This is a genomic window from Kitasatospora sp. RG8 (genome assembly GCF_017813315.1).
In the GTDB taxonomy this organism is placed as follows: domain Bacteria; phylum Actinomycetota; class Actinomycetes; order Streptomycetales; family Streptomycetaceae; genus Kitasatospora.
Window position 1 is genome coordinate 165,582 of the sequence record NZ_JAGIYX010000009.1, and the last position, 112,388, is coordinate 277,969.

General features: G+C 72.3%; 102 protein-coding genes and 3 pseudogenes (1 of these 105 only partly in view). 56 read left to right on the forward strand and 49 right to left on the reverse strand.

The genetic code is table 11. The annotated features are described in order from the left end of the window. From J5Y04_RS16510 to J5Y04_RS41825, 7 genes are all read left to right on the forward strand, one after another. Positions 1–430: the 3' portion of a hypothetical protein gene (locus tag J5Y04_RS16510; RefSeq protein ID WP_209412780.1), read on the forward strand. The gene continues 497 nt to the left of window position 1, outside the view; only the last 430 of its 927 coding nucleotides appear in the window; its start codon lies beyond the left edge, outside the window; its stop codon occupies positions 428–430. A 45-nt stretch (positions 431–475) separates the two neighbouring features. Next, positions 476–1,432 carry a hypothetical protein gene (locus J5Y04_RS16515; RefSeq protein WP_209412781.1) on the forward strand — a complete coding sequence of 319 codons (957 nt, stop codon included), beginning with the start codon at positions 476–478 and terminating at the stop codon, positions 1,430–1,432. After that, entirely contained in the window at positions 1,429–2,184 is a 756-nt protein-coding gene (locus J5Y04_RS16520; RefSeq protein WP_209412782.1) for an AP endonuclease, read from the forward strand. Before J5Y04_RS16515 ends, J5Y04_RS16520 begins: the two co-directional genes overlap by 4 nt. Then, complete coding sequence (locus tag J5Y04_RS16525) at positions 2,178–3,356, forward strand: glycosyltransferase (protein WP_209412783.1); 1,179 nt, start codon at positions 2,178–2,180, stop codon at positions 3,354–3,356. Before J5Y04_RS16520 ends, J5Y04_RS16525 begins: the two co-directional genes overlap by 7 nt. Beyond that, positions 3,343–4,425: a phosphotransferase enzyme family protein gene (locus tag J5Y04_RS16530; protein ID WP_209412784.1), complete on the forward strand. Its 1,083-nt coding sequence runs from the start codon at positions 3,343–3,345 to the stop codon at positions 4,423–4,425. The genes J5Y04_RS16525 and J5Y04_RS16530 overlap by 14 nt, the downstream gene beginning before the upstream one ends. Next, complete coding sequence (locus J5Y04_RS16535) at positions 4,422–5,519, forward strand: Gfo/Idh/MocA family oxidoreductase (protein ID WP_209412785.1); 1,098 nt, start codon at positions 4,422–4,424, stop codon at positions 5,517–5,519. Before J5Y04_RS16530 ends, J5Y04_RS16535 begins: the two co-directional genes overlap by 4 nt. Positions 5,520–5,606: 87 nt before the next feature. Beyond that, positions 5,607–8,279: a phosphotransferase gene (locus J5Y04_RS41825; protein WP_307853150.1), complete on the forward strand. Its 2,673-nt coding sequence runs from the start codon at positions 5,607–5,609 to the stop codon at positions 8,277–8,279. Between the two features lie 7 nt (positions 8,280–8,286). On the opposite strand, the gene J5Y04_RS16550 is transcribed toward J5Y04_RS41825, so the two are convergent. Beyond that, positions 8,287–9,027 carry an HAD family hydrolase gene (locus J5Y04_RS16550; RefSeq protein ID WP_374106040.1) on the reverse strand — a complete coding sequence of 247 codons (741 nt, stop codon included), beginning with the start codon at positions 9,025–9,027 and terminating at the stop codon, positions 8,287–8,289. A gap of 226 nt (positions 9,028–9,253) precedes the next feature. Between J5Y04_RS16550 and J5Y04_RS16555 the strand changes: the two are divergent. Next, positions 9,254–10,467, forward strand: a pseudogene (locus tag J5Y04_RS16555) (trans-acting enoyl reductase family protein). 126 nt (positions 10,468–10,593) lie between these two features. Beyond that, positions 10,594–10,740 carry a hypothetical protein gene (locus J5Y04_RS16560; protein ID WP_209412787.1) on the forward strand — a complete coding sequence of 49 codons (147 nt, stop codon included), beginning with the start codon at positions 10,594–10,596 and terminating at the stop codon, positions 10,738–10,740. A gap of 144 nt (positions 10,741–10,884) precedes the next feature. Here J5Y04_RS16560 and J5Y04_RS16565 read toward each other — a convergent pair whose 3' ends face one another. From J5Y04_RS16565 to J5Y04_RS16580, 4 genes are all read right to left on the reverse strand, one after another. Then, positions 10,885–11,124: a hypothetical protein gene (locus J5Y04_RS16565; RefSeq protein ID WP_148647487.1), complete on the reverse strand. Its 240-nt coding sequence runs from the start codon at positions 11,122–11,124 to the stop codon at positions 10,885–10,887. Between the two features lie 373 nt (positions 11,125–11,497). Then, positions 11,498–11,905, reverse strand: a complete 408-nt coding sequence (locus J5Y04_RS16570; protein ID WP_209412788.1) for a hypothetical protein — start codon at positions 11,903–11,905, stop codon at positions 11,498–11,500. An 86-nt stretch (positions 11,906–11,991) separates the two neighbouring features. Next, entirely contained in the window at positions 11,992–13,626 is a 1,635-nt protein-coding gene (locus tag J5Y04_RS16575) for an alpha/beta hydrolase (RefSeq protein WP_209412789.1), read from the reverse strand. Positions 13,627–13,631: 5 nt separating this feature from the next. Next, the gene (locus J5Y04_RS16580; protein WP_209412790.1) at positions 13,632–14,060 is read right to left on the reverse strand and encodes a hypothetical protein; all 429 of its coding nucleotides are present in this window, start codon (positions 14,058–14,060) and stop codon (positions 13,632–13,634) included. 970 nt (positions 14,061–15,030) lie between these two features. Here J5Y04_RS16580 and J5Y04_RS43540 point away from each other — a divergent pair. Next, positions 15,031–17,613: a tetratricopeptide repeat protein gene (locus J5Y04_RS43540; RefSeq protein WP_209412791.1), complete on the forward strand. Its 2,583-nt coding sequence runs from the start codon at positions 15,031–15,033 to the stop codon at positions 17,611–17,613. Positions 17,614–18,006: 393 nt separating this feature from the next. On the opposite strand, the gene J5Y04_RS16590 is transcribed toward J5Y04_RS43540, so the two are convergent. Continuing rightward, positions 18,007–18,312, reverse strand: coding sequence for a hypothetical protein (locus tag J5Y04_RS16590; RefSeq protein ID WP_209412792.1), 306 nt, complete (start codon positions 18,310–18,312; stop codon positions 18,007–18,009). 323 nt (positions 18,313–18,635) lie between these two features. Then, complete coding sequence (locus J5Y04_RS16595) at positions 18,636–18,881, reverse strand: hypothetical protein (protein ID WP_209412793.1); 246 nt, start codon at positions 18,879–18,881, stop codon at positions 18,636–18,638. Between the two features lie 455 nt (positions 18,882–19,336). Between J5Y04_RS16595 and J5Y04_RS16600 the strand changes: the two genes are divergently transcribed. Both J5Y04_RS16600 and J5Y04_RS16605 read left to right on the forward strand, forming a co-directional pair. Further along, complete coding sequence (locus J5Y04_RS16600) at positions 19,337–23,452, forward strand: hypothetical protein (RefSeq protein ID WP_209412794.1); 4,116 nt, start codon at positions 19,337–19,339, stop codon at positions 23,450–23,452. 207 nt (positions 23,453–23,659) lie between these two features. Continuing rightward, positions 23,660–24,886 (forward strand): phosphodiester glycosidase family protein, encoded by a 1,227-nt coding sequence (locus tag J5Y04_RS16605; protein ID WP_209412795.1) that lies wholly within the window; start codon positions 23,660–23,662, stop codon positions 24,884–24,886. 90 nt (positions 24,887–24,976) lie between these two features. Here the strand turns inward: J5Y04_RS16605 and J5Y04_RS16610 are convergent, their stop codons facing one another. Both J5Y04_RS16610 and J5Y04_RS16615 read right to left on the reverse strand, forming a co-directional pair. Then, positions 24,977–25,624, reverse strand: coding sequence for a response regulator (locus J5Y04_RS16610; RefSeq protein WP_374106042.1), 648 nt, complete (start codon positions 25,622–25,624; stop codon positions 24,977–24,979). After that, the gene (locus tag J5Y04_RS16615; protein ID WP_307853151.1) at positions 25,621–27,039 is read right to left on the reverse strand and encodes a sensor domain-containing protein; all 1,419 of its coding nucleotides are present in this window, start codon (positions 27,037–27,039) and stop codon (positions 25,621–25,623) included. The genes J5Y04_RS16610 and J5Y04_RS16615 overlap by 4 nt, the downstream gene beginning before the upstream one ends. A gap of 111 nt (positions 27,040–27,150) precedes the next feature. Between J5Y04_RS16615 and J5Y04_RS16620 the strand changes: the two genes are divergently transcribed. The 3 genes from J5Y04_RS16620 to J5Y04_RS42910 all read left to right on the forward strand — a co-directional run bounded on the left by J5Y04_RS16620 (position 27,151) and on the right by J5Y04_RS42910 (position 30,344). Next, a complete protein-coding gene (locus J5Y04_RS16620; RefSeq protein WP_209412796.1) occupies positions 27,151–29,091 on the forward strand; it encodes an FtsX-like permease family protein in 1,941 nt (646 codons plus the stop codon). Positions 29,092–29,624: 533 nt separating this feature from the next. Continuing rightward, positions 29,625–30,107, forward strand: coding sequence for a hypothetical protein (locus J5Y04_RS16625; RefSeq protein ID WP_374106043.1), 483 nt, complete (start codon positions 29,625–29,627; stop codon positions 30,105–30,107). Between the two features lie 102 nt (positions 30,108–30,209). Further along, positions 30,210–30,344, forward strand: coding sequence for a hypothetical protein (locus tag J5Y04_RS42910; RefSeq protein WP_256463507.1), 135 nt, complete (start codon positions 30,210–30,212; stop codon positions 30,342–30,344). Positions 30,345–30,559: 215 nt separating this feature from the next. On the opposite strand, the gene J5Y04_RS16630 is transcribed toward J5Y04_RS42910, so the two are convergent. Further along, on the reverse strand, positions 30,560–30,865 hold the full coding sequence (locus J5Y04_RS16630) for a hypothetical protein (protein ID WP_209412798.1): 306 nt from the start codon (positions 30,863–30,865) through the stop codon (positions 30,560–30,562). A gap of 482 nt (positions 30,866–31,347) precedes the next feature. On the opposite strand from J5Y04_RS16630, the gene J5Y04_RS16635 reads away from it, so the two are divergent. Next, positions 31,348–32,268, forward strand: a complete 921-nt coding sequence (locus J5Y04_RS16635; RefSeq protein WP_209412799.1) for an ABC transporter ATP-binding protein — start codon at positions 31,348–31,350, stop codon at positions 32,266–32,268. Continuing rightward, entirely contained in the window at positions 32,265–33,098 is an 834-nt protein-coding gene (locus J5Y04_RS16640; protein WP_209412800.1) for an ABC transporter permease, read from the forward strand. The genes J5Y04_RS16635 and J5Y04_RS16640 overlap by 4 nt, the downstream gene beginning before the upstream one ends. Positions 33,099–33,409: 311 nt before the next feature. On the opposite strand, the gene J5Y04_RS16645 is transcribed toward J5Y04_RS16640, so the two are convergent. Together J5Y04_RS16645 and J5Y04_RS16650 are read right to left on the reverse strand one after the other, a co-directional pair. Further along, the gene (locus J5Y04_RS16645; RefSeq protein WP_245204901.1) at positions 33,410–34,408 is read right to left on the reverse strand and encodes a terpene synthase family protein; all 999 of its coding nucleotides are present in this window, start codon (positions 34,406–34,408) and stop codon (positions 33,410–33,412) included. Positions 34,409–34,970: 562 nt separating this feature from the next. Further along, complete coding sequence (locus tag J5Y04_RS16650) at positions 34,971–35,345, reverse strand: hypothetical protein (protein WP_209412802.1); 375 nt, start codon at positions 35,343–35,345, stop codon at positions 34,971–34,973. A 510-nt stretch (positions 35,346–35,855) separates the two neighbouring features. On the opposite strand from J5Y04_RS16650, the gene J5Y04_RS16655 reads away from it, so the two are divergent. The 3 genes from J5Y04_RS16655 (at position 35,856) to J5Y04_RS16665 (ending at position 38,159) form a co-directional block, all read left to right on the forward strand. After that, on the forward strand, positions 35,856–36,026 hold the full coding sequence (locus tag J5Y04_RS16655) for a hypothetical protein (RefSeq protein ID WP_209412803.1): 171 nt from the start codon (positions 35,856–35,858) through the stop codon (positions 36,024–36,026). Positions 36,027–36,217: 191 nt separating this feature from the next. After that, positions 36,218–37,516: a pyroglutamyl peptidase gene (locus J5Y04_RS16660; RefSeq protein WP_209412804.1), complete on the forward strand. Its 1,299-nt coding sequence runs from the start codon at positions 36,218–36,220 to the stop codon at positions 37,514–37,516. A gap of 286 nt (positions 37,517–37,802) precedes the next feature. Next, positions 37,803–38,159, forward strand: coding sequence for a hypothetical protein (locus J5Y04_RS16665; RefSeq protein WP_209412805.1), 357 nt, complete (start codon positions 37,803–37,805; stop codon positions 38,157–38,159). A 406-nt stretch (positions 38,160–38,565) separates the two neighbouring features. Here the strand turns inward: J5Y04_RS16665 and J5Y04_RS16670 are convergent, their stop codons facing one another. The 3 genes from J5Y04_RS16670 to J5Y04_RS16680 form a co-directional block, all read right to left on the reverse strand. Then, complete coding sequence (locus tag J5Y04_RS16670; protein WP_209412806.1) at positions 38,566–39,063, reverse strand: phosphoribosyltransferase; 498 nt, start codon at positions 39,061–39,063, stop codon at positions 38,566–38,568. A 512-nt stretch (positions 39,064–39,575) separates the two neighbouring features. Next, a complete protein-coding gene (locus tag J5Y04_RS16675; RefSeq protein WP_209412807.1) occupies positions 39,576–39,743 on the reverse strand; it encodes a hypothetical protein in 168 nt (55 codons plus the stop codon). Between the two features lie 137 nt (positions 39,744–39,880). Continuing rightward, on the reverse strand, positions 39,881–41,233 hold the full coding sequence (locus tag J5Y04_RS16680) for a phosphotransferase (RefSeq protein WP_245204902.1): 1,353 nt from the start codon (positions 41,231–41,233) through the stop codon (positions 39,881–39,883). Between the two features lie 116 nt (positions 41,234–41,349). Here J5Y04_RS16680 and J5Y04_RS16690 point away from each other — a divergent pair, with 116 nt between their 5' ends. Beyond that, positions 41,350–41,928 (forward strand): NUDIX hydrolase, encoded by a 579-nt coding sequence (locus tag J5Y04_RS16690; protein ID WP_245204903.1) that lies wholly within the window; start codon positions 41,350–41,352, stop codon positions 41,926–41,928. 404 nt (positions 41,929–42,332) lie between these two features. Here J5Y04_RS16690 and J5Y04_RS16695 read toward each other — a convergent pair whose 3' ends face one another. The 4 genes from J5Y04_RS16695 to J5Y04_RS16710 all read right to left on the reverse strand — a co-directional run bounded on the left by J5Y04_RS16695 (position 42,333) and on the right by J5Y04_RS16710 (position 46,050). Then, positions 42,333–42,836 (reverse strand): hypothetical protein, encoded by a 504-nt coding sequence (locus J5Y04_RS16695; protein ID WP_209412808.1) that lies wholly within the window; start codon positions 42,834–42,836, stop codon positions 42,333–42,335. 1 nt (position 42,837) lies between these two features. Further along, on the reverse strand, positions 42,838–44,136 hold the full coding sequence (locus J5Y04_RS16700) for a tyrosinase family protein (protein WP_209412809.1): 1,299 nt from the start codon (positions 44,134–44,136) through the stop codon (positions 42,838–42,840). Positions 44,137–44,411: 275 nt separating this feature from the next. Beyond that, positions 44,412–45,275 (reverse strand): hypothetical protein, encoded by an 864-nt coding sequence (locus J5Y04_RS16705; RefSeq protein WP_209412810.1) that lies wholly within the window; start codon positions 45,273–45,275, stop codon positions 44,412–44,414. A 58-nt stretch (positions 45,276–45,333) separates the two neighbouring features. Beyond that, the gene (locus J5Y04_RS16710; protein ID WP_209412811.1) at positions 45,334–46,050 is read right to left on the reverse strand and encodes a GntR family transcriptional regulator; all 717 of its coding nucleotides are present in this window, start codon (positions 46,048–46,050) and stop codon (positions 45,334–45,336) included. Positions 46,051–46,253: 203 nt separating this feature from the next. On the opposite strand from J5Y04_RS16710, the gene J5Y04_RS16715 reads away from it, so the two are divergent. Beyond that, entirely contained in the window at positions 46,254–46,511 is a 258-nt protein-coding gene (locus J5Y04_RS16715; protein ID WP_209412812.1) for a hypothetical protein, read from the forward strand. Positions 46,512–46,606: 95 nt separating this feature from the next. Continuing rightward, positions 46,607–47,056, forward strand: a complete 450-nt coding sequence (locus J5Y04_RS16720; protein WP_209412813.1) for a hypothetical protein — start codon at positions 46,607–46,609, stop codon at positions 47,054–47,056. A gap of 395 nt (positions 47,057–47,451) precedes the next feature. Here the strand turns inward: J5Y04_RS16720 and J5Y04_RS16725 are convergent, their stop codons facing one another. Next, entirely contained in the window at positions 47,452–48,408 is a 957-nt protein-coding gene (locus J5Y04_RS16725) for a helix-turn-helix transcriptional regulator (protein WP_209412814.1), read from the reverse strand. 84 nt (positions 48,409–48,492) lie between these two features. Between J5Y04_RS16725 and J5Y04_RS16730 the strand changes: the two genes are divergently transcribed. Then, a complete protein-coding gene (locus J5Y04_RS16730) occupies positions 48,493–49,566 on the forward strand; it encodes an acetylhydrolase (RefSeq protein ID WP_209412815.1) in 1,074 nt (357 codons plus the stop codon). 476 nt (positions 49,567–50,042) lie between these two features. On the opposite strand, the gene J5Y04_RS16735 is transcribed toward J5Y04_RS16730, so the two are convergent. Continuing rightward, on the reverse strand, positions 50,043–51,152 hold the full coding sequence (locus J5Y04_RS16735) for a mechanosensitive ion channel family protein (RefSeq protein WP_209412816.1): 1,110 nt from the start codon (positions 51,150–51,152) through the stop codon (positions 50,043–50,045). A gap of 396 nt (positions 51,153–51,548) precedes the next feature. Between J5Y04_RS16735 and J5Y04_RS16740 the strand changes: the two genes are divergently transcribed. Both J5Y04_RS16740 and J5Y04_RS16745 read left to right on the forward strand, forming a co-directional pair. Continuing rightward, positions 51,549–52,544 (forward strand): helix-turn-helix domain-containing protein, encoded by a 996-nt coding sequence (locus J5Y04_RS16740; RefSeq protein WP_209412817.1) that lies wholly within the window; start codon positions 51,549–51,551, stop codon positions 52,542–52,544. Positions 52,545–52,670: 126 nt separating this feature from the next. Beyond that, positions 52,671–53,282: an RICIN domain-containing protein gene (locus J5Y04_RS16745; RefSeq protein WP_209412818.1), complete on the forward strand. Its 612-nt coding sequence runs from the start codon at positions 52,671–52,673 to the stop codon at positions 53,280–53,282. A gap of 57 nt (positions 53,283–53,339) precedes the next feature. Here J5Y04_RS16745 and J5Y04_RS16750 read toward each other — a convergent pair whose 3' ends face one another. Beyond that, positions 53,340–53,555 carry a hypothetical protein gene (locus J5Y04_RS16750; protein ID WP_209412819.1) on the reverse strand — a complete coding sequence of 72 codons (216 nt, stop codon included), beginning with the start codon at positions 53,553–53,555 and terminating at the stop codon, positions 53,340–53,342. Positions 53,556–53,790: 235 nt separating this feature from the next. Between J5Y04_RS16750 and J5Y04_RS16755 the strand changes: the two genes are divergently transcribed. The 3 genes from J5Y04_RS16755 to J5Y04_RS16765 all read left to right on the forward strand — a co-directional run bounded on the left by J5Y04_RS16755 (position 53,791) and on the right by J5Y04_RS16765 (position 55,606). Next, on the forward strand, positions 53,791–54,438 hold the full coding sequence (locus J5Y04_RS16755) for a hypothetical protein (RefSeq protein WP_209412820.1): 648 nt from the start codon (positions 53,791–53,793) through the stop codon (positions 54,436–54,438). After that, entirely contained in the window at positions 54,435–54,830 is a 396-nt protein-coding gene (locus J5Y04_RS16760; RefSeq protein ID WP_209412821.1) for a transcriptional regulator, read from the forward strand. Before J5Y04_RS16755 ends, J5Y04_RS16760 begins: the two co-directional genes overlap by 4 nt. 491 nt (positions 54,831–55,321) lie before the next feature. Then, positions 55,322–55,606, forward strand: coding sequence for a hypothetical protein (locus J5Y04_RS16765; protein ID WP_209412822.1), 285 nt, complete (start codon positions 55,322–55,324; stop codon positions 55,604–55,606). A gap of 196 nt (positions 55,607–55,802) precedes the next feature. Here J5Y04_RS16765 and J5Y04_RS16770 read toward each other — a convergent pair whose 3' ends face one another. After that, positions 55,803–56,708, reverse strand: coding sequence for a LysR family transcriptional regulator (locus tag J5Y04_RS16770; RefSeq protein WP_209412823.1), 906 nt, complete (start codon positions 56,706–56,708; stop codon positions 55,803–55,805). A 136-nt stretch (positions 56,709–56,844) separates the two neighbouring features. Between J5Y04_RS16770 and J5Y04_RS16775 the strand changes: the two genes are divergently transcribed. Further along, the gene (locus J5Y04_RS16775; protein ID WP_209412824.1) at positions 56,845–57,678 is read left to right on the forward strand and encodes a 3'(2'),5'-bisphosphate nucleotidase CysQ; all 834 of its coding nucleotides are present in this window, start codon (positions 56,845–56,847) and stop codon (positions 57,676–57,678) included. A gap of 41 nt (positions 57,679–57,719) precedes the next feature. Continuing rightward, positions 57,720–58,316, forward strand: a complete 597-nt coding sequence (locus tag J5Y04_RS16780) for an NADPH-dependent F420 reductase (RefSeq protein WP_209412825.1) — start codon at positions 57,720–57,722, stop codon at positions 58,314–58,316. Between the two features lie 199 nt (positions 58,317–58,515). Here the strand turns inward: J5Y04_RS16780 and J5Y04_RS16785 are convergent, their stop codons facing one another. After that, the gene (locus tag J5Y04_RS16785; protein ID WP_209412890.1) at positions 58,516–59,088 is read right to left on the reverse strand and encodes a helix-turn-helix domain-containing protein; all 573 of its coding nucleotides are present in this window, start codon (positions 59,086–59,088) and stop codon (positions 58,516–58,518) included. A 191-nt stretch (positions 59,089–59,279) separates the two neighbouring features. Here J5Y04_RS16785 and J5Y04_RS16790 point away from each other — a divergent pair, with 191 nt between their 5' ends. The 5 genes from J5Y04_RS16790 to J5Y04_RS16810 all read left to right on the forward strand — a co-directional run bounded on the left by J5Y04_RS16790 (position 59,280) and on the right by J5Y04_RS16810 (position 64,645). Further along, positions 59,280–60,269: an alpha/beta fold hydrolase gene (locus tag J5Y04_RS16790; protein WP_209412826.1), complete on the forward strand. Its 990-nt coding sequence runs from the start codon at positions 59,280–59,282 to the stop codon at positions 60,267–60,269. Between the two features lie 413 nt (positions 60,270–60,682). Further along, the gene (locus tag J5Y04_RS16795) at positions 60,683–60,985 is read left to right on the forward strand and encodes a hypothetical protein (RefSeq protein ID WP_209412827.1); all 303 of its coding nucleotides are present in this window, start codon (positions 60,683–60,685) and stop codon (positions 60,983–60,985) included. Between the two features lie 635 nt (positions 60,986–61,620). Next, a complete protein-coding gene (locus tag J5Y04_RS16800) occupies positions 61,621–62,712 on the forward strand; it encodes a DUF3048 domain-containing protein (protein ID WP_209412828.1) in 1,092 nt (363 codons plus the stop codon). Positions 62,713–63,420: 708 nt separating this feature from the next. Further along, entirely contained in the window at positions 63,421–64,014 is a 594-nt protein-coding gene (locus J5Y04_RS16805; RefSeq protein WP_209412829.1) for a hypothetical protein, read from the forward strand. Between the two features lie 13 nt (positions 64,015–64,027). Further along, on the forward strand, positions 64,028–64,645 hold the full coding sequence (locus J5Y04_RS16810; RefSeq protein ID WP_209412830.1) for a hypothetical protein: 618 nt from the start codon (positions 64,028–64,030) through the stop codon (positions 64,643–64,645). Between the two features lie 108 nt (positions 64,646–64,753). On the opposite strand, the gene J5Y04_RS16815 is transcribed toward J5Y04_RS16810, so the two are convergent. Continuing rightward, a complete protein-coding gene (locus tag J5Y04_RS16815; RefSeq protein ID WP_209412831.1) occupies positions 64,754–65,551 on the reverse strand; it encodes a hypothetical protein in 798 nt (265 codons plus the stop codon). Between the two features lie 492 nt (positions 65,552–66,043). Next, on the reverse strand, positions 66,044–66,622 hold the full coding sequence (locus J5Y04_RS16820) for a TetR/AcrR family transcriptional regulator (protein ID WP_209412832.1): 579 nt from the start codon (positions 66,620–66,622) through the stop codon (positions 66,044–66,046). 85 nt (positions 66,623–66,707) lie between these two features. On the opposite strand from J5Y04_RS16820, the gene J5Y04_RS16825 reads away from it, so the two are divergent. The 3 genes and pseudogenes from J5Y04_RS16825 to J5Y04_RS43980 all read left to right on the forward strand — a co-directional run. Beyond that, a complete protein-coding gene (locus J5Y04_RS16825) occupies positions 66,708–67,589 on the forward strand; it encodes an SDR family oxidoreductase (protein WP_209412833.1) in 882 nt (293 codons plus the stop codon). A 277-nt stretch (positions 67,590–67,866) separates the two neighbouring features. Next, a complete protein-coding gene (locus J5Y04_RS16830) occupies positions 67,867–68,718 on the forward strand; it encodes an NAD(P)H-binding protein (protein ID WP_209412834.1) in 852 nt (283 codons plus the stop codon). A gap of 959 nt (positions 68,719–69,677) precedes the next feature. Further along, a pseudogene (locus J5Y04_RS43980) lies at positions 69,678–69,800 on the forward strand (hypothetical protein); the annotation flags it as partial. A gap of 379 nt (positions 69,801–70,179) precedes the next feature. Here the strand turns inward: J5Y04_RS43980 and J5Y04_RS41835 are convergent. The 3 genes from J5Y04_RS41835 to J5Y04_RS16845 all read right to left on the reverse strand — a co-directional run bounded on the left by J5Y04_RS41835 (position 70,180) and on the right by J5Y04_RS16845 (position 72,427). Further along, positions 70,180–70,557 (reverse strand): hypothetical protein, encoded by a 378-nt coding sequence (locus J5Y04_RS41835; protein WP_245204904.1) that lies wholly within the window; start codon positions 70,555–70,557, stop codon positions 70,180–70,182. A 337-nt stretch (positions 70,558–70,894) separates the two neighbouring features. Beyond that, on the reverse strand, positions 70,895–71,212 hold the full coding sequence (locus J5Y04_RS16840; RefSeq protein ID WP_209412836.1) for a hypothetical protein: 318 nt from the start codon (positions 71,210–71,212) through the stop codon (positions 70,895–70,897). 288 nt (positions 71,213–71,500) lie between these two features. Next, positions 71,501–72,427 carry a hypothetical protein gene (locus J5Y04_RS16845; RefSeq protein WP_209412837.1) on the reverse strand — a complete coding sequence of 309 codons (927 nt, stop codon included), beginning with the start codon at positions 72,425–72,427 and terminating at the stop codon, positions 71,501–71,503. Positions 72,428–72,870: 443 nt separating this feature from the next. Here J5Y04_RS16845 and J5Y04_RS16850 point away from each other — a divergent pair, with 443 nt between their 5' ends. Then, positions 72,871–76,128, forward strand: a complete 3,258-nt coding sequence (locus tag J5Y04_RS16850) for a BTAD domain-containing putative transcriptional regulator (protein ID WP_209412838.1) — start codon at positions 72,871–72,873, stop codon at positions 76,126–76,128. A 67-nt stretch (positions 76,129–76,195) separates the two neighbouring features. Here J5Y04_RS16850 and J5Y04_RS16855 read toward each other — a convergent pair whose 3' ends face one another. Further along, positions 76,196–77,824, reverse strand: coding sequence for an alpha/beta hydrolase (locus tag J5Y04_RS16855; protein WP_209412839.1), 1,629 nt, complete (start codon positions 77,822–77,824; stop codon positions 76,196–76,198). Between the two features lie 865 nt (positions 77,825–78,689). Here J5Y04_RS16855 and J5Y04_RS42915 point away from each other — a divergent pair. Beyond that, complete coding sequence (locus tag J5Y04_RS42915) at positions 78,690–78,872, forward strand: integrase core domain-containing protein (protein ID WP_374106045.1); 183 nt, start codon at positions 78,690–78,692, stop codon at positions 78,870–78,872. Between the two features lie 84 nt (positions 78,873–78,956). On the opposite strand, the gene J5Y04_RS16865 is transcribed toward J5Y04_RS42915, so the two are convergent. Genes J5Y04_RS16865 through J5Y04_RS16875 form a run of 3 tightly spaced genes read right to left on the reverse strand, consistent with a single transcriptional unit; the run spans position 78,957 to position 80,520 of the window. After that, positions 78,957–79,808 carry an alpha/beta fold hydrolase gene (locus tag J5Y04_RS16865; protein WP_209412840.1) on the reverse strand — a complete coding sequence of 284 codons (852 nt, stop codon included), beginning with the start codon at positions 79,806–79,808 and terminating at the stop codon, positions 78,957–78,959. Continuing rightward, entirely contained in the window at positions 79,805–80,317 is a 513-nt protein-coding gene (locus tag J5Y04_RS16870; RefSeq protein ID WP_245204905.1) for a MarR family winged helix-turn-helix transcriptional regulator, read from the reverse strand. The genes J5Y04_RS16865 and J5Y04_RS16870 overlap by 4 nt, the downstream gene beginning before the upstream one ends. A gap of 41 nt (positions 80,318–80,358) precedes the next feature. After that, a complete protein-coding gene (locus J5Y04_RS16875; RefSeq protein ID WP_209412841.1) occupies positions 80,359–80,520 on the reverse strand; it encodes a hypothetical protein in 162 nt (53 codons plus the stop codon). Positions 80,521–81,031: 511 nt separating this feature from the next. Here J5Y04_RS16875 and J5Y04_RS16880 point away from each other — a divergent pair. Beyond that, complete coding sequence (locus tag J5Y04_RS16880; RefSeq protein WP_209412842.1) at positions 81,032–81,442, forward strand: hypothetical protein; 411 nt, start codon at positions 81,032–81,034, stop codon at positions 81,440–81,442. A 213-nt stretch (positions 81,443–81,655) separates the two neighbouring features. On the opposite strand, the gene J5Y04_RS16885 is transcribed toward J5Y04_RS16880, so the two are convergent. After that, complete coding sequence (locus tag J5Y04_RS16885; protein WP_209412843.1) at positions 81,656–81,886, reverse strand: hypothetical protein; 231 nt, start codon at positions 81,884–81,886, stop codon at positions 81,656–81,658. A 454-nt stretch (positions 81,887–82,340) separates the two neighbouring features. Here J5Y04_RS16885 and J5Y04_RS16890 point away from each other — a divergent pair, with 454 nt between their 5' ends. Continuing rightward, a complete protein-coding gene (locus J5Y04_RS16890) occupies positions 82,341–83,999 on the forward strand; it encodes a DUF4157 domain-containing protein (protein WP_209412844.1) in 1,659 nt (552 codons plus the stop codon). Positions 84,000–84,457: 458 nt separating this feature from the next. Here J5Y04_RS16890 and J5Y04_RS16895 read toward each other — a convergent pair whose 3' ends face one another. The 3 genes from J5Y04_RS16895 to J5Y04_RS16905 form a co-directional block, all read right to left on the reverse strand. Beyond that, positions 84,458–84,847, reverse strand: coding sequence for a transglycosylase SLT domain-containing protein (locus J5Y04_RS16895; protein ID WP_148647404.1), 390 nt, complete (start codon positions 84,845–84,847; stop codon positions 84,458–84,460). A gap of 726 nt (positions 84,848–85,573) precedes the next feature. After that, on the reverse strand, positions 85,574–86,362 hold the full coding sequence (locus J5Y04_RS16900; protein WP_209412845.1) for an SDR family oxidoreductase: 789 nt from the start codon (positions 86,360–86,362) through the stop codon (positions 85,574–85,576). Positions 86,363–86,452: 90 nt separating this feature from the next. Beyond that, complete coding sequence (locus tag J5Y04_RS16905; protein WP_209412846.1) at positions 86,453–87,028, reverse strand: TetR/AcrR family transcriptional regulator; 576 nt, start codon at positions 87,026–87,028, stop codon at positions 86,453–86,455. 285 nt (positions 87,029–87,313) lie between these two features. Here J5Y04_RS16905 and J5Y04_RS16910 point away from each other — a divergent pair, with 285 nt between their 5' ends. Beyond that, on the forward strand, positions 87,314–88,045 hold the full coding sequence (locus J5Y04_RS16910) for an SDR family oxidoreductase (RefSeq protein ID WP_209412847.1): 732 nt from the start codon (positions 87,314–87,316) through the stop codon (positions 88,043–88,045). A gap of 299 nt (positions 88,046–88,344) precedes the next feature. Further along, positions 88,345–88,986 carry a hypothetical protein gene (locus tag J5Y04_RS16915; RefSeq protein WP_209412848.1) on the forward strand — a complete coding sequence of 214 codons (642 nt, stop codon included), beginning with the start codon at positions 88,345–88,347 and terminating at the stop codon, positions 88,984–88,986. A 388-nt stretch (positions 88,987–89,374) separates the two neighbouring features. Here the strand turns inward: J5Y04_RS16915 and J5Y04_RS16920 are convergent, their stop codons facing one another. Beyond that, complete coding sequence (locus J5Y04_RS16920; protein WP_209412849.1) at positions 89,375–89,752, reverse strand: hypothetical protein; 378 nt, start codon at positions 89,750–89,752, stop codon at positions 89,375–89,377. 532 nt (positions 89,753–90,284) lie between these two features. On the opposite strand from J5Y04_RS16920, the gene J5Y04_RS16925 reads away from it, so the two are divergent. From J5Y04_RS16925 to J5Y04_RS16935, 3 genes are read left to right on the forward strand one after another with little or no spacing between them, the layout of a single operon-like run. Then, positions 90,285–90,842, forward strand: coding sequence for a TetR/AcrR family transcriptional regulator (locus J5Y04_RS16925; RefSeq protein WP_162002663.1), 558 nt, complete (start codon positions 90,285–90,287; stop codon positions 90,840–90,842). Further along, a complete protein-coding gene (locus tag J5Y04_RS16930; protein ID WP_209412850.1) occupies positions 90,839–91,732 on the forward strand; it encodes an aldo/keto reductase in 894 nt (297 codons plus the stop codon). The genes J5Y04_RS16925 and J5Y04_RS16930 overlap by 4 nt, the downstream gene beginning before the upstream one ends. 25 nt (positions 91,733–91,757) lie before the next feature. Further along, positions 91,758–92,777: an NADPH:quinone reductase gene (locus tag J5Y04_RS16935; RefSeq protein ID WP_209412851.1), complete on the forward strand. Its 1,020-nt coding sequence runs from the start codon at positions 91,758–91,760 to the stop codon at positions 92,775–92,777. 56 nt (positions 92,778–92,833) lie between these two features. Here the strand turns inward: J5Y04_RS16935 and J5Y04_RS16940 are convergent, their stop codons facing one another. Further along, the gene (locus J5Y04_RS16940) at positions 92,834–93,193 is read right to left on the reverse strand and encodes a hypothetical protein (protein WP_209412852.1); all 360 of its coding nucleotides are present in this window, start codon (positions 93,191–93,193) and stop codon (positions 92,834–92,836) included. A gap of 199 nt (positions 93,194–93,392) precedes the next feature. On the opposite strand from J5Y04_RS16940, the gene J5Y04_RS16945 reads away from it, so the two are divergent. Then, on the forward strand, positions 93,393–93,740 hold the full coding sequence (locus J5Y04_RS16945; RefSeq protein ID WP_148647336.1) for a PadR family transcriptional regulator: 348 nt from the start codon (positions 93,393–93,395) through the stop codon (positions 93,738–93,740). After that, the gene (locus tag J5Y04_RS16950; RefSeq protein ID WP_209412853.1) at positions 93,737–94,528 is read left to right on the forward strand and encodes a hypothetical protein; all 792 of its coding nucleotides are present in this window, start codon (positions 93,737–93,739) and stop codon (positions 94,526–94,528) included. Before J5Y04_RS16945 ends, J5Y04_RS16950 begins: the two co-directional genes overlap by 4 nt. A 332-nt stretch (positions 94,529–94,860) precedes the next feature. On the opposite strand, the gene J5Y04_RS16955 is transcribed toward J5Y04_RS16950, so the two are convergent. Beyond that, the gene (locus J5Y04_RS16955) at positions 94,861–95,460 is read right to left on the reverse strand and encodes a hypothetical protein (RefSeq protein WP_209412854.1); all 600 of its coding nucleotides are present in this window, start codon (positions 95,458–95,460) and stop codon (positions 94,861–94,863) included. A gap of 208 nt (positions 95,461–95,668) precedes the next feature. On the opposite strand from J5Y04_RS16955, the gene J5Y04_RS16960 reads away from it, so the two are divergent. Continuing rightward, complete coding sequence (locus tag J5Y04_RS16960; protein WP_209412855.1) at positions 95,669–96,193, forward strand: hypothetical protein; 525 nt, start codon at positions 95,669–95,671, stop codon at positions 96,191–96,193. Between the two features lie 215 nt (positions 96,194–96,408). Here the strand turns inward: J5Y04_RS16960 and J5Y04_RS16965 are convergent. The 3 genes and pseudogenes from J5Y04_RS16965 to J5Y04_RS16975 all read right to left on the reverse strand — a co-directional run. Continuing rightward, positions 96,409–96,543, reverse strand: a pseudogene (locus J5Y04_RS16965) (integration host factor); the annotation flags it as partial. An 80-nt stretch (positions 96,544–96,623) separates the two neighbouring features. Next, complete coding sequence (locus J5Y04_RS16970) at positions 96,624–96,812, reverse strand: hypothetical protein (RefSeq protein WP_209412856.1); 189 nt, start codon at positions 96,810–96,812, stop codon at positions 96,624–96,626. A 175-nt stretch (positions 96,813–96,987) separates the two neighbouring features. Beyond that, complete coding sequence (locus tag J5Y04_RS16975) at positions 96,988–97,128, reverse strand: hypothetical protein (RefSeq protein ID WP_209412857.1); 141 nt, start codon at positions 97,126–97,128, stop codon at positions 96,988–96,990. A 305-nt stretch (positions 97,129–97,433) separates the two neighbouring features. On the opposite strand from J5Y04_RS16975, the gene J5Y04_RS16980 reads away from it, so the two are divergent. Both J5Y04_RS16980 and J5Y04_RS16985 read left to right on the forward strand, forming a co-directional pair. Further along, on the forward strand, positions 97,434–100,523 hold the full coding sequence (locus J5Y04_RS16980) for a DnaB-like helicase C-terminal domain-containing protein (RefSeq protein ID WP_209412858.1): 3,090 nt from the start codon (positions 97,434–97,436) through the stop codon (positions 100,521–100,523). Between the two features lies 1 nt (position 100,524). After that, the gene (locus tag J5Y04_RS16985) at positions 100,525–101,145 is read left to right on the forward strand and encodes a hypothetical protein (protein WP_209412859.1); all 621 of its coding nucleotides are present in this window, start codon (positions 100,525–100,527) and stop codon (positions 101,143–101,145) included. A 320-nt stretch (positions 101,146–101,465) separates the two neighbouring features. On the opposite strand, the gene J5Y04_RS16990 is transcribed toward J5Y04_RS16985, so the two are convergent. The 3 genes from J5Y04_RS16990 to J5Y04_RS17000 form a co-directional block, all read right to left on the reverse strand. After that, entirely contained in the window at positions 101,466–101,855 is a 390-nt protein-coding gene (locus tag J5Y04_RS16990) for a hypothetical protein (protein ID WP_209412860.1), read from the reverse strand. A 1,034-nt stretch (positions 101,856–102,889) separates the two neighbouring features. After that, positions 102,890–103,936, reverse strand: coding sequence for a winged helix-turn-helix domain-containing protein (locus tag J5Y04_RS16995; RefSeq protein ID WP_209412861.1), 1,047 nt, complete (start codon positions 103,934–103,936; stop codon positions 102,890–102,892). A 235-nt stretch (positions 103,937–104,171) separates the two neighbouring features. Then, a complete protein-coding gene (locus J5Y04_RS17000; protein ID WP_209412862.1) occupies positions 104,172–104,408 on the reverse strand; it encodes a hypothetical protein in 237 nt (78 codons plus the stop codon). A gap of 142 nt (positions 104,409–104,550) precedes the next feature. On the opposite strand from J5Y04_RS17000, the gene J5Y04_RS17005 reads away from it, so the two are divergent. Beyond that, a complete protein-coding gene (locus tag J5Y04_RS17005) occupies positions 104,551–105,069 on the forward strand; it encodes a hypothetical protein (protein ID WP_374106046.1) in 519 nt (172 codons plus the stop codon). Here the strand turns inward: J5Y04_RS17005 and J5Y04_RS17010 are convergent. Then, positions 105,035–105,817, reverse strand: a complete 783-nt coding sequence (locus tag J5Y04_RS17010; protein ID WP_245204907.1) for an IS5 family transposase — start codon at positions 105,815–105,817, stop codon at positions 105,035–105,037. The two genes, J5Y04_RS17005 and J5Y04_RS17010, sit on opposite strands and share 35 nt — an antisense overlap. Positions 105,818–107,833: 2,016 nt before the next feature. Here J5Y04_RS17010 and J5Y04_RS17015 point away from each other — a divergent pair. Then, on the forward strand, positions 107,834–108,244 hold the full coding sequence (locus J5Y04_RS17015; RefSeq protein WP_209412865.1) for a hypothetical protein: 411 nt from the start codon (positions 107,834–107,836) through the stop codon (positions 108,242–108,244). A gap of 410 nt (positions 108,245–108,654) precedes the next feature. Here J5Y04_RS17015 and J5Y04_RS17020 read toward each other — a convergent pair whose 3' ends face one another. Together J5Y04_RS17020 and J5Y04_RS17025 are read right to left on the reverse strand one after the other, a co-directional pair. After that, on the reverse strand, positions 108,655–108,858 hold the full coding sequence (locus tag J5Y04_RS17020) for a hypothetical protein (RefSeq protein WP_209412866.1): 204 nt from the start codon (positions 108,856–108,858) through the stop codon (positions 108,655–108,657). A 743-nt stretch (positions 108,859–109,601) separates the two neighbouring features. Further along, entirely contained in the window at positions 109,602–110,354 is a 753-nt protein-coding gene (locus J5Y04_RS17025) for a hypothetical protein (protein WP_209412867.1), read from the reverse strand. 547 nt (positions 110,355–110,901) lie between these two features. Between J5Y04_RS17025 and J5Y04_RS17030 the strand changes: the two genes are divergently transcribed. Next, entirely contained in the window at positions 110,902–112,356 is a 1,455-nt protein-coding gene (locus J5Y04_RS17030; protein WP_209412868.1) for a tetratricopeptide repeat protein, read from the forward strand. Positions 112,357–112,388: the final 32 nt, after the last annotated feature.

Consider the following 112,388-nt stretch of genomic DNA (forward strand, 5'->3'; position numbering starts at 1 on the left):
GGTCCGCAGTGCCGAGGTGGCCCGCTACCTGCCCGGCACCGCCCGCCGGTACCTGCCCGGACCGGCGGTCGCACCGGACGACACCGCCGACCTGGCGCCGCTGCTGCCACCGGCGCACGCCGCACCGACCGCTCGGCGGACGGTGCGTCTGGTCCACGTCCGGGTGGACCAGCGGGAGTCGCCGCTGGTCCGGTGGGCCGAACGCCAGCTGCGGCACTCCTGGCTCTACCAGGCCAGCGGCCACCAACTCGACCGGGTGCTGCGCTGCGACGACACACCGCTGCGCTGCCTGGAGCCGCCGGAGCTGACCCGGGCGCGGCTCGCGCTGACGACGCGGCTGGCGGACCGGGCTCCCGTGCTCTCGGCGCTCGGCACACCCGGTCAGATCGCCGCGGGCATCGAGGACGTCCTCGTCCCGGTCCCGGCCTGACAGAGCATCACCGGCACCATCCGTACCACCGAGCGAAGGCAGGACATGCCACAGCCCCATCAGCAGCAGGGCCGGCCGTCGGACGTCGGGCCGACGTCCCACCACGGCGGGGACGAGGCCGCGGCGACCGGCGCCCGGCTCTGGTTCCGCGACGGCCAGGTGCTCCTGACCCCGCCCGCGCCGGGCCCCCGGCCCGACCGGGCGAGGGCGTGCACCGCGAGCCTGCTGAGCCCCGGCACCGAGCTGCGCCGGCTGCGTACGGGGCGCCCGGGAGAGACCAGGGCCGCCGGCTACATGGCGATGGCCGCCTCGGCTTCGGGAGAGGTCGTGCTCGCCCCGGCGCCGCACGGCGGCTGGGTCGATCCCACTCACGCCGACGCGCTCGGCACCGCCCATGGACCGCTGGTCGCCGCGGCCGCGCGGTTCCAGCTGATGGCGGCCCTGGGCCTGGGAGACCTGGTTCCCGATCCGGCGGGCCCGCCCCCCGTCGTGCTGGGCAGCGGCCCGGTCGCGCTCGGCGCGGTCCTGGAGCTGCTGCGGCGCGGCGCGGCGCGGGTGGACGTCCGATCCTCCCGGCCGTGGCCCGCCGTGGCCGGGCTGGCGGGCGTACGGGTGGTTCCGGCGGTCGCCGACGGCTCGGCCGGCCTCGTCCTGGAGTGCACCGGCAGCCGGCTCGCCGAGGCGCTGGCCGCCGCCGCACCCGGCGCGACCGTCGGGCTGCTGGGCACCCCGCAGGACGCCGCCCCGCTCGACCCGCTGCTGGTGCACCGGTCCTCCCTGCGGGTCCTCGGCATGCACGAGTTGGGCGGTCGCCGGGCAGCCGAGCGCGTCGCCCGGTTCCGGGAGGTCGGCGACTGGCTGGCGGCCCGGTTCGCCCCCGAGCAGTTCGCCGACTGGTGCCATGTCACCCCCGGCGACCACGCGCCCGAGCTGTACCGTGCGCTGTTGGCCGGCCGGCGTCCGCAGCCGCCGCTGCTGCTGCTCGACTGGAGCGCGTCGTGACCCGCCAGGGGCGTCCGCCGCTGGGCCTGTACAGCATCGGGGTCCGTCACCTGCCGCCCGAGCAGCTGCTGCCGTGGGCCGCCGCCCAGGCCGTCCCGTTCGTGCACCTGCGCGGCGGGCCGCGCGGCCACCACCTGTCGGAGCGCGCGCCGGCCGAGCTGGCCGCCTGGCGCGCACTGGCCGACCGCACCGTACCGGTGACCGCCGTCACCGCGGACCTGGAGCTGGCCGCGCTGCTGGCCGACGACCCGGCCGCGCTGGCGGAGCTGGACGCCCTGGCCGAGCGCGGCGGTTCGCTGGGCGCCCGGGCGGTGCGGGTGCTCGCGACGGATCCGCCGGAGAGCTGGTCACGGTCCGCGTCGGCCCGGCTGCGCGGGCGGCCGCTGCTGATCGAACCGCACTCGCCGGACTGGTTCACGCCGGAAGCACTCGACTTCACCGACCGGCTCCTCGACCTGCTGCCCGAGGCCGCGCTGCTGGCCGACTCGCTGCAGTTCGACCGCTGCGCGCCGGCGCCGGACCGCGCCCTGGCCGACCGGCTCGTCGCCCGGGCCGCGGCCGTCCACCTTTCCGACCGCGGCGACGGGTTCGCGGCACCCGGTCACCGGCTGCTGCTGCAGGCCGCGCGGGACGCGGCCGCCCGGGGCGCACAGATCGAGCTGGCCTTCGAGTGGACCGGGGCGGACCGCTCCCCGGCCACCTGCCTGGCCCGCTACCGGCAGGCGATCACCTGGCTGGGGGACACATGGTGACCGCCGCCGTCCCGCACCCGCCGGTACCGTGGGTGGTGGTCACCGACTACCCGCGCTGGCCGAGCCCGTACTTCACCCAGTTCGAGAGGGCGGTCGGCGGCCGGATGGAGCTGCGCTTCCAGCCCGGTCTCGACGGACTGGAGGCACAGGCTCCGGGGGTGCTCAACCTGCACCGGCTCAAGCGCCTCTACCGGGACGCCGGCGGAACGGCCGACCCGGTGCTCGTCGCCGAGCTGGTCCGCCGGCTGTACGGGCTGCGACGGCAGGGCTGGCGCATCGTCTGGACCGTGCACAACCTCTACCCCATCGACGTGCCGCAGACGTCGGAGGCCGACCTGGCGGTGGTGTCCGGACTGCTCGCGGTCGCGGACACCGTGCTCTGCCACACCCGGGCGGACGCCGCGCACGTCCGCGGCCTGCCCGGGGTGGGCGGCCGCGTGGCGGTCTGCGGCTGGGCCGGGCTGCCGGCCCCCGCCGCGCCGACGCTGCCGCCCGGGCCGGCCCGCCTGGCCGCGGCCATGGCGGACAGCCGCGCGTTCCTGCTGGCCGGCAACATCTCCGCCTACAAGGACGTCCCGGGCGTGATCGAGGCGTTCCTGCGGGCCGAGGTCGCGGACGGGCAGCTGTACGTCGTCGGTCCCTGCCGTGACCAGGAACTGGAGGCCGCCGTCACCGACCTCGCCCGCCGCAGCGACCGGGTGCACCGGTGGGCCGGGCGGGTCGACCCCGGCCACGTCCGGCACCTGCACGACGCGGCCGCGGTGGCCGTCTGCAACTACCGGACGGACGGCGGGCAGCGGTTCTTCACGCAGGCGATCCACCCCAGCTCGGTCGGCACGGCGGTGGTGTGCGGGGTGCCACTGGTCGCCCCGGCGCTGTCGAGCATCCGGGAGATGACCCAGGGTCATCCGGCCTACCTGCACGAGTCGCCCGCCGACCTGCCGGCGTCGCTGGCACTGGCCGCCGCCCACCCCGACACCAGGTGGGGTCGGCCCGAACCGGACGAGACCGGGCCCTGGGAGGCCATCGCCGAGGCGCACCTGCTCGTCGCCGGAACCGGCGGCAGCGGACCGGCACACCGCGTCGGCGCATCCGGCGTCGGCGCACCCGACCCCGGCACACAGGGCGGAGACCACCTCAGGGGGGAGAGCGAAGACCATGGAACGATCTGACACGGCCGCCGTGGTCGCTGCCCTGGCCGCCGGGTACGGGCTCGGCGTGCGGGACGTGACGCAGCTGCACGCCGGACACGGCACCCGGAACTACCGGGCCGACGGGCCGGACGGCCGACTGTTCGTCAAGCAGTACCCCGCCGAGGCCGACCTGGCGGCCGAAGCGGCGGCGATCGACCTGGCCGAGCAGGCGGCGGAGGCCGGCGTCCCCGTCCCCCGGCTGCTCCGCACCACCGCCGGACGCACCGTCAGCACCGACGGGCCGCTGGCGCTGTCGGTGTGGGAGTACGTCGAACCGGGCAGCTCCGAGCCGCGCCTGACGCCCGGCCAGGCGGAAGCCGCCGGCACCGCCCTGGCCCGGATCCACCGCCGGTTCGCCGGCCACCCCGCCCCCACGGGGCTCCCGCGGCAGACCCGCGACTGGCTGGCCTTCGACGAGGGCGCGGCCAGGGCCCGGATCGACGGGCTGCTGGCGCGGATCGACGCGCTGCCCGCCCCCGGCGCGTTCGACCTCCGCTCGGCCGAGATCCTGCGGCGCCGCCGTGAGCTGATCCGCGCCGTCCCGCGCCTGCTGACCGGCCTGCCCCCGCTGACCAGCCAGGTGCTGCACGGCGACTACAGCGCGCTCAACCTGATGTTCGACGGCGACCGGCTGGTCGCGGTGGTGGACTTCCGCCCGCCCGACCCGTTCCTGGCCGCCTACGAGATCGGCCGGATCGCCTTCCCTCCCGAGCAGGTCGCCGAGTCGTCGAGCTGGCCGGAGAACGCCTGCCGGCTGGTGTCCGCGTACGCCGCGGAGCATCCCGGGGCCCGCGCCCAGGACCTGGTGCTCAGCGCGCGGATCTGGCTGGCCCACCTGCTGCGGAGCCTGTACGGCGTCAAGGAGCACTACCTGGACCCCAGGCCGCTCCAGGACGACCTGGACGCCTTCTGGCTCCACCGGGACCGCACCGCGCAGCTCCTGCTCGGCCGCCTGGACGAGATCGAGGACGCCCTGCGGGTCTGCGTGGCGGGGCTCGCCCGACCCTGGACCACTGGACTTCCGCCACTGACATCGGAGCAACAGTGACGACACCCCTGCGCGTGTGCCTGGTCGGCTTCGGCGTCGCGGGACGGCTGCACGAGGCCGTCCTGCGCGGCCTCGGGGCCGAACTCACCATCGTCGAACCGCAGCCGGCGCCGGACCCGACGGGCGCCGCCGGCTGGACCACCGTCGAGCAGTTGCCCGATCGGATCGTCGCAAGCACGGACCTGTGGTCCGTCTGCTGCCCGACCGGGGAGCACCTGCGCGTCCTGCGGGCCGTGCTGGCCAGGCAGCCGGGCGCGCGGGTGCTGCTGGAGAAGCCGGCCTGCCCGAGCCACGAGATAGCGGAACTCCGCTCCCTGCTCGCCGCCCACCCGCAGGCCCGGGTGGTGGTCATCGACCAGTACGCGCACGCGCGGGCACTGGACCTGCTCACCGAGGCCGTACGGGTCCACGAACCCGGGCACCGGATACCCGAGTCGCTGCGGATCGTGTTCACCAAGGACCGCTCCTCGGACATCGCCGCGGGCCGGTTCGTGGACCTCGACTACGGCGTCCTCGGCTACGAGTGGCTGCACATGCTGGCCGTACTGCGCCGTCTGGTACCGCCTGCGGCGAGCCGGGAGTACCTGGGCGGGCGGCAGCACGCCCGGGAACTGCACGCCTCCTACCATCCGGAGCTCTTCACCAGCGCCCTGACCGAGCGGACCGAACTGGCCTGCGGCACCGAGCTGGAGCTGCACTCCGCGATCCTCGGTCCCGCGCCCGCCCCGGTCGGCCCGCCGCCCACGGACACCGGCGGCTGGCGGCAGCTGCCGGCCGGCGCCGAGCACCGCAGCCGGTTCGTCCTGCTGCGTGCCGGGGACACCGCCTTCCGGCTGGACCTCGACCCGGTGGCCGCCGCCGGGGGCTGGCGGCTGCCCCGCAACGCGCACCGCCTCACCGTGCAGCGGGGCGGCCGGCTGCTGGCGGACCGGGTGATCCACGACTCGCCGCTCGACACCGCGATCCGACGGGGCATCGACCTGCTGCAGGCCGCCGGCCCCGGCCCCCGGGTCGACCTGACGCCGCTCGAGCTCATCGCCCGCACCGCCGAGCAGCTGCGGCTGCGGACACCGACCATGGTGCGCCCCGGGTGAACCACCCGGAGCAGTGCGGTTCGTGCGACCGCCGCACCGCCCCCGCCGGGGCGACGCCCGAACGACCGAACGCAACGAGGAGGGGCAGTGTCGGACCCTGCAGCGCAGCCTGATCTCACGGCGGTGCTCGCCGAGGCCTACGGCCTGCCCGGTGCCGTGCTGGAGCGGCTGCCAGTCGGCCAGGTCACCGTCAACTACCGTGCCCGCGTCGGCGACCGGCTGCTGTTCGTCAAGCACTACCGGGACGGCGTGACCGACCTGGGCGCCGAGCGGGCCGCCGTCGAGCAGACCCGCCTGGCCCGGCTGCGGCGGGTGCCGGTGGCGGCGGTGCGGCCCGCCGCCGGCGGAGCCACCGTCGTCCGGCACGGCTCCACCACCGTCTCGGTCTGGGAGTGGATGCCCGGCGCCATCGTCGACAGCGGCCTCAACCCCGCCCAGCAGCGCGCCGCGGGCGCCGCCCTGGGCCGCATCCACAGCGCGTTCGCCGACCACCCGGCCGGGCGCCGGCCGACGGCCGCCGTCGACGACTGGCTGCACCCGGACCTCGGGCTGCTGGAGGCCACCGTCGACAAGCTGCTGGGCATCGCCGGCGGCCGGCCGCGGCGCGGCGAGTTCGACGAGCAGGCGCTGCGAACGCTGACCGAGCGGCGGGAAGTGCTACGCGGGATCCCCGAACTTCTGGCCGGGCTACCACCGTTGACCACCCAGGTACTGCACGGCGACTACTCCGCCGTCAACCTGCTGTTCCAGGGCGACGAACTCACCGCGGTGCTGGACTTCCTGCCACCCGAGTCGTTCCTGGCCGCCTACGAGCTGGGCCGGATCGCCTTCGACCCGCGCACGGTCGTGCTGGACGAGGACTGGATCACCTCAGGAGTGAACCTCGTCGGCAGCTACCTGGAGACCAATCCGCTCCTGCCGGCGGCCGACGTCACCGCCTGCGCGCGGGTCGCCCTGATCCAGCTGCTGACCAGCCTGTACGGCGTCAAGCAGCACTACCTCAAGCCCGGGCTGCTGCAACCGGATCTGGACCGGTTCTGGCTGCTGCGGCACGCCGCGGCCCAGCGGCTGCTGGACCACCTCGGCGACGTCGAGAGCGCGCTGGCGCAGGCGGCCCACCGCCGCGGCCGACGCCCGTCCGGCGGCCCGACCACGAACGAAGGAATGCCGATGACCACGACCGCCACAATGCCGATGACCGCGACCGTCGCGATGCAGGACGCGAGCGACACCCCAGCGGACCAGTGGGAGGTGCTGCGCGGACCGATCGGCGGTGCGGCGGTCACGGCGGCCGTCACCGCGCTGGCCGAGCGCCACCGACTGCGGTACGAGCACGCGGACGCCGACACGCTCCGGCTCACCGACCCGGCCACCTCGGACGCCCTGGTCACGGTCCGGCTGCGCGGCCTGCCGCCGCAGGAGCCGCGCACGCTGGGCTTCCAGGTGCCGCCGCCGGCCGCCGTGGACGTGCTGATCGACCCCGGTCCCGGCCGCGGCGCGAGCCGGTTCGCCGCCGAGCTGCGCGACACCCTCGCCGCCCGTGCGCTGCCCTACACCGACAGCGAACTGGCCGGCATCCGGGACGCCATGCCGCTGCTGGAGCGCTACAGCAGTCCCCAGCCCGCCTTCGACGACTGGGCGCTGCTCTTCCGCGACCACTACCTGGAGCACAGCACGGGATTCGTCCTCGCGATGGAACGGGCCGGTATCCCCGCCGAGTGGATCTTCGCCCTGGACAAGGGCGACCAGACCTGGAACCGGGACCGGGTGCACGCGACCTTCCTGGCCCGCGGCTACCGCAGCGACATCCTCGACAACACCGCCGTCAACGACCCGGACGCCCACCAGGCCGAACTCGCCCGGGTCGGCGCCGACATCGACGCCTTCCTGGACTCCGCGCACGCGGCCGGCCGACGGGTCCTGGTCGTCGACGACGGTGGACTGCTGGCCCGCGGCTACGGCACCGTCACCGCTCCGCACACCGCCGACGCGGCGCTGGAGCTGACGGTCAGCGGGATCAAGCGCATCGCCGCCGCCGGCGAGCTGGCGATACCCGTGCTGAACCTGGCCCGCTCCCAGGTCAAGTCCCGCCTGGGCTACCGCGAGATCGCCGACTCCTGCCTGCGCCGGGTGCGGACCCTGCTACCGGACCGCAAGATCATCGGTCGGCGGGTACTGCTGCTGGGGCACGGGACCCTCGGGTCACTGCTCGCCACCCAACTGCGCGACCTGGGCTGCCGCGTGGATGTCGTGGACACCGATCTGCCGGCCCTGATCGACGCCGCCGAGAACGGCTTCACCACCTACCGCACGGCCCGTCAGGCCCTCTCCTCCAGCACCCCGTTCCTGGTCGTCGGCACCACCGGCGAAGTCGCGCTGACCGAGGCCGACCTGAGCGCGCTGCCCGACGGTGTACTGCTCGCCCCCTTCGCCACCCGCGACTTCTCCGTCCTGACCGAAGGTCCCCGCCGTGCCGGCGCCACCGAGATCCCCGGCATCGGGCTGCGCTTCGACCTGCCCGGCGGCCGGACCGCCACCCTGCTGGGCAACGGCCGTTCGATGAACCTCTTCCAGGCCGACTCCATCCCCACCCAGGGCTACGACGCCTACCGCGCCGGCACGCTGATCGCCGCCGCCACCCTGTGCGCCGACCCCGACCGGGTGCCGGCCGGCCTCCACACCGGCCCGGCCGACGCGGCGATCGCCGGAGCCGGACTGTGGGACGCCTACTACGACCTGTACTGCGCCGAGCAGGGCTGACGGCCCGTCATCCCCTGCCCGCCCCGAGGAGTTCGGGAAGTTCGGCGAAATGGCCGACCACACCGATCTCCCGGGGCAGGCCGGCCGGCGGCTCCGGGCTCACCAGTACCGCCTGCATGCCGTACGCATGCGGCCCGAGCGCGTCCTTGGCCGGGGTGTCCCCGACGAAGAGGATCTCCTCCGGCCGGCAGCCCGCCGCGGCCACCACCACCTCGTAGAAGCGGACATGGGGCTTGCGGACCCCCACCGTGCTGGAGAGGACGAGCGCGTCGAAGCAGTCCGCGATGCCGGCGGCCACGAGCGTGCGGCGCCGTACGCTCTCCGGCCGCTGCGTGTCGCAGGCGAGCACGCACCGCAGCCCGGCACGCCTCAGCCGCCGCAGCGCCTCGGCGGCCACCGGATCGACCTCGGCGTCCGGCACCGCGCTGAACACCGCCTCGATCGCGCCCTCCAGGTCCGGAACCGAAGCGCCGCACTCCCGCAGCGCCCGCTCCAGCTGCTCGGCGAAGACGCTCTGCACACCCAGCGCCCGGCCCTCCTCCCGCATCCGCCGCGCAACCCCGTCGAACACCGCCGCGAAGCCCTCCGGCACACCCCCGGGTCCACTGCCGAGCACACGCGCGATCACCGCCCCGTCCGCCCGCGGCCCCGGCCGGGCCAGCGTGCCCCCGAAATCCAGCGCAAGCGCACGCACCTGCACCTCCGACCGGCGCCACCGGCCGTCACCCGACGGGACGTGAGCGAGCACAACGGGTCCTTTCCCTGATGGTTCGCCACCTGACTACCAGCACACCCGGCGGCACGGCAAGAGCCGTCGGGGCAGCTCCGTCGTGCGATCGCGCACGCCTCCGACGGCAGGGGCACGACGCGCCGCGCACCCGGCGCACGGCACCGGGCAGGGGCCGAGAGCGTTGACAGCGCCACGACGTCCTCCTAGCGTGACGCAGTCGATCACCTGCACGGAGGGACTGCCGATGGCCGAGTCGCGCACGTACGACCTCGTCCTCTTCGGCGCCACCGGGTTCACCGGCGGGCTCACCGCCGAGTACCTGGCCCGAACCGCACCCGAGGGCTGCCGCTGGGCGCTCGCCGGACGCGACGAGCGCAGGCTCGCCGCCGTCCGGACGAGGCTGGCGCAGATCGACCCGCGCTGCGCCGACCTCCCCCTGCTGACTGCCGACGCCGCGGACCGCGAGGCGCTGCGCGCCGTGGCCGCCGAGGCCCGGGTGGTGATGTCCACGGTCGGCCCGTACCTGCGGCACGGCGAGCCGCTGGTGGCAGCCTGCGCGGACCACGGCACCGACTACGTGGACCTCACCGGCGAGCCGGAGTTCGTCGACCGGATGTACCTCCGGCACCACGAGCGGGCGGTGGCCACCGGCGCGCGGCTGGTGCACGCCTGCGGCTTCGACTCGGTGCCGCACGACCTCGGGGTGCTGTTCACCGTCGAGGAGTTGCTGCGACGCGGCGGCCCTGCGGCCCGGCTCTCGGTCGAGGGATTCGTCCGCGCCGGCGGCACCGTCTCCGGCGGCACCCTCGCCTCCGCGATGACGGCCTTCTCCCGACCGCGGGCGATGGCCCGGGCCGCCCGGGCGCGCCGCGCGGTGGAGCCACGGCCGAGGGACGACTCGTCCGCACCCCGGCCGGCCGGCCGCACCGGTCGCGGGCGGCCCGGGCCTGGGCCGTACCGATGCCCTCGATCGACCCGCAGGTGGTGTCCCGCTCGGCCGCCGCGCTGGACGAGTACGGCCCGGACTTCGGCTACGCGCACTACGCGGCGGTGCGACGGCTGCCGGTCGCCGTCGCCGGTGTCGCCGCGGTGGCAGCGGTCGCCGTCGCCGCCCAGCTGCCACTGCTGCGCCGGGTCCTGGGGCGGCTGCGCAAGCCCGGCGACGGGCCGAGCGCGGAGCAGCGGGAGCGGTCCTGGTTCGCCGTCCGGTTCGTGGCGCGGGCGCACGGCGGGCGGACGGTCCTCACCGAGGTGTCCGGGGGTGATCCCGGCTACCAGGAGACCGCGAAGATGCTCGCCGAGTCGGCGCTGTGCCTGGCGTACGACGACCTGCCGCCCGTGGCGGGGCAGCTGACCACGGCGGTGGCGATGGGTCGGCCGCTGATCGACCGGCTGATCGCGGCGGGCATCTCCTTCCGGGTGCTGGACACCCCGCCGACCACCGCCCCCGGCCGGTAGCGGCCGCCTCACCGGGCCGGGGCGGCCGTTGACTCCTCACCGGCCGCGACAGACCCGCAGCCGCCTTCCTCCTCGCCAAGATCCTCACCGTCCACCTGCGGCGGGTCGGTGATCGGCTGAGGAGCCTTGTTACCCGACTGGGCGTCGGTCGACGACTTCGTCGGCTACCTCGACATCCCCGACGGCAAGGGCGGCCACCCCACGGACTGCTGGGCCAACGCGACCGGCAACAACCAGGTCCGGCACTTCCGGCCGGCCAGCTGCCAGGGCTGACCGGACCGGCCGGCAGCCGACCCACGGCAGCACCAGACCCCAACGCCTGGAGCACCGCGTCCGAGGACCGGCTCCGGTCCCCGGACGCGGTGCTCCAGGCGAGTTCTGCCCGCACGGGCCGCCTGGGCCGACGGGAACCCGCCGTCAGCCGCCGACGGAGCGGGCGCCCTCGATGAGCCCCTGGCGGGCTGCGTTCAGGGCCTCGGTCTGCTTGATCAGATGGTCGACCGCGTTCGTCACCAGGGCCACCTCGGCCGGCGTCGTCCAGCCCGGTCGGTGGATGATCTTGAGCAGCTCCTCGTGAGGGTCGTTGGTCACAGACTTGGTCACCGTGATCAGGTGGTGAATCCGCTGCTCCAGATGGGCCAGTTGGTCCTTTTCCATGGCGCGCCCAGCTCCTTCGGTCGTCGTGGCACAAGCGGACCATGTCTACCCAAACCGGCACGTCTTGCCATAGGGCTGAGCGGGTGGCGTCGCCGGGCGAAGGCCTCTTCTGGTCCTGCGGGGCAGTCCAAGCAGTGCCGGCAAAGAGCGGTCGGCGCCCGTCAGGTCGTGTGGCGGCGGCATGTCGCGACGGGAAAACTGGGACGTCTGTGTCCGTCCCCACCGGGCTGGCAGGATTCGCTACTGGACGATGACGATCGGGTCACGGCAGTCGGTTCGGGCCCGCGGCCGGCGAGTTCTTGCTCGGACTGCAGCAGTCTGCCCGGTTCGGCCCCTCGCGTGGGTGTGGCGCGAGGGGCCGGGCGGGGGCGGCTCAGTGCGGGGGTTTGGTGCCGTTGGGCCACACGCAGGGGGAGCTGAAGCCGATGACGAGCGTCCCGTACGAACTGCCGATGCCGTCGATGGAGCTGGTGAACTTGTTGGTCGGGTTGGTGAAGTGGGCGGAGGTGCGCAGCGCTCCGGAGTCGTCCCGCTGGAATCCCATGGACTCGATTCGGGCCCGGAGGTGTTCGACGTATTCGGCCTGACGGTCCGCCGGGATGCCGGAGAGCCGCTTCTCGGTGATCTCGACGACCCGGCCGTCGTACTCCGAGGGGGCGTCGTTCTTGAAGCAGTTGGTGCCGTTCTCCCGCTCGCTGGCCGTGGTGACCGGTTGGGGCAGGTCGGTGATGGCCTGCCCCGCGTAGTCCGCGGTCTGCTGCTTCGCCTGGGACTGTGTCATGGTCGGGGCATCGGAGTCCTTGCCGCACGCTGTGATCGTCAACAGCACTCCGGCGGCCAGCATTGCCGCGATCGTCCGGTGTCGCCTCACTGACCGATCCCGTTGCCTGCGATCACGGCGCCGAACGCCTTGACGGAGACGCTGCCCGGCAGCCAGTAGTGCGAGTGATCGGTACTGCCGGCCGGGAGGTGTTGGGCCCCGAAGTCGTTGTCCACGGGGTCCAGCCCGAAGGCCAGGCTGGTGCTCGCCACGTTTTTGATCATCGTGTCCTCACTACCCCGGGCGACGTAGACGTGGGACGGGTCGATGTTCAGGTCCTTGGCGTGGTTGACGCCGACGCCGGGGCTGCCGACCAGGATCACATCGTCCACGGGCAGGTTGTGCTCGCGCATGGTGAAGCCGACGACGACGGTTCCGTAGCTGTGGCCCATGAGGGTGTTGTGCGAGGGGTTGCCCTCGTGGGTCGTGCGCAGGGCGGTCTGGAACCGTGCCAGGTCGTTCTTGGCGTTCTCGGCGTACGAGTCGGACCCCGCTTCGGTGTACACGTTCTGGGGCGCGTCGTAGCCGACCCAGGCGATGGCGGCCGTTGTCTTGGGGCTGCCGGGGTCCGATTCCTTGGCGGCCTTCACCATCTCGTCCGCCTTGTCCACGTCGCCGTTGGCCGTGGCGAATCGGGAGGAGGTGCCGGGGACGAAGGTCACGACGTTGTCGGCGGTGTCGGGGTTGTTGACGGAGATGATCGCCCGGCCCTTGCCCTTGGTGTCGAAGCCCAACAGGAAGGCCGGCGCGCCGCGCATCTTCAGATTGGCGCCCGTCAGCCGGCTTTCGATGCCATCGATCGAGTCGATCTTCTCCTGCAGGTCCTTCTGCTTGCGGTGCCATTCGTTGTAGTCGGGGTTCGGGACCGGCTCTCCCTTGACCCATCCGTTGAACTGCTTGGGCTCGGGCCCCAGGTGGTTGAGCTGGAGTTGGAGGTCCTGCTTGCTCCGTGCGAGGTTGATCCGGTTGGCATGGTCGCGGGCGACGACCGGGATGCCGTCGAGGTTGCCGACCTGGTCGGGGTGGTTGAGGATGAAGCGCTGCTGCTGGGCTTCGGTGAGGCTGTCCCACCAGCGCTTCGCGGCGTCGGGGTCGGTCCCGACCGGGGGTACCACGTCGCGGGCGGCGACCGCGTCCTGGTCCTTCTTGACGGTGGCCGAGTCCAGCCCGGTGCCGCTGGTCGCGTTGTAGGAGAGGTGGCTGAGGCGCTGTTCGATCTCCGAGTCGGCGTGGGCGGCCTCGTTGAGGGCGGCGGTGATCCGTCGGCTGATCTCCTTGGCGGTCTCCTCGGCCTTGTCACCGGCGTAGTTCGCGGAACTGGGCTCGTTGTCCCAGCTGAGGGTGCCGTCCGCGGCGACGGTGAACTTCCCTGTCCTGGCGTCGTCCAGAGCGCTGATCAGGTGTGCCTGGGCGGCTGCGAAGCCTTCGGCGGCGTCGGCGAGGGCACGGCTGACGAAGGAGAGTTCCTGCTTGGCGTTCCGCAGCTTGGTGGTGATCGCCGTGAACTCGGCCCCGGCGCTGTCTGCGCTGCTTCCGGTCCACACCGACAGGCCGAGCCGGTCGACGACCTCGTGCTGCCAGGACTCGACGTGTTGTCCGAACGCGGTGATGAGGGTGTCGTAGGCGCTCTTCGCCGTGGTGATGTTGTTGATGTTGGCGTTCTTGAGGGTGGCGATGTCCATCGGATTCACTGTGCCTTTCCTGCGCCGGCGGCTCGGCGGGCCTCGGCGGCGGGGGACAGGTCACTGGTGAGGACGGTGTTGAACGGGTCATTCGCCGGAGGCCGATAGGTGCTGGTACCAGTGACGCCGTTCATGGACACCGACACGTTCTGCTCGTTCTGTCGGTAGGTGGCGGCAGCGGTCGTGAGCTTGGTGCCGGCGCTGCCCATCTCGCCGGCGAGCTTGTCCAGCAACGCCTTCCAGCCGGCGGCGCAGTTGTGGATCGCGGGCCCGGTGAGCCAGCCCTGGAGCGTCGACGCGGCCTGGTCGCTGGGCTCGGTGATCTTCGCCGTCTCGAGCGGTATCTGGCCGCCCAGGTGCTGGGCGGTTCGTCCGCAACCCTCCAGTGCTGACGGGTTGACGTCGAAAGCGGGCTGCGCATCGGGACTTGGCACGGTTTCCCCCCCGTGGGTCAAAGTGTGATCTTTTGATTATCGTCAGTATGCGAGCAGTGTCCAGTTGGTGACGTCGGGTTGCGGGAAGGTGGGAGTCCGGCACGGAGTGCGGCACATCGGTCAGCGGATCTCCACGCGTTCGCCTGCCCCGAGCGGGACGGCGACTCGGTTCGCACGGCGGATGACTCCTGACCAGCGGGTCGGGTGCTTCGACCGGGTTCCGGCGGGCGGCAGGCGGCGGCGCCCAGCGGTGCCCCGTATTGCAACCGCCTCCGGGCCAACCCGTTCGTGCCTCCGGCTCGGTCACGCCTCCAGCGGGCGCTGTTGCCAGCGGAAGGCCTGGCTGTCGTAGTAGTCCCGGCTCTGCGTCAGCTGGTCGCCGTCCCCGGGGTGGTCGGCCTTGGGTCAGTGCTTGAGGCCGATCAGCAGGCCGCTGGCCGTGTTGACCACTATGCCGTCGTCCTGGAGGGTCCATACCTGGCCGGCGTTCGCGTTGGCGCAGTTCTCCTGGACGAGCGGGGCACCGTCGGCCTGCTGCCGCCAGTGCCGAGGCGGCGGCCGGTCCCGCCGTTCCTGATCCGTACGTCGATCCCGACCGGGACGAGGGTCCAGGTCTGGCCGAGCGCTGCGGTCGCAGGTGCGCTCTGGGTGAGGGTGCCTCCGGGGTCGGCCTGGGCACAGAGTCCGGTCATCGCGTTGACCATGGGGCGGGCCGGAGGCCGGACCCTGCACGGAAGGATCGATAGACGCGGCAGTCGGCCGACCACTCACGCCCCTGCGACGGTTGCTAACGGTCAGGCGGGCAGGTGTTCAGAATCGCTCAGCTGGTGCTCGTCGGCCGATGGGACATTGCTGGATTACTGGCAAGGACGATGGCCGGTCGATCGGAACAATCGGGTCAGGAATCTGACTGCGCGCTGCCGGGTAGCGTCGGCGACGTGGTTGGCGCGGGGGAGTGGGAGGTTGCCGGGTGGCGAGGTGGAGCCAGAGGCTCACCGAAGGTGAGCTCCTGGAGCTGATTGGCGCGCAGTGCCACTGGCCGGGCTGCGGCCATCCCCTGACCATGCGGGTGAATGGGAAGCCGGTCCTCGATGCGGAGATCGCGCACATCCGCGCGCGGCGCCCGGGAGGCAGGCGCAGCGATTCCTCCTGGCCCCCTGAACAGTTGGACGGCCCCGATAACCTCCTCCTGCTTTGCGCGCCGCACCACAAGGTGATCGACGGGGCGGATGCCGACGCCTACCCGGTGGAGTTGCTCGAGAGCTGGAAGCAGAACCACTTGTCGGCCGCGAGTCACTGGCAGGACTGGCGAGCGGGCACGGGCGAAGGGCACCACCCCGCACCGGGGGCCTGGCGGTCGTGGCCCACTGTGGCGGAGCTCGACGCGCTGGCTGCGGGCGTGCGCCCCAGCTGGGAGTACGGTGGCAACACCCTGCCCGCCTACGTGCCGCGAGACCTCGACCAGCGGCTCACCGACCTGCTGGCGCAGGCCCGCACCCAGGGAGGCATGGTGCTGGTCACCGGTGACACCGCGTGCGGGAAGTCCCGCCTCGCTCTCGAGGCCGCCCGTCGCGCTCTGCCCGACCACCTCGTGTGCCAGGTCCCCATGGGCGGCTTGCAGACGGCGATCACCGCCGTGATGCACTGCCCCGCGCCCCGCCTTCTGTGGCTGGACGGCCTCGAACAGCACGATCGACTGCAGGGCCTCGACATCGCCGAACTACGGCGCTACCGCATTCCGGTCCTCGCCACCGTCCATGTCCAGCACCTGCCACCACTGACCGCTTCCCACCGCACAGCTGGTGGGAACGCCGACGCGGTGCTCTCCACTGCGGTCATGGACCAGGCCTCGGTCGTCTTCGTCGACCGGGCCTGGAGCCAGGCCGAGATGCAGCGAGCCCGGATCACCTCGGATCCGCGCGTCCGGTCCGCAGCCGAGCAGTGCATCCGCAGGGGGGTCAGCGAGTTCCTTGCGGCCGGTCCCGCACTGCGGGCAAGATGGCAAGCGGCCTGGCGTATCGGCGGCAACCCCAGAGGAGCCGCCCTCGTCCGCGGCGCCCTCGACCTGGCCCGCACCGGCCTACGAGGCCCGCTGCCAGACGACCTGCTCACCCGGACACATCGCTACTACCTTGCCGATGCCGGCGGTGACCTGTTGCGCCCCGAACCGCTGGAGGAGGCCTTCGCCTGGGCCGACGACAGCCGGGTCGGAATGACGGGCCTGCTTCAGCCCGCCGCGGGCGGGGCGCGGCGCCCCTTCGCGGGTCTTCTCGGCGAGGCCCCGGCACAGCCCGCGGAATCCGTCCACCCGCTCGTGTGGTTCGAAGCGCTCGGCGGTGCTCACGACGCGAGAACAGCCTGGACCGTGGCGTCCAACGCGCAGCGTGAACAGCCGTCGATCGCCACCAGGTTGTGGCGGATCCTGCGCGAGGCCGGTCTCACCTCAGTGCTGTGGCACCAGGCCGCAACCCTGATCCAAGACGACCGCTGTGAGGAGGCTCTCCAGTTTCTGAGCGAACACACCGATCCCGCGGACGCCTTTGCGCGGCGACTCACCGCAGTGTCCCTGACCGAGCTCGATCGCCTGGACGAAGCCGAGACGACATGCCGCGAAGCCCACGCGCTCGGCGACACGGACAGCCTCGCCGACCTGGCACAAATCCTGGCCCAGCGCGGACACCTCGATGAAGCCGAACGCGTCTACCAGCGTGCCGCCCAGGCCGGGGCCCGCGACGCCTGGTTCAACCTGGGCGTCCTGCTCGCCGACCGCGGCAAGACCCGGCAGGCCATCGACGCCTACAAACGGGCCGCCTCCGCCGACGACCGGGACGCCCTTGCGAACCTGGGCCGGCTCCTCGCCGACACCGGGAAGACTCGTGCCGCAGAAGCGGCACTTCGTGAGGCCACCGACCTGGGCGACCACGAAGCACAGCTGAACCTCGCCAACCTCCTCAAACGCCTGTGCCGCACCGACGAAGCCCTGAAGGTCTACCAGCAGCTGATTGAGCATGGTGACGCCCGAGCCTGGATCAACCTCGGCAACCTCCACGCTGACAACGACCAGCCGATCCAGGCCGAGCACGCCTACCGGCAAGCCCTTGAAGCAGGCCTGTCCATCGCGCACTACTACCTGGGACGCCACCTGGCGGCCGAGCAGCGCTGGCACCACGCCGCACCACACCTGCGCCACGCCGTGAACACGGGCGCGACCGACGCAGGCCTCCACCTCGGCCTCGCGCTCAAAGAACTGGGAGAGACCCAAGAGGCCAAGAACGTACTCAGCGCTGCCGCGCGAGCCGGCGATCCGCTCGCCGCCGTCGCCTTTGCCGCAATCGCCGACGAAACCGACGCGGACGAGCGCCGCGCGCTGCTCCGCCAGGCGGTCGACAGCGGAGACCCTGACGCAACGCTCCTGGTGATGCTCGACCTCGAACACGCCGGACACCTGCGGCGGGCCAAAGCCCTCCGCCGACGTTTGGCCGACTGCGGTGACCCCGTGACTGCCGCAGTCCTCGCCGCCTACAGCCCTTCCCCGGTTGCCGCAGCATGTTGACACACTGTCAGTCAGCGGGCATGCCCGTCCGGCCTGTGCCTCGGGCTGCCCAATCGCGGCTACTGCGAGGCCCTCCAACAGCGCCTCGCCCAGGTCCCGCCGCCGGATCCCACCCGCAGGCCCCGATCGACCCTGTGATCACCCCCGACGATCTGAGCCCCTTCCTGCGTGGAGGGAGCCCGCACGAGCCGAAAAGACGATGCCCCGCCCTTCGGTACGCGGGGACAAAGTCGAGCGGGCCTTCGGTTCGGTCAGCACGCTGGTGTCAGCCGTGTGTGCGCCTGGACGAGTCGAGGGCGGCGCTGTTCTGCAGACACGGGGTTTCCCGCTCCGGACCTCACGTTTATGCGCCGTGATCGGATCGGCCACTCGCCGACCATAACGGAGAGTTGGTCACGACCGTTGCCTGCGGTGCTCTCGATCTGCCTTCTGTCCAACGCCCGCAGCGATCTCTTCCAGCACCTTTCTGGGCATTCGGTTCACGATCCGCCTGTCTGCCAGCCACCATGGACTCTCGCGGAGGAAGTCGACGTCCATCTCGAATCCGCCGCCATCGTCGACCAGCAGGTTGTGCTCTTGTACGTACCAACGCCGTCGGTCGCCGGGCAGTGTCACCTCGAACGAGGTCTCACAGTCCACATCCTCACCATGTGGGCAGTTGCTGTAATCGTCGCAGGGGACCACATTGTCGTCAGTCATGCAGAGATGATGTCACTTCGGTCGAGGGCATCAAAGAAGTTGAACTCCTGTACTGTCAGCGCGATTTACCAAACCCCATGCGTCATGCTGATCCGAGCGCTGGCGGGCCGGCTACGAGGGAATGGGAGGCCTCCCCTCCAAGCGCAATCGCAGGTGTCCGGCCAGGCGGGCAGGTCTGGCCTCTTGCGGCGTAGCCGTCGCGAGCGCCACGACGATCAGCGCTCTGCCGAGGGCGGAACGCCGGGCAACGCCGGGCGCGGTGCCGGGGTGTTCCGGGAGGCCTGACGGCCTGCCGGAACACCCCGGCACCAGGACGAGGGCCGCTACCGGCGCCGGGCCCGGGTCGTGGCCGCCCGAAGACGTGTCCAACCGATCCGGACGAGCAGACGGACCCGGAGCCGCACGGCCTCGCCGGCGACCAGGTCGATGATCAGCCGACCGGCGAAGGCGACCGGCGGCGAGGGGTGCCACGAGCACCACTCGGCCACCAGCCGGAGAGCTTCCTCCGCGCCGGAAGCGCACAGGACGGCGCGGATGTGGTGGATCAGGAACGACAGGAACTGCTTCATGCGGACCTCACCAAGGGTTCGGTGAGGTGCGGGCCCGCACCCCGGGCTGTGCCGGCGTGAGACTCCAAACTGCGCGCGGCCCGGCCACAGCCGTAACTCGCGCGAGGAAGATGCTCCGGGCGCGATGAACCCGCAGGTCAGGGCCGCGACTTCGTAACTCGCGCAAGGTCTCGTTCATCGGTCACCCGGAGCGCCTCGGGTGTCCTAGGCTGTGTGCCGGGAGCTCTGAGGAACGGGGACGCTGCGGCATGACGGGACATCAGCGGCGGCAGGGCGGAGACCGGTCGGGGCCGCAGGCCCCGGCCAGCCCGGCGGAGCTCCTGCACCGGTCGTTGGCGCGACTGTACGACCGGTCCCATCCCTCGCCGGCCAGACGGGCCGCCCCCGGTGACCGGCTCGCCGACCGCACGGACCAACACGTATGGGAGCGGCTGCGCCGGGAGATCGCCGCCCAGATGGAACACGACCGCCGGCAGGGCACGGGTGCCTCGCCCGACCGGATCCGGGTGCTCACGGCACAGACCTTCCAGACCCTGCGCAGGGACCTGGACGCCGGAGAACCGCTCACCCGCGACCGGCAACGGGTCCTGCACGCGGTCCTCGCCGTCGGCGACCGCCGGCGCGTGCTGCCGCGCACCTGGATCGAGGGAGCGGACCGACTCCTGGCCGACCACCCGCCCACGGACCGGCCGGCCGGCGACGGCGGCCGCAGCCACCAGGAGTACCTGAGAGCCGCGAGCGACAGGGCGCTGGAGCAGATCCGCAGCCCCGAAGGCCCCGACGGCGCGTCACTGTCCGACCTGTACGTGGTCCGCGGCCACGAGGAGGCGCTTGCAAGGCGGATCGAGGAGCAGGCTGCCGACACTCGGCCGCGGCAGCCGATCCAGGTCGTTCTCGGTGAGGCGGGCACCGGCAAGACCAGCATGCTGTGGTACCTGGCGACCGCCCTGCGGGGCCGCAGGGCCTCGACCGCGCCGACCGCTGCGCCCACCGCCACCGCTGCGCCCACCGCCCCGCCCTCGACGCAACGGCGCCACGGAGCCGAACTCTCCCCCCGCCTGCTGCGCGGCGAAGACCTCCTCGAACCGCACTCCGGCGCGCGGCTCGTGGAAGCCCTCGTCGGCGACACCAGCCAGCACCAGGTGCGGCGCGGCCGGGTCGTGCTGCTCGACAGCGCCGACCTGCTCCTCCACTCCGAGGACGGGCGAAGCCGCCTGCAGCAGGTCGTCGAGATCTGCCAGAGCACGGGCGTGCCGCTGGCCATGACCTGCCGTACCCGCGACAAGACCCGGTTGCAGGACATCCTCGGTACGGCTCCCTACGAGGACTCCACCCGGGTCGAGGACTTCCGCTTCGACGGCGAGGCCCAACGAGCCGTCGCCACCTACTGCCGCCATTACCTGTCGGACGACCTCCACGCCGACACTGCCCGGTCACTGCTTCACGCCGCAGTACGAGGACTGCCGGTGCGGGAGGTCGTGGCCCGGCCCCTGACCCTGCGGATGCTGCTCCAGGTCTACGACAGGGGTATGGACACCCGGGAACTCGACACCACCCTGGTCTACGACACCTACTGGCAGCGCCGCGTCGTCCAGGACCTGCGCCACGGAGCGCACGACGCCTGCGCCGACACCACCGACCTGTCCTGGCCGGCCCAGGCCGGCGCCCGCCTGATGCTCCACGACGGCGTCGTGGCCCTGCCCGCCCACGAACTGACCAGCCGGATGCCTGCAGCCACCCCCACCCCCGCCGGCGACAGCACCGAGCAGATCGCCCGCCTGGAAGACCGCGGCGTCCTCACCCGCACCACAACCGTGACCCCGGACCGGACCGGCTTCGTCCAGTTCTTCCACCAGACCCTGTACGAGTACGCCGCCGGCCGCTGCGTGGCACGCCTCGCGGACGAAGCCGGACTCTCCTACTACCGGTCACTGGAAGCCCACCTGATCGACCACCCCGACGACTACCTGCGCGCCACGGTCGCCGAGCAGGCGATCGTCCAAGGCGCACGCTCCGACGGACCCGCCCAGGACGAAGCCACGGACCTGCTCCTGCGGCTCCTGCACAGCACGGACGTTGACCTGCAGGTCATCGCCGTACGCGCCTACGCACTCCTGCCCGGCCTCTACCCCTACGCCCGCGAGAAAGTCCATACCTATCTCCGCGAGACCGCGCCGCAGGCCATGGCCGAGGAACTGCTCGCCATCCTGCCCACCCGCCTGCACCCCAGGCCGGAATCCGTCACCGACAGCCTGGCGGCGACCCTCCATCGTCACCCACGGCTGCGCCCCAAAGTGCTGGAGGTGCTGTGCCGCTTCAGTGGCGTCGGCAGCGAAGCCGCCAAGACGGTCTGGTCATTGCTGCGCGGCCTGTGCGACGACCGCCAGGTCTGCCTGGAGCGGCCCGTCGAGGCCGGCGCGCCGGCGCCCGCAGGCTGCGGCGGCGAGCGATGCCTGTGGTCGTGGCTGGTACGCCTGGACGCCAACACCGCGACCAGCCACGGCAACCTCGCCGCCCGCCTCGTGGACGTCCTCGCCGACCACCGTGCCGCATGGGCACTCGCCCGGATGCGAGAACTCCTCGCCCTCGCCGAACGCCACCGCTCCCGCAACTACGTGGCGCAGTGCATCCCCGCGATCCACCGCAGGCGGTGGCAACAGCCCTGGCAGGAGCTGATGCGCGCCGCCGCCGAAACCGCAGCACATCCGGGGCCCGGCACCAATCCTGCCGACCAGGCCGCGGACGGGGCCGCCACCAAGGACGGCCGGCAGATCCTGGAAGCCTACTGGTACGAGACCGCCGCCACCGGCCAGGATCCGCTGAACGTGCTGCGGTCCCTGGCCGCCGAAGGCACCTCCCCCTTCGGCGGACCGCCACCGCGCCTGCGCGGCGTACTCACCCGGCTCGGTGACCAACTGCGCACCGCCGAACCCGGACAGGTCCTCCGTCTCCTCGACGAAGCCGTCCAGCTGTGCGACGGCTCCGACCGCCTCGACCAGGTCGCCCGCGCCCTTCTGCCGCCCCTCCTCGCCCCCGCCGCGTCCGCCGAACCCCACCAGGGCACGGCCGCAGCCGAGCAGTGGTGCACCCGGCATCTCGCCGGCTTCGCCGAGGCCACCCGCATGCCGCCGTGCCGGCCCCTCTCAGCGGCGCGGTTCGCCATCTCGGGCCTGTCCCGGCTCGCCCCCTCCCACGCAGCACGTCTGGTGCCGTGGTCGCAAACCGACCGGCCCGCCACCCGCCGTGGCGGCCGGCCGTGGGCCGGCCCGCGCCGGGATGCCTTCTGGCTCGCCCCGACCAGCGCCACCCGACTCCTCGTCCCCCTCGCAACCGCCGGGGACCACCAGGCGTTCGCCGCCCTGGAACGCTGGTGGGAACTCGAGAAGGCACGCCACGACCAACTCGTCGCAGGCACCAACTCCTGGCCCCCGTACCTCGGCGGCACCCCGTGGCACACGACGGGACGGAACACGGCCAACAAGGTCATCAACGCCGCGCTCGCCGACTTCGCGACAAGCGACAACACCCTGATCGACATGGCCCTGCGCCACAAGATCCCGCCCGCCGCGATGCCCTGGCTGGCCGCCGTGGCCAAGGCCGCCGCCGACCGGCCGGACAGAGTCGACTCCCCGCGCACGACGGCAGTCCTCACCCGCTACGGCGCCGACCTGGCCCAGTGGTGCTCCGACCTCTGGGACAAAACCCTGCCCTGCCCCGACACCAACGCCAAGAGCGCGGCATTGCGGCTCTGGGGCGACCTGGTACGCCTGGGCGCAGCCCCACGCCCGACCCTGGCACGGCAGGCGGAACTCGCCCAGGGCCTCGGCGTGAAGCGGTGGCCCAGCGCTGCCGTTGTCCTCCGGCACTGGAACCACCCCCACACCACCGCCGACATCGGCCCGGGCGGGGATCCGCAGTGGGACCGTCTCGACGCCGCCCTGGCAAACGCCGCCGCCGTCTTCGCGGAACAGGCCGCCACCATCACGGCGCTGCGCTCCTTCCTGCACTGCCGCTACGCTCCGCTGGACAGCGCGGAGCAGGTCGGCGCGGCGCTGGAAGCCGCACGCGCCGAGGTGAAGCGGGCGAAGACCACCGCCGACATCCACGACTGCGGGGCGGGCTTCCTCACCGAGCGCCTGTGCCGGGTCGACCCGGCCGCCGCAGTCGAGGTGACCGTCATGGTCGCCGAACGCACCGCCCGGACCTCCGGTGCGGACCCCGATCCGCACCACGTCACCAGAATCGCGTGGAAGTGGCAGCAACCGCTGACCCACCTCGCGCTGCACAGCGACACGCAGCAGTGGAACACCCTGCTGGCCGGACTCGCCAACGGCCCCCTGGCCGTGCTGCAGAAGACCCTCGACCTCGGAGCCGCCCACCGCCGCGACGACGATCTGCACGCCATTGCCGAGTCCGCGCTCATCACCAGCCCCTACCGCGACGAAGCGCTCGCCGGCCTCCGGGACGCCGCCATCCGCCACCGCCGCGCCCCGATCGCGGAACGCCGGTGGCCCGCAATCCTCGACCCGGAACGAGCCGAGCGAATCCCGGTGGTCAACCCCGCTTCCTGATGTCGTTGTCCGCCGCCTCGGTCATCGCAGGTGCGACGTCGTAGCGCCGCAGGTCGCCCTGGGGGAGACGGCGAAGGCGGTGGCGGGTGCGTGCCGGGCCGATGCCCTGAAACCCGGGTTGCCGGAGGGGGTGCCGGGGGTGCTTTCCTGACGGTCGGTTGCCGTGCCTGCGCCAGAATGCCGGCCGGTGCCGCACATAGTGACTTCATGAGGTCTGTCACGAGCGCCGCCGCTGCTTTGGCCCTGGTCCCGGTGGCCCTGGGGTCGGGTTCCACGGCCCACCCGGCCGTCGCCGCCCCGGCCGGTTCCGCCGTGGTGCGCGAGCAGGTGGCGCCCGGTGTGGTCTACGAGGCGTTCACCGTCCCCACCCCACAGGGAAGCGCCCGGGTACACGTGGTGACGGCGGATCTGGAGCGTCCGGGGGTGGTCGCCGACCTGCTCTACCCGGGCGCGGTCGCTGCCCGGAAGACGGTCTCCCGGATGGGGGAGGAGGCCGGGGCCGCCGCTGCGATCAACGGCGACTTCTTCAACATCACCGAGGAGCACCCCGGCGTCCAGGCGACCGGTGCCGCCTCCGGCCCGTCGGTCCTGAACGGCCGGCCCCTGAAGGGCGCAGTGCCCGAGGGGCAGCGTTTCGGCCGGACGAGGCCGCTCGGTGGCACCGATGAGGACGTGTTCGGTGTGGGGGTGGACGGCAGGGCACGGATGGACCGTCTGGTGCTGCACGGTCACATCCGCACCCCACAGAGTGAACTGGTGCTGGGCGGCCTCAACCAGTACGCCCTGCCCGTCGACTCGATCGGGGCCTTCACCTCCCAGTGGGGAGAGGTCTCCCGCGCACGCGCCGCGTGCGGGACCGACGACGATCGGGCCGCCCCCTGCACCGGCGACACCTACGAGGTGACCGTCCGCCACGGCCGCATCGCGACGGTCTCCGACGCACCGGGCACCGGCCCCATCGACCCGGACACCACTGTTCTGCTCGGCCGCGAAGCCGGCGCCCGCGCCCTGCGCGGACTGGCTCCGGGCACCCCCGCCGCGGTCGACTACCGCCTCGCCTCCGGCAGCCCGGTGCCGTTCGCCTTCGCCCTCGGCGCCTACCCGCTGATCCGCGACCACCGTCTTCTGCCGGGCCTGGACGACGTCACCGCCGAACCCCGCACGGCCATCGGCATCGGCCACGGCGGGCACACCCTGTGGCTGCTCTCCACCGACGGGCGCGTCGGCACCTCCAGCGGACTCACTCTCGGCGCACTGGCTGGTGTCCTCCACTCCCTGGGCTGCGCCGAGGCCTCCTATCTGGACGGCGGAGGGTCCGCCACCATCGCCACCCGGGCCCCCGCCACCGGCCGTGCCGTCGTCCGCAACAACCTCCACCACGACCAGGAAAGACCGGTTCCCAACGGCATCGCGGTCTTCTCGGCGCGTCGCTGACGGCGGCTCGCCGGGGCCACCATGCAGCCGTGAGGAGGCCGAGCGCAGCGGTGGCCGCCGGCCCGCCGGCCCGGGCCCGGCGGGGTGCGGTCAGGCGCGGAGGAACTCCAGCACCGCCAGTACCCGGCGGTGGGTCTCCTCGGCCGGGGGCAGGTCCAGCTTCATCAGGATGTTGCCGATGTGCTTGCCCACCGCCGCGTCCGACACCACCAACTCCCGGCAGATCGCCGCGTTGGAACGGCCCTGCGCCATCAGCGCCAGCACCTCGCGCTCGCGCGGGGTCAGCCGTGCGAGAGGGTCCCGGCGGCGGCGCAGCAGCTGCCGGACCACCTCCGGGTCGACCACCGTCCCGCCGTCCGCCACCTCGGCGACCGCCGTCACGAACTCCTCGATCTGGCCGATCCGGTCCTTCAGCAGGTAGCCGACGCCGGAGCCGTCCCCGGAGTCCAGCAGGTCCGCCGCGTACGAGCGCTGCACGTACTGGCTGAGCACGAGGACCGGCAGGCCGGGCTGCCGCTCCCGCAGGGTGACGGCCGCGCGCAGCCCTTCGTCGCTCTGGCCGGGTGGCATCCGGACGTCGGTGACGACGAGGTCCGGCGTGTGCTCCTCCACCGCCGCGCGCAACGCCCCGGCGTCGCCGACCGCGGCCACCACCTGGTGCCCGAACCTGGCGAGCAGCCCGATCAGCCCCTCCCGGAGCAGCACGCCGTCCTCGGCGAGCACGATCCTCAGGTTCACCGTCCGGCTCCCGCTCCGGTGGTCCGGACCGGGCTGCAGGGGATCTCCACGCGCACCAGGGTCGGTCCGCCGGGCGGACTGCTCACCGTCAGCGTGCCGTCCACGACGGCGACCCGGTCGGCCAGCCCGGTCAGGCCGGTGCCGCGCTCGGGGTCGGCGCCGCCGCGGCCGTCGTCCTGCACCACGACGGTCAGCCGCCCGTCCGCGTAGCGGCCCTCGACGCTCGCCGTGCGCGCGCCGCTGTGCTTGGCGACGTTGGCGAGCGCCTCGGTGACGGCGAAGTAGCCCGCGGACTCCACCGACGCCGGCAGCCGGGCGGGCAGTGCGAAGCGGACGGAGACCGGGACCGGCGAGCGGTCGGCGGCGTCCGCGCAGGCGTCCGGCAGCCCGCGGTCGGTGAGCACCTGGGGATGGATGCCGTTGATCAACTCCCTCAGTTCGGCCAGGACTTCGCCGGCTTCGCGGTGTGCCTCGGTGAGCCGCCCGGCCAGCGGGCCGTCCTGCGGCGCGTCCAGCCGGGCGAGGCCGAGGGTCATCCGCAGGGCCACCAGGCGCTGTTGGGCGCCGTCGTGCAGGTCGCGCTCGATCCGGCGCCGCTCCGCTTCGAAGGCGTCCACCAACCGGGCCCGGGAGCGTACGAGTTCACCGATCCGCTGTTCCCGGCGGCCCGGCCCGAGCACCAGCCGCACCAGCGCCACCCGGACGGCGGCTGCCCGTGCCAGCAGGTGGGCGAACAGTGGCAGCAGGGCCACGCCGGCCAGCCCGAACAGGCCTGCCGCCCACAGGGAGTGGACCTGCCAGAGCTTGAACACGTTGACCTGCTCGCCGTCCAGCAGGAGCAGCGGCACGGTGGCCACCAGGTACCAGGGGGCGACGACGGCACAGCCGGCCACGGCCAGGTCGAGGGGCCAGAGCACGAATGCCGCGAGCACGGTGAAGCCCAACTCCCGCCAGGTCGCCTGCTCGCGCAAGCGCAGCCGTAGCCAGGCCGCGAGGCCGGGGCGGTCGGGCACGCGGTGCGGGTCCGGTACCCGCCCGCCGTCCAGGAACCGGGCCAGCCGGCGCTCCCAGGCCGCCACCGGAAGACCGACCAGGGCGAGTGCGGCCAGCAGCGGCAGCCCGACCAGCAGGACGGCCAGCACCCCGGCGGCCGCCACGGACAGCAGCAGTCCGGCGCACAGCAGCAGCCCGGTCAGCCCGGTCGCCAGCAGGTACGCGCCCGCCCGCCACGGCGCCGCGGAGGCACTCGCCCGCCACGGTGCCGCCGGCCGCGGGAACCTCGGCTCCGCCGGCCGCAGGAACCCCGGTGCCGCCGGCCGCGGGGACCCCGGTCCCGCCGTCGGGCCCGCCCCAGCCCCCGACCCCGGCCACCACCGCCCGACCATCGCCACCCCTCCCGCCTCCCCGATCACCACCCGTCCCACCCTAGGACGCCCGCCCACGCCCGTCGGTAGGGCTGGCCCTACCTCCCGAAGTGGCCCCTGGCCTGCTGCGCCGCGACGTGCCACGGCGGTTCGCTGGGCCGCATGACAGTTCTGCGGATCGCGCTCAAGTCCCTGAAGGCACGCTGGGCTTCCCTTCTCGGCGCCTTCCTCGCCCTCGCCCTCGGCGTCGCCATGACCGCCGTCATGCTGCTCGGCCTCGCCACCGCGGTCGCCGGGAGCGGCGCCCCCGGCGGGGACGACCTGGTCCCGCTGGTCGCCGCCCTCGGCACCTCCGGCGGTGTGAGCGCGTTCGTCTCGGCGTTCGTCGTCGCCTCCACGTTCTCCTTCGCCGTCGCCCAGCGCCGACGCGAACTCGGCCTGCTCCGGCTCACCGGCGCCACCCGCGCCCAGGTCCGCCGCACCGTGCTCACCGAGGCGCTGCTGCTCGGCACGGCCGCCTCCGCGACCGGTTGCCTGCTCGGCCGGCTCGGCGCCCCCGCGTTCGTCCGGCAGCTGGCCGAGATCGGCATGGCCCCGCCCGGTTTCACCCTCGCCCCCGCCCCCTGGCCGCTGCCCGCCGCCTTCGGTACCGGTCTGCTGACCGCCCTCACCGCCGTTGCCGTCGCCGCCCGCCGGGCCGGCCGGTTCGGCCCGCTGGACGCCCTGCGCACGGCCGACCTCGACACCGGCGTGCTGACCGCCGGCCGCCTCCTCACCGGCGTCGGCCTGCTGCTCACCGCCGCCGCACTGGCCGGCTCCGCACTCGCCACCGACCCCGCCGACCTGCTGCACCGCAAGACCTACACCACACAGCCGATGTGGCTGATCTCCGCCGCCGGCCTGCTCTCCCCGCTCCTCGCCCCGCCGCTGATCCGCCTGCTCGGCCGGGCCCTGCCCACCCGGTCCGCCGGCTACGCGGGCCGCCTGGTGCCCGCCAACGCGGCCGCCGCGCTCCGCCGGACGGGCGCGGTGGCCGCACCGGTCCTGGTCTCGGTGGCACTGGCCGGTTCGCTGGCGGGCGCACTGGACACGGTGGGCGCCGCCCGCGCCGCAGAGGCCCGGGCGCGCACCGCGGCCGACCTGGTCGTCGTCCCGGCCACCAGCGGCCCCGCCGGTCTCAGCGGTCCTACCGGTCCCAGCGGCCCCCTGCTCGCAGCGCTGCGCACGGTTCCCGGCGTGGCCGCCGTTTCGCCCACCGCGCCGACCACCCTCTCCCTCGTCGGGCCCGACGGCGCGACCGTCCGCGCCGAGGCCCGCGCGTCCACCGACCCGGCCGCCCTCGCGGTCCTCGCCCGGCTGCCCCTGCTGGCCGGCTCGACGGCCGACCTCGACGACAACTCCCTCGTCCTGCCCGCCGAACGGGGCCGCACCACGGTCGGCGAACAGGTCCCGGTGATCCGCGCCGACGGCAGCCGGACGACCCTGCGAGTGGCCGCCGTCCTGCGCGACGGCCTCAGCGACAACCGCCTGTACGTGACCGCCGCCAACGCCCCGGGCGCCCGCCCTGACCGCATCGACGTGCGTCTCACCACCCCCGGCGGCCACGACGCCGTGCGCACCACCCGCGCCGCCGTCCTGCCGTACGGCGCCACCGTGCTCACCCGGGAGGAGTGGCTCGCCGCCCACGCGCCCGCCGACACCCGCACGGCGTGGCTGCGCATGGTCCTCGTACTCGGCCCGGCCCTCCTCTACACCGGCATCGCGCTCGCCAACACGCTCCTCATGGCCACCACCGACCGACGCCGCGAACTCGCCCTGCTCCGGCTGGCCGGCGCGACCCGCGCCCAGGTCGTGCGCCTGGTGACCGCCGAGTCGCTCCTGGTGGTGGCGGTCGGCGCCGGGCTCGGCTGCGCCGTGACAGCCGTCCAACTCGGCACCATGCACGCCGCGCTGGCGGTGCTCCACGTCCCGGCACCGATCGTCCTGCCGTGGCGCCCCGTCACCGCGGTGACGGCCGGCGCGCTGCTCCTCGCTGCGGCCTGCGCCGCGCCGGCCGCAGCCGGGGCGCTGCGGCCCCGGCCTGTCACGGTCGCCACCCGCTGAAACCGGACCTGCGCCGCACCGAACGGCTCCTCATCCAGCCGCAGTCTTGGCGGCTCATTACTCCAGTCGGCCCTGGGGGGAGTGTGTGCGGCTGTGCCTCCGCTGGCTTCCGGTGTGCTTGTGGCCATGGGCGTGAAGCCGGCGCCCGATTGCCTCCCCACGGCGTGGATGGTCTCCGTGCCCGATGACGACGGCGTGGCCGAGACGCTGTTCTCTCCGGCCCCGGGTCCGGTGGATGTACGCCTCCCCGTCACGCGAAATTCACAGACCGGGGTCTACCCGCATAGACAGCGGTGGGTCATCCTGGTCCGGTACTGGCCCTCGAAGTCCGCTACTTGTTGCCCCGGATCCGCGGGCGGCAGTGCCGGACGGATCGGTCGTCCCTCACACCAGGGCACTGGCGCGTCACAGCACTTCGTACGACCTCTTCGTCCGGGCCGGTTTCGTCCGCCCGGCGCCGGGCTTCCCGTCCTCCTGCCGAGGCTCGGCGGGATCCGGGGGCCGTGTCCGAGGCTCACCATCCTCACCGGGAGATGCAGATGAAGCCACGCACCGCAGCCACCGTCGTCGCCCTGGCCGTGGCCGGCCTTGCTGTCTCGGCGCCCACGGCCGGCGCAAGCGGTACCAAGCTGTCGCAGTCGACGGCCGCCGGTCAGTTCAGAAACGCCGGTATCACATGGAGTTCCAGTGGCGGCTGTACCACAAGGTCCAACTCCAGCTGCACCTCGTTCGAGCAGATCAACTCGGGCACGGTGAGTACCATCATCACCCTCAAGCAGGCCAGCGGCTGTGCCATCAACATCACGGGCGGGACCGAGGTGGGCCACGCCTCCGGCACCTACAGCCACTACAACGGCTACAAGGTCGACATCGCCCGCAGTTCCTGCATCGACGGTTACATTCAGAACAGCTTCACTTACATCGGCTACCGGGGCGACGGCTACCCGCAGTGGAAGGCCGCCTCGGGCAACCTGTACTGCAACGAGGGCAGCCACTGGGACATCCTCGTCTACTGACGCCGACCTCGGGTGCCGGCCCCCGAGGGGCGCCGGCACCACGGTGGAACCGGCGTGCAGCGATGCGGCCGGGGGGAGTCGACCGAGCAGCAGACTGCCGTCTTGGACGCCCCTGCACACCGCCTGGACGGGGCGGAACGCAGGACCACTCCAGCGGACGTGACCTTCAGCGCGAGCTCCGGCGTCTCCTTCGGGCCGCTGGTCCACGGGTTCCCGACCTTCGTGGCGGCTCCCTGAGATGGCCTGGTGCGGGCGCAGGACGGCGCGTCCGGGAGGATCGCCTCCATGACCACCCATTCCCCGGCCGCCGGCCCCGGCGGGCACCTGGCCACCGTCCGCGAGGTGGCCCTCCTCTGGGCCTGGCACCACCCTGAGCCGTTCCCCGAAGTTCCGCCCGACGACAAGCTCGACCTGGTGTACCTGGACCTGACCGTGGCCGGCTGCGTCTCGACCTATCTCGGCAACGGCGGCATCCCCGGCCCGACGACCTTGTCCGGGACGGCGGGGAGGCGGCCACGGGAGACGGCACGGTAGTAGCTCTGCAACGAGCCCTCCGCTCCGAAGTACCGCTGCGCGATGCCCGCCTTGTCCGTTCCGGCCTCGGCATGGTGCTGGTCCTCGAAGTCCGCCAGGACCACCAGGACGCGGTTGGTGCGGGTCTCGTCCGCCGCGGCCGGGGCGGCCCCTGTCACGGCGACGGACGCCAGTACGGCGAAGGAGGCTGCCCCGGCCGCGGCCCGGGCGATGTTGAACTGCACGGCGCTCTGTGCTCCTGCGTTGAAGAGATGTGGCACAGGTGGGACCGTGGTACGCCGATCCCCTCCCGCGCCGTGACGCATTCGTCATCCGCCGGCGCCGACGCCCTTACGGATGCGCCGGGGCGGGCGAGCCGGGTTCGGCCCGCCCGCCCGGCTCGGGGCTGGAACGACGACGGGCTGTGCGCCGGCTGCCGCCAGGCCGCCGCCGACCAGCGCACCCGCCGACCGCGCACCCGCCAGGAGGCCGACCGTGACCGGGCGGCCGCCGAAGCCGCGGCCGCCGAGGAGAAACGACGCGGCTCCAGGTGGCGCCGCTCCTGACCCCGCCTCGCCCTGGCGCAGGCCGCTGACCTGTACTGAGGAGTTCCGCCCCCGGCGCTGCTGGGTTCGCCCGTGGGCGTACGCCCACGGGCGAACCCGGCCGCACGATTGCCGCTCACGGCCTCATGCCCGGACGGGGCCCACCCGGCAGGGTTGTCCATGTGATCGAAGTCAACGAACTCACCAAGCGCTACGGCGGCAAGACCGTCGTCGACCAGCTGTCCTTCACCGTGCGGCCGGGCCAGGTCACCGGCTTCCTCGGCCCCAACGGAGCAGGCAAGTCCACCACCCTGAGGATGATCCTCGGCCTGGAGTCGCCCACCGGCGGCGCCGCCACCGTCAGCGGGGTCCCCTTCCGTGGCCACGGCCGGGGCCTGCGGCACGTCGGCGCCCTCCTCGACGCGGGGCAGGTCCACGGCGGACGCACCGCCACGGCCCATCTGTCCGCCCTGGCCCGCAGCAACGGGATCACCCGGCGCCGGGTGGACGAGGTGCTGCACGAGGTGGGCCTGGCCGATGCGGCGGGCCGCCGCATCGGCGGGTTCTCGCTCGGCATGAAGCAGCGGCTGGGGGTGGCCACGGCCCTGCTCGGCGATCCGCCGGTGCTGATGTTCGACGAGCCGGTCAACGGTATGGACCCCGAAGGTGTGCTCTGGATGCGTCGCCTCTTCCGGCGCCTCGCGGCCGAGGGCCGTACGGTCTTCCTCTCCAGCCACCTCATGTCGGAGATGGAGAACACCGCCGACCAGCTCGTGGTCATCGGCCGGGGCCGGCTCATCGCCGCCGAGTCGGTACGGGACTTCGCGGCCCGCGGCACCGGCCTCGGCGTGCTGGTGGGCACGCGGCAGGCAGCCGAGCTGACTGCGGTGCTCACTGCCGCCGGCGCATCGGTCGAGCCTGAGGGATCGGCAGGCACCGAGAAGCTCGTCGTGACCGGACTGCCGACGGACCGGATCGCCGCGCTCGCCTTCGAGCACCGGATCCTGCTGCACGAGCTGACCGCCCGGACCGCCTCCCTGGAGGAGGCCTTCATGGAACTCACCGCCGACAGCATCGAATACCAGGCAGGACAGGCCCGATGACCACGTACGCCCCAGCCATCGCGACCGCCTCGGCCGTCTCCCTCGCCGAGCCGCCCGCCCGCTTCCGCGACCTGATCGCCTCCGAATGGATCAAGACGCGGTCCTTGCGCTCCACCCCGTGGGTCCTGGCGTTCATCACCCTGTTCGTCATCGGGTCCGCCGCCGTGGCCACGCTCTCCGACAAGGCCGCGGGCTCCGAACCCACCGGCTTCCTGGCCTACGACGCCTTCTCCGCACCCGGCTACATGACGCTGATACTCGTCGCCGGCAGTATGGGCGCCCTCACCGTCGTGAGCGAGTACGGCAGCGGCCTGATCCGCACCACCACCGTGGCCGTCCCCGACCGTGGCGCGGTGGTGCTGGCCAAGGCAGTCGTCACCGCCGCGCTGTGGACCGCGGTCGGCACGGCCGCCTCCATCGGATCCTTCCTGGTCTCCCAGGCCATCCTTGACCGGCACGACGCCGGCGTTGCGATCACCCACGCCGATGTGTTCCGGCCGATGCTGGCCTCCGCGCTGCTGGCCCCGGTGTGCGCCCTGACCGGCCTGGGCCTCGGCGTCCTGCTCCGGCACGCAGCCGGGACCATGCTTACCAGCGTCTTCACCCTGCTGATGCTGCCCACCATGTTCTCGGAGAGCAACCGCTGGTCGGCGGACGTCAAACACACCATGGTGTCGGCTGCCTGGACCCGTCTGGTCCAGACGTGGGAGCCGGATCCCGGATCCCTGGGCTACACCGCCACGCTCCCCGGCTCCTGGATGGTGTACGCCCTGTGGCCGCTGGTCACGGTCGCCCTCGCAGTGGTCGTCGTACGGCACCGCGATGTGTGAACGTGCCTCCGGGAACCGCGCGTCCCGCAGGCACAGGGACAAGGCCCCGAAGCTCCTCGCAGCCTCAAACGAACTCGACATGCGGGCGGCCCCGGGCCCGGGTGCTGATCGTCGCTGAGAAGATCTTGCGCAGCCCTCACGGCCGCCCGGGGGATCGGGGCCCACGCCCCGTACCGCCGGGTGGTCCCCACGGCGTACGGGACCAGCCCGCGGGTGGAGGATGCGGACCGTGTCGAGTGCTCCAGGGTGCCCGTGGCGGCGCTGCGCGCTGAGCTTCGCGCACCCTGGACAACTCGCCTGGGCCGGCCCGGTCAGCCTGCCTGGCGCAGCAGATCGTCGGGGTAGTTCCCTGCCCATTGCCCGGTGATGTCGGTGATGGCGTAGCGGCGGACCGAGGCGTGCCAGGCGAGCTGTCCGCGTAGGTTCAGGGCGATGTTCTCGCAGTGGTCGAGGGCGGCCGTGCGGACGTCGGGGGGCAGTTGCCGGTGCCGGAGTTCTGCGGGGAGGTGTTCGAGGATGCGGCTGACCACTTGGGCGTGTTCAGTGACCCGGCCGGCGACCTGGTCCACTGCTTCCTGCAAGGAGCAGCCTTGTGCCTGCATGGTGAGGGAGACGGCGTTGTAGGGGTAGCCGGTGATGCTCTCCCGCTCGACGGAGAACACGTCGTTGACCAGGGCGATGTGCAGTGATCCTGCCTGGCGGAGAGTGCTCATCGTCTGGCAGTTGCGCACGCTGTCGGGGAGGTGGAGCGGCAGGCGCAGTTCGTCGAGGTCCCACAGCCATGGCATGCCGACCGAGTACATCCGCCACCCGAGGTACTCGGGGAGTTCCGGTATTCGGCCGACGGCCTTGAGCTCTGCCTCCAGGGCGTAGGAGCGCAAGAACGCCTCGAAGTCGGAGACGAAGACGCGCTGCCAGCTCGCCGGCCGGCCCGTGCGCGTCTCCTTCCACAGTTCGTGCAGGGCGTCGGCGACCGGGGACTGCGGCGCGGGAACGTCGTGCAGGATCCCGCACAGCTCCTCGATGCACCTCGCGCGGGACCCCGGTTGCTCGTCCGGGTCGTCTTCGTCGAGCTGGTCATCGATGCGGAACGTCAGGGCCAGCCACTTCAGCCCCAGTGACAGCATGCCGAGTCCGGCTCGCGGCCATACGTAGGCGCCCGACAGGTCGGCCCCGGTGTTGAGCATGCGGGCGCGCGCCCTGGGTGTCGCCGCCAGCCCGCGGAGATCGATCCACTCCCACATGATCTTGGAAGCTTCCTGCAGATGAGGGTTGCGTTCCAGTGGGAACGGAGCATGGAAGTCTGGCATGCGGATTTCTGTCACGGCCCGCCCCTGTGTCTCTCGTGTCGTGCCTGGGGCCTGCCGGCTCCCCGGCCTCATCAAGATCACCAGAATACGGTGGGCACACAAACACAGTGCGTCGCTCCGAGGAGCTGCGGCGCCACGAGGTACCGATGGTCCCCGGGCCGGGCGTCGCGGGGGCGAGGTGAGCAGATCTGTTTCGACCCCTGAGCATGGGGAATTTCAACGGTCCCCATCACCGCGGCCCCTGCGGCGGCTGCTGGTCCTGCTGCGCCCCGCGCGTTCCCGTGCCCGCCCCCGGTGACGCCGCAGGCGCCACCCCCACACCCCGCACACAGGGGCCGCCAGGCCCCGACGTCCTCCTGCTGCGCCTGGAGACATCGAACAAGGCGCTGCGCCCGGGCGCTCGGCGATCTTCGGCTGCACGGCTTGGAGGCCTTGGACGCCTTGGACGCCTTGTGGCAACACTGCGGCCTGGCAGGAGGTGTGGTGGCAGGAAGGGAAAGGCCGGGCTGGGCGGAGCCTTGGCGGCTCGTTACTCCGGTCGGCCTCGGGGGAGTGTGTGCGGTTATGCCTGCTCTGGCGTGTTGTCGGCGAGCCTGTGGCCTTGGGCGTGGAGCCAGCGTCGGATTGCCGCCGTGTGGCGGACGGCGGTTGCGTGCAGGGCCGGACCGGTCTTCGCGGCGGCGGTCTCGCGGCCGATTCGGGCGGCGTCCTGTTCGGCGGCCTCGACGACGGCGCTCGCGACCCAGTCCTCGAGGACTCCGTCGTTCTTCCACCGGGTGAGCCGGTTGCGCGCGGCCCGGTGGGCAGCCTGGGCTTCGGCTGCCTTCGTCTGTTGAGCGGCCCGCTCCCAGTACTGCGTGCGGTTGGCGAGGTATGCGTCGATGGCGCTGCGGGCCATGGCCTCGTCCCGTTCGGGATCGTGCTGAGGGCTCGTCATGCGGGAAGAATAAGGGAGGGTCGACGGGTCGGCTCGCTGCCCGCTCCGGCGGGCACGGCCGGCGAGGGGCAAGCGCGCGCAGCGGCCGGTCGGCCCAGCGCCCTCGGCGCCTGGAACATCTGCCGGCGCAGCTTCTGGACCGGGCCGGCCGCGGCGAGGCCGCCCAGGACGAAGAAGACCCACGACAGGCCGGTGGCCTCCGAGGCCGTTGCCGCGGAGGAGCGAACAGGTCACCGACACCGGCGGCGGCCTCCCGGGTCGGACCCAGCCGCAGGGCCGGCGTCGACCCCGCCGACCGCCCGGCCGGGGCGGACGTGACGAGCACGAACGGGGACCGCGCACAGCAGCAGCGTGGAAGCCGGCGGCATGGCCTGGTCGAGGAAGTCGAACGCATCCAGCCGGTGCCACAGGTACTCCTGGGGCCGCAACGGGACGCCCGCCTCAGGCGCCCGGGGCCTGCGGCGGACGAGGGTGGGGGCGAAAGCGCACCCCGTCCGGGAGGACAGACGCATGCTGCACTACTCGCTCCACCAGCTGCGTGAGGCCGATCTGCTGCGCGAGGCGGACCGGCAGCGGGCCGTCCGTGCCGTGGTCGACCGCCGGTCGTGCCGCGCCCGGGCCGCGGAGCGCGTCCGCCGGCTCGTCCCCGCCCAGATGCGGCGGCGGGCCGCCCGGGCCTGAACCCGACCCCTGCCGCTGGCCCGGTCCGCACCACTGGACCGGGCCAGCGTCCTGCCCGGCGGAGGCTTTCCGCCGGAGCCCTCGGTGAATCGTCGGCCGCCCCGGCCGCACTTCCCTCCTCCAGCAGCGCGCGGGTTCGGCCCGCGAGGCCGTCTGGTGGGCCGTCACCTGTCCATGTACTGTCACATTTCATGACCATCGCCCGCCCCGCCAAGCTGGCCGTCACCCTCGCCGGTGCGCTGGCAGCGCTGCTGCTCCCGACCGCCGCCCCGGCCCAGGCGCAGTCCGCCTGCTCCACGGCCACCGCCGCGCCGGCCGACACCCAGGCCGACGCCCCCGCCGAGGGGGGAGCCGACCCCGAGCAGGCCCGGCTCCGGGACGCGCGGACCGCCGCCTTCACCGAACGGGCCGGCCTCGGCGACTTCGTCCACCGCTTCCCGGCCGCGCTGTGCACCACCCGCAGCGCCGCGGAGGCCGAGCGCCTGGTCGACGCCTGGGGCGAGGCACTCTGGCGGGCGGCGGTCAACCGGGCCCAGGGCCGGCGCACCGGCGGTGACCTGCCCGCCCGGGACGACCGCCCGCTGTACTGGACCCGGCTGGCCATGACCGTCCGACTCGCCCAGTGGCGGCCCGACTTCACCGTGGACGCCGACCGGCTGCGGCAGCGGTTCGAGGACGCCTCGCGCGGCCTGCGGGACAACGGCTTCAGCGGAGCCCCGGACGTGCGCCGGGTGTTCGTCAGCGGCTTCGACCCGTTCGGCCTCGACACCGAGCTGCGCCGGGCCAACCCCTCCGGCTCGGCCGTCCTCCAGCTGAACGGCCGGCGGATCACCCTGGCCGACGGCACCCGGGCCGAGATCCGGGCCGTCGTGCTGCCGGTGCGCTACGGCGACTTCGACCGCGGCATCGTCGAGCGCGCCTTCGGCCCGCGCCTCGCGCCCGGGCCGCGCGCCGCCGACCAGATCACCACGATCAGCCAGGGCTATCCCGGGCTGTTCACCCTGGAGGCGTGGGCGGGCCGCGCCCGCTCCGCCGACCCCTACCCGGACAACGTCGGCGCCCTCTCCGGCGGCACCCGCGACCACCCGGTCACCGCCCCGGGCCTCGGCCCCGGCGCGGAGTTCATCGCGACCTCCCTGCCCGCCGAGGAGATGACCGCCGTCCAACAGCCGTTCCCGGTCCGGCTGAACAGCGCCGTCACCGAGATCCCGGCCGGCGGCGACCGGCCGGTCGACCGCGAGGACGGCCCGACCCCCGGCTCGCGCGCCGTGGCGGGGGGCGGCGGCGGGTACCTGTCCAACGAAGTCGCCTACCGCTCCAACCGGTTGCGGCTCGAACTCGCCCCGGACCTGCCGGGCGGCCACCTGCACACCCCGGTCCTGACCGGCCTGCCCGCACTGCCCGACCAGCTCACCGGACCCGACCTGGAACGGAACGAGGCCGCCATCACCGACGAGGTGCTGGACATCCTGCGCCACGCCACCCCCTGAGCGGCCCCGCCGGCACCCGGGGAGTCCCCGATCGCGGCCGGGAACGGGTGCTCGGGGGCGGAGCCGGCAGTCCGGCGAGTCCGGCGAGTACGGCGAGTACGGCCTGGGGCCGGGGTGCGACGGGTTCGCCGTCGTCCTCGACGGCGGTGGGACGACGCGCCTGCGAGCGGGGCGGAGGACCGGTCACAGGTGCTGACAGTCCTTGATCCATGCGGTAAGCCTGTCCGTGCGGTACGGCGGCGTCGAGGGATCCGGGGGAGCGGTGCGGGGGCTGCGGTTCACTGTCATGGGGTTGATCCTGCTCACCGGCGGGATCGTCTGGGGGTTCACTGCGATCGAGTCCAGCGTGGGGGAGTGCGGGTCCGTGTTCGCCCCGGCCGGCCCCCGGGTCGGGCACCCCGACCCGGACACGTACACCTACACCCCGGAGCCCGCGGAGTGCGCCACGATTCGTGACGATCACCGGCCGCTGGTCTTCCTGGTGATCATCGCGGGGCTGACCGTCCTCGGCGGCGGGCTGGTCGAGCTGCGGACGGAACGGGCCGCCCGAAGGAAGCCGCAGTGGGCGCCCCCACCACAACCGGAACCGGCGAGGCGTCAGGGCCCGCCGGGGCCACCGCCGATCACGAACCCGCGGCTCTGACCCGCGGCTCTGACCCGCACCCGCCTCGTGCGCGGTGAGCCCCGCCCCGGGGGTGCCTCTACGTCCTTCGTCAAGGCTGCGCAGGTCATGCGGGTGCGGTTGCGCAGGTGCGGGTCTCGTAGCGGGTGCCGTCTCGGAGCATGGCGAACAAGACGCTGATGCGTTGGCGGGCGGGGCGGAGGAGGGGCGTCCACCACGACGAGTCCGGCCGGCGGGGACTGCACGATTCCTCCGACGCCCGGTGGCCCACCCCGGTGCCCGCAGCGCGGCCTGCGCCCCGTGCGGCAGCGTTGCTGCTCGGCCCGGGGCACGGGGCCGGTGTGCGTGCGCCCGAACGAGTGGCCACGGGCGGGGGAGGGCGGGGCCGCGGGCGGTGGTCGCGCCGCCGGGCGCAGGAGGGCTGCTGTCAGGCGTCGAGTACCTGGCTGTCGCGCCTGACGACAGGCGGTTCCGTCGACCACGGGAAGTTGATCCAGTCGTCGGTCTTCTTCCACACGTACTCGCACTTCACCAGGGAGTGCGACTTCTCGTAGATGACGGCGGACCGCACCTCGGCGACGTGGTCGAGGCAGAAGTCGTGGACCAGCTTCAGCGTCTTGCCGGTGTCGGCGACGTCATCGGCGATCAGGACCTTCCTGCCGGAGAAGTCGATCGCATCGGGGACGGGTGCCAGCATGACGGGCATTTCGAGCGTCGTGCCCACGCCGGTGTAGAACTCGACGTTCACGAGGTGGATGTTCTTGCAGTCCAGCGCGTACGCCAGACCGCCGGCCACGAACACGCCGCCGCGGGCGATGCTCAGGATCACGTCGGGCTCGTACCCGTCGTCGGCGATCGTCTGCGCGAGTTCGCGTACCGCCCGGCCGAATGTCTGGTAGTCCAGCGTCTCACGCACGTCGGTCACAGCGTTCAGTGTGCCTGCCGGCCCGCCCGGCGGCGAGCACCGGCACGCCCCGGGCGGAAGCGAGGTCTTTCATGCTCTGGCGGTCTGCTCCGGACCGGACCGGCCCCTGCCGCCCGGCCCGCTCGATGGCGGCTCCACTTTCGTGGCCCGGTTCCGCAGCAGAGCGAGCGCTGGCGCCTGCATCCGGGATCCACCTGTTGGGTGGCACTGGTGCGATGGGGGTCGGATGGCTGCGACTGCGCCTGGTATCCCTACGCCCCGGCGCGGGCGGGCGGTGGTTGCTGCCGCTGGTTCCCCCGGTGGCGTTGTGTGCCGGGTGCGCGGTGGCCGGCCGCGACCAAGAGGTCGTCGTCCTGCCCGGCCAGGACTCCCACCACGACCTGTACCCGGAGCTGTTGCGCCTGGGCGCCGCCAGTGAGCACATCGACTCCGAGGTGGTGGTCGCCCTGATCGTGCCCGGCGGGCTCGTCGGTCGTCGGATTGTTCTGGCCGGTTCCGGGGTCGGCCGGGGTTCAGCCGAGGACGGCCATGCCGGCCATGGTGACGACGAAGCCGGGCAGGGCCCAGCGCCAGTCGCTGCCGGTGGTGGCCATTTCGGCCCGCGGGACGTGGCGGGAGTGGACCATCAGTGCCAGGCCGGTGAGGAACAGGGGCCAGCCGATGAGGTGGCGGATCAGCATGCGCCGAGCGTAGGGCTTCCAAGGGTCCGGCGGTACGGCGTTTCAGCCGGGGGATGCCCGTGCCGTGCCGTGTCGTGCCGTGCCGTGCCGTGCCGGGGAGGCGTTCGGCGGCGGGGTTGTGCGGGTGACTCTGTCGGTCAGTTCCGGGCCCGGTAGGGCGGAAATCGCGCCGGGTCGGCGAAGTCCTGGTCCGCGTCGGGCCAGCGGCGTCGCAGCAAGGCGGCGATGCGGTGGGTCCAGGCGGTGAGGTGGGGCAGGGCCCTGTGGGCTTCGGCGGTTCGTGCGGCGGCTTCGAGTGTGGCGATGAGCTGGAGGCGGCTGGGGTCGCCGGGTGGGCGGGTGTCCAGCAGGGCGAACCGCTGGAGACGGACCAGCGCCCAGGACATGCAGGCCGCGGCAAGCCCGTACCCGTAGCGCTGATCGTCCTCTGCTTCCGCAATGCCGCGTGCCAGGGCGTGGCGGTAGTGGTCGGCCAGTCCGGTGGTGGCCGGATCGCCCACCGTCATCCATGCAGGGCCGGGGACATACAGGCACACGGCGTCGGTCAGCGCGTGGGTGTAGCCGGCGTATTCGAAGTCGATGAGGCGCGCATCGGCCGGGCCGGAAGGGTGAAGGAGGATGTTGTTGGCTTCGGCGTCTCCGTTGCTGAGGGCGAGGAACGGTCCCGGATGGTGCAGTTCGTCCAGGGCCGCGGTGAGTTCGTGCGTGGCCCGGCCGTCGACGGGTGCCCCGAGCACTGCGGCGTGGCGGATCGCCGTGTCCCGGAGCGGGGCAAGTCGCCCGGCCCTGTCGGCTGCTGGGTCGACCGGTCCCAGCCGGGCTCGGCGGCTGTAGTAGCGCAGGGCCTCTCCGGCGCTGGCCGCGCTCAGCTCGCCGCGGGCCCGGGCGAAGGCAACCAGCCGCTCGCTGTGGGCAGCCGCCCCGTCGCGTCGGAGCAGACGGTCCAGGGCGGTGCGCGGCGCGAGGTCTTCCAGAACGAGGAACCGCGCAGCCGTGTCGGCGGCGATGACGCGAGGGGTGAGGCCGACCCCGAGGTCCTCGCCGAGGAACTGGAGTGCCGCCAGCTCGGTGCGCAGCCGCCATGCGGCGGTACGGGACCGGTCCCGGCCGGTCTGCATCCACTTGACGACGACGGAGCGCGCAGCGGCCGTACCCCCTAACCGGACACGGACCACGGCCCAGGGCTCCAGCGTCTCCCAGCCCTCGACAGTCACAGGTGAGGAGCAGAGATCGGCCAGGAGGCTCTGCAGGGCAACGGCTGGGGAGGTCGCACCGGGAACAGGCATCCCCTCACCGTACGACTTGAGCGCCTCCATCGGGCCCGGGCGTTCAGGGCAGTGGGTGGCGGACAGGTTGCGGGGCTGAATCCGGTGAGGCGGCCGGTCCTGCGCTCTTTCGGAGTTGCGCCCGGGGGCGGAGCACGCCCGCGGCCACACATGCGCGTGCAGGAACCCGTCGGTGTTGCCGAGGATCTCCACGGCGACGATCAAGACCTCTGCATCCCACTCGAGGGCGGAGCCGGGTCCTCCCGGACCGGGCCTGTCACCGGGTGTTGCGGCCCGTGCTCCACACGGATCGGTTCTCTGCGTTGGGCTAGCGTCTGAGCATGCATACGAAGACGTCTCCGGCACTGCCCGAGCACGAACTGGTGGCCACCAGCACCACCGTCGTCTACACGAACCGCTGGATGACGGTCCGCGAGGACAAGACCCTGCGGCACGACGGTGTCGAGGGCGTCTACGGCCTGGTGGAGAAGCCCGACTTCGCGCTCGTCGTCCCGTATGCCGACGGCGGGTTCCATCTCGTCGAGCAGTACCGGTACCCGGTCCAGGGGCGCTACTGGGAGTTCCCTCAAGGCTCCTGGGAGGACAAGCCGGAGGCGGACCCGCTCGCCCTCGCCCGTGGTGAACTCGCCGAGGAGACCGGGCTGACCGCCGGCGCCATGACGCCGTTGGGGCACCTGTTCGCGGCCTACGGATTCTGCAACCAGGGCTTCCACGTTCTTCTTGCAACGGACCTCACCACCGGCGAGACCAACCTCGACGAGACGGAGGCGGGCCTGATCAGTCGCTGGTTCTCCGAAGCGGAGGTCTGGCAGCTCATCGCCGAAGGCCGTTTCAAGGACGCACCCTCCATCGCCGCCCTGGCCCTCTTCCAGCGCCATCGCGCAGAGCACAGCGAATAGCCGCACACCGGGACCAGCCAACTGACCGCGTGAAGACGAATGTGCCCGAGGCCCGCGCCGGATACTGTCGGACCAACGCCCGCCCACCGTCCGGCCGGCCGCCCGGAGGCCGGTGAGAATCGCCCCGCAGCCGGTTTGTCCCTGCCCCTGGTGGCCACCCTGTACCGGGCCGCCACAAGCCTGGATCGCGAACGGACTTGGCTACCTGCGACGCCGTCGGGACTGGCGTCCTGTCCCTGCCGATTCCACCGGAACCGGCCACCGGCGCCAGACGGTGGATCCACCTCCCCTCCGCTGCCCGGGCCCCGGCCGGCCTGTGGGATCACGGACCTGCGCGAACCTCCTGGCACGCTCGACGAAGCGGCGGCCCCGGGGTGGTCACCCCGGGGCCGCCGCGGTCCGGCTCAGTGCAGTTGCTGCACACCCGTGTTGTCCCGCACGAACACGGAACGGGCGTCGGTGTCGCGGTAGCGTTCCTTCAGGGTGAAAGCGGCGGGTACACCGGGGACGGGCGCGTCCGGGGCCTCGTAGTAGAGGACGTACGTCTTCGCGCTGTCGGTCTCGTTCTCCAGCTGGAGCCAGCCGGTGAATCCGGCGGCCGGGAAGGTGCCGGTCGCGGTGACGTTGTTGGTGGTGCCGGAGTGGCTGAAGGCGAAGGTCGCGGTGCCGAGCTGGAGGCGCTTGTGCCCGCTCTCGTTCCAACGGCGGAACACGGCGACCCACTCCTCCGGCCAGGGCCCGCCGGACCCGTCCGGCGGCATGCCGCCGCCGTCAACCCGGGAGAGGATCTCGTCGGCGTTCGCGACCACGGAGTCGTAGTCCCAGAGGTCGACCGCGAAGGTCATGTGTTCCCGGTCGATCGCCCGGAACATGGGTTGGATGTGGAGCTCGAAGACAGGAGTGCGCATTTCAGCTGTACACCTCCATCAGGACGTCCTTCAGCGCGATTTCGTCGAGCAGTCCGGCCGGTTCCTCGGGCTGCCCGTCGGGGCCGTTCGCCGGCACGTACTGGAGCGTCAGCACCAGGGACTCGGGGGCGGCGTGTGACGCCTTGAGGACGGCCGTGATGTCGAAGCGGGCGTTGCACTCGGTCGGGTGGTGGGGGTGCGGTTCGGCACCACGGTGGTGGCCGGGAGCGCGGTCGCCGCCGTCGGTCATGCGGTGTGCATTCCACATCGCGACGTAGCCGACGCCGTAGCGGCGGGCGAAGTCCGGGGCGTCGGCGCGGAACTCGACGTCGGCGGGGTGGACGTAGGCGCGCAGCACGTAGCTGCCGGCGACCGGGACCTTCAGGTCGTCCAGCCGGACCACGACCTTCCGGGCCTCGGCGGGCGGGGCCGCGAGGCTGAACTCCGCTCGGGAGTTGCTCCGTAGCGAAGCCGTGAGGTTCGGTGCGGACACCAGGGCCAACGGCTCGGTCGCCAGCAGCCGGCGGGTGACCGGCTGAGGGGTCTCCACGGCGAAGGCCGTCTTCAGCTGGTCCGTGTACTCGTAGTCGTAGCCCAGGGCCACGGTGTCGGCGAAGTCCGCGGCCTTGTGTTTGGCCTGGGGGAGAAAGCCGCGCAGGTCGTGGTCGGGCGAGGTGAGGGCGGGTGCTCCGTTGCGCCGCTGCCATTCGGCCCAGAGCAGGTCGATGAAGCAGTGGAAGCTGTAGTAGATCGGGTCCATCGCGGCTGTATTCGGGAACTTCATCAGACCGCCGATGAAGTTGAAGTGCATGAAGTTGTGCGGACCGCTTTCGAGGCGTCCGAAGTCGCCCCCGGGGTGTGCCTCCGGGAAGCCGCCGAACGCGCCCTGGTCGGTCTCGGTCGTCACGATCTCCAGGGTGTCGGGCGGCAGATCCACGGCAGCGGTGATGCGGTCCTCGACGAGCCCGGGCATCGAGAACGCGGGCGGGAACTTCCCCGTCGACTGCGGGTGCAGCCAGTCCCAGTACGGCAGCATGACGTTCGCCGTCCGTGGCGGGTCGGACTCCTGCAGGAGCTTCTCGAAGTGGTACAGGTGCGACCGGTGCCACGGCAGGAACAGGTCGTTGCCGTGCTCGCACGGGCCCACGAACTGGTCGTTGTGCAGCGCGGCCTGGAAGTCGTAGCCGGTCACGTCGTCCGGGTTCGCCGCGGACCGTGCGCGCAGGATCCCGAGGGCGTGGATGTAGTCGTCAAGCTCGGCGGGGCTGAGGGAGTTGATGTCACGTCGGCTCATGGTCATGGGGTCACCTCCGTTGCGGGCCAACGTATGCGCACCGGTTGACCGCCCTCGGTAGCCGTGCGGTGCGGCGCGTTCTCCGTACAGTCGACCGGAGTACCGCCTGGCCGGGCCGCCCGACCGGAGCGCCGCCCGGCGCCGACGCCTGCGCCCCGGCGCTTGGCGATGCGCCGGTCCACGCCCCCTGGCCGCACTCGGCGACCTGCGCAGTTGCCGGGGCAGCGTGCTCGTGGACGTCGAGACGGGCCGGGTGGTCGACGTGCTCCCGGCTCCTGTCCTCAGCCCCTGCCGAAGTGCACCGGGGGGAAGGCGCCTGCTGCTCTGAGGGTTCCGGAGAATCCGTCCGCCAGTTCGGTGAGGCGTGCGGTGGCGGCCGGGCCGAGGTGGTCGTACGGGGCGGCGTCGAGGCGGTCGGTGAACACCTCGGTCTCCTCGCGCAGGGTCGCGCCCGCCCGCGTGAGGTTGCCTTCCTCGTCCAGCAGGCCGCGCTCGCGCAACTGGTCCCGGGCGGTGTCCCACTGTTGCGCGGACCACCCGCGGGTCCGCATGAACAGCGCTGACGTCGGTGCCGTGCCGGTGGCGTTGTGCAGCACCAGCGCCTCGATGCCGGACAGGCCGGCGATCGTCAGGGCGGCGAGGTGACCGTCACCCCGGTGCTCGCGCAGCAGTGTCGCGGCGTGCCACAGGGCCAGGTGCGGTTCTTCGGGTACGGGGAGGCCGGCGTTGGCGGCGTACAGCGGCCGTGCCTCTCGGCGGCAGGCCTCGGTGGCGCGCAGCGCCAGTTCGGCCGCCTCGGTCATCTCCGTGGACGTGAGGGACGTCTTCCCGAGCAGCCGCTGCAGGGTTCGGTCCGCGCCGCGCAGCCGTGCCCTGAGCACCTCCTCCGGCGTGGTGACGGTCCATGCGGCCGGGATGTACCGCTGCACGTGCTCGTGGTTGAAGTTGTAGAACGTCGCGGTGACGGTGCCCGCGCCGACGGCCCCGAGCGGTGCCGCGCGGCTCGCGAGGTAGGCCATGGCTCCGCGTTCCAGCCCGAGTGCCGCGAGTTCGTCCTCCGGCTCCGGTGCGAAGTACACCGATGCGTGCAGGGGGCTGACGGCGTTGTGGCAGCGGCGGCCCGCGCCCGCCTCGAAGGAAGTCATGCCGTGGCTCCGATGTCAGTGATCAGGTGTGGACGTGCGGCCGGGTGGGCGAGGCGCATCAGGCTTCGTTCGTGGGCTCGTGGTGAGGGCAGTCGGTCAGCCCGGCCGCGGTCTGGGTGAGGTGCCGGGTCAGGACCTCGGCTGCGGTGTCGGCGTCACGGGCGAGGGCCGCCTCCTCCAGCCGGCGGTGTTCCAGGAGGCCGTCCCGGTCGGGGTTGCGGTGCGCCGACCAGCGGCGGGCCAGCTCGCTCGCGGTCCACATCCGGTCGAAGGTCTCCAGCAGGACGAGGTTGCCGCACCCCTCCAGCAGGGTGCGGTGGAACAGTCGGTGGGCTTCGGCCCATGCACTGCTGTAGTGCCTGCCCTCCTCCGGTGCGTACGCCGGGGTGCGGGCCAGACGGTGGTGGGCGGCCCGTACGCGGGCTTCCCAGTCCACGTCGCCGCGTTCGACGGACATGCGCAGCATGAGCGGTTCGATGGTCCGGCGGGCCTCCGTGATCTCCTGCCAGCGACGGTCGGAGAAGGCCGGGACGGCAAAGCCGCGGTTGGGCAGCCGGTCGGCGAGGCCCTCGCCGACCACCCGCACGAGCGCCTCACGCACGACGGCCAGGCTCACGCCCTGCTCTTTGGCGAGGTCCTGGGGTTTGAGGGCGTCACCGGGGGCGTGGTCCCCACGCATGATCGCATCCCGCAGGTGTGTGTAGACCCGCTCGGAGAGCATCTGCCTCCCCGCCGGGGGCGAGGTGTGTGGCGAGGTGTGGGTCGTCTGGGTCATGGCCATATGATAGATGATCAGATGGATAATCGATTATCTTCGTTGTGGTCGACATCCATGGAGGCGACATCACGGGGCCCTCACCCGTGGCTGCCGGGGCACGAGGCCGAGTGCGCCGAGGTCTGGGAGGTCGAGGACTTCGGGCTCTCCGGGGGGCGGCGCGCGCCTGGTCCAGTTCGTTCGGGTCGGACCCGACCATCGAGGTGGTCGCCCAGGGCAACGCCGCCAACGGCCCCCGGCGCCCCTCCGCCGCGGGCGACCCGCACGAGACCCTGTTCATCGCCTGCCTCGACAACGGTCAGGTCGTGCTCGCCAGGCGCGGACCCGCCGGGTGGACCAGTCAGACGGTCGCCACCGGCGACGGCTGGCCGTCCCTGTCGTTCGGCAAGAACGGTACGGCTCACCTCGCCTGCGGAACCGGGAAGTTGATGTACGCACGCGGCACCGTCGGCCACGGCTGACCGGCAGCTTGTCCTGGCGGGTCGTGTTGTCAGTGCCGGGTGAGATCGTACGGGTACGTCGGGCCGCCGGGCCCGGCGCCGAGGAGGGGAGAACCATGAGGCGTACGAGCTTTGCCTGGGCGGCGGCGGTTGCGGCGGTGGCGGCGGTGGCGGGGGCGGCCGCTCCAGCGGCGGCCGAGCAGCCCGGGGCGCCCGGGACGGGTGAGGTCCTGTCCTACCCGGGGCAGGAAGGGCTGATCTGGATCCCCGACTGGGTGGGTGACGGCGGGGCCGTCACCGGTGGCGCCTTTCCGGCCGGTCCGCCCGTCACGGTCACCGTCGGCTGCCGGGCGGGCAGCGGCGGCGCGGAAGAGGTGCGGGTCGCCTTCACGGCGGATTACGGCGACACCACGCCGGTGGAGTTCACCGTGGCCTGCCCGGTCGGGGTCGTCGCCACGGGCTCGGCGGTGGTGACGGCCGAACAGGGCCGTTCCTTCCACGTCGCGGTGGCCGCGTCGGCGCCGGACGTGCACTGGGGGCTCACGGTCACCCAGCCGGACGCCTGACCGCCCAGGGGGGAGGTCATCACCCCGTGGTGGAGCGACGGGCTCGCGAGGAACCGTAGCCTCACGTGACCCGCGTCGGACACCGGGCTTCACCGGGCTTCACCGGGCCGCACGGCTCGCAGGCCCGGCCCGGCCCGGCCCGTCCGGTGTCCGTGGCGGCCCGCCGCCGCCCGTTCGTCCTTGGCGGGCCGTTCCGCCCGGGCGCCCGCCCGGTGTCCGTGCGGCCCGCCGGCCGCCGTCCCGGAAATCTGGAACGCAGGCCGCCACCGCCGGGCACCCGGTCGACGTCCGGCCCGTCCGGCCCGTCCGGCTCGGCGCCGTCCCGGCCGCCGTCGTCGGCCGGGTACCTGTGGCCTGCGGGCCGTGGTGTGGCGGACTACGACCGTCTACGGCGGTCAGGCGCCCGCAACCAGCGTGCCGAGGGCCGTGCGCTGGTGGGTGACCGAGCGGCCTGTGCGGGTTGTCGTCGCCATGCCCGCCGATCTGAGCGCCGCCGCGTGGGACGAGGCCGTCGCGTTGCTGACGCGGAGGGCGCGGGCCAGGGACGTCGTGGTGTGAGGCTCGGCGAGGAGGCGCAGGGCGTCCAGCCGGGTGCGGCCCAGGACGGCGGCCGGGGTCTCGGCGGGGACGGCCGGGCGCCCCGCAGCGGGCGGGAGCCCGGGACCGGCCGGGTACGTCAGGACTGCGGGACGGCCCGGGGTGTCCTGAAGAAGCGGGCCCGCCGGGTGGTGGAAGGTGGGCAGCAGAACCAGGCTGCGCCCGTCGAGGCAAACGTCGCGGTCCGGCGTTGCGCCGGGCCACTCCCACACGCCCCCGTGGAGCCGGCTGCCCGGGGCCAGGCCGGTCAGCGTGGCGGCCACGCCGTGCTCGGCGACCGCCAGGGCGTAGCGGGTGAACTCCTCACGGTGCAGATCCTGTACGACGGACCAGACCGGGGCGAGGACCGTCTCGTACGCGGCCTGCTGGGCGCGGTGCAGGGTGCGCCAGGCCGTCTCGTCGCCCGCGTGCAGGCCGCGGACCCAGCGAGGGGCGGGCGCCGCCCCGTACACCCGCTCCAGCTCGGAGCGGACGAGACCGGGGTCGGCGGCGCGGATCTGTTCGAAGCCGTCGGCCATGGTGTCGCCGAGGACGTCGAGGAAGGAGGGCGGGCGGCCCGCCGGAACCAGGTCGGCGAGCGGGTCGGTCGCGGCCGGGAGGGAGCGCAGGACACGGCCGCGCCACGGCGCGAACAGAGGCCCGCCACGCCGGGTCACGGCTGTCGTCAGGGCGGCGTGCAGCTCCTGGAGCGGCGCCGGGCGGGGTGCGAAGCGGATCCGGGCGAAGTCCTGCGCGGTGAAGTGGATCCGCAGCACCCTCACAACTCCTCGTCCTGGGCCAGCCTTTCGGCCAGGGCCTGAACCTTCGCATCGTGACGGCCCCCGCCCAAGGATGCTCGTATGACTTCTCGACGCACTCTTCTGAAAGGCACCCTATTCGGGAGTGCCGCCGCCCTGCTGCCCACGGCTGCGTCCGCCTCCGGCGGCGGCTCGGTCCTCCGGCTGCCCGCGCCCGCCGGCCCGTACCCCGTCGGCATGCGGACAGTCCACCTGACGGACCCTTCCCGTACCGACCCGTGGGTGGGCGGCGTGCGGGAGTTGATGCTGACCGTCCTGTACCCGGCCCGGTCGGTACGCGGCTTCACCCGTGCGCCGCAGCTCACCCCGGACGAGGCCGCGGTGTTCGCCGAGTACGCCCCGGGGCGCCACCCGGGACTGCCGAAGCCGGGAGTGGTGGACTGGGGCGCGGTCCTCACCCACGGGTACGTGGGTGCGCCGCCGCTGCCCGGGCGGCGGCCGGTGCTGGTGTACTCACCCGGCGGCGGTGACTCCCGCACGCTCGGCACAACCCTCGCCGAGGACCTGGCGAGCCACGGCCGGGTGGTCGTCCTCGTCGACCACCCCGGTGACGCATCCCAGGTGGAGCTGCCGACCGGGTTGCGGACGACCGTCCTGATCGGACCGCCGGACCCGGAGACCTTCCGCACGATGGTGGACACCCGGATCGCGGACCTCCGGCTGGTCCTGGACCGGCTCGGCGACCTGCCGCTCGCATCGGTCATGGACTCCTGCCGGATCGGGCTGTACGGGCACTCCGCAGGCGGCACGGCGGCGGTGTACGCAGCCCGCCACGACCGCCGGGTCGGCGCGGTGGCGAACCTGGAGGGCTATCTCGACCTGTACCTGACGCCGGTCGAAGCCGACCGGCCGTTGCTGCTGCTGCGCACCGACGGATTCGAGGGCGCCGCTCGCATCGAGTCCTCCTGGGCGGGCCTTCCCGGCCCCCGCGTGCTGCTCGCCGACGCGAACCACTGGGCGTTCACCGACTACGGCCCGCTCGTCGCGCGGCTCCGAACCGCCGGTCTCGTGACGGCGGCAACGCAGGCCGCGCTCGTCGGCACCGGCGACCCGGCCGTGACCCTCGCCGAGGTACGACGCCGGGTGGGGACCTTCTTCGCCCGCCATCTGTTGTAGCCGGACTGCGTCGCCGCCCGTGAGAAGAGGGACGCCATTGGACGGGGCGGCGCCTCTGTGGCGGCCGGCATCGGCGGACGGGACGGGACGGGGCGGGACTTGGACGGGACCGGGTGTCTCGGGGGCATTGCTCGCGGGCCGGCTCGCCCGGTGATTCGGGTGCGAGAGCCGCTCGCCCGAGGGGTTGTCGGCCACGACGCCGCCACCGCCAAGCTCAGCAGCCTCGCCCGAACCCGCGCCGACGGCCGGCCCCAACCGGTCAACCTCGGCATGCCCCTCTTCACCGACACCCCGCCCACGACAGGGGAACAGCCCCCCCCGCCGACCGCTGACATGCCTGTCACCAGATGAGGATGCCGCCGGCCACCGCCCGGCGAGGGCGGCGGCCGGGGCGGTCGCACTGCCCGGCCCGGGTTTGCGCCGGACCCGGTGGTTCAGCCGTGTACGCGCTTGAGCGGGTTTGCCCCCCGCGCCGGCTACCGCGGCCGCTCCGCCGGCACCTCGGACGACGTGTCCCGCTGGTGCGGAACCGGGGTGAGGGACGACGGTGCGTCCGTCCCGTCCTGCTGGAGCGAGACGGTGCGCGTGGGCGCGGGGATCGAGATGCCCTCCGTGCGGTACCGCTGGTGCAGGCGCTTGATGAACTCGTGCTTGATCCGGTACTGGTCGCTGAACTCGCCGACGCCCAGGATCACGGTGAAGTTGATCCTGGAGTCCGCGAAGGTGTGGAAGCGGACGGCGGCCTCGTGGTCGGGCACGCCGCCGCTGATGTCGGCCATCACGCTGTCGACGACGTCGAGGGTGACCTTCTCCACGTGCTCCAGGTCGCTGTCGTAGCCGACCCCGACCTGGACCAGGATCGACAGCTTCTGCTCGGGCTGGGAGTAGTTCGTCATGTTCGTCCGCGCCAGGCGGCCGTTGGGGATGATCACCAGGTTGTTCGACAGGTTGCGCACCACGCTGTTGCGCCAGTTGATGTCGACGACGTACCCCTCCTCCCCGCTGGTGAGCCGGATGTAGTCACCCGGCTGGACCGTCTTCGAGGCGAGGATGTGCACACCCGCGAAGAGGTTGGCGAGGGTGTCCTGCAACGCCAGCGCGACCGCGAGACCGCCCACCCCGAGCGCGGTGACCAGCGGGGCGATGGAAACCCCGAGGGTCTCCAGGGCCACGAGGACGCCCATCGTCAGCACCACGATGCGGGTGATGTTGACGAAGATGCTCGCGGACGCCGCCACGCCCGTCCGGGACGCGGCCACCGACTGCACCAGCCCGGCCACCACCCGGGCCGCGCTGAACGTCGCGATGACGATGAGCACGGCCGTCAGCGACTGGTCGACCAGCCCCCCGATCCGCGCGGTGAGCGGCAGGGCCGAAGCGGCCACCGCGGCCCCGGCCATCACGGCCGCCCACGGGACGATGGTGCGCAGCGCGTCGACGATGATGTCGTCCCCGCTCCACTTGGTCCGGCTCGCGTGCTTGCCCAGCCACTTCATCACAGCCCGCAGTACCAGAGCGGCCACACAGCCGGAGGCGAGCGCGATGCCGGCCACCACCCAGTCATGCAGGACCAGGCCCCGGGTCACCGCCCTGCCCCCGCAGCGTGGAGGGAAAGGGAACGGGCCGCCGCCGGCCGCCGTATGTGCTGTGTCGTCACTTGGTCGCCTGTCAGGTCGTGTTTGCGTAACCACGTTGGAACGGATGTTCGCATTCCGAACGGACTGCCATCCTGCCCGATGGCCCGGCCGCCGCCACAACCGGACCCCGGCATTCCGCCCGCCCGGCACCCGATCCCCGCGGCCCGCCTCGTCGTGTGTCCGCTGTCGCTGTGGGCCTGCCGGCGCGTTCGAGCCGGCTTCGGGGGGTGGCCCTGCTGCGCTCGGTGGGCGGCTCGGTCCGGGTGCCCTTGCCCGTCCGCTGCGCCGCCGCTGTTCGCGGTGTGACAATGCCCGTACCAGGGAGGCGAGTCGGGGAGGGCAGGCATGCTGGCCGAGACGGTGTTCCGGACCGAGGACGTGGCGCCGCCGGACCGCTTCGAGTACTGGCGTCAGCAAGTCGCGCGGATGATCGCGCCGTTCGAGGCCCGCACCGGGCACGCAGCCGACTTCCGGGCGGAGTTGCGCGTCCTGCCGCTCGGTGAACTGGCGCTCTGGACGATGGAGCACCCGCCGATGACCGCGCTCCGGTCCTCGCGGCTGGTCCGCGCGTCCGACGACCCCGAGCTGTACATCCTCTCGCTCCCGTTCAACGACGCCGCGTCCGTGGTCCGGTCCGACGGCCTGGGCGCGTACCGTCCGTACGACCTGGTGTTGCAGGACAGCGCGCAGCCCAACGTCCTCCGGGTGAGCACCGACGATCCGGGGCAGCGGATCAGCGGGGCCTGGGTGACCGTCCCCCGGCGGGCGTTGCCACTGCCGCCGGACAAAGTCGCCGGGCTGAAGGCCCGCCGGATGCCCGGGGACGAGGGCGTGGGGGCCCTGCTCGTCCAGCTGCTCGCCGGCATCGCCGCCGACACCGGCGTCTACCGGGCATCCGATGCACCCCGGCTGGGTGTGGCCGCCCTCGACCTGGTGTCTGCCCTGCTCGCCCACCACCTCGACGTCGAGGATGCCGTGCCGCCGGAGAGCCGGCGCCGGGCGCTGACCGGGCGCATCCGGGCGTTCATCCGCGCCCACCTGCACGAGCCGGACCTCAACCCCGGCGTCATCGCCGCCGCCCACCACATCTCGGTCAGCTACCTGCACCGGCTGTTCGAGGGTGAGGAAGAGACCGTCTCCGCCTGGATCCGCCACCAGCGCCTCGAACGGGCCCGCCGCGAACTCGCCGACCCGGCACTGGCCGCGACGCCCGTCCACGTCATCGCGACCCGCTGCGGGTTCACCCGCGCCGCGGACTTCAGCCGGGCGTTCCGCGGCGCGTACGGGCTGCCGCCCCGCGACTTCCGCCACGGCGCGGCGGCGGTCGGGAGTGGACTCTGAACCAAGCGGCAGTGGACCGGGTGCTAACGACATCCCGCTGCCGCCGCAGCAAGCTGATGGTGCGTCCACCACGGGGGATCGACGGCGGACGCGAAGCCCATCAGCACCCTTGAAGGGGGACAGCACATGTCCAGCAACGGACTCCGCAAGCACCGGCTGTCGGCCGCCGGCGGTCTCGCCGCCCTGACGCTCGCGCTCACCGCCCTGGGCGGCGGCCATGCCTTCGCCGCACCGCAGGACGACACCGCCGGCGCCACCACCGGGTCGGGCCCGCTCACACGGGCCGACGAGGGCATCCTCGCCGCCCGCGGCGGCACGGGTCCGATCCTCATCAAGAACGCCAGCGGGAAGTGCCTGGAGATCGAGGGCTCCTCCAGCACGAACGGCGCCCGCGCCCAGCAGTGGACGTGCAACGGCCAGTCGGGCGCGGTGTGGCGCCTCGACCCCGTGAAGGACAAGCCCGGCCTGTTCCACATCAAGAACGTGCACAACGGGAAGTGCCTGGAGATCGAGAACTCCTCGCACAAGAACGGGGCCAACGCCCAGTTGTGGTCGTGCAACGAACAGGCCGGCGCGGAGTGGGAGTTCTGGGTCGGGAAGGACGAGAAGACCGTCTGGTTCAAGAACACCAGCGGCAAGTGGCTGGAGATCGAGGGTTCGTCCAGCAAGAACGGTGCCCGCGCCCAGCAGTGGACGGACAACGGCCAGAGCGGCGCGCGCTGGACCATCTGGGGCTGAGCCGCAGACCGAGCGGTGCCTCGCCCCTCGCCGGGGCGAGGCACCGCTGGGCGGACATCAGTAGGCGTCGGGCTCGGTGGCGTCGCCCGGTCCGCAGGCGTACAGCGCCTCGGTCTTCCACGGTGCGCCGCACTTCGTGCCGGGGCAGGTGCGGATCTCCCAGGTGCCGTCCTCGGTGAGTTCGCCGGGCGGGAACTCCTGGGTCTTCAGGCAGGACCGGCACAGGGTCTCGACACGGCGCTGAATCCACGTGCCGTTCGGCAGAGTCGTCATCCGGCGATTATCCAGGTGCACCCGCCCCGGATCCGGTGGAACCGTTGCTGCCGGCGGCTCGGGTGCGCCGCAGGGCGGTGGGGCCGCGAACCTGGACGAGGAGGCGGTCTTCGCCGCGGTCGTCCACGTGCTGACGACCGGTTTGCGCGTGGCGTCATCTGAGGTGGCGCGTCCTTGCGAGTCATGGCAAAGCCGTCTCTATCCACAATCAGTTTGTTATGCAAACATGACTGCCATGACAACTCACCCCGCCCCGTCCCCGGGCGACCCTGCCGGCCTGCTGGCGATGCGGCGGGACCTGGTCCACCGCGTCCGTCGTGAGCAGCGTGGCGCCTGGTTCGCTCTCCTGGTCTTCGCCGCTGTGCGTTTCGGCGCGGCACCTGTGGTCCGCTTCGGCCAGGGCGACAACGTCCGGCTGGCGGTCTGGTACTACCCGGCGGCGATGGTGCTCGCCTTCGCCGCTATCGGCTGGTTCTACCTACGCCGTTCCGACCGGATCGGTGTGGGGACCCGGATCGGCCCCTACCTGGCGCTCGGCGCCGTCCTGGGCGTGATCACCGCCGGCTACGAGGTGTGGGCGATCCTGGGCACGCGGCCCTACCCCGACTTCCGCGAACCGACAGTCCTCTCCACGCTCTTCGACGCGCTGGTGAGCCCGGCCGGAGCGATCGGCCTCGCACTGCTGCTGCTCGCCCGGATCGAACGCAGCTGGCCGCTCCTCGCCATCACCTGCGCCTACCTGGCTCTCCTGGTCGATCCCGACAACCTGCCCGACCCCTCGCCGTGGGGCGGCCGGGACCTCCTGCTCGGAGGAGGCGTGCTCCTGCTCGGCGGCGTCGGCCTGGCCCTGCAGCAACGGATCCAGAGGCGGCCGGCCGAATGAGCGAACACCCCACCAGCAGCCTTGACGATGTTGTGCACCAACGGGTGCGCCTGGGCATCCTCGCGGTGACCAGGGAAGCCCGGCGGGTGGAGTTCACGTTCCTGCGCGACACGCTCGGCCTGACCGCCGGCAACCTCTCCCAGCACCTCGCCGTCCTGGAGAAGGCCGCCCTGGTCACGGTCGAGAAGGGCTACGAGGGCCGGCGCGCCCGCACCTGGATCCACCTCACCAGAGCAGGCAAGCACGCCCTGGACGACGAGGTCACGGCGCTCAAAGCACTGATCCGCCAACTCGAAGGGCCCACCGCGGCCGCAGGACCCGAAGGAGAAGCCGGACCCGGGCCCGCCACCCCCGCGCCGCGCCAGAGCGCCGGCCTCCCAGCCAGCCCGTGATCCAGCGGGGAGCGACAGGGCGGGGGTGACAGGACGGCGGTGACAGGCCGTCGCCCCGTCGCCCGGTCGGCCGAACCCGGCCTGACACGGGCAGGCCGGACGGCGCCGCCCGGCAGGGAGACCAACCGGGCAAGTCCGCTCGCCCCGGGGCGCAGGGTGGGGAATTCGGGGTCCCGGCCGTGATCTTGTGAACGGCCTCCCGCCCGATACCGGCTGCCGGGCCGGCAACCGTTCACGGACCGCCCCGAACCGCCCTGCCTTCCAGCCCCGCGCGACCGTTCACGAAATCGCGGCCAGAGCCCGAGAAGCGGCTCCGCCCGCAGTTCCCTGAGGCGCCTCGGTCCGTCCCGGTCCGGAGCCGGCCACAGCGGCCGGCCGTGGCTGCCCATGCGGCTTTCCGGGTGCCTTCCGGATACCCGCAAGTGGGAGACGCCCGGTGAGGGGTATGTCGTCCCGCACGAGATGACCTCGGGACCCGTGAGGAGACCAACGTGTACGCAGCAGTACGGCGGTACGAAGGGGTGACCGACCCCGAGGAGGCGGGCCGCCGAGTAGCCGAGGGCTTCGTGCCTCTTCTTCGCCAGGTTTCCGGGTTCGTGGCCTATTACTGGATCGACGCCGGGGACGGAGTCATGGTCTCCACCAGCGTCTTCGAAGAGGAAGCCGGGGCCGAGGAATCGGTCCGGAGGGCGGCGGACTTCGTGCGGGACAATCTCGCGTCGCTGCTCCCCAACCCTCCCCAGGTCACGGCCGGCCACGTTGTGGCAACCGGCTAGCCGTATTGACCACGAGCCTTGTTGACAGTCGAGGGGCTTGATCATGGCGAAGGCCTCCGGTGCGGTGCAGGTGTCCAGGCACCTCCCCGGGTTGCGGCGGCCGGTGCCTCACCCGGCGATCCCGCCGGCCGGCCCCGCCGGGGCGCAGGCCGGCTCCGGGCGTTCCCGTGAACGGATCCGCGCCGGACGGCGCCGCCTACGACGTTGCGCACGCGGCCAGCGCGGTTCGTGCCAGCCCGCGCAGCCAGGCGTGGGCGTGGTCGGTGTCGTAGCGCTGATGCCACGACAGGTATACGGGTGCCGAGGGTAGTTCGAGCGGGAGGGGGAGCACGGCCAGGCCGAGGTCGGCGACGGCCGGGCGCGTGGTGGCTTCGGGGACGCTGATCAGCAGGTCGGAGCCGCGCGCGAACTCCAGCGCGGCCGCTTCCGTGGGCGCGGTCGCCACCACGCGGCGGGTGAGGCCGAGCCGTGCGAGGGCGTCGTCGAGGGCATTGCTGAGGTTGCCGCGTCGCGAGACGGTGACGTGCTCGGCGGCGGCGTAGTGCTGTGCGGTGACGACGCTGCCGCGGGTGAGGGGGTGCCCCTGCCGCACGACGACGACGAGGCGGGTCTCGCCCACTTTCTCGGCCCGGATGTCCGGTGCGCCCGGGTGGTTGGCGTTTGCCTCCAGGTCGACCTCGCCGCGCCGCAGTTCGGGCGTGTCGACGTTCGACTCCGCGACGAAGCGCAGTCGTACGCCCGGGGCCTGTCCGCGTACGGCCTTGAGCAGCGCGGGGCCGCTCAAGGCGACCAGGGAATCGTGCCAGCGGAGTGTGAACGTGCGCTCCAACGTCGCCAGGTCGAGTTCACGGCTCGGTGCCAGCACCCCCTGGACCTGGTGCAGCAACTCGTGCACCTGTTCCCGGACGGCGATCGCGTACGGCGTCGGGGTCATCGTGCGGCCGGTGCGCACCAGGATCTGGTCCCCGGTCGTGCGACGGATCCGGCCCAGACTCCGGCTCATCGCCGGGGCGGTGACATGCAGGCGCGCGGCCGCCCCGGCCACACTTCCCTCCTCCAGCAGCGCGTCGAGGGCGGCGAGCAGGTTCAAGTCCAGTTGCATGGGAGTCATCCTATGCGTGCTTGACATGCACTTGAAGGTAATGCCGGGGCTGGATACCTTCGACAACCAGAGCGCAGGACGCACCGCACAGCGCGGCCCGACGCCTCATCACCCCTCCACATCCGGGAGTACCGCCATGTCCGAAATGCTTCAGACCACCGACGCCGCTCTCTCCGACGCCGCTCTCTCCGACGCCGACCTGCTCGGCCGGACCGCGGACGCCGTGCGCGCGGCCGGCGCGGCGCTGCGCGAGCGCTTCGGCGAGGTGGTCCGCTACCGGAGCCGCGAGGAACTGATGCGCTCGCTCGCCGCCAACGACGACACGGCCCTCGACATCCTGCGCCCCCGCCTCACCCGCCTGCGCCCTGGCGCAGGCTGGGTGGAGGACGAGCTGGACGGCGGGGCGCTGCCGGCCGGCGAGTGGTGGGTCGTGGATCCGGCCGAAGGCAACGTCAACCACCTGCACGCCCTGCCGGAGTGGGCGGTCACCGCCACCCTCGTGCGTGACAACCAGCCGGTGCTCACCGTGGTCCACCTGCCGCTGACCGGCGAGACCTACACCGCGCTCACCGGCGCGGGCGCCCACCTCGACGGCCGGCCGCTGCACGTCTCCTCCACTGCCGACCTCGGCCTGGGCATCGTGGCCACCAGCCAGGCCCGGCCGGACGAGGACGAGAAGGTCGTGCGGCGCGTCGGCTCCTCGATCACCGCGATGCTCTTCGACGCGCTCGTCGTCCGCACCGCCGTGCCCGCGACCCTGCACCTGGTGAACGTGGCCGCCGGCCGGATGGACGCCTTCTGGCAGTTCGCCGGCGCCCGCGCGGACCTGCTGCCCGGGGCGCTGCTCGTCACCGAGGCCGGCGGACGGATCTCCGACGCCCAGGGCCGCCCCTGGACCCCGCAGAGCGAGAGCTTCCTGGCCGCCGCGCCCGGCGTCCACGCCCAGGCCGTCACCACGCTCTCACGCTGACCGCGCACCACAACCCGAACACACGGAAGGACCGGATCACCATGACCACGATCGCAGTTCTCGGGAACGGCCGCGTCGGCGGCAACCTGGCCGCAGCCCTCGCCCGGGCAGGGCACGAGGTGACCGCGGTGGACCGCGCGCCGGGTGCTGCCGCCGCTGCCGCCCGGACCGCCCGGATCGTCATCAACGCCACCCCGGGCGCCGGTTCGCTGGAACGGCTCGCCGCCCTGCGGGAGGAACTGCGCGGCAAGATCCTCGTCGATGTCTCCAACGCCACCGTCGACGGACCGGACGGACTGCCCGCCGACCTGATCTACCCCGGCTCGAGCCTCGCCGAGCAGCTCCAGGAAGCGCTCCCGCAGACGCGCGTCGTCAAGACGCTCAACACCATGCTCTTCCCGGTGATGACCGCGCCGGCCACGCTCACCCGGGCGCCCGACGCCTTCCTCTCCGGCGAGGACCCGCAGGCCAAGCAGAGCGTCCGCGACCTGCTCGTCGACCTCGGCTGGCGCAAGGAGTGGATCACCGATCTCGGCGGGATCCGGACCGCCCGCGCCACGGAGGCCGCGATACTGTTCGTGCCGCACGTGATCCGGTCCAGCGGATTCGCGCCCTTCGCGATCTCGATCACCCGCTGATCCGCCCAGCGCGCGCCGCGATCCACCCGGAGGACGTCACCACCCACCACCGGGCCTTCCCGCCGCCGCTCGCTGCGGCCCGGCGAGGAGTCCGTGCGTCCACGAGCACTCCTGCATCCGCTGCCCCGTCCTGCGGCCCGACGCCGCCGAGGCGTGAAGCCGCAGGCACCGTCGCGGGGCCCGGACGCCGTGCTCCGCGCTACCGGGCCCGGCGGTCGGGGGCCGGGGTGCGCGGTCGTAGGCGCTCTCCCTGCGGCCCGAACATGATCAGGTATTCGACCGGTCCGCCTGGTCCGGCGTTCGCGACTCCGTGGGCGGTGCGGGTGTCGAACTCGGCCACGTCCCCGGCGCTCAGGACGAGGTCCTGCTCGCCGAGCGCCAGCCACAGCCGCCCGTACAGGACGCACAGCCATTCGTACCCGTCGTGGGAGACCTGCCGCGGCCGCGCCGGCGGCGCGTCGATGGCGGGCAGGACGTGCTTGTGGGCGTGCAGGCCCCCGACGTACCGGGTCAGCGGTAGCACCGCCTTGTCGCTGCCGGAACGCTGCGGCGCCGGGGTGCGCGGTCCGGCCGCCGCGGCGGGTGCGGTGCCGGCCAGCTCGTCCAGGGAGACGTCGTACGCCTTCGCGAGCTGCAGCAGCACCTCCAGGGTCGGCCTGCGCCGGCCGGTCTCGATCCGCGACAGCGTGCTCAGCGAGATGCCGGTCGCGCGGCTGACGCCGGTGAGTGTGGCGCCGTGCTGCTCGCGCGCGGTCCGCAGCCGGGGGCCCATGGCCGCCAGCGTGTCGGCTATGCCGTCGTCCGTCACCGTCACCGTCACCGTCGCCCCGCTTCCTCCGGCCGTGCCGCCTCCACCGCCCTGTCCTGCCAGTTTGCCACGATGGCAAGGGTGTTCGCGTCGCGCGACCGCCGCGCCGCATGATCGGTGGGTAACCGCGGCCGCCCGTGAACCGAGGAGAAGCGATGCACCAGCCCGCGCCGTGCGCCGACCTGCGCCACCGCACCATCGAGGCACCCGCCGGGCGCCTGCACCTGGTCGAGCAGGGCACCGGACCGCTGGTCCTGCTCGTCCACGGCTTCCCCGAGTCCTGGTACTCCTGGCGCCGCCAACTCCCGGCCCTCGCGGCGGCGGGGTACCGGGCCGTGGCGCTCGACGTGCGCGGCTACGGCCGCTCCTCCAAGCCGGCCGCGACGGACGCCTACCGGATGCTCGACCTGGTGGAGGACAACGTCGCCCTGGTGCGCGCCCTGGGCGAGGAGAGCGCGGTGGTCGTCGGGCACGACTGGGGCTCCAGCATCGCGGCGGCCTCCGCCCTGCTCCACCCCGAGGTCTTCCGCGCCGTCGCACTGCTGAGCGTCCCCTACACGCCGCCCGGCGGCCCCCGCCCCACCGACGTCTTCGCGCAGATGGGCGGCGACCAGGAGTTCTACGTCTCGTACTTCCAGGAGCCCGGCCGGGCCGAAGCAGAGATGGAGCCCGACCTCCGGGGCTGGCTCGCGGGCTTCTACGCGGCCATGTCCGCCGACACCATGCCCGCCCAGGGCGAGCCCGACCCGCACTTCGTGGCCCGCACCGGCGGCCGGCTGCGCGACCGCTTCCCCGGCGGCAAGCTGCCCGCCTGGCTGACCGAGGACGATCTCGACGTGTACGCCGGGGAGTTCGAGCGCACCGGCATGACCGGGGCCCTCAACCGCTACCGCAACATGGACCGCGACTGGGAGGACCTCGCCCCGTACGGCGGAGCCCCGATCAAGCAGCCGTCCCTGTTCATCGGCGGCGCCCTGGACGCTTCCACGACCTGGATGGCCGACGCGATCGACGCCTACCCGGCCACTCTCCCGGCCCTGGCCTCCACCCACATCCTGGACGGCTGCGGGCACTGGATCCAGCAGGAGCGTCCCGAGGAGGTCAACCGCCTGCTGGCCGCCTGGCTCGCCTCCCTCCAGGGCTGAATCGGCGGGTGCGCCGGCCGGCCTCCGTCGCAGGAGAACCCCGGCCGGCACACCCGAGGGCAGCGCCCGAACCTCACGCCCGCTCAGCGCCGCGCGTCCCCCGGCACGTTGCGCCGGCCCTCCCCGTCACGAGTGGGCTCTCCAAACCAGTCAGACCGTCACGCCCGGTCTGCTTCTCATCGTGGAGCCAAGGCCGCAGGCAGAGTTGGCCGTGAGCGCAGGGCCGGTTGGCACTCAGCGCGGATCTCCGGCCCCCAGCGCCTCATACTGGCCCTACGGCCGGACAAGGGGTGCAACCACAGGGGGACGGCGTGACGGAGTCCGCGGGTTTCGGGTGCGAGGCGTGCTGTGCCGATGTGGCTTTGGTGGCGCGGGCGCACCACCAAAGCCACATCGGGGTCCGGCTCGAGAAGATGATCCAGGACGACTCGCACTTCATCGTCTCCGTCCGGCGCTGCAGCCTCTGTTCGCAGGCCTTCGTGAGCGTCTTCACCGAGTACGTCGACTGGGCCGCCTCGCAGGACGCGCAGTACCGGACCCTGCTGCCGATCACGGACGCCGAGGCGGACGACCTGATGGCGGGGCGGCTGAGTCCGCACCGGGCCGGCGCCCTGGGGCGCGGCCGCCGCCATCTGCAAAGCGACTGGCCGAGCGAGGCCGACGAGCCGTCCGTGTACTGGGACAGCGGCGTGTTCGAGGTGCGCGAGGGCTACTGACCCGGCCGGGGCCCGGGCCCCGAACTCCAGGTACTGACGCCCGGCCCCCGCCGCGACCTCGACGCTCAACGCGGGCACACCACCCGCCGATCATGAACCGAGACCATGAGCTCCCTCTGACAACCCGGTCGCCTGCCAGTGCCAGGCGGACAATCTCGATGCTCGGGAGCCGCCCGTTCGGCGAGGCTGCGGTAGGCCGCCGCCGAGGGCATCGATTACGCCGCGAAGGGGCCGTCGGGAGGCGGGGAGGGGGCGGGGAGCCGGTTGGGCCTGTCCTGGTCGTGGTCGGGCGGGTGCATGCCGGCTGCAGGGTCAGGGAGCCGTCGGCGTTCAGGGCGCCGGCACGCCCCGGCGTCGGGGGCTCTGCCGGAAGGGCCGGGCAGGCGACGGCCCCACCGGCCAGGTGACCGTCACGTGCCCGGGGGCCGTCAACGCCCGCGCCCCCGGCCGGTCGGGGCGGGCACGCCCAGACCACCCGTGTCCCGGGTGCTGGACGCCTTCGCCCGTCGGGCCGAATGCTCCGGCCGGTGCGCGGGCCGGACCCGCCGAGGCATCGAGGGGAACCGGGCAAGCTGCAGGCTCGTCATCACAGGTGGCGGGGTTCCCGACAGCCGGGGGCGCGGAGGTGGGCCCGGATGGGGTTCTTCGAGCAAGGGCCGGGCTGGTGGCGGGCGCTGCGCCTGCGGCGGCGGATCATCGCCCTTGTCGTCGGCGGCGCCGTGGTCCTGGGGACGGTGCTGGCCGTCGTGCTCACCGTCGGCCAGGGAGGCTCCCCGGAGCGCACGGGGACCGGCCCGCCGCCCGCCGGGCCGCCTGTCGCCGGGCCGCCTGTCGCCGGGTCGGCCCCGTCGGCCCCCGCCGCCCCCGGTGGCGTGTCACCGCTCACCGGGCTGCCGGGTGACGCGGGCCGGGTCATCGCCGTTAAGATCGACAATGCCGCCGCCGCCCGGCCCCAGACGGGTGTGAACGCGGCCGACGTGGTCTACGCGATCGAGGTCGAGGGCGGCCTCTCCCGGCTCCTGGCGGTCTACGACTCGAACCACCTGCCCGCGGGCGACCGGATCGGCCCGGTGCGCAGTGCCCGGGAGACCGATCTGCCCCTCCTGCAGCAGTACGGGCGTGTGGACTTCGCGTACTCCGGGGCGCAGACCGCGTTCCTGCCGGATCTGGCCCGGGCCGATGTGTTCAACTGCTCGCCGCAGCAGGACAATTCGTTCTTCCGTGGGCATTGGAACGTGCCGCCGTTCAACCAGTACGTGGTGCCGTCCGGGATTCTGCACCACTTCCCGGACGCGGCGGTGGCCCGGGACGTCGGGTTCCGCTTCGGCGACGCACCGGCCGGCGGAGTCCCGACCGGCTCGTTCACCGCGCGAATGCCCGCGGCCTCGTTCACCTTCACCTGGTCCGCCGCGGAGGGCAGGTACCTGGTGGCGGTGGACGGCATGCCGGCCATGACGACGGACGCCGGGCAGATGGGCGCGCCGACGGTCGTGGTGCAGAAGGTCGCCGAGACCACGTCACCGCGCGGGCTGGTCGATTCCTTCGGGCACGTGCTGCCGTTCGCCCCGACCGTCGGCAGCGGCGACGCGGTCTTCCTGCGGGACGGCGCGGCGTACCGGGGCAGCTGGTCCCGGCCCGATGCCGCCGCCGTCACGGAGTTCAGGTACGCGGGCGGGCAGATGGCCTTCCACCCCGGGCAGGTCTGGATCGTCCTCGAACCTGCGTGAGGCCGGGCAGCCGGCGGCTGAGGTCGACCCGGGTCCGTTGCCGGGCAGCCGGGATGACCCTGGAGAACATCCAGCAGGCCCTGCGAACGCGACCGGTACGCCGACGCCGGAGACGAGGCCGGCGTCGCCACCGCGGCGACCATCCGCGCAGGGTGGCAGCGCCTACGCGGCCACACCGCCGAAACCCGCGCCGAGCGCCACGACCCCGACCACGCACCGCCCTCCAGCACGCGCTGCACCGTGAGCGCCACCGTCGCGACGTCGCCGCGTTCCCCGCCGAGGCTGCCCACCAGGCCCGCCAGACCACTGACGCCGCACATCGCCGCCTCGTCGGCATGTTCCGGTTCGGCCGGGATCAGGCGGGGCGGACGACCCGTAGGTACGCCGGGCGCATTGTGCTGCTCCTGGCCGTCGTGGGACGGTCCTCGGCAGCTCATGTGCAACTTGCATTTCAATGGATAACTTCCTTCACTTCAGACACAGAGCGGGAATTTATAATTCCATTTCTCGGAGGATGGGGTGTCCGCATTGGGATGTTATTTCGTGACCTCTCACCCTGGCGTGCTCAATTCAAGCTCAAATTCCAGGAATCTGATTGCCCCTGATTGGATCGGCTGACAACATTCAACGTGTCCGGAAGATCCGGGTACGAAATCACTCGGAGGGGACATCAAAATGCGGAAGGCGATTTCTCGAATTGCATGCGCGGTGGCAGGCGTGGGGGCGATGGTCGCACTGGCGGCGCCGCAGGCCCAGGCGGCGCCCGTGACCGGCTCGCTGCCGGTGCCGGCGACGACGGCCGAGCTTCCGGCGGGCGCCGTGCCCGGCCACTGGACCATCGACCGCAAGACCCCCGTGGTGAAGGTGTCGGACGCCGCGCGGGTCACGCTGCCCCAGGAGTCGCAGAGCGCCACGACGGACGACCCGTACACGCAGGTCCGCAACGCGCGCTACGCCGGACAGGTCTGCGGGACCGGCCGGGTCGACATGGTCACCGGCCCCGGCCCCATGACGCTGACGCTGTCCCAGAGCAGGGCGGTGGCGAGCACGTGGTCGGCGAGCGTGTCGATCTCCCCGTGGAAGGTCTCCAGCACCGTCGGATTCAGCGTCACCGACACCGCCACGAACACCGAGTCCGGCTCGTACCCCGTCCCGGCCGGCCAGTTCGGCTACCTGGAGGCCTACCCGCTGTACGACGTCTACAACTACGACATCTACAACGTCGCCGTCGGCGATCGCTACGTCGGCGGTGGGAGCGCGCAGCACCCGGTAGGCTACTGCTACAACGCCTGGGTCAACTAGGAGACTTCAGCACATGCGGCGATCCAGCCGGTTCGTGGGCGCGGTGGTGCTCCTTGCCTCCGCCGCGCTCGCGGCCGCGTGCACCAGTAGCGGGAAGGCGCCCCAGGCGGAGGATGCCCCCTGGGCGCTGGACGGCCTGGCCGCCACCTCGGCCGGCCTTCCCATCCAGGGCAGCGTCGACGCCCCTCCCGCCAAGGGCGTGGCCAAGATCCTCGGCGTCGCCGAGGTCGCGGGCACCAATGTGGTCCTCGCCGTCAGGAACGGCAACTGCCAGGTGTCGCTTCTGCCGGACCGGCTCACCGAGCCGACCACCACCGCTCCCGCCTCGGTCGGATCGCAGCGCCCCGCAGCCGGCGGCGTGTTCTCGGACAGCCACCAGGAATTCCCCGGCAATGTTCTCGCCGGGAAATACACTCAGGCATCCGCCCAGATTTCCCCCTTCAAATTCACGGCCGTCGGCTGCTCCGAAAAGGCGATGGTCGCCAGAATAGAAGGAGTTGGGGAATCGGTGGAGATCCGGAATAAGGCCGGGGATTCATTGAGGTCCTGGCGCGAGGGCCAGGACGCGGTGCTGACCGTCGGCGCTCCCGAGGCAGTCAGCCGACCTTCCCCGTCTGGCACCGGCTCCTGAAACAAGAAGGATCTTCTGAGGGCGCTCACACCCGGTGGGCGCCCTCAGCGGTACGTGATGCCACTGGTCGGGACGGACTCTCCGGTCAGTCCTGCAGCGATCCCGCGCCTACCGGACAGGACCGGCTTCCTCCAGCGCGGCGCGCGGCCGGGTGAGTCCGGCTCCGACCTTGGCCAGCATCTGGCCGAGGAGGTGGAGGGCTCGTGCCCGTGTCGGCACTCCGCGCGCTGTTCCCGTCCGGTAGGCGTCGGTGAGCTTCTCGGTCACCGTGAGGGTCCGGTCGTCGTCCTGGGCGGCCAGCACGAGGACGAACCGCACGTAGTCGCCGATGTCGGTGCCCTGGGGGTGCTGGTGCGTGAGGCCCTGCAGGCGCGGTGTCAGGGCGGGCGGGGTGCGGTCCGCCGGGAAGACGACGGCGAGGCCGGCGAGGGCCAGCCGAACTGCAGGGCATTCGGCCGACCGGCGGGTCAGCAGATCCGGGGTGTAGGACTGGACCGCCCTGCGGGCCCGGGCCTCGCTGTCGGGATCGGCGTGTTGCGGGGTGGCCGGCCAGGTCTCGGCGAGGTGGCGCTCGGCGACGGTGGCAGCCCTGAACAACAGGTGGACGGCTTGGAACCGGTGGCGGGCAGGAATCCGGTCGTCGACGGCGAGGGCCGCGGGCAGGACGAGGCCGTCGGCGGTGGCGGGCCGGCAGGTGTCCTGGTGGAGAATCTCGTTGTAGAAGTCGCCGAGGAAGCTCCGGTCGTCCCAGAAGGGGTCGATCCCGGCGTCGAACAGCATCGCCGCCTGGGGTGGCCTGCGGCCCGGCAGGCGGTCGGCGATGACGTCTTGGAAGAGCTGCCGGATCGGCGGACCGGAAGCAACCGCGTCGTGCCCGGTCTGCTCGGGTTCGGCGTGCGTGTCCATGGCCGGCGCAGCCTACTGGAGCATCCCGGGCCGACGGCCCGTCGTCTCGGCGGGAGTTGGCAGGTCGTCGGCCCGGAGTCTGCAGTGGCCAGCCGGCCTTGGCGGGCACTTCGGTCTGCGCCCGGGTGCTTGGCCATCGCTCCGACGGAGCCGCCCACGGGCGACCAGCTCCCGGAGGCAGAGGTGACCGCGGAGGCCACCAGGACCATGCGCGAGCACCTCTTGACGAATCCAGCAGGTGGCGGCAGCGGTGAACCGGCAGCCGAGCTCCGGGCGGCCCGCGCCCTGTCCAACGAACCGAACCGCTTCCTGCCGGTTCAGACTGTGCCGGCGGGTGGTGAGCGCGGCAGACCGAGGTCTTCGACGCCACCGATCCCACCCGGCACCTCGGTTCGGCCGACCCGGCCGACCGGGCCGACCGGGCCGGCGGGCTCGAAGGGCTGTGGGTCCGCTTCTCGTCCGCCGCACCGGCGCCGGACGATGCTCGTCAGGTCAGCCCAGCGATGCGCTCGCCGCACGCAGTTCGTCCAGGGCCGCCAGGGTGTACCCGGCGAGCTCGTCCTCGGCGCCACGGTCGTCCTCGGCCCATTCGGCGTACCCCCGCTTGAAAGCGAGGACGCCCAGCTCGCCCGCGAGGGCCGCAGTCGGATCGGGTACGCCGCGGGCGACCAGGGCGGTTGTCATCGCGGCCGCGAGACTGACGGTCTTGAGGGTGTCACGCTCTTGAAGCTCGGCGCTGGCGGCGACGGCCGCCTTCAGGCGGGGGGCGAGCTCGCGACTCCCGGGGCCCATCGCGGTCGAGGCGCGCTCGAGACCGGCAGCGACCGCCTCGAGCGGGCTGGCGTTACCGGGCGCGTCGGCGATCCCCTCGGCCAGCAGCCGGCTCAGCGTCTCCTGCCCGGCGACCAGCAGCTCGCGCTTGTCGGGGAAGTGCCGGAAGAAGGTGCTCTTGGTGACCCCGGCACGCTCGGCGATCTGCGCGACCGTCGTGGCGTCATACCCCTGCTCCGTGAACAGGTCGACCGCAGCCACGACAAGGCGTTCACGCGCACCTGGTTCCCATCGACCCATGGGTTCAGCATATGCGATGGGACTCTTGTCCCGTCATCCTGCTAGGGTGATGGGACAAGAGTCCCATCACTTTGGGAGGGTTCCCATGCGCGTCTTTGTCACCGGCGGCACCGGCCTGATCGGTTCCGCCGTCGTCGCCGAACTCCTCGGCAACGGCCACACCGTCCTCGCGCTCGCCCGCTCCGATGCCTCCGTGCAGGCCGCCGAGGCAGCCGGCGCCGAGCCGCTGCGGGGAGGCCTCGCCGATCTGGAGGTCCTGCGCTCCGGCGCCGCCCAGGTCGACGGGGTGATCCACCTGGCCTTCGGCAACGACTTCAGCAGCCCCGAGGCCCTCGCCGGGAACGTCGCCGAGGAGACCGCCGCCCTCACCACCCTCGGCGAGGAGCTCGTCGGCAGCGACCGCCCCTTGGTCACCGTCTCGGGTACGCCCTGGGTGCCGGGCCGTGCCTCCACCGAGGCCGACCCGGTGCCGACCGACGGGCCGGTCGGCGGCCGCGGTCGCACGGTCACGGCGGTCCTGGGCCTGGCCTCCCGCGGGGTCCGGAGCACGTCCGTACGCCTGCCGCGCACGGTTCACAACAAGGGCATGGGCGGGTTCGCCGGTCTGCTGACCAACATCGCACGCCAGAGCGGGATCTCCGGCTACCCCGGCGACGGCACACAGCGCTGGCCCGCCGTCCATGCGCTCGATGCGGCCGTTCTCTTCCGGCTCGCCCTGGAGCAGGCGGAGGCCGGTAGCGCCTGGCACGCCGTGGCCGACGAGGGGGACAGGGTAGGGGACATCGCGGCCGTCATCGGCCGACGGCTGGGCGTGCCGGTCGAGTCGGTGCCGGAGGAGACCTACGGCCCGCTCGGCCCGATCTTCACGGCCGACCAGCCCTCGTCCAGCACCCGCACCCGGCAGGCGCTCGGCTGGGAGCCGAAGCACCCCGGCCTTCTGGAGGACCTGGAGAACATCCAGCCCTGACGGGCGACCGACGATCGGGGCGGACCCGCTGCCGACGCTTCACGTTGGCGGCGGGAAACCCTCACCCATGTCATTCGCGACCGACCGTCTCCCCGCAGCGACATCTCGTACCCGCACATCCCGCGGGCCACGCGCTCCGGCTCCCGACCTGTTCCCCGCGCCATCGCCGACGACCAGGCCCGCCGGCGCCGGTCCGCCACCCGCGTGGCGGCGACACATCTCGCACGACCCGCGCCAATGCGGCAATTCATGTTCACGACAAGTAGGAGGTTTCATCATGCCGGCAGTCGTCTTCGGCGCTCGCGGTAACGTCGGTCGTCATGTGGCCGACGGCCTGCTGGTCGCCGGCGAGCAGGTCAGAGCAGTCAGTAGGATCCCAGCCGCGGGCTTGACGCCTGGGTGCGAAGCAGTCGTCGCCGACCTGGGGCGTCCCGAGACGCTGCCCGCAGCGCTCGACGGTGCCGACAAGGTGTTCCTGTACGGAATGCTCGACCCCCAGAAGCCCTACGACATCGAGAAGGTCGCTGCGGCGGCCGCCACCGCGGGGATCCGGCAGGTGGTCCTGCTCTCGTCGGTGTCGGTCGTCCTGGACCCCGACGCCGGCCACCCGGTCGCCCGCTTGAACCGCACGATCGAGCAGGCCGTCCAACGGTCCGGCATGGACTGGACGTTCCTCAGGCCGGGGACATTCGCGACCAACACCCGCACCTGGTGGGCCGAATCGATCCGTACCGACAACGTCGTCCGCCTTCCCTATCCGCTCGCACAGTCGGCACCGGTGCACGAGAAGGACATCGCGGCGCTGGCGGTGACCGCCCTGACCGAACCGGGCCACTCGCACCAGACCTACACCGTCTACGGGGCCGAGTCCCTGACCCTGCAACGCCAGGTCGAGCACATCGGCGAGGCCATCGGCCGTCATATCCGGGTTGAGCACATCTCCGAGGAGCAGGCCCGCGCGGAAGTCGCCAGAACAATGCATCCGGTCGTGGCCGAGGCGATCGTGAGTCAGTGGGCCGCCGCCGACGGCGTCGTGGCCGTGACCTCCGCCATCGCCGAAAAGATCACCGGCGCTCCCGCACGCACCTACGCCCAGTGGGCCGTCGACCACGCCGACGACTTCCGCTGAGCTTGTCGTGCTGACCGGCCGTACGGGGCCCGGCCTGCTCGGCACTCTGGTTTCCCCCGCCCTGGCCACAGTGGTGGAACGCGCAGCGGCGCACCCACCCGGCCATGTCTCCACGACGCGCAGGACGGGGTTGACCGTGTCTGTCCTCCAGCCGCCAGACCGCCATTCCTCCTCGCCCCCGCACCGGTCCCGTCACCCGACCCTCGGTGGCGCTGAAGGCGACACCCCCCTGCCACCCCTCGAAGGGGCCGCCGGGCCCCGGGCCCCGCGGACGCCCCCCTTTTCGGCGGTCGGCGGTCGGCGGGCCTTCCCGTTTCCCCGTGCTGCGCCCGGCCGCCCGGGGCGGCCCGCAGGGAAGCCGGAAGGCCCGCTGCCACTGCTGCGCCCCGTGCCCGGGGGAGGGGGTTCTTGCCGGTGGATTCCGGTAGCGAGTCAGTGCATAACGTCACGTTACAGCTGAAACCCTTCCCGAGATGTGGGTGTTTTCCGGCCTGGCCGTACTGGTTGGCGGGGCTGGTGCGTGTCTTGCGGGCACGGGTTCTCCGGGCCCCTGCCGCACTGCCCAACGGCCGGCGGACGCCGCGACCCCGGAACGGTGCGAACGGGACCGGCAGAACGGGACCGGCAGAACGGCCCCGGGTGCTGCTTCGTTTGCCGGGGCCGGGATCTGACGGTGGGAAAGGTCCGGCAGATCCTCGCCGCGCTCGAGCCGGTGCGGTACCAGGACAGCATTGACGAGGCGACCGCGCCGGTCGCGTAGTGCGTTGCGGCTGTCCTGGTCCGCTGTGCGAAGCGACACCCCCCGGGGGCGGCGGACCGGGGCGGACCGGCTGTGCGGGCCGCTGTTTGACTGACCGGCAGGTGTCGCCCACGACTCCACCGGCCTTGCCCGGCCCGGCAACGACGGCGGCAACCCGTTCATCACCGGCCGGCCCTGCAGACCGGCCGCCTAATACGTCGTGTCCGACCAGGGTCGCCTGATCGCCCGGTACGACAAGCGGTACCCGTCGAAGACCGAACTGTCCTACCCCGACACCCCCGGCCGGCCGGAGCCGACGGTCTTCGAGGTGGACGGGGTCCGCTTAGGCCTGGCGATCTGCATCGAGGCCAACTTCCCCGAACTGTTCGCCGAGTACGAACGCCTGGACGTCGACTGCGCCCTGCTGTCCGTGATGGTCGACGACCCCGCCCGCGCCACCGTCGCCCAGGCCTACGGCACCTCTACAGCTACCGGCTCGGCTACGCCGTCCCCGCCCGGTACGCCGCGAACGCCCCCTGCGGCATCGTCGCCCCCCGGCGGCCGCTGGCTCCACCGAGCCCCCACCGACAATCGACCCGCCCTCGCACTCGCCGACCTCCACTCCACTCCACTCCACTCCACCGAGCCGGACATCGACATCGCCGTCCGCTGCGCCCGGCCCTGGCGCAGGCTCGCCCGCGCAGACCTCTACACCACAGGGGTCAGCACTCGGGTGGTGGGGCGGCGGCGAGGAGCTCGCGTTTCACCTGGTCGTAGTCGGCCAGGGCCTGCGGGTCGCCGTGGTGGTAGTCGGTCCAGAATCCGGGACGCTGCCAGCGGGCGTTCGCGAGGCGGGTGCGGCCGTCGGCGATGACCAGGGTCCAGCCGGGGGGTATTCGGGTGTCCACTGTCTCGAAGTCGGCGGGGTCCCAGAGCAGTCCGGGGTCGGGTGTGTTGGGGCCGAGCACGCGGATCTGGCAATCGATGTCGTAGGTGACCATCTCCAGTACCGGGTAGACACCACCCACCCGGACCCCGTCGAACTCCGCGACTGGGATGTCGGCCGCGGGGTGGATGATTTGCAGGCATCTGACTCTCATGGGAGAAGTCTCGCCCCGGCCGATCCCCAGTTGCGGTCCGGGTCGCCGCGACGGATCCAGCGAGGCGGCCGTGTCCGGTCGCGGGAGACGGCAACTCCCGGTAGTCCCAGGATCGGCCTGGCGAAGTGGCGGAACAGCCGCAGGACCGGAAGCCCACCGTTGCTCCGCAGAGCTCGATGCCAGGTCCGGAGCGTCGCTGACGACCGGGCTCTGCCTCGGGTACAGCGCCGCCGGCCCGGACAAGATCACCTGAGACGGGGACCGAGTCGGTTGAGGCGGGACACTCGATGCCCGCCCCGCGCCCTCCGGTTCGTTGTCCTGTCGCACCGAAGTTTGATCAGTTCACCGAAGTTGACCGTCGGCCGGATCCCGCCGGTCGGCGGTGCCCGTGCTCGAATGCAGTCACGCAGGATCTCCGTGGTGAGGGGACTTCGAGGGCGTGGGCTGGACGGAGGGAGTCCGGGTGACCGGCCGGACGGTGAAGATCGCGGTGCTCTGCGAGTGAGGCGACATGGCGGTGCGGCAGGTGAATCATGCGCAGCCGGGCCCGCATCTTCTCGGTGCCGCTGTCCGGCGCGTGCAGCCGGCGCAGCTGCTCGGCGGTGGCGATCCGGAACGGGAACAGCGCGGCCAGGACGGCCCAGGTGATCTCCACCTCCCGCGTCTCGCTGTCCGGCTCCGCCCCGGTCCCCGCCCGTTTCCTGGAGCCGCCAGGCCCCACCCCGGCCTCTCCCCGCAGGGCCGTCCACCACTCCCCGCACCCGCCCCCGGCGACGCGGCAGGCCTTGCTCCGCCGTCCTGGCGGCCCGCGAAGCCTGCGAGCGGCCGGGCCCGTACACGGCCCGGCCGCCCCCATGCGTGCGCTGCGGGCCGGCGCTTCTACCGCGCCGCCGCAGCAGACTTCCGGATCGCTGTCTCGGTCGTAACGGCGGCGGGGTGCGGGTCAGGCCGTGCCTGTCGCGCAGGTGGTTTCGAGAGCGATGAGGCGGTTGGCGAGGGTGCGGGCCGGGCCGGTGAGGCCCTTCAGGATTTCCCGGGCGTAGGGGCTCCGAGGGTGGTGGGCGAGGTCTTGGACGGCGCTCCAGAGTTCCGCGATGCCGGACAGGCTGTGCTGGACGTGGCGGATGGCATCGTGGCGCTGGGCGAGGTACTGCTCGGCCCTCTGATGGGCGTGACGCCAGTCGATGTCGCCGGCTCCAGCGGTCGGGACGAAGGCCGGCGTGGTGGCGCCGTCGGCGACGCGGATGGCGTCGATCTCCTCGACGCGCCGGCGGAGGTGTTCCTCCTCCTGCCGGGCGTCGAGGGCCGCGATGGCGCCGGTGAGGGCGAGGTCGCCTGCGATGACCTGTTCGGTGAGGTCGGGGGCGTGCTGCCGCAGTCGCGCGTGCTGGGTGAGAAGGGCCTTGGCGTCGGCCTTGCGTCTGCGGACGGCAGTGTAGGCGGCGTTGAGGGCGAGGGCGCCGGTGCGGACCTGTTCGGCGAGGTCGGGGGCGTGTTCGAGCACGATGGTGGCGATGGACAGCCGGGTCACGCTGATGCCGCAGCGGGCGGGGTCGGACGGGAGCGCGTGCGGGGAGAGTGCGCGTGCCATCGCGGTGATCATGGCGTGCTGGCCCGGGGTGGTGTTCGGGTGGTCGCGGTTGGCGGACACGATCAGGCCGACCGGATCGTCACCCTGATAGGTGGTGAAGCGGGGTGCAGTGTCCGCCAGTTCGCAGGCGGCGAGTCGGCCGCGACCGTCCAGGAGAACACCGTCCGCGTCCAGGACGACGGGCTCGGTCAACCCGTCGCTCTCGATCTCCTGGGCGAGGTCGAGGAGTTCGTCGGGGCCGAGCATCGGGAACAGGGCGGTAACGGGGTGGACCTTCACGGTGGGGCAGCTCCTTGATCGGGGGTTGATGTTGGGGCAGAAGACGCCACACGGGGGCATATGGTTCGGCGGCGGCGCTCTTCGGCCTGGTCAGGGGCAGGCGCCGCCGCACGCGCCAGGCCACCCGGCGCACAGCTGACTGATGTTCGGCTTGCCGTGGGCGACACCTGCGTCGGCGAGCACGTTGCAGATCAACCTCTGACAGAGGGTTCACCGTGGCTCGGGCAGGAACCGCCTGTCCGAGCCGCAGCGCCACATGCGGCCACGCTCGACACCCGCCAGGTCCACAACCTGATCCTCGAAATGCCACCTCGCCGACGCCGGGCCCCTTCTGGCAGCTCGGCGACGGGTACCACCTCTTCCACCTCGTCGACACCGGGCCTGACGGGACATCGGGATAATGATCTTGGATGCTGGCTGGTGCTGGGTGAGGGGCGGGCGGGGTGCGGATCAACGTTCTGGGGCCGCTTCAGGTTGTGCGGGGTGGGGACGGGGCGGCCTTCGGGGTCGGCGGGGCGCGGCTTCGGCTGCTGCTGGTGCGGCTGGCTCTCGACCCCGGGCGCGTGGTCACCCGTGAGCGTCTGGTGGACGACCTGTGGGCGGACACGCCGCCGGATGAGCCCGCCGGCGCCCTGCAGTCCCTGGTTTCCCGGCTCCGCCGGGCGCTGGGGGCCGACCGGATGGTGGTCGGTTCGCACCCCGCCGGGTATCTGCTGGATCTGCCCCGGGCGAGCGTGGACGCCTGGGACTTCGAGCAGCGGGTGGCCGCGGGGCGGGCGGGGCTGGTGGCGGGCCGGTTCGCCGAGGCGGTCGCGCTGCTGGAGGGGGCACTGGAACTGTGGCGCGGGGCACCGTTCACGGACGCCGCGAGCGCCGGGTTCACCTCCGCGCCGGCGGCCCGGCTGACGGAGCTGCGGTTGGCGGCGGTCGAGGACCGGGCAGACGCCCTCCTCGCGCTCGGCGGCACCGAAGCGCTGCCGCGGCTGGTCGCCGAGCTCACCGGGCTCTGTGTCACCCACCCGCTGCGCGAACGGGCCGCCGTCAGGCTGATGCGCGCGCTCCACGCCAACGGGCAGCAGGCGGCGGCGCTGGAGGTGTTCGAACGTACCCGGCGGGCGCTGGCCGAGGAACTGGGTGCGGACCCGTCGGCCGAACTGCGGGACGCCCACCTGCGAGTCCTGTCGGGCGCGAAGTCGCCGGTGCCCAGGCCGGCCCCGGCTCCCGCAGGGTTCCCGGGCGGGCGGGCGGCACTACCCCTCTGGCTGACCGCCCTGGTCGGCCGCGCTGAGGCGCTGGCAGCGGTCAAGGAGCGCCTGCACCGCTCCCGCCTGGTGACGCTGACCGGGCCGGGCGGTGTCGGAAAGACCCGGCTGGCGATCGCGGCCGCGAGGGCCGCCCCGCCCACGACGGACGTACGGCTCGCCGAACTCGCGGGCGTCAACGGCCCGGACGCGGTGACCCAGGCCGTGCTGATCGCGCTCTGCCGTCCGGCGCAGGCCGGTGCGCCGGCCGGCGGCCTGCCCGCCGGCGATCAGGCCGGGGATCCCGTCGACCGGATCATCCGGGCCCTGGAGGGTCGTGAGGTCCTGCTCGTCCTGGACAACTGCGAGCACCTGATCGAGGACGCGGCCCGGTTGACCCATCGCCTGCTGGCCGTCGCGCCCCGGCTCACTGTGCTGGCCACCAGCCGTGAACCGCTCGGCGTCACCGGCGAGGCGCTCTGGCCGGTGACACCGCTCGCCGTGCCCGAGCCCGGCTCCACCGCGCAGGAGGCGCTCGCGCACCCGGCCGTCGCCCTCTTCACGGAGCGGGCTGTCGCAGCCTGCCCCGGCTTCACGCTGGACCACGACACCGTCGAGCCGGTCGTCCGGATCTGCCGCGAGCTGGACGGCCTGCCGCTGGCCCTCGAACTGGCGGCGGCCCGGCTGCGGGCCCTGAGCCCCGGACAGGTCGCGGCGCGACTGCACGACCGGCTCCGGCTGCTGGACCGCGGCTCACGCACTGCTCCCGACCGGCACCGCACGTTGCGCGCCGTCATCGACTGGAGCTGGGAGCTGCTCGACGAGGACGAGCGCGTCCTGCTGCGACGGCTCTCCGTGTTCGCCGGCGGGGCGACCCTCCCCGACGCACACCTGGTCTGCGCTGGGGACTGGCCGGGCAAGCCGGCGCCCGACCCGACGGCCGTGGAGGACCTGATGGCTTCCCTGGTCGACAAGTCCCTGGTGGTGGCCGTCGGCCGGGAGACCGGCACGGTGCGCTACCGGCTGCTGGAGACGGTTCGCGCCTACGCCGCGGAACGGCTCGTCAAGGCGTGCGAGGACGGCCGAACCGGCGCCGCCCACCTGCGCTGTTTCGTCGAGCTCGCCGAGAACGCCGAACCCCGCCTGCGGACGGACGGCCAGATCGGCTGGCTGGCCCGGCTGGACGCGGAGCAGGGCAACCTGGACGCGGCACTGGGCCGGGCGGTCGCTGTCGGCCCGCCCGGGCACGCGCTGCGGTTGGCGGCCGCCCGGGCCTGGCCCTGGTTGATGCGTGGTCAGGGCCGTGAGGCCGGTGAACGGACGGTGGCCGTTCTCGCTGCCCACGGCTGCACCCCGCCGCCCGGTCTGGAGCAGGCACACGCCCTGTGCGTGATCCTGGCCCAGCTCACCGCCCCGCTCCGGGAGAGCGGTGACGCCGTGATCCCGCCCGAGGCGATGGGCGCGGCGCTGGTCACGGCACAGCAGGCCGATCACCCGGTCGCCCTGGCCGCCGCGCTGCTGCTCGCCATGGCGGGGCCGCCGGAAGCCGTGGGTGCGACGGCGCAGCGGTTCGCCGGGCACCCCGACCGGTGGATACGGGCCGCCGCCCATCTGGTGCTCGGCCGGATCGAGTTGGGCGCGGGCCGGATCGGGCATGCCGAGCACTGCCTGCGGACCGCGGTGGACGGCTTCCGCGCCCTGGGCGACCGCTGGGGGCTGGCCATGGCGCTGGTCACGCTCGCCGCGTTGCTGTCCGTCACCGGCGCGGCCGACGAGGCCCTCGCGGCGCTGACGGAGGCCGGTGAACAGGACGCCGAGATGGGCGGCTCCGGCGAGGCGCCGCTGTCACTGCTGCTGTCGGGCCGGCTGCGGGCGCGCTGCGGCGAACCGGCCGCGGCCCGGGCCGACCTGGAGCGCGCGCTGGCCGCAGCCGAACGGGCCAGGGACCCGCACCTGCAGGCCGCCGCCCGCTACGCGCTCGGCGACCTCGCCCGGCGCGAGGGGGAGTTGGAGGCAGCGCTGCACGGCCAGCAGGAGACGCTGCGGCGGCTCGAGCGGCTTCCCGGGACCGGCCCCGGCGCCCCCGCGCGCCTGCACCTGCTCGCCCTGCTGCACACCAGCCTGGCCCGCACCCAGCAGCGGCGCGGCGCGCCGGACGCGGCCGGGCCGCTGCACCGCCGTGCCCTGGAGCTGGCCGCCGGGAGCGGCGACCAGCCGGTGCGGGCGGACGTACTGGAGGGGTACGCCGAGTACTGCCTCGACCTCGGGGAGGCGGCACGCGGTGCGGCGGCACTGGGCGCGGCGTACGGCCTGCGCGGGGCCCACGACGTGGGCGATCCGGAGCTGCGGGCCGTCCTCGACGGCTGCGCCGAGGCCCTCGGGGAGGCCGGCTTTCGGGCTGCCTGGGAGCGCGGCCGGGCGTTGTCGCGACCGGAGTCGCTCGCCCTGGAGGCGGGCTGACCGATCCCCCGGGGGGCACGTCGGCCGCGCCCCCGGGGGAGGGTGGCGCGGCCGACCGGATGTGCGATCAGCCGCTGAACGGCGGCTTGGTGGGGGCGCAGACCGTACCGGGGGTGGGCAGGATGCCGTCGATCAGGTAGCGGGTCTCGTGCTCGGCGGCGCAGTCGCTGGGGTTGGCCAGCACGGTGTGGCCGTAGCCGTCGACGGTCAGCAGCCGCGCGCGGGCGAGCGAGCGGGCCATCGCGCGGGACCCCTCGTACGGCATGGCCGGGTCACCGGTGTTGGCGACGACCAGGACCGGCCGGGCGGTCGGGCGGTTCCAGGGGCCGTCGTAGCGGTCGCGGTCCCGGGCGGGCCAGTCGGCGCAGCGTTCGTCGGCCCAGGCGAAGTACGGGCCGGCCTCGCCGGAGCGGGCCCGGGCGGACGCGGCCAGAGCGGGGTAGTCGGCCCGGGCGGTCGGGTTGGTGCTGTCCGAGCAGACCAGCGCGAGCGCCTGGTCCGGAGACTGGCGGGGGACGGGTGGCAGCGGGGTGCCCGGCGCGGAGAGGGTCTCGGTGGCGGTCCAGAACGTCTGGAGCCCGGTACCGAGCCGGCTCCAGCCGATGGACAGCTTCCCGACGGGGTTGGTGGCGTACAGGGAGGTGATCGTCGCCTCCACGGCCGAGCCGGCGGTGACGGTCGCCCCGCCGACCACGACCGGCCGGGTGCGCAGCCGCTGGAGCAGCTCGCCGTACCTGGCCCGGGTCGCGGCGGCCGTTCCGGCGGAGAAGGCGCAGGTCCGGGTGCCGGCCTGGCCACACTGGTCGAGGAAGGCGTCCAGGACGCGGCCGGCGGCCACGTCGCTGCCGTTGCGCAGCAGGGTGCCCGTGGTGGCGGCCTGGTCTCCGCGGCCGGTCGACCAGGCCACCGGGTCCGGGGCGCTGTCGAGGACCATCGCGCGGACCCGGCCGGGGAACAGGTTGGCGTAGGTGGCGCCGAGGTAGCTGCCGTACGAGGTGCCCAGGTAGCTGAGCTGCCGGTCGCCGACCGCCTGGCGGAGCAGGTCCATGTCCCGGGCCACGTTGGCGGTGGAGATGTGCGGCAGCAGGGCGGGGTTGCGGGCCGCGCACTGCCGGGCGAGGCGCCGGTAGGCCTCGGCCCAGGCGTTCTGCTGCTCCGTGCCCTCGGGGTAGCCGGCGGCCGTGCCCGCCAGCAGGGCCTGCTCGTCCGCCGGCTTGTCGAAGCACTGGACGGGAGCGCTGCCACCGGTGCCACGCGGGTCGAAGCTGACGATGTCGAAGCGCTGGCGCACCTCTTCGGGGAACTGGCCGAGCATCATGGGCAGGGCCACGGTGCCGGCCACGGCCGGGCCACCGGGGTTGTAGAACAGTGAGCCGATCCGGTGCGCCTGGTCGTCCGCCGGGTGCCGGATGACAGCGAGGTCGATCCCGGCGCCGCGCGGGTCGTGGTGGTCGAGCGGGACGCGGGCGGTCGCGCACTCGAAGCCGTCCCCGCACGCCGCCCAGGCGAGTCGCGGCACCGGGGCGGTGTCCGGCGCGGCCACCGCGGTCGTCGGGCACACGACGGCCAGCAGCGCGGCCGCGGCGGCACCGGCGACGGGCCGCCAGGAGGCTGCTGCTCGACGGTTCGTGGTGCGGGAGGCCCTGGGTCGGCGCGGTCCTGCGGCCGGGCCGGTGGGAGGGGAGATGCGAGTCACGCGGGTGCCCTTTCGTCGACGCTCCGGGCAGTCGTAGGCGCTCCTCGGTTTCGGCGCACCGCCCGGCACCTGCGACGGTTCCGCACCACGCTGGCAGACCGCTGGCATCCCGCTGGCAGCAGCTCAGGCGCCGTCCGGCAGGGAGGTGGGAGGCGCACCGCCGATACGGCCCAGTGGCCGACTGCTTCCGCTGCGGCCTGGCGCGAGACCTCGTCGGCGGCGCGCGCGGCGTGGGAGGCATCCGCAATTCCCCTGTGGGCGCTGACCATTGCGTTCAGGTAGATGCGTGGGCTCGGGCAGCAGGGGCTGGGTTGTCGAGGTCGGAATGCGTCTCACCGGATGCGCGCCGAGGCTCCTCCCGTGCCGCTACGGCATCGGGGGGTCCTGCGGGCGGGCGAGTCGGTCGCGGGTGGTACCGAGTTTGCGCAGGACGGCGGCGACGTGGTGTTCGACGGCTTCCTTCCTGCGTGGCCAGGGAAAACATACAAACCTCCGGGAGTGCGACGGCTGGGCGTGAAGGGGGAGGAGTCGCGGGACGCCATCGACATTCACCGACGAATGTCCACGGAGGCTGGCCGGTTCGGGCCGCTGCCGCGTCGAACCGGCACCGGCTCAGGTATCCCGGGCGGGGGTCGTAGCCGGCGAGGACGACCCTCCGGCCGATCGACTGAGCCAACTGACCACGTCACGGCTGGGCTCGCGGACCGGCTCGATGCCGGCCGGCTGCTGCGCAACAAGCTCGCGCACGGCGAGCTGACCAGCACCGCCCTACCTCCGGTCACGGCCGTGAACATGGTTCGTGCCGCCTTCGACACTGCCGCGCTTCTCTACCCCGAGCCGATCCGCGGCTCCGCTCCCGCCGCCGTTGGAGCGCGAACTGCTCTACGGCTCACGCCGGCTGACCCGGGCGCAGGCCCGTGTGGCGGTGTTCGCCTGGCTGGCCTGGTACAACCGCAAACGACGGCACTCCGCCCTCGGCTATCGCAGCCCGGTCGACTACGAGCGGCAGCACGTCAGGAGTATTACTAACCTGGACTTGGTCGCATAACAGGCGAGTGTCTACGAAACAGGGCAAAGCCCGGGTGTCGGCGTACCCCAATGTGCTCACGCCGGTACAGGTGAACGTGTGTGCTCAGTTGAGGTCAGTCGTGGACACGAGGAAGGATTTGACCGCGACGTTGAAGAGTGCCGTGCTCTCGAGGTTAACCATGTGGGCTGCCGAGGCGAACCGTTGGTGCCTGGCATCGGGAACGGTTTGGGCGATGGCCTGAGCGTTTGACGAGATGTCACTGCTGTCGAGTTCTCCGTCGAGAACCAGGGTGGGCACGCCGATGGAGGCCAGCCGGTCCGCTGCACCGATTTCTCTCGGTATCCCCGCCCCGAGCCCGCGGGCGTGCCGCACGACATTGGCGGACGCCGACGCATGCATCCGCTCGCGCAGTTCGCGGCTGACCTGGGACGGTTCACGGTACGGCCCGTCCACCCACATCCGGAGAAAGTGCTCCACGAACCGCTGCGCGCCGCCGTCCGGGTCGCCCATCGCAGCCATCTGCTGTGCGGTGTGGTGCGCGACGTAGGGGTCGGCGAAGGGCCGGCCGCTCACCCCGGGCGAGGCAAGGACCAGTGCCGACACAGACTCCGGATGAGCTATCGCCGTATCGACGGCGGTCCGCGCCCCGAGGGAAAGCCCTACGAGCGTGGCGCACGGGACATCGAGGTGGGTGAGCAGAGCGTGTAGATCGTCATGGTTGGCGTAGTCCCCGGCCACGGTGGAGGAACGCCCGTGGCCGCGGGCGTCGTAGCGGATGACGCGGTACCCCAGCCCCGCGAGCCACGAGAACTGCTCGTTCCACATGTTCAGGTCGAGCATGCCGCCGTGGAGCAGTACGACGGGGGGTCCTTCGCCTGCCGACTCGCAAAAGAGCTCGCCCGCCTCGACGGGTACGGTGGCGGCTGTGACCGCATGTGCCCGCGCATGCGTCATCGTGGGTCGTCTCCTCGGTCCGTAGGGTGTGGCAGGGCATCCTGTGAGAGGTCCTTGAACTCCTCACCAAGGCGACGGAGTACGTGCAGGGCCGTCGTGACGTCACCGGCGGTGAGATCGGACAGCCGGCGCCGCAGTTCGGTTTCCTCGGCTTCCTGGATGCCCCTGATGGTGACTTCCCCTTTCGGGGTGAGCCGGATCAGGCGCGAGCGCCGGTGCTCCGGGTTCGGGGCGCTCTCAGCCAGCCCCAGGGCTGTCGCATCGTTCACCAGACGCTGGACCGGCTGCCGGTCCAGGCCCAGCAGGCGGGCCAGTTGAGGAACCGTTCGGGGGCCGCCCCTGCGCAATTCGTCCATCACCGCATGCTGACCAGCTGTCATCCCCGTGTCCATCAGCTCCCGCTCCACGGCACGCACGACCGTGCGGTGCAGCGGCCACAGGCTGCGGATCACTTCGTACAGCAGAAGCCCCAACGGGGGCTCATCCTTCGTACGCTCATCGACACCCATGATGCCATCATGACACCTTTGGTGTCTAAATGGCCACGGGTTCAGAGCGGCAGAGCCTGAGCACGTTCACTCGGGTGGTTCGCTGCCCAGCCCGGCGGCCGCAGCCGGTTCGCGAAGTCGGTCAGGAGTCGGGCGAGCGGGTCGGGCAGGTAGATGGGTACCCGGTCCAGCACCAGGACGGCCTCGTCGTCCGGCCCCGCCACGGCGTCCGCTGGCAGCGCGGCGATCCGAGTGACCCCCTGGCCGAAGAGAAGGCAGGCCGCGGGCGCGGAGGAAGAGAAACCACGAGAACCAGAGGGCCTTCACCGTCGCCCGGGTCGGCAACAACGTCGGGCTCATCAGCCTCGACGAGCTCCTCGAAGCTCCGACCGGTCAAGAGGCTCTCCCACTCGATCAGGGCCTCTTCGGCATCGAAGTTGCCGTGCGTCAGCGAGTCGAACACCCCGTCGGGGCCACGTTCCACGACGGCGGCTGCAGCGTCACCGAGCAAGGGGTGGGGAAGCCCAAGGGTCCCCCGTCAGTTTGGCATTCCCGGCACGGCGGCCCCACCGCAGTCGGGCCGCCGAGCAGCGGCGCCCCCGTCACCCCGGCCAGCCGGCTCCACCGGCCGACCCCCCCCCGGATCCGATGACCGCACGAACCAGCCCCGCAGGGCGATAGGGGAGTTGGCCTGTTCCCGGCCCGCCACGGGGTGTCGTGGTGGATGATCGCTACGTGAGTGCGACGTGGTGGGAGGGACGACGCGGTGCTCGGCTGGCGGACCTGGCGTCGGCGCTGGTGTTCTTCGGCGCGGAACTGCTGGAGGACCCGGGTGTGGGTGAACTCGCCCATGCCGCGGGGGACCTGGCCGGGGAGTACCTCGCCAGCGACCGGGGCTGCGCCGTTCACCGTGCGGGCGGTCTGCTGCAGCAGGCTGCTGTCGCCCTGCACGCTGCCGACCGTCTGCGCGGTACCGCGGTCCCTGTGGTCAACCACCACCTGCGCGGCGCCGCCGCGGCGCTGGACCACGCCCGCGGCCTCCTGCGGGAGGAGTCCGGCCGCCGGTGCGAGCAGCCTTCCGTCACCGACGAGCAGCCTTCCGTCACCGACGAGCGGCGGGCGCCGCCCTGGCCCGCGAGGCGGTGAACGCCCGATGATCCAGTCCCAGACCGGCGGTGCCGACCTTGCCCGCACCGTCCTGGGCGCCGCGTGCCAGGCTGCCGGCCCGCCGCCTGCAGCGCCGTCACTACGCCTCGGGACGGAACGGCCGGGGGCAGCGCGAGCCGCCCCCGGCCGCTTCGTCGGCGTGCGGTCGCCGCCGGCGTCAGGCCGTCCTCGGCTGTGGCTTCCGCGTCCACCTCATCCGCCGCTGGGCGGTTGCCGGTTGGCGTAGTAGTAGAGGGCGAGGTCGTCCGGGTGGTGGACGCGTTCCTCGGTGCCGCCGATCTCCTTGAGGATGAGGTGGGTCTTGTCGAGCGGGTGCTGGGTGATGAGCCAGGGGTTGTTGTCGCTCTCCTGCCAGACCTGGGCCCACACCTTGTCTCCGACGCGGACTTTGCCGCCGTCCTTCGTGCGGAAGTTCGATGCCATGGACCGTACATACCCGCATTCCACGCACCCGGACCGCCGGGCGGGGAGCAGTTCCTCGGGATCATGCTGCCGTCCGATCCTTGAACATCCTCAGCGCCAATGCTCAATTCCCGTATAGCCACGGCCAGGCGGAGTGCCGGCCGCCGCAGCACCCTGCGGCCGCTCTTGTCGGCGGATCGGGGCGGACGGAAGGCCGGCCCCCGCCCCGGCAATGTCCGGGACACCGCCCGGATCGGCCCTGCCGGCTCGGGAACGCGCGCCTGGCCGGTCCGGCGTGGTGGTTCTCGTCGACCGCGCCGACCGCCTCCTTCTCCTGCTGCCGTGCCGCCTGTACGCAAGTGCCGCGGGAGACCGTTGCAGAGATCCCCGACTCTGCCCTGAAGTACCTTCTGCCGCGCCGTGGCCGTCGGGTTGAGTGGGACGTTGCCGACGATCCCAGGAGGGGCGGAGCCCGATGCGCAAGCAGGAGAACGAGGAAGCCACCAGGGCCAAGGCCGGCCGGGAGGCGAGGCACGCGGCCGCTCAGGCCGGGCACCCACGGTCAAGACTGCTCGGCTTCCAGGCCACCGTGGGCAACGCGGCGGTCGTCCAGATGCTCCGCCGGGCCGGCCACGGCCCGGACGAAAAGGAACACCTGCACGGGGACGGCTGTGGCCACGAGGGCCCCGCCGTCCAGCCTGCCGGGGCCCCGGCCATTCAGCGCTCCTCCGTCCACGATGTCCTGCGCGGCCCCGGCCGCCCTCTGGACCAGGCCACCCGTACGGACATGGAGTCCCGCCTCGGCGCCGACTTCTCCGACGTACGCATCCACACCGGCGGCGCCGCGAAGGCCTCCGCCGCCGAGGTCGGCGCGCGTGCCTACACCTCCGGCAACGACATCGTCATCGGCGAGGGCGGGGGCGGCGCGCACACCCTCGCCCACGAGCTCACCCATGTCATCCAGCAGCGCCGGGGGCCGGTCAGCGGTACCGACAACGGCAACGGGCTGAAGGTCTCCGACCCCTCCGACCGCTTCGAGCGCGAGGCCGAGGCCAATGCCCGCGCGGTGATGAGCCGTCCGGCCCCGCAGGCCTCCTCCGACGTGCAGCGTTCGGCCGGCCCCGGGACCGGGACGGCCGGTGCGGCGGAGGCATCCGTGCAGCGCACCCTCGCGGCAGGCCTCCCGAAGGGGACCCGGGTCGTCAAGCACACGGACGAGGGGGACGTCGAGGGGCAGACGATCCTCAGTTTCGGCTTTGGGTCCTATCTGATATCCGAGGGCACGGACGGCAAGAAGCCCCGGGCGTCCCTCAAGGACAAGTCGTGGGGGACGGTCGAGGACCGGGAGGCATCCCGCGCGGAGTACGGAGCGGCTCGCGCCCTGGAGTTGGACCCGGCGGTCCTCGCGGCCAAGCAGAAGCAGAAGGACCTCGACCTCGGCGAGAACTACCTCAGCGCCGACTACCGCCGGATCAACCCGCTCCTCGCGGCCCTCGGGCAGGTCGGCTTCACCCCCGGCGAGATCGCCACCCCCGGCTTTTCCTACAAGTCGAAGGAGAGCGAGGTGCTCGACACGTGGCGCAGTGTCGCCATGGCGCGGGGCTACGCAGACGAGCAGAGCACGGCGGCATGGGACGAGAAGCACCTCGCGGACACCTTCGACATCTTCGCCCGGATCAACGGCGTGTGGGACGACTTCACGACGCCCCCCGCGAACGCGGACGGCAACGTGGTGCGGGGCGACAGCAAGCACCTGTACGAGTCGTTCGGCGGCATCCTCAAGCAGCAGGAGAGCCACCCGGACGGTGGCTACGTCCCGGTCGACCAGACGATCGAGTGGCCGGCGATCCTGTCGACCACGTACGGCGATCCGTTGACTCACACGTACGTGGCCGGCAAGGAAATCGTCTGGGATTTCGGCCTCCCGGAGGACCACCGGGGAAGGGCGCTGGGCAGGAACAACCAGTCCGAGGAGGAGATGACCTTCCCCATCGGTACCAAGATCCACCTCAGCCAGATCCTCGTGCGGAGCGGCGATTTCCGGCAGGAGCAGTCGGCGAAGTACGGCGAGAGCGCGGTCGTGATCGTCTTCGCCGACATTCTGGCGGGACAGGGACCGACTCGAGGGGTCTAACCCCCCCTCGGATCTTGCCGCCCGGACCCCGCCGCTCGCTTGCGGTTTCCTTCGCGCTTGCGGTTTCCTCGCGCCGGAACCGAGGACCGAGGCTGCAGCTGTCCTTGCCCGCCTGGAGCGCCCCGGTTGCAGTCGTATCTTGCCGCCGTGGCGGTGCCGCATGAGGCTGAGCGAGCTCTCCGCGACGGTGACGGCCGGCGGGGGTCTTTTGGCGGCCCGGGCCTACCTGGGCCGTCGGCTGCTCCCGGGCCGGGCCCGTTCTGCCGCGGGCCGGTTCCACCATTGGCCCGTTCCGGAGCGGATACGGCCGAGGGGCCCGGTGCGTGGTGTGCGCACCGGGCCCCTCGGCTCCGTCCCCGTCCGGCCCCGGACTCGGCTCGTGGCGTCCGTCGCGGGTCGTGGGGTGGGTGGATCGGTCGGCGGATCGGCGGGCGTGGCCGATCGGCGGCTGCGGCCGATCAGTAGTTGTGGTGGATCTGCCAGTAGGCCCAGGCCTGGTTCGGGCTGCCGTAGCGGCTGTTCATGTAGTCGTAGGCCCACTTGATCTGGGTGGCCGCGTTGGTCTTCCAGTCGGCACCGGCGGAGGCCATCTTGCTGGCCGGCAGCGCCTGGCCCAGGCCGTAGGCGCCCGAGGACGGGTTGGTCGCGGTGACGTTCCAGCCGCTCTCGTGGGAGATGATCTGGTCGAAGGAGGCGAGCTGGTCGGCGGGGACGATGCTCGCGGCCAGCGACTGCGGCGTGGCGGCCGAGGCGGCGGTCGGGACGACGGCGGCGCCGATCGCGGCGATGCCGGTGGCGGCGGTGAGCAGGGCGGCGGACTTGCGCATGCGGGTGGAGATCACGGGCATGTGGGAGTTCGACCTCAATCGTGGGGGCGTCTCGTCCCGCGGCCGGCGGGCCCGTCAGGGCCCGTGGGCGGGAGTCGGCGCCGGGGCGGTCACGCATGGTGACTGCCGGACGGGAGTCGCGGCAGTGGATCGGACCACCGCCGCAGCTGGCGACTGAGCCATTGTTAGCGGGGTCCGCGGCCGGCTCCAAGGGGTGCCCGCTACGACGCGGCGTCGTAGCGGGGCCGGGTGGAACACGCCCGTCGGACGCGGGCCGCTACCCGCCGTCCGAGCGGTCAAACATGACTAAAACCGGACTTTCGGTGCGATTTGCACCGGCTTGATCTGCGGAAACGACGGAGGTTCGGGCGCGGGCGCGGGGGCGCGGCAGCGGCGGCGCCCGGCGGGGCGTACGCGGCGGACGGGCCGGGCGGGCGGCCCACTAGGAAGGGTAGGAGACCCGCCGGGCGCGTGAGAACCGTCACGGGCCACCGGCTCCGGCACCCGCCCCGAAGGGGATCCGGCTCACACCGCGGTGACTGTCGGCAACCATCCCGTGGCGCTGCCGCCGTCGGTCCGGCACCCCTCACCGAGGCGCCGGACGACCCCGACGGCCGCGCAACCGAGGCCGGGGCCGCCGGACCCCCGCCCCGGCCGCCCCGCCCCGCCCCGGCCGCGCGGGCACACCCGAGCGGCCGCCGCCGTGCCGCGGAGGCCCGCCCTACCCCTCCCCTCACCCCTCCCCTCTCAGGCGTTCTTGAGGGTGCCGCCGTCGATGACGTGGTCGGCGCCGTGGATGTTGGCGGCGCGGTCGGACAGCAGGAAGGCGACCAGGTCCGCCACCTCCTCGGGTTCGGTGAGGCGTCCCGAGGCGATGCCGAACCTCCCGGGCAGGCCGGCGAGCAGGTCGCCGTGGTCGACCCCGGAGGCGGCGGCCACCTTGCCGCCGAGGCGGTTCGGGTCGGTCCACTGCGGGCTGGTCGTGGGACCCGGGGAGACGGTGTTCACGCGGACGCCGCGCGGTGCCAGTTCCTCGCTGAGCCGCTTGCCGAACTGGGTCAGCGCGGCCTTGGCCTCCGCGTAGCCGACCGGTGCGCCGGCGGGCATGCGGGCGTTGATCGAGGAGATGTTCACGATCGCGCCCCGGCGTTCCAGGATGCTCGGCAGTGCCGCCTTGGTGGTCCACACCGCGCTGAACAGGTTGAGGTCGAAGATCCTCTGCCACTGCTCGTCGTCGGCGTCCAGGAATCCGTCGAGGGACAGGTGCTCCGGGTCGCCCGCGCCGACGTTGTTGACGAGGAAGTCGATTCCGCCGACCGCGTCGAGCGCCCGGCCGACGACCGACCGTGCCCCGTCGCGGGTGCTCAGGTCGACGGGCACGGCCGCGGCGGCGGCCTCCTCCAGCTCCGGGGTGACGGTGCGGGCGGCACCCACCACCCGGACGCCCTCCGCGGCCAGGGCCCGAGCGATCGCGAGGCCGATTCCGCGGCTCGCGCCGGTGACCAGAGCGGTCTTTCCACCGATACCGAGGTCCATGTTCTCCCCCTGCTGCTTGGATGACAGATTCTTGAACTGAAGGTCTAAAATCAGGGCGCAAAAAGGCGCTGCCGCCCTCGGGGCCGCGCCTCAGAGGCCCGCCAGGGCCGTGTCGATGATCCGGTACAGGGCCGCCCGCTCGAACGTCCTGGTCATGACCCGCAGCCCCGCGAGGGTGGTCTGCAGCAGCAGGGCCTGCGCCCCGGCGTCGACACTCCGGTCGACGTCGCCGTCCCGCTGCCCCCGCTCGATCCGGGCGGCGAGCAGCCCGATCATGCGCTCCTCGATGCGGTGCACCGCGCGGGCGGCCTCCTCGTCCCGCCCGCCGAGCTCCTCCACCGTGTTCTGGGCCAGGCACCCGCGACGCACCGGCCCGTCCAGGTCCATGTCCACGAGCAGCACGAAGTACGCGCGGATGCGCTCCCTGGCGGTACCCGGCCGGGAGAGCACCTCCTCCGCCATCCCCGACCCGACCCGGCCGTAGAGGTCCAACGCCCTGGCGAACAGCTCACGCTTGGAACCGAAGGAGTGGTACAGGCTGCCCTTGGCCACTCCGGTCGCCTCGGCGAGGTCGGCGGGGGAGGTGGCCGAGTACCCCTTGGTCCAGAACGTCTCCATCGCCCGCGCGACGACCACGTCCGCGTCAAAACTCTTCGGCCTGCCCATATCGCCACCGTAACGAGTATTTGACCCCCAGGTCAACAACCGCGCGGGGCACCGCGCGACGAGGCCCGCGCGCCGCCCCTGTCACCGCCGTTCCTGCCGACCTCCCGCTACACCCACGGAGCCGACCGCGAGGCCCTCCACGGCAGGCCGATCGTTTCCAGGACGTCATGGCCGGGTGCACCCGTTCGGGCCGGGCCCCGCTCGCCGGGACGGTCGCGTTCGTCGAGGGTGGGCACTGCACCAGGGCACATGTCGGACGCCAGTCATCGAGAGAAGGCGATTGCCATGAAGTTCGCAGTCATCGGCGGAACCGGGCTGATCGGGTCACGGGTCGTGGAGAACCTGAACGCCGCCGGACACCAGGCCGTACCGCACTCCCTGTCCACGGGGGTGGACGTCATCACGGGTCAGGGACTGGAGGCGGCCGTGGCGGGCGCCGACGTCGTCGTCAACCTGACGAACTCCCCGACCTTCGGCGACGCCTCGCCCGCCTTCTTCCGGACCTCGATGGACAACCTGCTCGCCGCGAGCCGCAAGGGCGGGGTCGGGCACGTCGTCATCCTCTCGATCGTCGGCGTGGACAAGGTGCCCGGCCTGGACTACTACCGGGCGAAGGTGCTCCAGGAGGAGGTCCTCAAGGCCGGACCGATCCCGTATTCCATCGTCCGCGCCACACAGTTCATGGAGTTCATGGACGCGACCCTGTCCATGACCGCCGACGGCGACACCATCCGCCTGCCGCGCACGCCCGTCCAGCCGATCGCCGCCGCGGACGTCGCGGGCGTGGTCGCCGAAGTCGCCGCGGGCAGCCCTGTGAACGGCGTCGTCAACATCGCCGGTCCCGACGTCTACCCCCTCGACGAACTCGGCCGACTCACCCTGACCGCCAAGGGCGACGGGCGCCGCGTCGTCACCGATGACACCGCCGGCCTGTTCGCCGCCGCCGACGGCGACGTCCTCACCGCCCCGGCCGACGCCCGCATCGCCCCGACCCACTACACCGACTGGCTCTCCTGAACCAGCCCCTCCGGCGCAGCCGCCACGCCCGAAACAGACAGGCCGGATCGTGTGGCGGGTCGGCGATCGGCCGAGGAGCCTTGTTTTCGGGCCGGGGGTTGATGGGTTGGTTGAGGAGGGCCGGGTGGGGGCGGTCGCCCGTACCCGTTCCGACTCCCGGAGGCACCGCGCGGGAAGGCGGAGAGATGCGCTGCCGGCCGGTGCCCAGCGGCTCTCTGCGGGTCGGAACCGAGGACTGGTACCCGTGCGTCCCGTCTTCCCGGGGCGTCGTCGTCCGCTGCTGGGAGGGGTTTCGGATCGTGATGTGGGCCGTGGCCGGGGTGTCGTTCGCGCTGCTACCGCTCGTCCACTGGCTGTTGCGCGCCCGGCCGACGCCGCTGCGGGTACCCGTTGCCGCCGCGCTGCTGCTCTGGCTGGCGCTGATGCTCGCGGTGGCTCTCGACATGCTGCAGCTGCAGAGCGAGGCCGAGTTGTACCTGCTGTACACACCGCTCGCCGAACTGGCCGTCCTGGCCGGCCTGTGGCTGGAACGACGGATCGCCGGCCCGCGTACGGAGCGCCCGGGCGGTTGGTCCCGGGCCGTGGGCATCGCCTTCCACGGCCAGCTGGCCCTCGCCCTCCCCGCGACCCCGTTGCTGGCGCTCGTGTTCTTCCACGAGGCGGACCTCCCGTCCGCGAAGGCCGTGCCGCAGCCACCGCCCGGCTACACCACGATCGGCACCGGCCAGGACTGCGGCAGCGGCCACAGCGCCACCTGCTGGCGCACGCTCTACCTGACGGCCCCGCCGGACGTGCCGACGGCGCAGGCTGCCGACCGGCTCCGGCCCCGGCAGAGGTGCGAGGCGAACGGCTGGCTGATCGACCGCCGTGAACTCTGCACCGAGGTGAGCACCGACGGCGCCACAATCGTCTACCGCGTCCACCTCGGCAGCTTCCTCTAGGCCACAACGACCAGACCCCGCACCCGGCCCGGCGCGGCCGACAAACGCGTGCCCCCTCCCCCCAGGCACGCCGCGCCGCTCGCCGGAGCGTCCGCCGCGGGCCAGGCCATAGCCGGGCCGCGGCGGTCGGGACTCGATTGTTTGCCACGCCGACCTTCCACGTCCGCTGCGCCGCGGCCGCCTCCCGGCCGCCGTCGCTGGTGTCCCGTCGTCCCGTGGCCGGGATCTCGTGTTCCTGCCGCTGCTTGCCGCCGGCCCTGGGAACCGGGATCGGAGAGGCCGGGCACGCGCCCTGGCCGCTGGGTCGCTTGGGCTGCAGTTGCGCCTCGGGGTCAGTCGTAGGCTGACGTTTTTCTGCCCACCCCGGCGGTCTGGTGGACCGGGCTTGTCAGAAGTGCTCCGAGGACCTGAGCGGTGTCCGTCGCCGGGCGGTCGGGATGACCCTGGCGAACATCCTGCGGGCCCTGCGCCGGGCCCGGTACACCTCGGCGCCGCCGACCGGTACGCCGACGCCGGGGACGAGACGGGCGTTGCCACCGCGGCCGCCGCCCTGGCCGAGTGGCAGCGCGTGCGTGACCACACGGCCGAGACCCGTGCGGAGCGCTACGACCCCGACCACGACACCGCCCTCCAGCACGCGCTGCGCGCCGAACGCCACCGTCGCGACGTCGCCGACTGCGCCCGCGAGGCCGCCCGCCAGGCCCGCCAGAGGTCCGACGCCGCCCACCGCCGCCTCGCCGGTATCGCCGCCCAGTCCCTTCTGCACCGCCCTGGAGCGTGCCGGCCTCTACGCGCTGACCGACGACGGCCATCGGGTGGTCCGCGAACTCACCCGCCGCCTCGATGCGGCCACGCTGCGCCAGGTGTCCGACTGGCTGGAGCGCACCCGCGCCGCGGCCCTCGCGCTGCGCGGCGGGCAGGCCCCGCCCGCCCGGCCGACGGTGCGTCGCAGCCGGCTGTGGCCGGGGCCCCTGCCGCCGGCCGGGCGGCCAGGTCTGCTCAGCGCTGTTGCCGGATCAGGCGCAGTTCGACGACGGTGTACCGGTTGTACCGGTTGTACCGGTTGTACCGCTGGTCCGGGGGCGGGGGCTGTGCCAGTCGACTTCGTACAGGACGTTGCCGGGGCGGCCGCCGTGCAGCGCTGCCCTGACTGATCTCACGCCTCCTGGACGCCCGGGCCGGGCCGTAGGTCTTCTCCGAAACATGATCCCTGCCACATCCGCCGGGCGGCAAACAGAACAACGGTTCTGTATGGTTGGCCCACAAGCAGAACCACGATTCTTTTTGTAGGAGGTGTGGTGCCTCGACTCACCGACGCCCGCAAGGAACTCCGGCGCGCCCAGATCACCGAGGCCGCCGTACGCTGCTTCAGCCGCAACGGCCTGGAGCGGACCTCGATCGCCGACATCACGGCTGAGTCCGGCCTGTCGACGGGCTCGATCTACGCCCACTACCGCAACAAGGCCGAGCTGGTTCAGGCCTCGGCCCACGCGGTGCTCGCCAAGCGCGCGGAGGTCCTGGGCGAGTACGCCGGGAGCGACACCCCGCCCGACCCCGACGAACTGCTCGCCCGCCTGATCGCCGGCATCGACCCGGTCGAGGCCCGGGTCGGCGTGCAGACCTGGGGCGAGGCGACCAACAACCCGGCCATCCACGGCATCGTCGTCGACACGATCGACCGGATGCGCGCGATGGTGCACGACAGCGTCACCGCCTGGCTGGTCAAGGTCGAACACCTCGAGTCGGCCGAGGCTCAGGAGCGCGCCACCCCGATCGCCCACCGGGTGCAGAGCCTCTACCTGGCCCAACTGCTGTACACCGCCCTGCAGTCACCGGCCGAGGAGACCGCGCCATGACCACCCTGACCGCTCCGTTCGCGGGCCGCACCGTTTTCCGGGTCGGCTACGGCGCCCTGCAGCTCGAACGCCTGCACCACAACCACGGCGAGGCCGTCGCCCTGCTGCGCCGCGCGGTCGAGCTGGGCGTCGACCACGTGGACACCGCCCAGTTCTACGGCTTCGGGTTCGCGAACCAGGTCATCCGCGAGGCGCTGCGCCCCGAGGACGGCGTCCTGGTCGTCACGAAGGTAGGGGCCGACCCCGACCCGGGCGGGCCTCTGCCACTGCGTCTCGCACAGCGCCCCGAACAGCTTCGCGCCAGCGTCGAGGACAACCTGCGCAGCCTCGGCGTCGACCGGCTCCCCGTGGTCAACCTCCGCCGGCTCGACTCCGGCCCCGGCCTGCGCCCCGACGGCGACCAGGTGGTCGACCTCGACGACCAGCTCGAAGTGATGACCGTCCTGCGCGACGAGGGCAAGATCGGCGCGATCGGTCTGAGCAGCGTCACCCCCGACGGCCTTCGCCGCGCCCTGCCGGCGGGCATCGCCTGCGTGCAGAACGCGTACAGCCTCGTCTCGCGCGACGACGAGGACATGCTGCGGCTGTGCGCGGCCGAGGGCATCGCCTGGGTGCCGTTCTTCCCACTCGGCGGGTCCTTCCCGGGCCTGCCCAAGGCGACTGACGAACCGTTGGTGCATGCCGTGGCCGAATCCCTGGGCGTCACACCCTCCCAGGTCGGCCTCGCCTGGCTGCTGCACCGCGCCCCCAACGTGCTGCTCATCCCCGGCACCGCCGACCCCGCTCACCTGGAGGCCAACACGGCCGCCGGCGGGATCACTCTCGACGCCGCCACCCTGGCCACCCTCGACGCCATTGAGTCCCGCTCCGCCGAAGTCCCCATCGGCTGACCAGCCCCCCGACCAGGACGGAACCATGAAAGCCATCGTCTACCGCGACAACGGCGGCCCCGACGTTCTTCGGCTCGTCGACCGCGACCTGCCCGTGCCCGGCCCCGGCGAGGTCCGCGTCCGGGTAGCCGTGTCCGGGATCAACCCGACCGACTGGCATGCCCGCTCCGGCGCCGCCCATGCCAAGCAGTTCTCCGAGGTCACCCCGCACCTGGACGGCGCCGGCGTGATCGACGCCGTCGGTGAGGGAGTCGACCGGAGCCGGGTCGGCCAGCGGGTCTGGTTGTTCATGGCTGCCGCCGGGCGGCCCACCGGCACCGCCGCCGAGTTCACCGTCGTACCGGCCGAGCGGGCCGTGCCGCTGCCCGACGAGGCCGGCTTCGACGTCGGCGCCGCACTCGGCGTCCCCGCGCTGACCGCGCACCGCGCGCTCACCGTCGCCGAGGACGGCCCGCGCCGCCTGAGGCCGGGGGCGCTGGACGGCGCGGTCGTGCTCGCCGCAGGCGGGGCCGGGGCGGTCGGGCACGCCGTGATCCAGCTCGCCCGCTGGGCCGGCGCGACCGTGATCAGCACGGTCAGCGGAGCGGAGAAGGCCCGACTGGCCACCGCCGCCGGCGCCCACCACGTGGTCAACTATCGAGAGGGGGATCCGGCCGCCGATATCCGCAGGATCGCCCCGGACGGCGTCGACATCGTCGCCGAAGTGGCGCTCGGCGCGAACATCGCACTGGACCTGGCCGTGCTGCGAGCGCGCGGCACGATCGCTACCTACGCCAATGACGGCGGCAAGCCGGTCGAACTGGACGTGCGGCACAACATGGTGCTCAACACGCGCCTTCAGTTCCTGGTGCTCTACACGGCCGGTCCGCAGGCGCGCGCCGCGGCCGCCGAGGACATCGCCGCCGCGGTCCGCGACGGCGCCCTGCCGGTCGGCGAGGAACACGGCCTGCCACTGACCCGCTTTCCGCTCCACCGCACCGCCGACGCGCACCGCGCAGTGGAGAGCGGCACAGTCGGCAAGGTCCTGGTGGACATCACGTCCTAATGCCACAGTGCGCCCCACCTCGCCGTGACGGCAGATCCCGCCCCGGACCGGCGCTGTCAGCCGGCGGCGGCCTCGGCAGCGTGAAGTGCGTCCAGGAGCGCGGTCTGTTGCTCGGTCAGCTTCCCACGCGGCGGGTCCATGGCGGTGAGCTCGGGCGAGCACGGTGAGCTTGCGCTCCAGGTTGCCGAGCACGCACGACGGGAGCGCCGCGGCGAGCGCACACACGGCCACCAGGGCGATCCGCTCGCCGCCGAGGGCTCGGGCAATGTGCCGGTGGTGTGTGAGGCGCCGAGGACCACGTCCGCCGCCAGGGTGTAGCGCAGCTCCGAGCTTTGCCCTATTCCGTAGGCACTCGCCTGTTGTGCCACCACGTCCAGGTTGGTGACGCTCCTGACGTGCTGCCGCTCGTAGTCCACCGGGCTGCGGTAGCCCAGAGCGGAGTGCCGCCGGCGGCGTTGGTGTCCGCTTCGGACGATCCGTGGCGGGAGGTGCGGGTTGTGTCATGCGAGGTTGTACCGGGTCGAGGACTGGGTTCTGGATCACTCCTGCCGGCCCCGCTTGGATCGCAGTCCCAGCTAGGTTGCATTCCTATCTAGGTGGTGATGGAATGCAGTCATGGCCGCAGACCGCAGATCCAGCTGGCTCAAGGGCGTCCTTGACCTTCTCGTCCTCGCCTGCCTCACCGAGGGCGAGAGTTATGGATACGAGATTTCCAAGGCCCTGGCGGGAGCCGGGCTCGGTGAGATCAAGGGTGGAACGCTCTACCCGGTACTCAACAGGCTTGAGGAGGCCGGCCTGGCCGTCGGGGAGTTCAGGGCCGCCGAGCGCGGACCGGGCCGCCGTTACTACCGGCTCACAGACGACGGCCGTCGAGCCCTCGCCGAACAGGGCGAGTCGTGGCTGGAGTTCCACACCGCCGTCAAGACCATGCTGAACAGTGCACGTCCAGGGGGAGCATCGTGATTCGAAGCAACGGGAGCAGCTCGGAAGGCGCCGGCGGGAGCGAGGCGGGCGGTGACTACTTCACCGAGCTCGCCGCGTGCCTGATCGCCGCCGGCATGGCGGAGGGGGAAGCGGCAGCGACCGTCGCCGACCTCAGCGGCTATCTGGCGGAGACCGAATCGCCGGACGCGTACGAGGAATTCGGTGCGCCGCAGGACTTTGCGGCCCGCCTGACCGAGGGGCGCACCGCTGAGCAGCCCGCCGCGGGGGCGGAGACCTGGAAGTGGACCGCCGACATCTATACCGACCGCAAGTACCTCAACCACTACGGCGACCAGGGTTGGGAGGTCGAGGGCCTCGACCGGTTCGGCCGCTTCGTCTGCCGCCGGGAGCCGGACGCCGCGATGCGCTGGGAGTACCGGCGGGAGACCGCGAGCGGCGCGAAGGAGCGCGAGTCGGTCGCGGCCGGGCTCGCCCCGGACGCCTGGGAGTTGTGCGGGCAGTGGATGTACTTCATGTACTTCAAGCGCCCGAAAGCGGCGAGCGCCGGTCCGGCGGCGGCGCTCGGCGAGTTGGTGGCGGCGCCGGACCGGCAGCTGTTCCTCGGCCGTAGGTACCGGGGCAAGGTGAAGCAGGCCCTGGTGGCCGCGGTGATTTCTGCGGTCCTGGCAGCCACGGCGGTGCACTACGCGGGCGACCGCATGGCTTTCCCGATCCTGATCGGTGCGGCCGTCGCGGCGCCGATCGGTCTGATCGCCGGCTGGTACCGCGTGAAGCGGGAGGTCATGTCGGGCGTCGAGGATGCCTGACCGCGCAGCGCCGTCGGTCTGAGCCTGGCCCGGGCCGTTCGGCACGGGTCCTGCGCCCGCTGGCGAGGGAGGATCTTGTTGGCGAACTCGGGGTTCGCGGCGTGGCGGGTGAGCTGAAGAACCTGATCTTCGCCGCCGATGGCCCCATACCGGAACCGGTCCTCACGGACGCCCTCAACAACATCATCCGCATCACCACGTACGAGCAGTACTGCCCCGTCCACGACAGGCCGCTCGCCGACCACGGACTCACCTGGCGCGAACTCGTCGCGTGGTGGACAGATCTGCACCGGCTCCTCCATGAGGGGCAACGGGCTGGAGAAGGAGTTCTTTCAGTCCTTGTTCGGGGTGCTGTGGAAGCAGGTCTCGAGTTGGTCGAGGGCGTGGAGTGCCTGGTCGTAGACGCTGGCGACGGGTGATGGCGGGGTCTCGGGGTGCCGGGACCAGGTGGGGTGGATGACGGCGATCCGGTAGGGGGTTCTGCCGGTACGGGCGTTCTCGTCGTCGAGGCGTACGAGGACGTCGTCGCAGGCCCCGCACTCCAGCCAGGGAGTGAGCGGAATGCCGTGGAGCGGGTGACCGGGAGCGATCTCCCGGAGGAGTTCGCTTGCGATGGCCGTGGCGCGGGGTGAGTTCTCGACCTCCCACCACCATTCCTCGGCCGCTTCCAGATCGGGGCACCAGCGGAGCGCGGACGTGGCCCCGGCCGACACGCCGAGCGCCTCGGCCAGATCGAGGAGGGCGGCTCGGTCCGCGCGGAGCAGTGGTGTGTGGTGGTCGGAGAGCTGGTCGACGAGATCCTCGAGCGCCAGCTCCGGCTCGCCCGCGTCCCAGGCCGACAAAGTGGCGGCCACCGGTACGCCAGGGCCGAGCAACCCTGACAGTCGCCGGAACTCGAACTCGGTGCGGTGGGGAGTCCAGGGAATCGTCACGGCGCCCATTGGACCAAAGACCCGCGGAGAGCGTCCCGGCCGGCCTTGCTGCGCACCGGTTCGGTCTGGCTGGGTCGGGGGTTGTGCTGGTGGGCCGTCAGGCCGCCTTGGAGGACGTCCAGGAGGCTGCTCCGGCGTTGTCCTGGTGGCCGGTGGGTGTTGTCGCGCCTGGACTACGCCCCCCGCTCGAACAGGACCGGTCAGGCCCATGGCCAGCTTCTGCGCGACCCTGCAGTGCGCCCAGCAGACCTCAAACGGTGACTACTGGGACGACGCTCTCAAGACCACCACCACCGCCAGCAACGGAACGGGCAAGGCCAAAACGGGCGACAGCCACTGCTACTGGGCCATGGGAACGAAGCAGGGATGCTCGGACGGCGGCGGAAGCCACGGGAATGCGAATTACCCGTCAACTCAAGGAAAAATATCCGGGGCACCCGGCCTGAAGGATGCCTCGCCGTGGCAGAAGGTCATCGTCGGCGGCGCAGCCATCCTGATGGGCGGAATAGTCGCGGCGCCTATCTGCGCTGCGATGCCACCGGAATGCGCCGGTGTCGCTATTGAGAAGATGCTCAGCACGCAGGGCGACAGCCCCGTAAGTGTCAGTCCGAAGGGTGCTGCCAAGCAAGGAGACAAAGCCGGAGGGAAGGCCGCGGTTGTCTGCCGGAGCTTCCCCGCTGGCGATCAGAGCGACATTGCCCGGCTGAAGTCCTGGCGAACCCTCGGCACCTGAGCCTGATCGTCCAAGATCCCCGACAGAGTCAAACTAGCCGCGTCGGTGATCACCTGGGCCTTCCCCGAGGGGGAGGAACTCCCGCTGACCATGCTGCTGGACGACCAGGAGTACGTACGGCTCACCCGGGCCTGACCTCCGAAAGGCGCTGCATGGGGCCGCACACGCCGAGCAGTGTCCCTGGCCGGCCGGGCTGGCCACGGACACCCCGGGGGTCAGTCCTTGGCGCTGTAGCCGGCCGGGATCTGGATCGGGCCCGGTCTGGGGGCGGTGCGGGCGGCACGGTGGGTGCGCTCGAAGGCCAGGAAGCCGGGGATGGTGACCTTCTCGTCGCCCTTGGCGACGACCTCGATCGACATCAGTGATCGACATGCTGCCAGGTCGGCGAGGTGGATACCGATTCCATGCCCGCCCGCGCATGTCGGCCCGGTCATCCGTCCCGCAGACGAGGCGATGCCGGTGGGGCCGCAGGGGCGCCGGCCAGATCCACGGCGACGGCGACCGCCATCACCCCGGCGAGGGCGACCAGGTCCTGGACGAGGTTGCCGAGCGCTGCGCCCGGCATGGAAGCCGCCGTCGCACAGACCGCGATCAGGGCGACCTGCTCCCGACCCTCCAACCGGGGCATCGTCGCGGTTGCCCCGGCTCCGAGAACGACATCGGCGGCAAGGTGATGACGCAGCTCCTCCGTGAGCCACCCCTCACCGCCTGGGATGATCTCCCGGGACGTCACCTGCCGCACGGCTGCCGCCGTCCGGAGCAGGATCAGCCGGTGAGCCTGTTCCGGCTGCCGGTCAGCCAGACCGTCCGTCCAGCCACACCGCGGCCCGCTCGCCGACCTCGGCCGCAGCGTCGAGCGCGGCCTGGAGACCGTCCGGGCCCGGCAGCTCCTGCCCGTCAACGGCCAGGCGGCCGGCATCGGAGCGCTTCGTCATACCCGGTGAACGGCCGACGGCCTGCCCAGGTCACGCGCCCGGCGCCCGGCGTACTGCAGACCCTTCGGCCGAGCCGCTTCCCGCACCGGGGCCGAGGAGCCGCCGGTACCCGCTGCCCACTGCTGGGCTGCGCTTCGTGCAGGATCCACCGCCCCGCTGTCCATGGGCGGCCGTCAACCGACCCGCGGCCGCAGCCCCACGACCGGTACAGAGTTCGCAGAAATTCTGTACCGCGCTGCTACGGTGGCCGGTACATTCTCTAGTGCGCACCTGCCGCTCGGACTTCGTATGTGGGAGGCCCCGCTTTGCCCGCCACCGCTGACGCCTCCACTCCGCTCGCCGCGCAGGCTGAACCAGCAGCTGTCCAGTCCGTCCGGGTCCACCAAGCCCGGCCGAAGTTGCCGGCCCTCATCAAGGAGGCCGGGACCGCGCCGGTCGAGCTGGTACGCGGTGACGAGAGCGCCTGGTTGGTCTCGCCGCAGCAGGCCGCAGACCGGGGACTGAACCTCGACGGCGTGCCCTCGCACGGGATCGCCGATGCCCGCCCCGTCCTCGGTGACCTCGTCGCCCTGGCCGCAGCCGGCGCTCCCCAGGTCCTGCGCCGCCACAAGACCCCCGTGGCGGTCCTCATCGCCGTCCCCACATCCACCCCGGAGAACCCGACGGCCACCGGGGAGAGCGGCGGGACGGCCGCGGCCCTGCGCACGATCATCGACGCCCAGGCGATCCTGGCCCTCACCTGCCCGGATCCTGCCGCCGCCCGGACCGCGCTCACCGCGCACCTGGACACGCCGCACCCGACCATCGTGTGGGTCACTCCCGAGCCGGTCCGCACCCCAAGTGCCGTGCTGCGCCCCCTCTTCGCGGGTCTGGGTCTCGATCGGCGTGGGCGTCGTCCTCGGGCTCTGGGCGACACGGCGGACATGATCACCGCCGAGCTCGGGCGCCGCTCCTGCCTGGTGGTCGTGCTCGATGCCCACCGGCTTTCCACCGAAGCGCTGGAGTCGCTGGGCAGCCTGTGGGCCCATGCGCACTTCCCCTTGGTGCTGGCCGGGACGGTGCACCTCGACAGCGTCCTCGCGCGCCCCGCGTTGGCGAGCCTGAGCTCCCACGTGCAGCGTCATCGCCTGCCCGCCCCTGTGACCGCAGGCCCGGACCCGGAGGCAGCTTCCCCGCCGGCCGGCGCCGACACCCGCGCCGACAACCCGGCGGCGACCCCGCCCACTCCTCCCACCGACACCGCTGCGGGTGTCGGGGCAGTGGTTCCCGAGTCCCTGCCGTCACGACGCCGCCGGATCACCCCGCTCGGTGACGCCCTCGACGCCCTGTTCCCCGTCGCATCGGCGGACGACGGTGACGCCACCGCACGCGCGGGGGAGGGGCTGCCGACCGGGATCCACGTCCTCGACACGGCACTGGGCCGACTGCAGCCCGGCCGCTTCTACCTTGTGGCGGGCGCTCCCGGCACCGGCTCCAGCCTCATCGCCACCGCGGCAGCCCGCGCCGCCGCCCTCACCCTCGGCCGCCCGGTCCTCTACGCGGCCTCCGGCCTGACCCGCGCCGACGTCGCCGCCCGCGTGATCGCCGCCCAGACCCCCGTCGACTACCGCCGCCTGCGGGCCGGCGCCCTCGACGACAGCGAACGCGAGGCCGTCGCGGCAACCGCCGAACTCCTCACCGCCGCCCCGCTGCTGATCGACGACGGCACCGACCTGGACGCCGCAGCCCTCACCGACACCGCCACCGACGTCCCCGACCTCGCACTGCTGGTCGTCGACCGCCTCCAGGCCGCCCGCGACCCCCGCCTGCCCCTGTCCGGCCCACCCGCCGTCCGCGACGCCGTCCAGGCCCTCGCCCACCTCGCCCGCACCCACCACCTCCCCGTCCTCGCCGCCCTCGACACCGACGACCCCACCCTGCTGCGCACCCTGACGGCGGACCTGACCCTGCTCCTCGAACCCCACCGTGGCGGGCGCGGGCACGAGGAGCAGGTGCGGGTGACCATCACCGAGCGCGACCTCGGCGAACTCGCCACGGTGGTCCTCTGCGCGGACCTCGCCCACGCCCGACTGACCGACCCGGCCACTCCCGCCGCGACAGTCCCGCGCCGCGCCGACGAGCCGGCTGCGACCGCGCTTCCCTCGCCCGAGGATCCGGCGGTCACGACCGATCCGGCCGCGGCCGAGGAACCCGACGCGGTAACCGACGAAGCTGCCGGTGACCAGGGCACCGCAGCGACCGACACCGCCGTACCCGCCGAGGACCAGCCGGACCTCGTCGACCCTGCTACATGGCGCCCGGTGCCGACGAGCCCGTCGCCGACCGGAACCGCCGCGCCGAGCGGGAGTGCCCGCAAGCCGGCCGGGCAGGGGCCGACGACTTCCTCGCCCTACGGCGGCCGGGACTACGACTACTACCTGGAGATGATCAGCTCGGTCGTCGCGCAGGCGCTCGAAGAACACGGCGGCGGCATCGAGGACGCGATCACCGCGCTGGAGGCCAAGGCGATTCCCAACGGCATGGCCCTGTTCGAGGCGACCCGGGTCGGCGGGAACTACGAGCACACCGTCTACCCGGAGAAGCTGTCCTTCCTGAGCAAGAAGACCCACACGGGTGCGGACGAGGTCTGGGAAGGCCGCCACAAGTGGGAGAACGCCGCGCTCATGGCTGAGCTTCGGGTCGGCACCCGCCCGGGCATCGCCGTCGACGTCCTCGACACCAACGCCGCCTACCTCAGCGCCTTCAAGACCTACCTGCCCATCGGCGCCCTCCAGCACCAGCCTGACGGGGGGTTCGACCCCCGGCGCTCGGGCATCTACCTCCTGCCCAAGCGCCCGCTGTGGGAGCACCCGCACCTGCCCGACCCGATCGGCAACCGGCATGAACCCGGTCCCCTCCTCCTGGACGACGCCACCGTGCGCCTGCTGATCCGCTGCCACAAGCTCGGCCTCGCCGAGGCACCTCACATCACCGAAGCCTGGACCTCCGGCAACAGCGAGAGCCTCCTGGAGAAGTTCCGCCGTGTCCTGAACCTCGCCCGCGACACCGCCATCACCGAGGCCGACCAGGTCACCGAGGCATACGTGAAGGCGATCTACGCGAAGTTCACGTCCACCATCGGCGAGTCCAGCTACAACCGGGACCTGCGCCGTCCCGACTGGATGCACATCATCCGCAGCCAGGCGTTCGCCAACCTCTGGTACAAGGCCCTGCGCGCCCACAAGGCCGGCCTCACGGTCGTGCGGTTGCGCGGCACCGACGAACTCCACGTCACCGGCGGCGAATGGCGCAAGGTGCCGGGCCGTACGGGCGGTGTCTTCGAGGAAGGCCGCAAGACGACCCAGATGAAGCTCAAGAAGCAGTACACCCTCGGTGACCTCGGGAAGGCTGCCTGACATGTCGACCGACGGATGGAAGAACTTCGGCAAGTACGGCGCGGCGGGGGATCCCGGCAACGTCCACGGCAAGATCGGCCTCGGCCGCGCCCTCGAAGACGCCCTGGAGCGGATGATCGTCGAGGGCGGCATCAAGTCGCCCGTCACCACACGCCGCGGCCTGCTCGCCCGCATGCGCTACCTGACCGCGACCAAGGGCGGCCCGGCGGCCATGGCCGATGCGGGGATCACCGCCACCCCGGCCACGATCAAAGCCTGGACCAAGGGCAGGCAGCAGCCCCGCCCGGCCAACCTCGAGCTGATCGACACCGCCTACTGGAACCTGCGCGCCCACAACGTCCTGTCCAACCCCGGAGCGCTCAAGCAGCACCTCAACAACGCCGGGAAGGGCACCAAGGTCGAGATCCACCCCATCAACCAGGACCCCGTCATCCCCAAACGCCGCCGCGACAACCTCCGCATCCGCACACTCCAGGTGCGCTACGTCTGGGACGAAGCGGTCGACGCCATGGTCGCCGGTGACGAGGCGAAGCTGGACGAGATCTGGGACGACATCATCGCCGACCTGGATTCCGACTGGGGGGCCTACACCTACGTCCGCCACATCGGCCTCGGAGCCTGACCGACTCCTCCGGGCGCTGGAGCCGGGGCCCTTACGTGGGCCTCGGCCAGGCCGGCGGACACCCGGCTCCGTGTGGGAGCGGCCGACCGCTCGTGCTCCGCGAAGGAGTCCCCGATCTTGCCCGACCACCCCTCGAACGCGCCCCGCAGCTCGTCGAACGAACGTTGCGCCCAGCCCGGGCCGCTGCTCCGGGCAAGCGCCACCCGCATCGCGAATCGACCGGTGTGGTCCACCTCTACACCCACCGAGCGGCCAGCACGAACGTTCGAGATTTCCTCAGAGAAATGATCTTTCGGAGCAGTCTGTCGCGGTGGACACCGTCACACCCCTGGCGGAATGGCGAACGGGTCGTACTCCTCGGGCATGAAGCAGCCGTAGTCCTGGAGTGGCTGCGGATCGTTCAGCACGATGTGCTTGCGCTCGCCCGCTGGTGAGAGTCCGTCTGGGCGGTCCAGAATCCGTTGGCCGGGGAGTCCGGTGGACGCTGGTGCGTCGGCTGCGAGTCGACCGAAGCGGTCCAGCAGAGCCCACACAGCCTCGTAGACATCGCGGATGTCCTCGGCCGCCCTCTCCTCGGTAATTTCAGGGGAGGCTTCGCGGTACGCCGCACGGGCCGAAGCGACAAAACGCTCCGGATCGACGATCACTACGTCCTGGCGCATCCGAACGCTGATCGTCATACCCGCCGTCGGGACTGGCATCTCATCCACCGGCCCACGGTACTGCGTCGGAAGCGCGACCGACCGAGGCATTCACAACCCGACCCCACCGAACACCGCCCGTTTCACCACCACGCTCTGAATCGGTCATCCCGTTGTGTGGTGTGTGGCTGTCAGGTGCGGGCTGCGCGGTCGGGGGATTGTCGGCGGTAGTGGGCGATGTCGTGGTGGAAGCCGATGACGAGGTCCCGGCAGCGGTAATCGAGACGGAGGTGGGAGCGTTGATCGGGATGACTGCGATGGCTTCCTGAGCTCGCAGATCCCACCGTCGCATTGTGTCGTCTCTGCTGGCGGTGACGGCGATGGGGCGGCCGTCCAGCACGGTGCAGGTCACCGCGAGCACCGCGTTGGTGTGGCCGGTGAGGGGTTCGCCGACGGGTGGCCGGTGGCCAGGTCCCACACCCGCAGCGCCCGCAGAGCGCCATACTGCACGTCGTGGATCGCGAAGACCTGATTGCTGCCCTCGAACGACATGAGACTGATGCCGCCCGCCATGCTGCCCTGGCCCTGCGCGAAGGGGCTTCGTTTCTGAGGCCCTGGCCCCACGCCTTGCCGTCACGCTGATCCGTGGCGAGCCGACTGGTCACGTCCTGCCCCACTCCGGCCAGGGCCGGCCCGGAGGGTTCGTTCCCCGCTGCCGGGCCGTTGGTGTACGAGGACGCCAGGAGCACCGGCGCACCGTCCCGGGGCGCCAGTCGCCGGGTGACGGTCACCGGCGGCCCGGCGACTCCCCGGTCCGGCATGCACTCGTCGCCGCTGCGCCGGGATCTGGGGCTGGTGGAGTACGCGGTGGACGAAGGGCAGGATCCGCCGCGCATCTATGTCTCCCGGGTCCTGAGGGCGGACTGATCGGTGACGGTCCGGACGGCAGGGGTTTCCACCCTGCAGGGCTGTTGTTCCTGGTGGCGTCCGGCGAAGGCCGGCCGTCCAACCCACGCCCGCAGACCGGTCGCCACCCAACTCGGCCGCCATCGTCGAGCCGGAGCTGTTTGCGAACCAAGAGGTCTTGGTGGGCTGTCTGGCGTTCAAGAGCCTGCGGGAGCTGAGCCGTTGGTGCTCAGCAAGGTGAGGCCGAGATGGGTCAGCGTATGAAGGGCTGTCCTCCGTTCCCGGGTCAAAGCGGTCAGTCCGGCTTTGCGTAGGGTGGTGGCGTGCTCGCTGGCGCTGGCCGGCGATATGCCGGCCCGCTGCGCCAGCTGGGTCGTCGTGCATGCGGGGTGGTCGGCTATGACGCACAGCACGATCGCTCTGCTGCGGCCGAGGAGTGCGGTCAGAGCCGGCGGCACCGGGGCATCGCCTCGGCGGATGTCGGCTGGGGGAGCCCACAGGGCAGCCGCATCGACCGGGTTGTGCAGTGCCTGATAGGCCATGACGACCGTGTCGGCCTGAGGGCTGGCGAACAGCTGGGGAACCGGCCCGCAGAACACCGACGGAGCCAGAACGAACGAGCGCCCCGACACGTGGAAGTCGGCTTCCGGGTGGACCAAGGGCCGGTAGCCGGGGATCTCCAGCACCGGCGGGTTCCACACTGCCATCGGGCGCAGGCTGCCCAGCAGTGCCCCCACCCCGCCCTGTGCCATGAGCCGACCACGCCGCGCCACTTCCCCCTGAAGGTGCTGGTCGATACGTGGCCAGTAGGGGGCCACCGCGACGCGATGGCAGTGCCGTAGAGCGACGCCCAGCCGTTGCACCGCCTGCGGGGCAGCGTCCGTCACCTCGGTCAGCCACGGTGACGGACGCCCAGACGCGCGCGGCTTGACAGAGAACTCCGTGCGCAGCCGCAGGGCCGGTGCACTGATCAGCCGCTCTATCCCCTCATCCACACAGCCCACCGCGCCCACCAGGGTGAACAGATCCACCAATCCCCCGCAGGTGGCTCCGCTGAGGAACCGCGCCGTCTCCCTCCCGTCAGCGCTGATCCGCGGACCGGTCCGCGCACGCCATCCACCGAACAGCACCGCACGGTCACTCCATTGCACAGTCCGCAAGCCCAGCTGCGTCTCTGCGAGCGGCCCCAACACCATGACCCGTACCTGCGCCCGGTCCTCGGCAGTGAAGTGAATCCGTAGCACGACATCCTCCTCATCCGCGTCTGCGGATGAGCCTTCCGGCCGCACTCGTTCCGGGGGAGGCCGAATCGAGTCGAATCCTGCATCGGTCTGGGCGGACTCTTTCAGCTGTGCCAGAGGCACGAACGAACCAGTCGCGCCCACCTGGTGGCGGTCGCGCGCTGCCCACCCACGCCTGACGAACCGAAGCGGCCCCGCGGGATGGACTGGTGGGCGGTCATGAAGTCGAGGCCGGCAGTCAGCCCTGGACCTTGGCCGTTTGCATGGCGGTCAGCCAGCGGACGTAGGAAGCGGCGACGACGGCTGCCGGAGCGACCAGTACGTGCAGGGCCAGCACGAGCCAGGCTCCGATCGTGAACTCGTACTGGTACTCGCCGTAGGAGTAGCCGGTGCCGGTCCATGCCTTGACGTCGGTGGTCCGGTAGTCCCTTTCGAGGAATCCGGTCCACTGCCCGAGGAGAACCGGCCAGGTCACGATGGTGACCAGGCAGGTGAGAAGCCGTTGTCTTATCGGACGTGATCGACGCATTTTCGCTGGTGAGGCATAGCGTCGGCGGTCACGCGGCAGGGTTGCTCCATCGGGATCGTCTCGTCGGTGGAGGTGTCGGGTGGCGTCGGTGGTTGGGTTGCTGGAGGAGCGGGAGCTGGCCGCGCGGCAGCGGGTGGAGTCGCTGCGTGAGGAAGCGGACCGGATCCTGGCCGAGCTGGCGGACGCGGAGACGGACTGGGAGCGGTGGGTGATCGCCCGAGAGAGGGTCGATCAGGTCCTGTCCGGTCCGCGCGGGCAGGAGGACCTGACGGCGCCCGAGGGCAAGCCCTCCGAGCCGGTCGCGCCGGGGCCGGCCAGAGCGGCGGTGGCCGGTTCGGTGGTGCCGGTGCAGCGGGAAGGACTGGACGTGACCGCGCTGGCGCCGGACTACGAGCGGATCGTAAGGCTCCTGGCGGACCGTCAGCGATCCGGTGGTGACGGGGCGATGGGCTGCCAGGAGATCGCGGCCGTGCTGGGACTGGAGGTGGTTCCGGCGAAGGTCGAAGGGGTGCGGTCGAAGGCGAAGCGCCTGGTTGAGCGGGGCTGGCTGGCCGAGGAAGTGCCGGGCCGCTTCAGCATCGCCGCCGGGCCAGGCGGCGGCTCATGAGCATCGTCATCGACCACCAAAGCATCGCCTCGGCGGTGTCGGTGCGGGCCTCGTAGTCCCGGGCCAGGCGGCGTGAGAGCATCAGCCACGCGAACGTGCGTTCCACCAGCCACCTCTTCGGCAGCACCACGAACCCGGAGGTGTCGTCGCTGCGTTTGACCACCGTCAGCGCGATGCGCCAGGTCTTCGCGGCGAGGTCGACCAAGCGCCCGGTGTAACCGCCGTCGGCCCACACCAGGGTCAGCCGCCAGAACCGCTGGCGCAGGCGGGCGAGCAGGGTCCGGGCGGCGTCGCGGTCGGTGACGGATGCGGCGGTGACCAGGACGGTCAGCAGCAACCCGAGGCTGTCCACCACGATGTGCCGCTTGCGCCCCGGCACCTTCTTCCCTCCGTCGTAGCCGGACGTGGCGGAGGGCACCGACGCGGCGGCCCGAACCGACTGGGCGTCGATGATCCCCGCCGTCGGCTCCGGATCCCGCCCGGCGGCCTCGCGAACCTTCCCACGCAGCCGGTCGTGGAGCTCCTTGATCAGGCCCTGGTCCCGCCAGCGCCGGTAGAAGGCGTAGACCCGGTCCCACGCGGGGAAGTCGACGGGCATCGCACGCCAGGAGATGCCCCCGGCGACCAGGTAGCGCACCGCGTCCAACATCTGCCGGTGGCAATAGCCCTCCGGCTGCCCACCCCGGCCCTCCAGCCACCCCGGCACCGGCAGCGACGCGCGGATCACGGCCCACTCTTCGTCCGTCATGTCCGACGGATACCGGCGCCGCCTCTCCTGACGATCGGCCGCGTTCCCGTACACGTGAGCGAGGCAATCACACGATCGGGCACCCAAGTTGGACTCCACCGGCACCGGCACGGAAGACTGCGGCATAAGGGCCTCCTGGAACCTCGAACGTCTCGACAACCTTCGAGCTACCAAGAGGCCCTGCCCTCTATGCGCCGGCCTCCCTGTGATCACCCAATCGGGACTTCCGTTCGATCAACAACCCTCACGATCGGTACGACAACGGCTTCTCAGGCCGGGCGCGGTGTGGTGGCACGCCCGCTGGTCCGGCTGACAAGCCTGGTGGCGATGTGGCTGACGCCTTCGAGCGGGCCGACAGTGACGCAAGAGCTCAGCCGGGAGAGTTGTATGCCAGAAAGAAGCGGGCCCCACGTAGGGGGACGTGGGGCCCGCTCCGACAGGGTCTACGTGCCCCAATCAGTCGTGCTGCCGCAGAACCAGCTCGGTGACCACCATCAGCAGCGCCTTCACGGCCGCCGCGATGGCCAGCTTCGAAGCCAGCTCCTTGACCCACGTCGTCTTGTGCTCGGACACCGTCTTCACCTTTCCGCTCCAGACGTACGACGGCAAGCGGTTGCGTACCGTCGCGAGGCGTCCACAGGGAAGGTCGCCTCGTCGGAGAAGGGGAGACAGGGCCCGGCACGCCCAACGTTAGGCGTGCCGGGCCCCTTGCCCGTGGGCGATCGCCCCCTAGCGGTCGCCCACCGGCCCCCGTTGTCTGGAGTTTGGCAAGGTGATGGCAGCACTGTACCCACCTGCGCCTCAACTCAACTTCGAAAGGCCGTAGTTCGGTCTGCCAATGCAGGTCAGACCCGGGCTGCCTTGGTGCGGTGGTGTACCAGCTCCATCGGGAGTTCTGTGTGGTGGAGCTGGCCGAGCAGGACGTGCAGCGGGCCAAGGAAGCCGTCCGAGACGCCCATCGACGGGACCGAGACCCCGGGAGGATCGGCAGTGTCCCGCGAGGCGCTACGGCGCCGTCTGGAGGGCTGTCCTGGCCGCCGCCGGTGCCGCGGTCCGGTGGTGTTGGTGCTGCGGCTGTCCAGGCCGTTGTCGGGGCCGGCCTTCTCCTGGTGGTGGGGCTCGGCGGCCTGGTGGCTGGAGAGGGTGTCGGTGGGGGCTTCTACGGTGGTGTACGGGTGGGGCGGGTACCGGGGTTTCCTGCACTGGAGACGGAACGGCAGACCTCCCGGTCTGCGCGGGGGTGGTTACGGCCTAACCGGCGTCCGGGGAGAAAGGGCCCAGGGACGGCTCGTCAGCACCGGCCCCACTCGTCAAGCCGCGCGCCCCGAGTGCCTGCCGCCGTCGTCTCGGGCCTGCTGTGCCGCCGTCCCGGTTGCCGGCGCCGTCGTCGTCCCGCTGCACTTTCGGCGGCCTTGCTGCGCGCCGCTGTTCCGGGCCGGACGGCTGGGGGGCGTCAGGCTGCTCTGGTGGCTCTGGTGGTGGTCCGGGGAGGTTGCGATGGGGTCGGTCCGGGGTGGGTTGGTGCTGTCGTGTCCTGCTGTCGCGTGGGGTGATGTCGTGTGCTGGCTGTGACGTGGGTGGATACCCCTGATCCCCTGTGTGTGGTGGCGGCGCGACAGGTGAGTGCGACAGGCTGCCGGGCGGCCGGGCTCGTGCTGGGGTCTCTGTTGGCCGCCATCCCGGCTGGGTGGCCGCTGCCCGAGTCTGCTGCGACTCGCTCCGGCCTGGCCAGGTCTGCGTCCCTGCCTGCCTCGCTGGGCCCCGGCTCGGCCCGGTTGGCTGGGTGCCGTTGCTGGGTGGCGTCAGGCCGCCTGGGTGGTGGCCTGCGGGGTTCAGGGGTCCGGGTGGTGCCCTGCTTGTTTCCCCGTGTCGGTGGTGTCGGGCAGGGTGTTGATCATGTTTGAGGAGTGGTGGCGTGTGCGGCCGGATGAGGAGCGTGTGCAGTGGGTGCTGGAGTCGTTCACGGCGGTGGGGCCGTTGCGTTTCGGTATGAGTGCCGATGAGGTGACGGCCACTATGAGCGCTGTCACCGGGGACACCGAGCGGCGTACCTGGAGCGGCGGGTTGAAGAACAACGCCTGGAGGGTCAGGGAAGACCGGTACCGGGAGTTCGGCCTGCACCTGTACTACCAGGACGGGCGGCTGGCCGGCATCGCGGTCGACGCCCTGCGTGGACCGCAGGTCACCATCGAGGGCACCGCGCTTGTCGGCCGTACTCCCTCCGTGGTGGGGCAGTGGATGCAGGAACGCCATCCCGAGCTCTCGTACATGAGTCTGGGCGTGCCCTGCTCGGACTCCGTGGGTGTGGTGATCAACGTCCAGCGGGCGGGCGACCGCCTCCTCACCCGGCCGGTGTTCTTCCCCGCCGAGGCGCTCCACGACCTCCCCCACTGGTTCCCACAGAAGGCCTGGGAGATCCACGGCTGAGGGTCCCCCGAACACATGTGACGTGGGGCTGCGCTACAAGTCTGACCAGGTGCTCTGTGGCTCGGAGGGGCCCGGCTGGGCGTGTTCCGCCCGCCGTGTTGCACCGGCCGCCGCCGACGGGGAGGGCCGTCCGGCCGTGGCTGCTGTCCGGGCCCGCACACCTGGGGTACCCGCCGCCGCCGGGGCGTGTGCCGGGGTCCAGCGCGAGCCGGGGTTTGCCCGTGGGTGGGGTTGTCGCGTCCTGCTGCCGCGTGGGTTGTCGCGCCGGGTGCTGTCGCGTCCTATGACGTGCGCGGACGGGTCGTTTCCCCGTGTCCGGCCGGGGCGCGACAGCACCCCCCGCGACAGGCCGCCGTGCCGGCCCCGGCGGCGGCCGGCTGACCTGTGACAGCGAAGCCGGGATGATCGGATCAGGTGTAGACGTCCCGGCCGTACTCCTCGCGGCTCAGCCGAAAGTCACCAGGCCGATCACGGCGGAGCTCCTCGTACCGCTGTGTGAACACGTCGAGTGCTTCGTGGATCGTGCAGCCGGATGCGTCCCGGATCGCCTTGATCGCACGGATTATCTGGCGGTCCAGGATGTCGCGGTCCACGCTCTCAGGCAGCTCTTTCATGAGCTGACCGTACCGATGAGCGTTCGACTCCACCGGTCAATATTGCCTGCCGATCGGTCAAGACCGCTTGTCACAGACACGGGCTGTTAAGCCGCCGCCCGACCCTGGCCGTCGCCGGCCCCGCCGCCGGGGCGACGGCCGTGCTGTCGCGGCCCGTGTCGCGTTGTCCTGTCGCGGGGGCGTGGTCGCGTGGTGTGACGTGGGCACAAAGCCCGTTCCCCCGTGCCGGGCGGGGACGCGACAGCACGGCCGGGCAGGCCTCCCACCGGCCTCTCCAGCGGCGCCCGGCGGCCCGTGGCCGGCCCCGCCGTCGAGGACGTCCCCGAGGGCCTCCGGGCGGGCCCGGGCTGCGCGGTGCGGGTGGCTCGTGGCCGGTCCGACTGGTCTCGGCCTTGGGCAGCCGCCACCGGGCCCTCGCCGCGTCGTGCCGCCGGCCGTGCTGCTCCCGCTGCTCCCGCTGCTCGCCGGGGCCGGGGAGTCGTCCTGCCGGGTGTCCGGTGTTCCGGGGGTGCCTCGTTCGCGGGGGCCGTCAGGCCACCGTCACCGCCACCGTCACCGGCCCGCCACCGCCACCGCCACCGCGCCCACCGCCCCCTTGCCCACCGTGCCGTCTCTGCCCGGTCCGGGGCCGCAGGCCCCGCCTCTGGCTGCCTGCCGTCACTGCTGGGGTCCTGTGTTGCGCTGGTGGCTGTTCGCGGTTGTGGTGGGCCTCGTGGTTTCCGGTGCCTTGGCGGGGGAGTCGGTCAGCGGCCGGCAAGGTGGTGGGAGGCGAGGTGGACTTCCTGGAGTTGGGCGGTGGTGAGGCGGCGGGCTTCCCAGATGACGGCGGCCACGTCGTCGGCCCGTGGGTGGAGCGGTGGCAGGTCGTCCGGCAGGCGGATGCCGCCGAGCGCCGCCAGATCGCGGGCGGGAATGCCGAGCAGGCCCGCGAAGTCGCCGAGCAGTTCGGGGGTCACTTCGACGGTGCCTCGGCCGATCCCGCCGATGGTGGAGGCTGACAGGTAGATCCGCCCGTCGGTCACCGCGTACAGGGCCTTGGCCGTACATGTCCAGGTGAGGTTCCGGCTGTGCGCGAGTTCCAGGAGCACTGCGCCGAAGCCCGGCTCGTAGCGGTGGTGCGGCCGGTCGGTCCCGCCCCGTCCCTCCCGCGACACAAGGGGCTTCGCCCGGATCGCGTCCAGGAGCGGGTGCCGGTTCTCGGCGGGCATGACCATCGTGTTGTAGACGACGGGGCTGACCGACCAGTGCGGATTGCGGGTGACCGGTGTCAGGTCGTCGGGTACCGGCTGCCCGGCCAGGACGAAAAGGTCGGCGGCGTGCAGGCCGAGCACCGGCCCAAGCTCCCTGAGCAGCCGTTCGGTCGGAGGCCGCCCTTCGAGCACGGCCTGCAACTCCTTCAGGCCGGCGCCGACCACCGTGGAGAGCACGGAGGCGTCGATCGTTCGATGCCGCATCAGGCGCGCCAGCAGCGCGCCGAACTCCAGCACTCCTGTCATCCCGTGAGCCTACCGACCTGGCGCGGGCCGGCCGGCCCGCGCGGTCTCTCCTGCGGCACCCGGCCGCCCTGGCCGACACCGCCGTCGAGGACGTCCCCGAGGGGCCCTGGACGGGCCCGGGCTGCACGGTGCGGGCGCCCGTGCCCGGGGTCCCGACCGGTCCCGGTCTTGGGCAGCCGCCGCCGGGCCCGTGGCGGCCGTCCGTGCCGCCCGTTCCCGGCCCACCGGGACGCTGCGCCCCGGTGGCCGGCGGGGGCTGTTCCAGCCCCGTCCCAGGCATGTCTCAGCCCGCCGGGTATGTCCGTTTCGCCAGGACAGTCCCAGGCTGCTTCCCCTGGTGGCGGCGCTGCGCCGCAGGGCTGGGACAGTGCCGGGACACGGTGGCCGCACCCGCTGACCCGTCTCAGCGGAGTTTGACGAGTCTCACCGAAGTTTGACCCACCGGTACTTGTCTCAGTGGAGTTCGAACGCCGTGTGCGAGGGGCATTGCGGGCACCCCGGCTTCGGCTGGACGGAGGCTGTCGGCGGCAGCTCGTAGGGTGCCCGCGTGAACATCGACGATCTTTCCTGGCAGGCGCGCCACCACGGTGGCGTCTACCCGCGGATGGTGCGGACCCTCCTCGACCTGGGGCAGGTGGAACTGCTGGTCCGGGCGGCGCGGGAGCGCGGGGACTGGAACTGCGCGGAGGCGGCGGCCCGGGAGTTGTGCGAGGCCGGGGAGTGCGATCGGGCGCTGGCGCTGGTGGCTCCGTTCGCGGAGATCGGCTGGCGGCCCGCCGAGTGGGCCACCGCCGAGATCATGATCCACCAGGGCGAGGGTGACGAGGCGCTCGCGACGGTGCGCCCGGACGCTACCGAACTGGGCGACGGCCACGTGTGCGCCCGCTACGCCGAACTGCTGTCGAAGGCCGGACGGATCGAGGAGGCCATCGACGTGCTCAAGCCCCATCTCGGGGAGCACTGGCTCCGGTCTCGCCTGGTCGAGGTGACCGAGCGGCAGGGATGCGACGACCGGGTCCTGGACGTACTCACGCGGGAGGCGGAGCGCATGGAGCGTACGGAGAGCGCGGCGTGTGAGCGGTGCGGTCAAAAATCGTGCGGGGTAGCCCGGACGGACCGGTGGGACGTGCTGCTCCTGATCTCCCGGGTTCTGGAACGGGCCGGGCGTATGGACGAGGCCGTCGAGGTCCTGCGCGCCGAGCGGGCCTCAGGCCGACGGCACCCCGTCAACTTCCCGGAGTACTACGCGGAACTCCTCGCCCGGCAGGGCCTGATCGAGGAACTGGGGGTCCTCGCCGCCGAAGACCACCGCTCCGCCCTCGACGTGTACGCGAAGGCGCTGGAGGACGCGGGGCGGCCGGGCGAGGCGGAGACCGTGCTGCGCGAGGGGATCGAGGCCCACGACCACCCGAAGGACCGGGCGGCGCTGATGCGCCTTCTCGTCCGCCAGGGGAGGGTCGACGAAGCCGTCGAGACCGGCCGGCCCACCTACGAGTACTACGACTGCTGGAACTTCCTCCCTTGGGCGCTGGAACTACTCGTCGATGACGGCCGGCCCGGCCGGGCACTCGAACTCCTGGACGGGCTCACCGACGAATACGTCAAGGAGCACCCGGACCAGGTCCGCCACCTGCGGCTCTGGCTGCTGGGCGAGGCCGACCGCTGCAAGGAGGGCATCTCGGAGGCCACCGCCCTCAACGAGCGCGAGCCCGGCGAGTGGGACACCGCGCTGGCGCGGCTGCTGGAGCGGGACGGACAGACGGAGGAAGCCCTCGCACTGCTTCGCTCCTCCACCCACTACCTGGTTCACCACGATCTGCCCGACATGCTGATCAGGCACGGCCGCCCGGCCGAGGCCCTCGACGCCATTCCCACGATCGCCGAGAGTCGCGCGGCTGCCGAACGGCGGGAGCGGGAGCGGGAACAAGAGGCGGCGGAGCGGCGGGAGCAGGACGATCCCTGGGCCGCTACGGGCGCGTTCGGCGTGGAGCCCCGGTTCTAGCCAGGGCGCTGCGGTCAAACTTCATTGAGAAT

Excerpts from the sequence above, each read along its gene's own strand:
- J5Y04_RS16590 (WP_209412792.1), bottom strand. The coding sequence starts at position 18,312 with ATGACTGACGACAATGTGGTCCCCTGCGACGATTACAGCAACTGCCCA.
- J5Y04_RS16625 (WP_374106043.1), top strand. The coding sequence starts at position 29,625 with ATGCAGATGAAGCCACGCACCGCAGCCACCGTCGTCGCCCTGGCCGTG.
- J5Y04_RS16780 (WP_209412825.1), top strand. The coding sequence starts at position 57,720 with ATGACCACGATCGCAGTTCTCGGGAACGGCCGCGTCGGCGGCAACCTG.
- J5Y04_RS16975 (WP_209412857.1), bottom strand. The coding sequence starts at position 97,128 with ATGACGAAGCGCTCCGATGCCGGCCGCCTGGCCGTTGACGGGCAGGAG.
- J5Y04_RS17020 (WP_209412866.1), bottom strand. The coding sequence starts at position 108,858 with ATGAAAGAGCTGCCTGAGAGCGTGGACCGCGACATCCTGGACCGCCAG.
- J5Y04_RS16605 (WP_209412795.1), top strand. The coding sequence starts at position 23,660 with ATGAGGTCTGTCACGAGCGCCGCCGCTGCTTTGGCCCTGGTCCCGGTG.
- J5Y04_RS16730 (WP_209412815.1), top strand. The coding sequence starts at position 48,493 with ATGACTTCTCGACGCACTCTTCTGAAAGGCACCCTATTCGGGAGTGCC.
- J5Y04_RS16530 (WP_209412784.1), top strand. The coding sequence starts at position 3,343 with ATGGAACGATCTGACACGGCCGCCGTGGTCGCTGCCCTGGCCGCCGGG.
- J5Y04_RS16575 (WP_209412789.1), bottom strand. The coding sequence starts at position 13,626 with ATGGACATCGCCACCCTCAAGAACGCCAACATCAACAACATCACCACG.
- J5Y04_RS16960 (WP_209412855.1), top strand. The coding sequence starts at position 95,669 with ATGGCCAGCTTCTGCGCGACCCTGCAGTGCGCCCAGCAGACCTCAAAC.
- J5Y04_RS16905 (WP_209412846.1), bottom strand. The coding sequence starts at position 87,028 with ATGGGCAGGCCGAAGAGTTTTGACGCGGACGTGGTCGTCGCGCGGGCG.
- J5Y04_RS16595 (WP_209412793.1), bottom strand. The coding sequence starts at position 18,881 with ATGAAGCAGTTCCTGTCGTTCCTGATCCACCACATCCGCGCCGTCCTG.
- J5Y04_RS16525 (WP_209412783.1), top strand. The coding sequence starts at position 2,178 with ATGGTGACCGCCGCCGTCCCGCACCCGCCGGTACCGTGGGTGGTGGTC.
- J5Y04_RS16665 (WP_209412805.1), top strand. The coding sequence starts at position 37,803 with ATGGGGTTGATCCTGCTCACCGGCGGGATCGTCTGGGGGTTCACTGCG.
- J5Y04_RS16750 (WP_209412819.1), bottom strand. The coding sequence starts at position 53,555 with ATGACGACTCTGCCGAACGGCACGTGGATTCAGCGCCGTGTCGAGACC.
- J5Y04_RS16515 (WP_209412781.1), top strand. The coding sequence starts at position 476 with ATGCCACAGCCCCATCAGCAGCAGGGCCGGCCGTCGGACGTCGGGCCG.
- J5Y04_RS16690 (WP_245204903.1), top strand. The coding sequence starts at position 41,350 with ATGCATACGAAGACGTCTCCGGCACTGCCCGAGCACGAACTGGTGGCC.
- J5Y04_RS16695 (WP_209412808.1), bottom strand. The coding sequence starts at position 42,836 with ATGCGCACTCCTGTCTTCGAGCTCCACATCCAACCCATGTTCCGGGCG.
- J5Y04_RS16795 (WP_209412827.1), top strand. The coding sequence starts at position 60,683 with ATGATCCAGGACGACTCGCACTTCATCGTCTCCGTCCGGCGCTGCAGC.
- J5Y04_RS16745 (WP_209412818.1), top strand. The coding sequence starts at position 52,671 with ATGTCCAGCAACGGACTCCGCAAGCACCGGCTGTCGGCCGCCGGCGGT.
- J5Y04_RS16935 (WP_209412851.1), top strand. The coding sequence starts at position 91,758 with ATGAAAGCCATCGTCTACCGCGACAACGGCGGCCCCGACGTTCTTCGG.
- J5Y04_RS16600 (WP_209412794.1), top strand. The coding sequence starts at position 19,337 with ATGGAACACGACCGCCGGCAGGGCACGGGTGCCTCGCCCGACCGGATC.
- J5Y04_RS16710 (WP_209412811.1), bottom strand. The coding sequence starts at position 46,050 with ATGACCCAGACGACCCACACCTCGCCACACACCTCGCCCCCGGCGGGG.
- J5Y04_RS16890 (WP_209412844.1), top strand. The coding sequence starts at position 82,341 with ATGCGCAAGCAGGAGAACGAGGAAGCCACCAGGGCCAAGGCCGGCCGG.
- J5Y04_RS17025 (WP_209412867.1), bottom strand. The coding sequence starts at position 110,354 with ATGACAGGAGTGCTGGAGTTCGGCGCGCTGCTGGCGCGCCTGATGCGG.
- J5Y04_RS16570 (WP_209412788.1), bottom strand. The coding sequence starts at position 11,905 with ATGACACAGTCCCAGGCGAAGCAGCAGACCGCGGACTACGCGGGGCAG.
- J5Y04_RS16830 (WP_209412834.1), top strand. The coding sequence starts at position 67,867 with ATGCCGGCAGTCGTCTTCGGCGCTCGCGGTAACGTCGGTCGTCATGTG.
- J5Y04_RS16865 (WP_209412840.1), bottom strand. The coding sequence starts at position 79,808 with ATGACGCATGCGCGGGCACATGCGGTCACAGCCGCCACCGTACCCGTC.
- J5Y04_RS16675 (WP_209412807.1), bottom strand. The coding sequence starts at position 39,743 with ATGCTGATCCGCCACCTCATCGGCTGGCCCCTGTTCCTCACCGGCCTG.
- J5Y04_RS16815 (WP_209412831.1), bottom strand. The coding sequence starts at position 65,551 with ATGGACACGCACGCCGAACCCGAGCAGACCGGGCACGACGCGGTTGCT.
- J5Y04_RS16800 (WP_209412828.1), top strand. The coding sequence starts at position 61,621 with ATGGGGTTCTTCGAGCAAGGGCCGGGCTGGTGGCGGGCGCTGCGCCTG.
- J5Y04_RS16820 (WP_209412832.1), bottom strand. The coding sequence starts at position 66,622 with ATGGGTCGATGGGAACCAGGTGCGCGTGAACGCCTTGTCGTGGCTGCG.
- J5Y04_RS16660 (WP_209412804.1), top strand. The coding sequence starts at position 36,218 with ATGACCATCGCCCGCCCCGCCAAGCTGGCCGTCACCCTCGCCGGTGCG.
- J5Y04_RS16740 (WP_209412817.1), top strand. The coding sequence starts at position 51,549 with ATGCTGGCCGAGACGGTGTTCCGGACCGAGGACGTGGCGCCGCCGGAC.
- J5Y04_RS16910 (WP_209412847.1), top strand. The coding sequence starts at position 87,314 with ATGAAGTTCGCAGTCATCGGCGGAACCGGGCTGATCGGGTCACGGGTC.
- J5Y04_RS16985 (WP_209412859.1), top strand. The coding sequence starts at position 100,525 with ATGTCGACCGACGGATGGAAGAACTTCGGCAAGTACGGCGCGGCGGGG.
- J5Y04_RS16785 (WP_209412890.1), bottom strand. The coding sequence starts at position 59,088 with ATGGGCCCCCGGCTGCGGACCGCGCGCGAGCAGCACGGCGCCACACTC.
- J5Y04_RS16810 (WP_209412830.1), top strand. The coding sequence starts at position 64,028 with ATGCGGCGATCCAGCCGGTTCGTGGGCGCGGTGGTGCTCCTTGCCTCC.
- J5Y04_RS16770 (WP_209412823.1), bottom strand. The coding sequence starts at position 56,708 with ATGCAACTGGACTTGAACCTGCTCGCCGCCCTCGACGCGCTGCTGGAG.
- J5Y04_RS16700 (WP_209412809.1), bottom strand. The coding sequence starts at position 44,136 with ATGACCATGAGCCGACGTGACATCAACTCCCTCAGCCCCGCCGAGCTT.
- J5Y04_RS16930 (WP_209412850.1), top strand. The coding sequence starts at position 90,839 with ATGACCACCCTGACCGCTCCGTTCGCGGGCCGCACCGTTTTCCGGGTC.
- J5Y04_RS16705 (WP_209412810.1), bottom strand. The coding sequence starts at position 45,275 with ATGACTTCCTTCGAGGCGGGCGCGGGCCGCCGCTGCCACAACGCCGTC.
- J5Y04_RS16755 (WP_209412820.1), top strand. The coding sequence starts at position 53,791 with ATGACAACTCACCCCGCCCCGTCCCCGGGCGACCCTGCCGGCCTGCTG.
- J5Y04_RS16655 (WP_209412803.1), top strand. The coding sequence starts at position 35,856 with ATGCTGCACTACTCGCTCCACCAGCTGCGTGAGGCCGATCTGCTGCGC.
- J5Y04_RS16775 (WP_209412824.1), top strand. The coding sequence starts at position 56,845 with ATGTCCGAAATGCTTCAGACCACCGACGCCGCTCTCTCCGACGCCGCT.
- J5Y04_RS16825 (WP_209412833.1), top strand. The coding sequence starts at position 66,708 with ATGCGCGTCTTTGTCACCGGCGGCACCGGCCTGATCGGTTCCGCCGTC.
- J5Y04_RS16790 (WP_209412826.1), top strand. The coding sequence starts at position 59,280 with ATGCACCAGCCCGCGCCGTGCGCCGACCTGCGCCACCGCACCATCGAG.
- J5Y04_RS41835 (WP_245204904.1), bottom strand. The coding sequence starts at position 70,557 with ATGAGAGTCAGATGCCTGCAAATCATCCACCCCGCGGCCGACATCCCA.
- J5Y04_RS16760 (WP_209412821.1), top strand. The coding sequence starts at position 54,435 with ATGAGCGAACACCCCACCAGCAGCCTTGACGATGTTGTGCACCAACGG.
- J5Y04_RS16720 (WP_209412813.1), top strand. The coding sequence starts at position 46,607 with ATGAGGCGTACGAGCTTTGCCTGGGCGGCGGCGGTTGCGGCGGTGGCG.
- J5Y04_RS16645 (WP_245204901.1), bottom strand. The coding sequence starts at position 34,408 with ATGCCAGACTTCCATGCTCCGTTCCCACTGGAACGCAACCCTCATCTG.
- J5Y04_RS16565 (WP_148647487.1), bottom strand. The coding sequence starts at position 11,124 with ATGGAAAAGGACCAACTGGCCCATCTGGAGCAGCGGATTCACCACCTG.
- J5Y04_RS16620 (WP_209412796.1), top strand. The coding sequence starts at position 27,151 with ATGACAGTTCTGCGGATCGCGCTCAAGTCCCTGAAGGCACGCTGGGCT.
- J5Y04_RS16885 (WP_209412843.1), bottom strand. The coding sequence starts at position 81,886 with ATGGCATCGAACTTCCGCACGAAGGACGGCGGCAAAGTCCGCGTCGGA.
- J5Y04_RS17010 (WP_245204907.1), bottom strand. The coding sequence starts at position 105,817 with ATGACGGACGAAGAGTGGGCCGTGATCCGCGCGTCGCTGCCGGTGCCG.
- J5Y04_RS16945 (WP_148647336.1), top strand. The coding sequence starts at position 93,393 with ATGGCCGCAGACCGCAGATCCAGCTGGCTCAAGGGCGTCCTTGACCTT.
- J5Y04_RS16900 (WP_209412845.1), bottom strand. The coding sequence starts at position 86,362 with ATGGACCTCGGTATCGGTGGAAAGACCGCTCTGGTCACCGGCGCGAGC.
- J5Y04_RS16870 (WP_245204905.1), bottom strand. The coding sequence starts at position 80,317 with ATGGGTGTCGATGAGCGTACGAAGGATGAGCCCCCGTTGGGGCTTCTG.
- J5Y04_RS16650 (WP_209412802.1), bottom strand. The coding sequence starts at position 35,345 with ATGACGAGCCCTCAGCACGATCCCGAACGGGACGAGGCCATGGCCCGC.
- J5Y04_RS17015 (WP_209412865.1), top strand. The coding sequence starts at position 107,834 with ATGAGCGCTGTCACCGGGGACACCGAGCGGCGTACCTGGAGCGGCGGG.
- J5Y04_RS16640 (WP_209412800.1), top strand. The coding sequence starts at position 32,265 with ATGACCACGTACGCCCCAGCCATCGCGACCGCCTCGGCCGTCTCCCTC.
- J5Y04_RS16895 (WP_148647404.1), bottom strand. The coding sequence starts at position 84,847 with ATGCCCGTGATCTCCACCCGCATGCGCAAGTCCGCCGCCCTGCTCACC.